Here is a 107,158-nt window from a genome sequence, read left to right as displayed (position 1 = left end):
ACAAGGGAAGACTTACTCGTGGCTGCAACCCTACTAGCTCAAAATTTATTCACACATGGTTACGCTTTGGGGAAATTATGAGGGGATCTCTCAGAACGAGGTCTTCAAATCGGCTGGGCTGCCATATTTTTACTGTATTTCTGTAAAGCGAAATCTGTGCCAACTTTTAAAACACCCCAAAAAGGCGTTATCATGCGCACCATAGTGCAGAAGGGCTGCACCACATTGGATTTGTTGCACCATTATAGTGCTTCTGTGTGAACATCGAGCACCATATTGGTGCAATTTACGTTAAAGTGCCCTTTTACCGCTCCGTGAAAGCGATCACAAAGCATCTCTGCAATACTTGTTTGCGGGGGATGTTTGTGATCCTGTTTTGTAGTGCGATTAATCCGTGTACAATAACGCGCTATTTCTAAATGCCTGAGGCAAAGTTGTGATCGAAAAATTGCGTAATATCGCCATCATCGCGCACGTCGACCATGGTAAAACTACCCTGGTTGATAAGCTGCTACAGCAGTCCGGTACGTTTGATGCTCGTGCCGAAACTCAAGAGCGTGTGATGGACTCCAACGATTTGGAGAAAGAGCGTGGGATTACCATCCTCGCCAAAAACACCGCTATCAAATGGAATGACTACCGTATCAACATCGTTGATACCCCAGGGCACGCCGACTTCGGTGGTGAAGTTGAGCGCGTGATGTCCATGGTGGATTCCGTGCTGCTGGTGGTTGACGCATTTGATGGCCCTATGCCGCAAACGCGCTTCGTGACCAAAAAAGCATTTGCCCACGGCCTGAAACCTATCGTTGTGATCAACAAGGTTGACCGTCCTGGCGCGCGTCCTGACTGGGTTGTTGACCAGGTCTTCGACCTGTTCGTTAACCTCGACGCGACCGACGAACAGCTGGACTTCCCTATCGTTTATGCGTCTGCGCTGAACGGTATCGCCGGTCTGGATCACGAAGACATGGCGGAAGACATGACTCCTCTGTACCAGACGATTGTTGACCGCGTTCCTGCGCCAAACGTTGACCTGGAAGGCACCCTGCAAATGCAGATCTCTCAGCTCGACTACAACAACTACGTTGGCGTAATCGGCATTGGTCGTATCAAGCGCGGTAAAGTGAAGCCTAACCAGCAGGTCACTATCATCGATAGCGAAGGCAAAACCCGTAACGGTAAAGTCGGTAAAGTTCTGACTCACCTGGGCCTTGAGCGTATCGAGAGCGACATCGCTGAGGCGGGCGACATCATCGCCATCACCGGTCTGGGTGAACTGAACATCTCCGACACCATCTGCGATCCGCAGAACGTCGAAGCGCTGCCAGCCCTGTCCGTTGATGAACCAACCGTATCCATGTTCTTCAACGTCAACACCTCTCCGTTCTGTGGTAAAGAGGGTAAGTTTGTTACCTCTCGTCAGATCCTTGACCGCCTGAACAAAGAGCTGGTGCACAACGTTGCGCTGCGCGTTGAAGAAACCGAAGACGCTGATGCATTCCGCGTTTCGGGTCGTGGTGAGCTGCACCTGTCTGTTCTGATCGAGAACATGCGTCGTGAAGGTTTCGAGATGGCGGTTTCCCGTCCGAAAGTTATCTTCCGCGAAATCGATGGCCGTAAACAAGAGCCATTCGAAAACGTAACGCTGGACGTTGAAGAGCAGCACCAGGGTTCTGTGATGCAGGCACTGGGTGAGCGTAAAGGCGACCTGAAAAACATGAATCCAGATGGCAAAGGCCGCGTACGTCTCGACTACGTGATCCCAAGCCGTGGCCTGATCGGCTTCCGTTCTGAGTTCATGACCATGACTTCCGGTACCGGTCTGCTGTACTCCACCTTCAGCCACTACGACGACGTTCGTCCGGGCGAAGTGGGCCAGCGTAACAACGGCGTGCTGATCTCCAACGGTCAGGGTAAAGCGGTTGCGTTTGCGCTGTTCGGTTTGCAGGATCGCGGTAAGCTGTTCCTGGGCCACGGTGCTGAAGTTTACGAAGGCCAGATCATCGGTATTCACAGCCGTTCTAACGACCTGACGGTAAACTGCCTGACCGGTAAGAAACTGACCAACATGCGTGCGTCCGGTACTGACGAAGCAACGGTTCTGGTTCCACCGATCAAGATGACCCTGGAGCAGGCTCTGGAATTCATCGATGATGACGAACTGGTCGAAGTGACGCCTCAGTCAATTCGTATCCGTAAACGTCACCTGACCGAGAACGATCGTAAACGTGCTATGCGCGGTGCGAAAGAAGACTAATTCGGTTATGCCGTAGTCCGGGTAAGCGCAAGCGCCACCCGGCAACGAAAAAGCCGCTGAGCGATCAGCGGCTTTTTTATTAGAACGAATACCGCAACCCTAACCGGATCCGGTACTGCTCGCGGTTGTAATCATTCCATCGGTCAAGCCACTGTAGCTCAAGATACGGCAGCCAGTTTCTGTCGATTTTATAGCTGAACTTGTTGGTAATTTCCCAGTGGTGATCTTTACCATTTTTGCTGTGGTAATCATTCACCCGCTGGAAAAAGTGCGGCTCAAAGGTGTAGAAAAACGCATCCGTCACTTTGAAATTCCAGTAGTTGGCGAATTCATGCGTGTCGTTCTTATCCATCTGCCCGTTATAGTCCGGCGTATCGTAATTGTTATGGTTATAGCGATAGCGGAACGTCAGATTAAACCAGTCCGTAAATTTGTAATTGGTATCTAAATAAACCGCGCCACCTGATCCTGCGCTGCTGTCATTAATTAAGCCGCCGGGCTGGAAGGTCAGTTTGTCGGTCGGTTTGAAGAGCGGATACCACCCCTCGATTTCGTTATAGCTGTGCTTCAGTTCGTCCCATTTCCCCACGTTATAAGCGTTGGTGAACATCAGTCCCGCGCCCATATCGAAGTTATAGCCCGCACGCAGGATCACTTCGTGCAGCTCAGAGGCGGTGTTGTAGGCTTCGCGCGTTTCGACATAGGCCCCGGCAAAAACCGGGCAGGACACAGACGACACGATCAGTACGGTGATGATTCTTTTCATAATTTGTCCATGTATCAGGTACAGAAAGGCCTCCCTCCTGATAAACAGGAAGGACATAGTGGCCGGATTTATTGTTATAAAGTGACTGCTGACGCTTTATTGTTGGTGGTTATCTCAGGGGTATTTGCTGTCTGTTTTTTCCGTTTTCCAATCTCCTCGATAATAAAGGCGAAGCGCGCTTCGTTGAGTTTATAAAACAGCCCCATGGTCACGGCGGCAACGATCGCCAGGCCGCACGGCCAGAGGAAAATAAGCTGACGCAACCCAAGCAGCGTGCCTGCGCTCTGTACGGCATGGGGAACATAGCCAATCTGGGTCAGCATGATACCGGGCAGAAAACCGGCCAGCGCCGCGGAGATTTTGCGCGAGAAGGTATAGCCGGTATACACCGACCCTTCGGCGCGGATCCCGGTTTTCCACTCGCCGTAATCAACCGTATCCGGCACCAGCGCCCAGTTCAGGCTGTTCACAAACGCGGTGCCGAAAAAGGCCATGCAGGAAAAGAGCACGAACAGTAGGGAACTGGTTCCCCAGACGAAGTTCAGCACGTCGCCCACCGCCCACAGCGTCAGCCCGCCCAGATAGACCGGCTTCTTGCCAAAGCGCTTCACCGCGCCAGGCACCAGAAACACGCCAATCAGAATGCAACCCATGCTGAAAAAGCCCATCCACGACAGGAGATGCAGATCGTTCAGCACGTACTGGGTGTAATAGACCTGAATCGCCAGCTTGATGTTAAACGCGGCGAGGGTACACAGGTTGGCGATGCACAGCACCAGCAGCGGCGGATTGCGGAAAATCGCGCAGAACGATTTCAGAATGCCGGGCTTATGGTGATCGGGCGTAAGCTCGACGTAGCGCTCTTTCACCCCGCTGTAGCACCACCACATGCAGAACAGTCCCCCGGTGACGAACACCAGCGCGGCCACCAGATAGCCGAGTGAGGGCTGGCTGACGAACAGCGCCTGAATCGGCATAAAGCCGACAGTACAGAGCAACAGTCCTACCGTTGCGCCGCCCTGACGCCACGCCGCAAGCTGCGCGCGCTCGTTCGGGTTTTTGGTGATGGCCGGAACCATTGCACCGTAGGCGCAGTTCATCAGGCTGTAGCAGAGGCCAAACATCATGAAGAGCACGGTGGCGAGGGCCGTTTTCACCGTCAGGCTAAAGTCGTTGGCCATAAACTGCGCCGTGGCCACCAGCGCCACCGGAACGGAGGCGTAGAGAATGAATGGCCGGAATTTGCCCCGCGCGCCGATATTACGCCGGGAGTCCAGCAGCACCCCGGTCAGCATGTCGGTAAACGCGGTAAAGAACTTGGCGACCAGAAAAATGATGCCGCCGTAGAACGCGGGCATGCCCAGCTCGTCCGTGTAAAACTTTAGCAGATACAGCGTGCCAATACACAGCATCAGGTTCGAGCCAAAATCACCCATCCCGTAGGCGCACTTCTCTCGCAGGCTCAATTTCAGGGTTAACGGATCAGTATTATGTGTCATGGTCGATCCTCAAAGCGCCCCGCAGGGCGCTCAATCACGTCATTTATGCCGTACGTTTGCGCAGCTCAATTTCTTCCACGATGCGCACATACATCTTCTCGTTAAGGTTGTAGAAGCAGCCCATCGCCACGATGGTGATGACTGCCAGCAGACTCGGATAGATAAATATCAGCTGCCGTAGCCCTTCAACCGTGCCGGCGGATTGCACCACGTTGGGCACATAGCCGATCTGCGTGAGCATGATCCCCGGGAAGAAGCCCGCCAGCGCCTGCGATACCTTACGGAAGAAGGTAAAGCCGGTGTAGACCGTCCCCTCGGAGCGTACGCCGGTGCGCCACTCGCCGTATTCCACGGTATCGGACACCAGCGCCCAGTTCAGGCTGTTCACGAACGCGGAGCCGAAGAACGCCAGGCAGGAGAACGCCACGAAGCTCACCGAGCCGCCGCCGAAGAAGTAGTTAAGCAGATCGCCCGCCACCCAAATCATCAGCCCGCTGATGTATACCTTTTTCTTACCGAAGCGCCGCACCGCGCCGGGCATCATAAAGACGCCGATAAAAATACAGCCCATGCTGAAGAAGCCCATGTACGACAGCAGGATCGGGTCGTTCAGTACGTACTGCGTGTAGTAGACCTGAATGGCGAGCTTAACGTTAAAGGCGCCCAGCGTGCACAGGTTAGCGATGCACAGGATAAACAGCGGACGGTTCCCGGCGATGGCGCGAAACGACTGCAACAGCCCCGGTTTCTGCGCCGGGTTAGCAGGCTGCGTCTCGACGTAACGCTCGGTTACGCCCTTATAGCACCACCACATAAAGAACAACCCGAACAGCGAGAAGAGGGTGGCGGCAAAGATGTAGCCAAGCTGGTCGTTGCCTTCAATCAGGTTCATCACCGGGACAAAGCCCACCGTACAGAGCAGCAGACCCAGCGTGGCGCCGCCCTGGCGCCAGGCGGCCAGCGAAGCACGCTCGTCCGGGTTTTTGGTAATGGCGGGCACCATCGCGCCGTAGGAGCAGTTCATCATGCTGAAGAACAGGCCGTACAGCATGAACAGCACCGTCGCCATCACCGTTTTACCGGTAATTTCAAACGGTGTGCCGACGAAGTTAGCTATGGCCAGCAACGTTACCGGGAAGGCTGCATACAGCACGAACGGGCGGAATTTCCCTTTCGGGCCGATCTTGCGCCGGGAATCGAGCATGATCCCGGTGCCCATGTCGGTGAAGGCGGTAAAAAACTTCGCAATCAGGAAGATAATCCCGCCGTAGGTGCCAGGCAGACCCAGCACGTCGGTGTAGAACTTCAGCAGATACAGCGTGCCGATATCAAGCAGGATGTTAGAGCCGAGATCGCCCATCCCGTAGGCGAGTTTTTCTTTAAACGGCAGGCGCAGGGTTGCCGGATCAGAAGTATGTTGACTCATTATTGTTCTCCGTCTGCCCGCAGGTTTCCCCGCGGGCGAGCCTTATCAGATATGACGTAAGGTGCTAAACAGATCTGCCCATTCGCTGTGCTGGCGATAGAAGACCGGCGGTTTGCCGAGCGGGGCATCAACGGTGATGTCACCGCCCTGGCAGATTTCCCCCGTCCACGCATTGACCCAGATGTCCTGCGGCAGATAGAGCGACCAGTCGCGGCGTCCCTCTTCATGAACCGGCGCCACCAGCAGATCGCGGCCAAACAGATACTGGTATTTCAGCGTGTAGGCGCACGCGTCGTCCTCGTAGTGCAGGAACAGCGGACGCATCACCGGCAGGCCGCTTGTCGCGTTCTGCGCGACGGCAGCTTTGATATACGGCTTCAGGGTGGTGAAGACGGTGGTCATGCGCGCGAAGTGGGCGATAGTTTCCGCGTCGCCGTCGAACTGCCAGTTGTCGCCAGGGCGGTTGCCCTCGTGGGTACGCATCATCGGCGTAAAGGCGCTGAAGTCGCACCAGCGCAGCAGCAGCTCTTTGCTGCGCTTCATCTCGAAGAGCGTTGTATAGCCGCCAATGTCGCTGTGGTGCAGCCCGTGCCCGGTCATCGCCAGCGACAGCGCCGCCGGTACGACGGACGCCAGACCATCGTCCAGGCTCCAGTCGACGTTCTGATCCCCCGCCCACATCATCACCGAGTGCTTCTGGCTGCCGGTGTAGCCCGCGCGCATGAAGAACAGGATCTCCCCGAGCTTGCCGGTCTCCTCCAGCGCTTCGTAGTTACATTTCGCCCACAGGGCAGGCCAGGCGTTATGCATGATCTCCGCGCTCACGCCGTTGTGCAGGAAGGTATCGGTCGGCAGATATTCCCCGAAATCGGCCATCCAGCCGCCGCAGCCCAGTTCGATCAGGTTCTTTTTGATCACCTCTTTGTACCAGCGGTAGGCTTCCGGGTTGGTCAGGTCGATAACGCCCGCGTAGAACTCGCCGAACTCAACGTGGTAATCCTTGCCGTCGGCATCTTTGGTCAGATAGCCGCGCTTCGACGCCTCTTCGCAGAGATCTTTATCGCTGGCGACGTACGGGTTGATATAGGAGAGGAACTGCACGCCTTCCTCTTTCCACTGCGCAATCCGCTCATCAAGCTGCGGATAGAGCGTGCTGTTCCACTTCCAGTTCCACATTACGCGTTTGCCGAAGGAGGTCATGCGGATGCCGGACCAGTCCTGCGCCCAGATGCCGTTCACCTTCACGCCGCCCTTGCGCATGGCGTCGAGCTTCTGCTGACACACCTCGGTGCCGCCCTGAATACCCAGCGTCACGCCATCGTAAACCCAGTCCGGCAGTTCAGGCTGACGCCCCAGCAGGCCGGTCAGTTTTTCCAGCAGATCGACGTAGGTTTCTGCGCATTCGAAGCGCAGCGTGGCGTTATCTTCCCAGAACGCCAGCTCGTGGAAGTCCGGCGCGCTGAAGTCAAAATTCATATAGCAGCTGTTATCCACGTGGCAGTAATACATCTGGGTGCTCACGAAGGTAGGCTGCGGGAAGAAGGTCCAGTAGTAATCGCCGCCCGCGTTCTCTTTGCAGTCGGCCTGCCAGGTGACGTAGGTCTGCTTATTGCGGCCCACGCCCTGCTCGCTGGTCCACAGCGGGAAAGGCTTACCGCGCAAATCGAAGTACGAGAACTGCTCGCCGCAGCCGTAGATATGATCGTCAGGCTGAGCTGCCAGCCGCAGCCAGATGCGGTTATGGCTGGCGGCGTCATTTTTCAGCTTCAGCTCCAGACGGCCCTCCGCATCCACGCCCACCAGCAGCGTCGCGCTCACCGCGTCGCCGCGGGTAAAGCGGATCGCCCAGCCCGCGCTTTGCTGCGTAACGGTCGCGTTCGTCAGGGCAATCTTTTCGTTGAGCTTGTCTTTGATGCTGAAATTGCCGCGAAACATCTCGATATCCGCCTCACCTGCGCCGATCCACAGGCAAGGGGCATCCGCGGTGTGGGATAAAATCAGACGGTCCTGCCAGCGCAGGGTGAAACCACTTTCATTATTTTTCAGGTCAATATTGTGTAGGGTACGCATAAAAACTCCGTCTTTATTATTTGGCCAGGCTATCCAGTAATCCGGCGGCGACGGCAGGGGCTAAGCCCGGCGCCAGCGGCAGGCGGGGGATCACCAGGCAGTGCAGCAGATGGTAAATATCCTGCTTGCCGTCCCAGACTTTGGTGGTCACTTCGTTATTGGTGTCCAGCTCCTGCCACCATGAACCATTTTCGTAATCCATCAGGTACTTGATGCAGTAATCCCACCATTTCTGATACCAGGCTTCGTATTGCGCCTCACCAGTGACGGTGTAGAGGGCATAGGCCGTGCCCATCGCCTCGACGATTGGCCAGCGCACGCGTTCGCGCACGATTGGCTTGCCGTCCCAGCCCACGGAATAGACAAAGCCGTCGGCCCCGTCGGGTGCCCAGGCGTCGCGGATGGTGGCGTGGAACAGGCCTTTCGCATCTTCCAGCAACCATTCCGGCGGGGTTTCAAAGCGGGCTTCCAGCGCGGCACGCAGGTGCAGCATCAGGCGGCCCCACTCGATCCAGTGCCCCGGCGTGCCGCCGTAGGCGCGGAAGCGGTGGGCAGGGTTATCGATGTTGTAATCGCGGATCGGGTTCCAGTTGGTGTCGAAATGCTCGTTAACGCGGTACTCCCCTTTGCGCGCCACGTCGTGAATAATCACCGAGGCGATGCGCAGGGCGCGGTCGAGCCATTTACGGTCGTGGGTCACGTCATAGACGATGAGGAAGGCTTCCACGGCGTGCATGTTGGCGTTACCGCCGCGGTAATCTTCCGTTTTGCTGAAGGCCTCATCCCAGGACTCCAGGCACATCTGCTCCTGTTCGCTCCAGAAGTAACGCTCTATCACCTCGATGGCGTCGTCCAGCAGCTTGCGCGCCTCGGGGTGGCCGGTGGTGACGGCGCTCGCCGCGCCCAGCAGGACGAAGAAATGCTGATAGCCCTGCTTGGACGCATCAATCACGCCTTCATCGTTTACGCAGGCGTACCAGCCGCCGTGCTGTTTGTCGCGCAGCGGACCGCTCAGGGCATTAATGCCGTGCTCAACCAGGGCGTACGCGCCGGGACGCCCCATGTTCGCCGCCACCGCGTAAACGTGCAGCATGCGGGCGGTGATCCACAGATGGGTGCCCATATCGCTGCGCACCTGCCCGTTATTGCCCAGCCAGCCAAAGCCGGTTGGTACGGCGGCGTTTTTACCGAAATCGAGAATGCGGTCGGTCTCTTGTTCGAGCCAGCGGTTATGGCTCAGGGTGTTAAACCATTTCATGTTCGGGTCCTTTCTTAACGGCGAGCCATCATTTCGTCGACGATCTCACCCAGACGCTGAAGTTTTGGTACTGAAATATCACGCAGCATCAGTTCGGTGTCCGGCAGGCCAATCACCGATGACCAGACGGCGCGCCCGGCTAAAAAGCCCGATGCCCCCGCCTGCATCGCCACGCTCACGGCGCGCGGGAATAACTTATCGTCCACGCCGGAGGAGAGGATCACCCACGGCATGGCGATGTTCTCGTTCAGCTTCTGCGAGGCCGTCAGTAGCTCGTGCTGCGTGCCCTTACCAAACAGCGGCATTTCCACTTTGTAGAGGTCGGCACCGCTGTCGCCCAGCTCTTTGGCCGCATCGATAATCGCCTGTTCGCGGTTAAATTCGGCTCCGCGACGCGGCGGACGCACCACTGGCTCGATAATGCTCAGCAGACCATTGTCGTGGCACAGCGTATTGAACGCCTTCACCATCTCCAGGCGCTGCTGTGGATCTTCATCGCTGCGCCACAGCACCAGCAGCTTCAGCGCCTTACCGCCATCGCGTTTGACCGCCTGCGCGTCGACGTTCTTGTCGATCACCACGCTGTCGACCGGAATGCCATTCCCGGGGATAAACTCGTCGGCGGCGACAATCATTGCGCAGCTTTTGGCCACGGCCTGCTGCTCGACAATCTGGCGGTAGCAGAACTGCTGGTCGACGAGGATCGCAGAGGCGTACGGCGACAGAATTTTTGCCGCATTGACCTTAAAATCCGTCAGGTGCTGGTCGGTTACCGGCACCGGCGCGCCTGCGGCAGCAAACATCAGGCGCATCGCTTCGCGCTGATCCACGGCCAGCATCGCAAAACCGCCGGAAGGTCGGGTGATATCTTTCAGGGTGTACATCGTCATTCCTCAGTCCTTTCGTATCAGTGTGTTTTTTTCAGCCCGGCAGATGCGCGAACCTGTTCAAGAATGGCTGTCCAGTCTTCGCGCCCGCGCCCGGCGGCGCGTGCCTGGTTGTAAACTTCGCGGGAAGCCGCGCCCAGCGGCATCGGAACGTGGAGCTGGTTGGCTACGTCGAGGGCGATCCCCAGATCCTTATGCGCAAGGTCGATCATGAAGGCGGGAGAAAGATCCCCTTTCAGCACCTTGTTCGGCCAGGATGTCGTGAAGTGGCCTTTACCCGCCGGTGTGCCGCTCATCACCTTGAGCGCCACGTCAAAGGAGAGGCCAAGCGCTTCGCACAGTACGGCGGCCTCGGCGGAAAGGGCGTTCAGGGCGATGCTCATGTAGTTATTGATGAGCTTCACGCGGATGCCCATTCCCGGCCCGCCAGCGTTAATCAGTTCATTGCCCATCGCCATTAAGACGGGGGTGGCGCGCTCAACCTGCTGCGCCGTACCGCCCGCCAGCAGGAGCAGCGTACCGGCGATGGCATGGTCAGAGGTGCGTCCGACGGGCACGTCCATCAGGCTGAAGCCTTGCTCAGCCATGTCACGGATCAGCGCGTCGGTTTGCAGCGGGTGAATGGTGGACATATCAATGACCAGCGCATCGCGAGATAACCCTTCGCACACGCCGTGCTCGCCGAACAGCACGCTGCGCACCAGGTCGCCATTTGGCAGCATAGTGATCACGAATTCGGCATCCGATGCTGCCTGTGCGGGCGTAGCCGCCGCCCGGGCACCGCTCTCTACCAGCGCCTGAACCGCCTGCGGGTTCACGTCAAAGACGTTAAGCTGATGACCTTGCTTCAACAGATTCTTCGCCATTGGCGCGCCCATCTGCCCTAAACCGATAAATGCGATTGCTGACATGCCTCTCTCCTGTCACATCGTGTCAATTTTTGCTCGTTTGTGGTGTCTGTTTTTGATCGTATTTGTAATTTATAGTCAAAAAATTGACATGGGTCACTTTTTAAACATTTGGTGAAATTAAAATGAAGGCACCAGAAATCGCAGAAGGAATCACCATGACTCGCATCGTTTGTGTCGGCATTACCGTGCTGGATCGCATCTGGTATCTCGATGATTTACCGAAAGAAGGTGGGAAATATGTCGCAAAAGACTATACGGAAGTGGGCGGCGGCCCGGCGGCAACGGCGGCAGTGGCAGCCGCGAAACTGGGGGCGGAAGTGGATTTTATTGGTCGGGTGGGAGACGACGATACCGGCAGACGGCTGCTCGCGGAGCTGGAATCCCTGGGGGTGAACACCCGCTATACGCGCATAGTTAAGGGAGCCCGATCGTCGCAATCGGCGGTGCTGGTGGACGCAAGCGGAGAGCGCGTTATTGCCAACTACCCCAGCCCCGATCTCCCTGCGGCGGCAGACTGGCTGCATGAAATCGACTTCTCTCAGTGGGACATTGTCTTAGCCGACGTGCGCTGGCATGACGGGGCAAAACAGGCATTTACCCTGGCCCGCCAGCAGGGCGTACCGACGTTGCTGGATGCGGATGTCACCCCGCAGGATATCGCGGAGCTGATCGCCTTAAGCGACCACGCGGCCTTCTCCGCGCCAGGACTGCGGCGGTTAACGCAGCTGGATGAAACCGAAAACGCGCTGAAGAAAGCACAAACGCTCACAAATGGACATGTGTATGTCACACAGGGGCGAGACGGCTGTTTCTGGCTGGAAAACGACACGCTATGTCATCAGCCTGGTTTTGAAGTGAACGTCATTGATACCACCGGGGCGGGCGACGTGTTCCACGGTGCGCTGGCGGTCAGCCTGGGGCAGAAATTACCCGCCGCAGACGCCGTGCGTTTTGCCAGCGCCGTCGCAGCACTGAAATGTACAAAGCCCGGCGGGCGCGCGGGTATACCCGACTGTGATCAAACCCGCTCTTTTTTGTCACTTTTTGTATAAAATGCGGGGCGTGATGGTTTTCAGAGGACAGCCCATGAGCCTTACCGAACTGACCGGCAACCCGCGTCACGATCAGCTGCTGACGCTGATTGCCGATCGCGGCTATATGAACATTGATGAACTGGCGCAGCTGCTGGATGTCTCCACGCAAACCGTGCGCCGGGATATCCGTAAGCTCAGCGAGCAGGGGCTGATCACCCGTCATCACGGCGGCGCGGGCAGGGCATCCAGCGTGGTCAACACGGCGTTCGAACAGCGTGAAGTCTCGCTTACCGAAGAGAAACGGGCGATTGCCGAAGCGATTGCGGACTATATTCCCGACGGTTCGACCATTTTTATCACCATCGGGACGACCGTGGAGCACGTTGCCCGGGCACTGCTTAACCATAATCATCTGCGCATCATCACTAACAGCCTGCGGGTGGCGCACATTCTTTATAAGAATCCGCGCTTTGAGGTGATGGTGCCCGGCGGTACGCTGCGCCCGCATAACGGCGGCATTATCGGTCCTGCGGCAACGGCGTTCGTGTCAGGATTTCGCGCAGATTACCTGGTCACCAGCGTCGGGGCGATAGAGCACGACGGCGCGATGATGGAATTTGACGTTAACGAAGCCAGCGTGGTGAAAACCATGATCGCTCACTCCCGTCACATTTTACTGGCGGCCGATCATACGAAATACCACGCCTCCGCGGCGGTTGAAATTGGCAACGTGGCGCAGGCGACGGCGCTGTTCACCGATGAGCTGCCCGGCCCGGCGCTGCAAAATCACCTCAAATCCAGCAAGGTTGAGGTTGTCGAAGTCAATTCCGGAGAAGAGCAGCAGGCTGGCTGAAAATCCTATGGCCCGATATTGCGATTCGGGTCTTTCCTTTCTCTAAGCTGAATCTGGCGCATAGCTAAAGTTTCTCTTTCCCGCTACAGTTACTTTTCCACGGCGAAAGGAGATAAACATGCTTTATATCTTTGACTTAGGAAATGTAATCGTCGATATCGATTTTAACCGGGTGCTGGGCGCATGGAGCGATTTTAGCCGTGTTCCGCTGGCGACGTTAAAGCAGAATTTCGCGATGGGTGAGACTTTCCATCTGCACGAGCGCGGTGAGATCAGCGATGAAGCGTTCGCAGAGCGTTTCTGTCAGGAAATGGGTCTCTCGTTAAGCTACGAGCAGTTTTCCCACGGCTGGCAGGCCATATTTGTCGCGATCCGCCCCGAAGTGATCGACATCATGCACAAGCTGCGCGAGCAGGGGCATCGTGTCGTCGTCCTGTCGAATACCAACCGCCTGCATACCACCTTCTGGCCGGATGAATACCCGGAAATCCACGCGGCGGCAGATAAGGTGTATCTCTCCCAGGAGATGGGGATGCGTAAACCTGAGGCGCGTATCTATCAGGCGGTATTGCAGGAAGAAGGATCCACGGCGGCGGATGCGGTCTTTTTTGACGACAACGCCGATAATATAGAAGGGGCTAATCAGTTAGGTATCACCTCCATTCTGGTAACCGGAAAAGAGACGATACCGAACTACTTTGCGAAGCAGTTATGCTAAAAACCGTTCATCAAAAAGCCAATCACCACACGCGCCCGCTGAGGGCGTGGCTGAAACTCCTCTGGCATCGCATTGACGAGGACAACATGACCACGCTGGCGGGCAATCTCGCTTACGTGTCCTTGCTCTCGCTGGTGCCGCTGGTGGCGGTGATTTTTGCGCTTTTTTCGGCGTTTCCGATGTTTGCCGATGTGAGCATGCAGCTTCGCCATTTTGTTTTCGCGAACTTTATTCCTGCCACCGGCGATGTGATCCAGAACTACATTGAACAGTTTGTCGCAAACTCCAGCAAGATGACGGCGGTGGGGGCATGTGGGCTTATTGTTACCGCGCTGCTGCTGATGTACTCCATCGACAGTGCGCTCAACACCATCTGGCGGAGCAAAAAAGTCCGCCCGAAGGTTTACTCCTTTGCCGTCTACTGGATGATTTTAACCCTTGGCCCATTGCTGGCGGGGGCAAGCCTGGCGATCAGTTCCTACCTTCTTTCGCTGCGCTGGGCGACCGACTTAAACAGCGTGATCGATAACGTGCTGCGTATATTCCCGCTGATTTTATCGTGGCTTTCGTTCTGGCTGCTCTACAGCGTGGTACCAACCACGCGCGTACCCAACCGGGATGCCGTGGTGGGTGCGCTGGTCGCGGCGTTGCTCTTTGAGCTGGGCAAGAAAGGATTCGCGCTTTATATCACCATGTTCCCCTCTTATCAGCTGATTTACGGCGTGCTGGCGGTGATCCCCATTTTGTTTGTCTGGGTCTACTGGACGTGGTGTATCGTCTTGCTTGGCGCCGAAATAACTGTCACTCTCGGGGTCTACCGCGAACTCAAAAAAGCAGCAGAAGCTGAAAAACAACAAGAAGCAGACCAACCATGATTGCATTGATTCAGCGCGTAACCCGTGCCAGCGTCACCGTGGCGGATGAGGTGACGGGTGAAATTGGCCCAGGACTTTTGGTGCTCCTGGGTGTCGAAAAGGATGACGACGAACAAAAAGCCAACCGCTTGTGTGAGCGCGTACTGGGCTACCGCATTTTCAGCGATGCGGAAGGCAAGATGAACCTGAACGTTCAGCAGGCGGGCGGCAGCGTGCTGGTGGTCTCCCAGTTTACGCTGGCCGCGGATACCGAACGCGGCATGCGCCCGAGTTTTTCGAAGGGCGCGGCACCGGATCGCGCAGAAGCCCTTTACGAGTACTTTGTTGAGCGCTGTCGCCAACAGGACATGAATACACAAACCGGACGATTCGCTGCGGATATGCAGGTTTCGCTGGTGAACGATGGCCCCGTCACATTCTGGCTCCAGGTATGAGCCAACTGGCGGCATGGCCGCGGGTAACAAGAGAGAGTACAGCTATGTATCACCTTCGAGTACCGCAAACGGAAGAAGAATTAGACGCTTATTACCATTTCCGCTGGGAAATGCTGCGCAAGCCACTGCATCAACCTAAAGGCTCTGAACGCGACGCCTGGGACGCGATGGCGCACCACCAGATGGTGGTTGATGAAGAGGGCAACCTCGTTGCCGTGGGACGTCTGTATATCAATGCCGACAACGAAGCTTCAATCCGCTTTATGGCCGTTCATCCCTCCGTGCAGGACAAAGGCCTTGGAACGCTGATGGCTATGACGCTGGAATCCGTTGCCCGTCAGGAAGGGGTCAAGCGTGTCACCTGTAGCGCCCGCGAAGATGCCGTTGAGTTCTTTGCCAAGCTTGGTTTCGTGAATCAGGGGGAAATCACCGCCCCGCAAACTACGCCGATTCGTCACTTTTTGATGATCAAACCCATCGCCACGCTGGACGATATTCTCCATCGCGCCGACTGGTGCGGGCAGCTCCAGCAGGCGTGGTATCAGCACATTCCGCTCAGTGAAAAAATGGGTGTGCGTATTCAGCAGTACACCGGGCAAAAATTTATTACCACCATGCCGGAAACCGGCAACCAGAACCCGCACCATACCCTGTTTGCCGGCAGCCTGTTTTCACTTGCCACGCTCACCGGCTGGGGACTGATCTGGCTGATGCTGCGCGAACGTCATCTCGGCGGCACCATTATTCTGGCCGATGCCCATATCCGCTACAGCGCCCCGATCAGCGGCAAGCCGAGCGCGGTTGCTGACCTGGGCGCACTGGGCGGCGATCTAGACCGTCTGGCGCGTGGACGTAAAGCACGCGTACAGATGCAGGTGGAGCTGTTCGGCGATGAAACGCCAGGCGCGGTGTTTGAAGGCACCTATATCGTTCTGCCTGCGAAGCCGTATGGCGCGTATGAAGAGGGCGGGAACGAGGAGGAGTAGTCTCCTTTTCACTCTCGCCCGGCATGGTTAATGCGCCAGGCAATATCTCGCATAACGTCTCGCGCTGACTGGCTAATTCCACCCAACTGGAAGAAGCCGTGTATTACACCCCGCCATCGTTGAGCGGTACACTTCACGCCTTGCTCCGTGAGGCGCTGATAAAGCGCCTCGCCTTCGTCGCGTAACGGATCATACTCCGCGGTAACAATATGGACCTTCGGCAGACCGCTAAAGTCGTTGCGCCACAGTGGGCTGACTTCAGGATGTTGACGGTCGGCTCCAGCCAGATACATTTCATAGCCGCTCAAAAGGGTATCGCGAGTAATCACGTAATCCATGCCATTGAGGGTATAGCTTTCAAAACTGGCCGTAGCGTCGAGCATGGGGTAGATAAGAATGAGCTGCGCGGGATCCCAGAGACCTTTGGCCTTAAGCCGCAATGACGTTACCAGCGCAAGATGACCTCCCGCACTGTCTCCACAAAGTGTAATCCGGTTTTTATCCACACCTAATTGTTCTGCATTTTGCCAGACAAGATCTGCCGCTCTCTCTGCATCGTCATGCGCAGCGGGGAAAGTATGCTCGGGTGCGAGTCTGTACTGAACCGCAATGACCCGGCAGTTACCGTAAAACGCCAGTTGGCGAAGCTGATTATCATGGGTTTCAAACCCACCGCTGACAAAACAACCGCCATGATAGTAGAGGGCACAAGATAACGTTTCAGGGGCATTGAAAGGCGAAAATACCCGAAAGGTCATATCCTCAAGAACAAGCGTTTCAACCTGGACACGCGTTTCTGTTTCCCCGGCTAGCGCTGTGCTGGCGACATATCCGCTTCTCCGGTCATCAATACTCTGCTTTCGCGAGGAAAGTCGTCCTGCGGCAATAAACTCCTGTACCAGCTTATCAATACCCTTTTCCAGTGCCATGATTACGTCCTTTTACTGTGTTTTTATACAGTTTATAGCCTGGTTTACAGCAGATGAAAACAGAGAAATGTTGAGAGGTGCATATTGTGGAAAGCGGCTCGCAAAATCGATCATTCCCTAAAAAACGTCCTTTCACCCTAAATTGATAAAGAGTATTTTGCCTGAAAATTAACCAAAGATGATATACTAAGGTGATATATGAGCGTTTTGGCGGAACTTGATATGGGCAGAATACTTATCGATTTGTCTGATGACGTGATTCAACGTTTGGATAATCTCAAGCAATTGCGAAATCAACCACGTGCTGAACTGCTTCGGGAAGCGATAGAACTGTATCTCGACCAGCAGAGTTCTTCTGTTATCCGAAATGCGCTTGGTCTGTGGGGAGACAGAAAAGAGGACGGGCTTGAGTATGAACGCAAGCTGCGTGAGGAGTGGTAATCATGGAGCACATGGCAGTGTTTGATACCAATATTCTCATTGATCTCTTCAACAACCGTGTTGAAGCTGCGGATGCGATTGAGCATACCGCGTCGCATCGTGCCATCAGCTTAATTACCTGGATGGAAGTAATGGTGGGCGCTCGCAGGCATGGTCATGAAGCGAAAACGGCAGCCGTTATGGGCGCTTTTGAAATTATTGATGTGTCTCGGGATATTGCGGAAAGAAGCGTTTTACTACGTGAGAAGCATGGAATGAAACTGCCTGATGCTATCATTCTGGCCACAGCGCAGAGCAGAAAATGTCCGTTGATTTCTCGCAACACGAAAGATTTTGCGGGTATTGACGAGGTCCTTACGCCTTACCAGGTGTAGGCCGGGCAAGCTCGCGCCGCCCGGCACTCTCACAGGAGATTACTCCCCTTCACCCGGGAACAGGAACGGGTTGATCGAGCTGCGGGCAAAGCCCTCCTGCTCCATCTTCGCGTCCAGAATCAGCGAGGCGAGATCGTCGGCCACGGCTTCGACTTTCGGGTCTTTTTCCTGATACAGAATCTTCAGGTAGGTCCCGCAGTCGCCGCAGCTCTCCGCTTTCACCGCCGCGTCTTCATTTTCCAGCGACCAGTAGTTCAGGTCGCGGGTCTGTTCGCAGTTGCTGCACTTGATGCGCACCACGTGCCACTCGGTTTCACACAGGTTGCAGTGCAGGTAGCGCAGCCCCTGAGTGGTGCCGATTTGCACCATGCTGGAGACCGGCATTGAACCACACACCGGGCAGAACTGGCGCGCTTCGCCGTATTCGGCGCGGGCTTTACCTGGAATCAGGCTCGCCATTTGCGCCCAGTAGAGCGACAGCGCAGCCCAGATGAACGGCGCTTTATCGCTGCTCACCAGTGAGAAGTCGGAAGCAAACAGCGCGCTCGCCATCTCTTCCAGCTCCTGATCGGAGGCTTTTTCCAGGTTCTCAATGACTGCCAGCGCCGTGCCGCTCATTTCGGGCTTCAGCTCGGCGATCAGAGAATGCAGCAGCTTATGCCAGTGCTTGTCGCGCGGCAGGACGTGAATATCCAGCGGCGGTTTGCCCTGCTCGTTGGCTTCTTTGATGCGTGCAGTCAGGTCCATTTGCAGCGGATGGTCGTACAGCACCACTTCCTGCGCATGGGCGACTAGCGCGGCAAAACGCAGAAAATCGCCCAGCGGGTTGTTCTCTGCCAGCTCGCGCAGACGCTCTGCGCGGCGGTTGTAGAGGTTCTTGAGTCTGGGGAATAACAACGGCGGAATATACTCCGCCGTACGTTTCTCGCTCGACCCCAGCTCATCTTGCGGGATTATGCGAATACTCATTCAGATGACTTTTCCTGTTTCTGGCGGACTTCTCGGTACCAGCGCGGGTGATGTTTCTTCGCCCACGTTTTGGTGACCCAGCCTTCCACCATCGCGGTAATGGTGCCTTTCACCCAGAGGGCGGAGTAAATATGCACCATGATAACCACAATTAACGCCACTGCGGCAAATGAATGCAGCATCAGCGCGAATCGGATCACCGGGATTGAGAAAGCAGGCGCAAAGTACGGACGCCAGATGATCACGCCGCTCACCAGCAACAGGAACAGGAAGATAATCGCCGCCCAGAATACGCATTTCTGGCCGAAGTTATAACGCCCGGTATCACCCACTTCCTCGTTGACGACGATCTTACGAATATTCTTCGCCCAAAAGATATCATCCCGATTGATTAGGTTATGGTGCCAGTAGCGGAAAAACATGATGATGAACGAGGCAAACATCACCACACCCACGAACGGGTGAAGGATGCGCGCCAGCTGCGGCGTGCCCAGTATCTGCATCAGCCAGTTGAAGGACGGGAAGAAGAACCCTAGCCCGCTTATCGCCGCCAGCATGAAGCAGAAGGCGGTGACCCAGTGGTTGATGCGTTCCGGCGCGGTGTAGCGCACGATGGTGTCACGTTTTCTCATTTGCGCACCTCGTCTTTCTCTTCATGCAGGTTGTCGTCTTCCTCTTCCGCACGGTTCGGACCAACGCCGACGTAGTGGAAGATGCTCGCTGCGAAGGTGGCCGCAAAACCGACCGCGGCCAGCGGTTTCCAGATGCCTTTCCAGAACTTCACGGTGGCGCTGATTTCCGGGTTCTCCGGCAGGCCGTGATACAGGTTCGGCTTGTCGGCGTGGTGCAGCACGTACATCACGTGCGTACCGCCAACCCCGGCCGGATCGTACAGGCCCGCGTTATCGTAACCACGAGTTTTCAGCTCGCCCACGCGCTCTGCCGCCAGCGTTTTCATATCCTCTTTGGAGCCAAAGTGGATAGCGCCAGTTGGACAGGTCTTCACGCACGCTGGCTCCTGGCCGACATTTACGCGGTCAACGCACAGCGTACATTTGTAGACGCGGTTGTCTTCCGGGTTCAGGCGCGGCACGTCAAACGGACAACCCGCGATGCAATAGCCGCAGCCAATACACTGCTCGGACTGGAAGTCGACGATGCCGTTGGCATACTGAATGATAGCCCCTTCTGACGGACACGCCTTCAGGCAGCCCGGATCCGCACAGTGCATACAGCCATCTTTGCGGATAAGCCATTCCAGTTTGTCGTTCTGCTCCACTTCCGAGAAACGCATTACCGTCCAGGACTTGGCGGTCAGGTCCGCCGGGTTGTCGTACACCCCGACGTTGTGACCCACTTCGTCACGGATGTCGTTCCACTCTGAACAGGCCACCTGACAGGCTTTACAGCCGATACAGGTGGTCACGTCGATAAGCTTCGCCACTTCCTGCTGGTGGTCCCGCGCCTGAGGCGCGGGCGTGAAACCGTTAGTCGCGGAACGACGGATAATGTCTTGAGATTGATAAGCCATAAGTCGTCTCCGTTACACCTTTTCCACGTTCACGAGGAAGGCCTTAAACTCCGGCGTCTGCGTGTTCGCATCACCGACGAACGGCGTCAGGGTGTTCGCAATGAACCCTTTCTTCGCCACGCCCTCATAACCCCAGTGAATTGGGATGCCGATGGTATCCACCTGCTGACCGTGAACGTTCAGCGTGCGAATACGCTTGGTCACCACCGCCTTGGCTTTGATGTAGCCGCGGTTAGAGGAGACCTTCACGGTATCGCCATGGGCAATGCCGAGTTTGTTCGCCAGCTTCTCGCCGATCTCCACAAACTGCTCCGGCTGCGCGATGGCATTCAGCAACGCGTGCTTGGTCCAGTAGTGGAAGTGCTCGGTCAGACGGTAAGTGGTGCCGACATACGGGAACTTGTCCTTTTTACCCAGCGCTTCAAAATCGCCCTTGAAGATGCGGGCTGCCGGGTTAGAGACCACGTTCGGGTGCAGCGGGTTAGTACCCAGCGGCGTCTCAAACGGCTCGTAGTGTTCCGGGAACGGACCTTCCGCCATCTTATCGATAGCAAACAGGCGCCCCATCCCTTCAGGCTGCATGATAAACGGCCCGACATCGCTGCCTGGTGCGGCAGTGCTGTAGTCCGGAATATCCACGCCGCCCCATTTCGCGCCGTCCCACTTCAGTAGCTGACGCTTCGGATCCCACGGGTTGCCCTGCGGGTCAGCAGAGGCGCGGTTATAGAGGATGCGGCGGTTAAGCGGCCACGCCCATGCCCAGCCCAGCGTATTGCCGAGGCCCGACGGGTCGGCGTTATCGCGGTTGGCCATCTGGTTGCCTTTCGGCGTCCAGCTACCGGCAAAGATCCAGCAGCCGCTGGAGGTCGTACCGTCATCGCGCAGGTGCGCAAAGGTGCTGAGCTGATCGCCTTTCTTCGCCAGCACCGCACCGGTCGCCGGGTCGATAACGTCCGCCAGCGCCTTACCGTTGCTCTCCATCGCCACTTCTTCCGGAGACGGATTCTCTGGCGTCGAGTAGTTCCAGGTCATGTTCAGCACCGGCTCAGGCGTTGCGCCGCCTTCAGCCGCGTACATTTTACGCAGACGTAAGAAGATACCGGCCAGGATCTCGCCGTCGTTCAAGGCGATGCCCGGGGCATCCGCGCCTTTCCAGTGCCACTGCAACCAGCGGCCGGAGTTGACGATAGACCCGTTCTCTTCCGCGAAGCAGGTAGACGGCAGACGGAACACTTCGGTCTGAATCTTCGACGGATCGACATCGTTCGACTCACCGTGGTTCTGCCAGAACGTCGACGTTTCGGTATTGAGCGGGTCAATCGTCACCAGGAACTTCAGCTTCGACAGAGACTCGACAACCTTGTTCTTGTTCGGGAACGACGCCACCGGGTTAAAGCCCTGGCAGATATAGCCGTTGACCTGGCCCTGGTGCATCATTTCGAAGTACTGAAGTACGTCGTAACCTTTGTCCCACTTCGGCAGCCAGTCAAAGCCCCAGCTGTTTTCCGCCGTCGCCTTGTCGCCGTAGAAGGCTTTCATCAGCGAGACGAAGAACTTCGGATAGTTGCCCCAGTAGTTCACCTGGCCTTCGAGCAGCGGTTTTGGCGTGCTGGCCGTCAGGTAGGTTTGCAGATCGGTCTGTTTCTCGCTCGGCAGGTTCATGTAACCCGTCAGGCTCTGAGACAGCAGGCCGAGGTCGGTCAGACCCTGAATGTTAGAGTGACCGCGCAGGGCGTTCACGCCGCCGCCTGCCATCCCCATGTTGCCGAGGAGCAGCTGAACCATCGCCATGGTGCGGATGTTCTGCGCGCCGATGGAGTGCTGCGTCCAGCCGAGCGCATACAGGAACGACGCGGTTTTATCTTTCGCGCTGGTTTCCGCTATCAGCTCGCACACCTTCAGGAAGTCCGCCTTCGGCGTCCCACAGATGTTTTCGACAACCTCCGGCGTATAGCGGGACACGTGCTCTTTCAGCAGGTTCCACACGCAGCGCGGGTGTTGCAGGGTGGTGTCGCGCTTCGCAAAGCCGTTTTCGTCCAGCTCGTAGTTCCAGCTGGTTTTGTCATATTTGCGTTTTTCGGCGTCATAACCGCTGAACAGGCCATCTTCGAAGTGGTAATCCTCACGCACGATCAGGCTGGCGTTGGTATAGGCTTCGGTGTACTCGCGGTTATATTTTTCGTTGGTCATCAGGTACAGCAATACGCCTGACAGGAAAGTGATGTCAGTACCTGAACGAATAGGGGTGTAGAAATCCGCCACTGACGCTGTACGCGTAAAGCGGGGATCGATCACAATCAGCTTCGCGCCGTTGTGGATTTTGGCTTCCATCGCCCAGCGGAACCCGACAGGGTGCGCTTCAGCGGCGTTACCGCCCATCACCACAATGAGGTTGGCGTTTTTGATGTCGACCCAGTGGTTGGTCATCGCACCGCGACCAAATGTTGGAGCAAGACTTGCTACCGTTGGTCCGTGTCAGACACGCGCCTGGTTGTCGACCGCGAGCATACCGAGTGCGCGCGTAAATTTCTGGGTTAAATAGCCGGTTTCGTTACTCGACGCTGAAGCACACAGCATGCCGGTGGAGAGCCAGCGGTTAACGGTGGTGCCTTCGGCATTCTTCGCGATAAAGTTGGCATCGCGGTCTTCTTTCATCAGCTTAGCGATGCGATCGAACGCTTCTTCCCAGCTGATTTGCTGCCATTTGTCAGAGCCGGGAGCGCGATACTCAGGAAACTTCAGGCGGCTTTCGGAGTGGATAAAATCTACCAGACCGGCCCCTTTCGGACACAGCGCACCACGGTTGACCGGGTGATCCGGATCGCCTTCGATGTGGAAAATGGATGCTTTGGCGTTTTTCGCACCGTCGCCGAGGCTATACATTAACAGCCCACAGCCGACGGAGCAGTACGTACAGGTGTTACGGGTTTCGCGGGTGCGCAGCAGTTTATACTGCCGTGTTTCCGCCAGCGCTACACCGGGCGCAAAGCCCAGTGCCGCCGCCGTGGTGCCTGCCATACCGCCAGCGCAGATCTTAAAGAACTGCCTTCTGCTGACCTGCATGGGTCACTCCTTGGTTCATTACGACATTGCTATGTAGTTTTACTTTGCGGTTGAGAATTAACCGCAAAGGAGAAAAATTTGCATTAATCCCTCATTTCTCCGAGGGATAAGCCCAGAATACCACAATGTCGGTACGCCTGTTCTAACGGGGTTAAAACAAAGTGAACGTATTATCACGGCATTGATTATAAAATGTGATATCAATCACATTTTATCCTGTACATGTTAAAGAGGTGTAGCAGCTGATCGGTTGCACCCCTCCGTATTGAGTAGGAGAATGGTTGCTGAAAAGTTGATCCATACTATGCGTAAGGCCTGCCGTTTGTGTTGCAATAGCAGGCTCACTTCCGTGGTTGTTCAGGAATACCGTTGTGTCTAAACAAAACCGTGCTGCCCACGTGTCGCCACTGCCTGCGGGCATTGTGGAACTGTCGGTACACAGACCGCCTCACATTTCACATGCCACGCCGGATTTTCTGGCGGAAGAGGTCCCCGTTGCCCTGGTTTACAACGGGATTTCGCATGTGGTGATGATGGCTTCGCCGAAAGATCTGGAACTGTTCGCCATAGGTTTTTCCCTCTCGGAAGGCATCATTGCGCATCCGCAGGAGATCTACGGTATGGATGTGGTTCAGGCCTGTAATGGCCTTGAAGTACAAATCGAACTCTCCAGTCGCCGCTTTATGGGGCTGAAAGAGCGCCGCCGGGCGCTGGCCGGACGCACCGGCTGTGGCGTGTGCGGTGTTGAACAGCTTAACGATATCGGTAAGCCCGTCGCGCCGCTGCCGTTTACCCAGACCTTCAACCTCGGTAACCTCGACAAAGCCCTGGAGCACCTCAATGATGTCCAGCCCATAGGTCAGCTGAGCGGCTGTACACATGCTGCGGCGTGGGTGCTCCCGTCGGGCGAGATCGTCGGAGGTCATGAAGATGTAGGCCGCCATGTGGCGCTGGATAAGCTGCTGGGCCGTCGCGCGCGTGAAGATGCCGTCTGGCAGCAAGGGGCCGCGCTCGTTTCCAGCCGCGCCAGCTATGAAATGGTGCAGAAAGCGGCCATGTGCGGCGTGGAGATCCTGTTTGCGGTGTCGGCTGCGACAACGCTGGCGGTCGAAGTGGCAGAGCGCTGCAACCTGACGCTGGTGGGGTTCTGCAAGCCGGGCAGGGCGACAATTTACACCCATCCGCAGCGAGTAATTGTTAATCAGTAATTTTGAATGAGTATAGCAAAACCTTCCGCTTTTAGTTGTTCATGATGAGGGCTAGTATTTATCTCATCAAGGCACGGTGCCTTATCTAAACAACTTAACGAAAAGGTTTATCTCATGAAAAGCATCAAAACTTTTGTCGCTGTAATCGCTCTGGCTGCTTCTTTCGGTTCTTTCGCTGCGCAGACTGTGACTGCATCCGCCTCTACGCTGGATGGTGCAGAAGCTAAAACCGCCGCACAGGCTCAGGAAGCGGGCGCGTCATCCTACAAAATTACCCAGGCATTCACCGGTAACCGCGTACACATGACCGCTGAACTGAACAAATAAGTCATATAGCCGCTGTCCCTTGCTTTTCGGAGCAGGGACAGGTTTCATTCTGCTCCCCTGTTTTATCCCGCCTTCCTGTACAAACCGCCTGTATTTTCAACCTGACAGAAAATAGCCATATCCTCCGGGATATTTCTTATTGGTTGAATAATAACTATAATGTTCCGTCCGGTTGAGTTACCCTTACTTAAAAATCAGCAATCTCATACATGATCTAAATATAAGGTCTGACCAGTTCTTTTAATTCATTTCAATAATGTATGATTTCATGTCTTTCAGACTGTATTTCGGGATTTATTATATAAATAATCAATAATTGATCCCAAATAATAAGGAAATCCTCAGGCTTTAATCCTAAAGAGATTCGGAGTCATTGACCCCGGTTATTCATGATGATAGTTTCAAAAACAATATTAAATCTTTACCCCTAAAACCAAATATTTCTCTTTTGGTTTATTTTGTATTTAACTCATATAAGGAAATTAAATGAACGCGATGTTTAAAAAAGGAGTGCTGGCATCTGTACTGGCAGTAGCGGCGTCTTCAGCAATGGCGGCTTCCAGTGTTGATATTCAGGTTACGGGGAAAATTGTTCCGTCTTCCTGTACACCGGCATTTATTAGCGGTGGCGGTATTGCTGATTTCGGTACCATGAAGGTGGCTAGTCTGAATTCCACCACCCCAACCCCTCTGGCGGATGTTAAAATTATCCCTATTTCTATTACCTGTGAAGAAGCGACCCGCGTTGGCGTGACCTTTAACGATTCGCATGTGGATTCTGCGCCTACGGAGACTATTCCGGTGAACTTTATTGATTCGGATTTCCCTACCAGCGTGGGTTTTACGGCTGGCCTGGGGATGTATGGCGATAAGAAAATTGGCGCTTATTCAATGGGTATCCAAAAGACCGACGGGGCGACGACCAACGGAGACGGTGTAAACCTTTATCCAATCTTCACCAGCGATAACGGTGCATCATGGGGAGTTAAAAGCGGGGTTCGCTATTTACAGGTGAAAGCAGATAAGAGTGAGATTTATTCCTTCACAGATCAAGCGACCGGTACAATTGCACCTGTTGCACAAACTAAAATTAACTTCAACGTGGGCATTGCCGCGATGATTAACCCAACCAACGATTTAAATATCACGGATGAAGCCACCCTGGACGGCTTAACCAACGTTGAGCTGGTTTATCTGTAATCACCCCCACGTATCATGAAATACCTGACACCTCACTTCGGTGGGGTGTCCTATACCAATATTAATGGACTAATATTATGCTGCTTTTAAAGAGAACGCTGATCTGTGCCTGCCTGCTGGCCTCATTCAACGGTATGGCTGCCGGGATGGTGCCGGATACCTCGCTGCTTATTGTCAATGAAGACAAGCAGGGGGCCAGCATGGATGTTAAAAACACCGATGCTGAAGCACAGCTGCTGTACACCAAAATTATTGATCTCCCGGACGACCCCAAACCGGGTCTGATTGCCACGCAGCCGGTTGTGCGCGTAGATGCGGGTAAAACCCAGCGCGTGCGTTTTGTGCTGAAAAACAGTAATGAGCCGCTGAAGGTGGAACATTTTAAGCGTGTCATTTTTACCGCTATCCCTCAGCGTGAAAAAAATAAAGTTAAAGTGGTGTTTAGCCAGAACCTTCCCGTCATTATTCACCCGGCTGGCCTGGCGGTAAATATTGAACCCTGGAAGGCACTCACCTGGCAGATAAAAAATGGCAATGTCACGGTTGAGAATAATACGCCTTATGTCGTCCGACTGGAGCAAAAGGTGAAATTAATGGCCTCGGGTACGATCGCGACATTAGCTAAGACTTACATTCTTCCTGGCGAAAAAATGACGGCCAGCGCCCCAGCCAAAATATCAGCATCCGAAAAACAAATCGAAATCTATCCGGCAACGCGTTATGGCTATAAGGCAGGGAATTATATCGCCGACCTTCAGCAATAAAATCACTTAACAAACATGGAGTAGTTATGTTAAACGGTTCCTGTAAAAAGGGAATGCTCGTGTTTTGCCTTAGCGTGCTGGCATTTAATATTCGGGCTGAGATTTCCTCTAATGCGAATGAATCTCTGGAACTGGCGCGAGCCATATTTGACAGCGATGCTTTAAAAAATAACGGGCTTGATCCGGCCATTGCGGATTACTATTCCCTCACTCCCCGTTTTACCCCTGGCTACCATAATGTGACGGTTAATATTAATGGTAAGCAGCGCAATATTATGCCCGTGAAATTTGATGAGGAAGGAACGCCCTGTATTGATAAAGCGTTTCTGGAAAACGCGGGCCTGATTAAACAGACGAAAAGAGGCACCTGCCCGAAGATTTATCACTACTGGTCCGGATCAACGATTCAGACTTCGCCGGATATTGATGAAATATCGGTTGTTGTACCGCCTGAAGCGATCGACCCTGATTATGGCCGACAGTTCGCCGAGGTGCGTGGCGGACGTGCAGCCATGCTGAATTACTCCATGTTTGGCACCCATAATCACTATGATGATGAGAACGCTGACCGTTTCCAGTCGACCTTTGAAATGGGCTTTAATGCCGGAGACTGGATTGTGCGCAGCACGCAGTTCATTAGCGACGGCAGCGATCAGGATTTTGAGGTTGACTCCCTCTACACCTATGCCCAGCGTACCTTTACCGATTATGGCGTGATGGTGCAGGGTGGCCAGATTAACATCGCCAACAGCCGCTTCAGTATTCCGGGAATTTACGGGGTCCAGATGATGCCGGATACCGCACTCACTCCTCAGGTGGGGACGGGCGTCGAAGTCAGCGGTATTGCCCGTAATCCGCAGGCGCGCGTCGATATCCGCCAGGGCGGACAGCTTATTTACTCAACGCTGGTTCCTGCCGGTCCGTTCAACCTGGAGGACGTGCCGCTGGCGAACCTCAACACCGACCTGAACGTAACGGTCACCGAGACTGACGGCAGCGAAAACCGATTCACTGTCTCGGCAAGTACGTTCCGCAGCAATCATATAGGCCGTGCCCCGGGCTTTACGCTGGCTATGGGCCGCGTTGAAGACATGGACTCACGCTTTGAAAATCCGTGGGTGGTGTCCGCCAACAACGGCTGGTCTGTCAATAAGCGTGTCAATTTCCTGGCCGGTATGGTGATGGCGGATAACCACTATTATGGCTTCTCCGGCAACCTCGATACCATACCGATGCAGAACCTGTATGCCTCGTTGGGTTTTCTGGCGTCAATAGACAACCAGACGCAAACTGACGGCAACAAAACGACGCTGGATCTGGGTTACTCCCTGCCGTGGGGCATTGGGCTTTCGCTGGGCGGTAGCTATGGCACACCGGACTATCGCGAGATGGCGGAACTTTACGGCGACGATGACGATATGTCGCAAACCAAATACGACACCAGCGTCGGTATCAACTGGTCGAGTACCACGCTGGGCCGCTTTTCCCTCAGCTATTATCGCAACGAGAGCTGGAACAGCGACTATGACAGTCGCCGGTTTATCTCGTCGTGGTCACAGACTTTTAAATACTTCAACGTGAGCGTGAACTGGGAGTCGGATGTCAGCCGGCACGACAGCAGCGACAACGATCAGTTTTACGTAAACGTGTCGATCCCGCTGGGACGCTCAGGCGTGACAACCAGCTCCTGGTATCGCGAGAGCGAAGGTAAGCGTTCTTACGGCACGCGGGCAATGGGCTCGCTCAACGCTGAGAACCAGTACACGGTGGGGGTCACTCAGGACCAGGAAGAGAACACCACCAGCTGGGACAGCTCGCTGAACAGTAATCTGCATTACACCAACCTGGCGCTGGCGGCAGGAGGAGATAACGACAGCAATACCAACTACTCAGCAGCATTAAGCGGCGGGATTGTCGCCCACAGCGACGGGGTGACCTTCTCGCCTTACCGCGTGACCGATACGTACGCCATTGCCAGACTGGATAAACCGGTGGCTGGTATCGAGATAGGTACCCCGCGCGGCGCGGTATGGACCGATAAATGGGGCCAGGCGATTATTCCTGCGCTGTCGCCGTTCCGTGAAAGCACGATTGAGATCAACACGGAAAGCCTGCCAGGCAATCTGGACGTAAGAAATGGCAGAACAGCGATCAAAGCGTCTCACGGCGCTGTGGCGAAGTGGGAGTTTGCGACGTTAAGCCAGCGCCGCGTGCTGCTCAGTATACGCCGTGCGGACGGTACGCCGCTGCCGGAAGGTGTCTCGATTGTGGACGCGGCAGGGGAGTATGTGACGAGTGCGCCAGAAGACGGCGTGATCTTCCTGAACGATATCTCTGCCAGCCAGCAGCTGTATGCGAAGCTGGATGAAGGGCGTTGCAGGCTGACGTACACCCTGCCGGAGGCAGAACCGAATAAATTCTATGAAGAGGTGACAGGGAAATGTCTCTGAATAACGTTCGTCAATACGCGCTGATGCTTATGCTGCTCTGCGGCGCAGCGGGACTTTCGGGAATGGCGCAGGCCGATGACGGCGCCTGTGAAATGATGTCGGCGGTGAAGAAAGTCGATTACGGGCGCTACCGTAAAGAGGATATGCGGCAAACGTCCGCTGAGCATATTGGCAAAGTGTATAACGGTTATGCTTCTGTGACGCGTGAAGTTCAGGTTTCGGTGCTGTGTCCGGATGCGCGCAAAATGCGCCTCTCCGTAGACGGGATTGCCCGACAGAACCTGGCGTATCGTTTTACGGATAACGGCGCGATGAAAATCGAATTTAAAGATGGGCGGGTAGACGGGAACCCCGTGCAGCTGGCCGCGGTCGATATTGGCGCGGTAGCCGTTCAGGGAGGCGCTTCTCAGGTGACGCTAAAGCCGGAAAAAGCGCTGGCTGCCGTAAACGGTACAGAAGTGGCGGGCGAGCAGTTTGTCGCCACCATGATGATCACGACCTATCTCTCTGACAAGGCGTTTAGCGTTACTAACACCACGGATTTTGAAGAAACGCTGACGCTTAACGTCGATACGCTTCCTGCGCATTAACCCCTCAGATGCCCGGCAGCGCTGTTCTGTCGGGCATTTTTCTTAGTGGATCCCCGCCAGACGCAGCAGCGCCGTCACCACCGCCGCCGCGACGATCACCACAATTAACGGCATTTTGCGCCAGGCCAGAAACACCGCGAACCCCACCCCCAGTACGCGCGCCATCCCGGCAAAATGGTCCCCTTCATAAAACGTTGTTGCCAGCGCGACGGAGAACAACAAAACGGTTGCCGCGTCTGAAAGCAGCGCCTGCGACCGTTCAGAAAGCGCCAGCCGGCTACCGAGTTTCGCCCCGCCGAGACGCATCAGATAGGTTCCGGCAGAAAGAATGGCGATGCCGAGAATAAAAACCGTCATGTTTTCCATTATTTTTTTCTCGCGGCAAGGCCGAGCAAAGAGAGCAGCACCGGCAGGCCAACCGGCGCAAACGGTACGGCGGCCAGCGACAACACTGCGCCGCTACAGGCGCGGATCAGCGTGGTACGGTTTTTAAATGCCGGCACCACTAACGCCAGCAGGATTGCCGGGAACACCGCGTCCAGCCCGATGGTTTCCGGGTCCGGCAGCAGCTTGCCGACTATCGCGCCCAGCACCGCCCCCAGCGGCCAGATGATTGCCACGCCCAGGCCGCACAGCCAGTAGGCCGCTTTACGCTGCTCGGCGGTTTTTTGCGACAGGCCGAACACCACACTTTCATCATTCATGATATGACAGCCCAGAAAGCTCAGGCCGCGCTTGCCCACCAGTTCACGCACCGTAACGCCGAACGGCACATGGCGCGCGTTAACCAGTAAACCGGCCGCTGCCGCTGCCAGCGGATTGCCGCCGCTCGCCACGATGCCGATAAACATAAACTCGGATGCGCCTGCCAGCACCGTGAGGGAGAGGACAAACGGCACCCACAGCGGGAAACCGTAGGCCATCGCCAGTGAGCCATAAGACATGCCGACCACGCCCACCGCGAGGCAGACCAGGACGATCGCTTTTATCGTGTCGCCTTTCAGGCAAGAGAGGTGATTCTTCATACCATTTTAGCCATATCGAACGTGTTTCCATTATAATGAACGCATCAGAAACGTTTTACAAGACGAACGATTCGTTCGTTATAGAGAGAAAGAGGCCGTTATTATGACGCAGCCAATCAGCGTGATCGCCAAAAGTCTGGTGCGAGAGCGCCTGCGAACCGGGCTCTCACTGGCAGAAATTGCCCGCCGTGCCGGGATCGCCAAATCCACGCTTTCTCAACTGGAGTCTGGCAACGGCAATCCTAGCCTGGAAACGCTGTGGTCGCTTTGCGTGGCGCTGGATATTCCGTTTGCTCGGTTACTGGAGCCGCAGCAACCCGTCACGCAGGTGATCCGCCGCGGCGAGGGCACAAAAGTCGTCGCCGGGCAGGCGAACTACGAGGCGATTTTGCTCGCGGCGTGTCCGCCTGGCGCGCGTCGTGATATCTATCTGCTGCTGACTCAGCCGGGGGCAGACCGTATTTCCCAGCCCCATCCGCCTGGTTCGGTTGAGCATATTATCGTGACCCAGGGGCGGGCGATGGTCGGTCTGATCGACGCGGCGGAAGAGCTCGGCCCGGGAGATTACATTTGCTACCCTGCTGACCAGCCGCATATCTTTAAGGCGCTGGAGCCAGATACGCACGCGCTGCTGGTGGCGGAACAAAACTAACAAAGATACGGAAAATCATGTCGCTTAAAGCCATTGCCAAAGAACTGGGGCTGTCTGTTACCACCGTCAGCCGCGCCCTCAACGGGTATGACGACGTTTCTGCTGAGACGCGCGCCCGCGTGGAAGCGGAGGCCCAGCGCCGTGGCTACCGACCAAATACCTTTGCCCGTCGCCTGAAGATGGGCAAAATCGACGCCGTCGGGCTGGTGTTTCCGGTGCATCCTGTTCCGCTCAATAACAGCGTTTTTATGGACATGGTCGGCGAAATTAGCCACGAACTGGCGCGACATGAGATTGACCTGCTGCTCATCGCTGACGACGATCTGGCGGACAAACACAGCTATATGCGCATGGTGCAGAGCCGACGCGTGGATGCGCTGATTGTGGCACATACGCTGGATCACGATCCGCGTCTTGAGCAGCTACAGGCCGCCGGGTTCCCGTTCCTGGCGCTCGGCCGCAGCCAGCTCCCGCAGCCGTACGCGTGGTTCGATTTCGACAACTATGCCGGCACATATCAGGCCACCCGCTGGCTGATCGAGAAAGGCCATCAGCGCATTGCGCTGCTGGGCGAAAGCAACAACCAGGCATTCATCACCCAGCGCCGCCAGGGCTACCTGGACGCGCTGCGGGAAGCCGGACTTTCCAGCGAATGGCTGCGCGCCATGCCCCCTTCGCGTCGCGTGGGGTATGCCACCACGCAAGAACTTCTCTCCCTGCCGCAGCCGCCCACGGCCATCATTACCGACTGCAACACCCACGGCGACGGCGCAGCGATGGCCCTGGCGCAGATGGGGCGCTTAACCGGTGAAAATGCCGTTTCGCTGGTGGTCTATGACGGCTTACCGCAGGACAGCATTGTCGATATCGACGTCGCTGCGGTGATCCAATCTACCCGTCAGGGTGTCGGGAAACAGATTGCCGATATGGTGCGCCAGCTGATTAATGGCGACGACATTGACACCCTTCAGGTGCTCTGGCAGCCAGAATTCTCCCCAGGCCAGACGGCCTGATTACACCAAAAATTCCAAACCCGATCACAGATCCGAAACGTTTTGGTTTGTATCCGAAACGTTTCGGATCAACACTCAGGACATCCCGATGACAGGAGATGTCTGATGCAAGATTCCATTTTTCGACTTGAAAGCAATACGGTTGACGTGGTGGTAAAAACCCACCCGTTCGCCGAAATTCTCTACTGGGGGGCACACCTTCAGCACTTTTCGCCGCAGGATGTGCTGAGTATTGCGCGCCCGGTTGCTAATGGCAGGCTGGACGTCGACTCCCCCGTCACGCTGATGGCAGAGCTGGGGCATGGGCTGTTTGGCTCGCCGGGCATCGAGGGGCACCGCCAGGGGCTGGACGGATCGCCGGTATTTAAAACCACGCAGGTGCAGCAGGCGTTAAACGCCCTGACAATCACTGCTGAAGACGAGCATGCAGGCCTGCGTCTGACCAGTGAAATAACGCTGGATGCCAGCGGCGTACTGGTGGTGCGTCATGGGTTAACCAACCTGAAAATGCAGGCGTGGCAGGTGGATCGATTTGCCGTGACGCTGCCGGTGGCCGAACACGCGCAGGAGGTGATGGCCTTCCACGGACGCTGGATCAGGGAGTTTCAGCCGCACCGCGTGATGCTTGAACATGACAGCTTTGTGATTGAAAACCGTCGGGGTAAAACCTCCCATGAACATTTCCCGGCGCTGATTTCAGGTACGCCGTCATTCAGTGAAATGCACGGCAACGTCTGGGGTATACATCTGGGCTGGAGTGGTAACCACCGCCTGCGCGCAGAGGCGAAAACCGATGGCCGCCGCTATATGCAGGCCGAAGCGCTCTACCTGCCGGGTGAAATGGCGATTGAAGAGGGGGAAACGCTCTGGACGCCGCGCCTGTATGCCAGTCACTCCCCGCACGGGCTGAACGGCATGAGCCAGCAGTTCCACCGCTACCTGCGCGACAATGTTATCCGCTTCCCGGAAGATAAACCGCGCCCGGTGCACCTCAACACCTGGGAGGGGATCTACTTCAACCACGACCCGGACTACATCATGCGCATGGCCGACGAGGCCGCAGCGCTGGGTGTGGAGCGCTTTATCATTGACGACGGCTGGTTCAAAGGCCGCAACGACGACCACGCCGCGCTGGGCGACTGGTATCTGGACGAGAAAAAATACCCGAACGGCCTAAAGCCGGTAATCGATCACGTTAAACAGCTCGGCATGGAGTTTGGTATCTGGGTTGAGCCGGAGATGATTAACCCCGATTCCGATCTGTATCGCGCGCACCCTGACTGGGTGCTGGCGCTGCCGGGCTACGCCCAGGCGACCGGGCGACACCAGCTGGTCCTCAATCTCAATATTCCGCAGGCCTTTGAATATCTGGTCGAACGCATGAGCTGGCTGCTGGGCGAACACGCGGTCGACTACGTGAAATGGGATATGAACCGCGAGCTGGTGCAGCCAGGGCACAAGGGCAAAGCCGCCGCCGACGCCCAGACGCGCCAGTTTTACCGCCTGCTGGACGTGCTGGGCGAGCGCTTCCCGCACATTGAGTTTGAATCCTGCTCCTCCGGCGGCGGGCGAATCGATTATGAAGTGCTGACCCGCTGCCACCGCTTCTGGGCGTCCGACAACAACGACGCGCTGGAGCGCAACACTATCCAGCGCGGCATGAGCTACTTCTTCCCGCCGGAGGTGATGGGGGCGCATATCGGTCATCATAAATGTCACGCCACCTTCCGCCAGCACAGCATTCAGTTCCGCGGGCTGACGGCGCTTTTTGGTCACATGGGGCTGGAGCTGGATCCGCTCACCGTCGATGCGCAGGAGCGTGAAGGCTATCGCCATTACGCCGCGCTGCACAAGCGGTGGCGAGAGGTCATTCATCACGGCACCCAGTGGCGCGTGGATATGCCGGACGCCACCACCCTGGCGCAGGGTATAGTGAGCGAAGATAAGACGCAGGGGCTGTTTTTGGTCAGCCAGCTCGCGATGCCGGATTACACCCTGATGATGCCGCTGCGCATGCCGGGGTTAGACGCCAGCGCGCTGTACCGCATCACGCTGCTCGATCACCCGAACATCCAGATTACGGGCGAGGGCGGGCACACCATGCGTAAGCTGCCGGCGTGGATGAACGCGCCGCAAACGGTAAGCGGTGAGTGGCTGATGCAGGCGGGTATTGCACTGCCGATTCTGGATCCGGAAACCGCCATTCTGATTGGTGTGGAACGCGTGTAAGGGTGACGGGCCGGGCAACCGGCCCTCCGTTGAGGATAAAAATAATGAACACAACAACCTGTACCCACAAAGACAACCCTAATTTCTGGATCTTCGGGCTGTTCTTCTTTCTCTACTTCTTCATCATGGCCACCTGCTTTCCGTTCCTGCCGATCTGGCTGTCGGACATCATCGGCCTGAACAAAACCCATACCGGGATTGTTTTCTCCTGCATCTCGCTGTCGGCCATTGCCTTCCAGCCGGTGCTGGGGGTCATTTCGGACAAGCTGGGGCTGAAAAAACACCTGCTTTGGATCATCTCGGTGCTGCTGTTCCTGTTCGCGCCGTTCTTCCTGTACGTCTTCGCCCCGCTGCTGAAAACCAATATCTGGCTGGGGGCGCTGAGCGGTGGGTTGTATATCGGCTTTGTCTTCTCAGCGGGGTCGGGGGCGATTGAGGCCTATATTGAGCGCGTAAGCCGCAACAGCTTTTTTGAGTACGGCAAGGCGCGTATGTTCGGCTGTCTCGGCTGGGGGCTGTGCGCCTCAACGGGCGGCATCCTGTTCGGCATCGATCCGTCGTACGTCTTCTGGATGGGGTCGGCCGCGGCGCTGTTGCTGATGCTGCTGCTGGTGGTCGCGAAACCGAAGCCTAACCAGACGGCGCAGGTGATGAACGCCCTGGGCGCGAATCAGCCGCAGATCACCGCTAAAACCGTCTTTACCCTGTTCCGCCAGCGCAGAATGTGGATGTTCATCCTGTACGTGATTGGCGTGGCCTGCGTGTATGACGTCTTCGACCAGCAGTTTGCCACCTTCTTCAAAACCTTCTTCGCCACGCCGCAGGAGGGGACCCGTGCCTTTGGTTTCGCCACCACGGCGGGGGAAATCTGTAACGCGATCATTATGTTCTGCTCGCCGTGGATCATTAACCGCATCGGCGCGAAAAACACGCTGCTGATTGCCGGGGTGATCATGGCGACGCGCATTATCGGCTCGTCGTTTGCCACCACTGCCGTGGAGGTGATTGCCCTGAAGATGCTGCACGCGCTGGAAGTCCCGTTCCTGCTGGTGGGGGCATTCAAGTACATCACCGGGGTGTTTGATACGCGCCTGTCGGCCACCATCTACCTGATTGGCTTCCAGTTTGCCAAACAGTCGGCGGCGATCTTCCTCTCCGCCTTTGCCGGAAATATGTATGACCGGGTCGGCTTCCAGGAGACGTATCTGATACTGGGCTGCTTCGTGCTGGCGATCACGGTGGTGTCGGCGTTTACGCTGAGTGGCAGGCGGGAGATTGCTGCCGCCTCGGGGGCAGCAGCGTTAACACATCAGTCCAGGTAAAACACCTCTTTCAGCGCCGAACTCACCGGGCTGTTATCCGAGTTCGACGGCATAACGTCACCCATATATTTCCACCAGCGCTGGCAGACATCGGTGTTTGCCACCGCGTTCCAGCGCTCTTCCGATTCAATCTCCACCGTCGCAAACAGTAGGTTGCGAGCTTTGTCGAGATAGATGGCGTAGTGGTGCGCGCCGTGGGCTTTCAGTACCGCCTCCAGCTCAGGCCAGATCGGGTTGTGGCGACGTGCGTACTCCTCGTGCGCGTCCGGGTTTACCTGCATCACAAACGCTTTGCGGATCATAAAGCCTCCAGGTACAGCTCGCGGACCTCATCGCGGCTGGCGGTGCGCGGGTTGCACGGCGCGCACGGGTCGGCGAGGGCTTTATCCAGCCAGCCTTCAATATCGGCTTTGGTGACGCCGAGCTGGCTAAATCCGGACGGAATGCCGACCCGGGCGCTCAGGTCACGAATCGCCTGAATGGCTGACATGCTGGCCGCTTCATCGCTCATGCCGCGCGTGTCAACGCCCATCGCCTGCGCCACGCGGGCGAAACGTGCGACCGCGTTCGGGCGGTTAAAGTTTTCGATGATCGGCAGCAGAATGGCGTTGCACACGCCGTGTGGCAGGTTGTGCGTCGCGCCCGGCTGGTGCGCCAGGGCGTGCACCAGCCCCAGACCGGCGCTGTTAAACGCCATGCCCGCCAGATACTGACCAAAGGCCATCTGCTCGCGCGCTTCCAGGTTGTGACCATCGTCAACCGCTTTCGGCAGCCAGAGGTTGATCAGGCGAATCGCCTCCAGCGCGTTAGCATCGGTCAGCGGGTGCGCGCCGACGGACACGTAGGCTTCAATCGCATGGGTCAAGGCATCCATGCCGGTTGCGGCGGTCACGGAGGCCGGAATATCAAGCATCACGCTGGCATCGTCCACGGCGATATCCGGGATGATGTTCGGGTCGATAATCACCTCTTTCACCTGTCGCGCGGCGTCAATGATCACCGCGTTGCTGGTCATCTCCGCCGCCGTGCCTGCGGTGGTGTTGATCGCCACCAGCGGCACGCCCGCGTTTTTCACCTTGCCGACGCCGGAGTAATCGGTTGACGGACCTGGGTTGGCGGTGAGGATTTTGATCGCCTTGGCAGTATCAATCGGGCTGCCGCCGCCAAAGGCAATCAGGTAATCACACTCCGCATCCTGATATGCCGCATAGCCTTTTTGCACCAGCGCTTCCGTCGGATTCGGGAATACCTCATCGAACAGGTGATACGACATCTGATGGGCGTCGAGCGCGGAAAACAAACTGTCGAGCAGGCCAAGTTTCACCAGCTGGCCGTCGGTGACAATCAGCGCTTTTCCCCACTGTTTGTTTGCCACCAGATTGACCATATCGCCGATCGCGCCCGCGCCGTGCAGGCTGATTTTGGGGAGTGCCAACATAAAGCTCATGATAATTCTCCTTAATTACTGTGATTTTTATGCCCGGCGGCGCTGCGCTTGCGCGGGCCTACTGTTAAGTAGGCCGGGTAAACGCAGTGCCACCCGGCTATGAGATCCGTCTTCGCTGCATCACCCGGCGGGTAATAATCGGCAGCGAAATCACCACGATCAGCATCGCGCCGATAATCACCGACATCACAATGCCGGGCACGTTGAGCAGGCTCAGGCCGAAGGTCACCAGCCCCATCAGGAAGGCGGCGATAATCACGCCCACCATGCTGCCGGACCCACCGAGAATATTGACGCCGCCGAGCACCGCCATCGTCACCACCGCCAGCTCCCAGCCCATCGCGATGGTCGGGCGGGTACTGCCCAGACGCGAGGTGAGCAGCACCGACGCCAGGCCGGACATCAGTCCTACCAGCGCAAACAGGATCAGGTTGTGGCGCTTCACGTTGATGCCGGAGTACCACGCGCCGGTCGGGTTGTTGCCGATGGCGTAGGTGCGGCGGCCAAAATTGGTGCGGTGCAGCACAAAGGCAAACAGAGCGGCCAGCACGATAAACAGCGCGAACTCAAACGACAGCGCACCCCAGACGTAGCCCTGGCCGAACCAGGCGAAGCTCTCCGGGTAGCTGTTCAGCGCCTGGTCCCCGAGCAGGATGTAGGTGATCCCGCGGTACAGGCTCATGGTGCCGATGGTGATGACGATGGACGACAGGTTAAAGCGCGTCACCAGAATACCGTTGAACAGCCCGCACAGTAGCCCGACGCCTAATCCCACGCACACCAGCAGTGGCGTATCGACGCCCGCTGCCGCGCAAAAGCCCATCACCGTGGAGCTGAGCGCGATGGTGGAGGCCACAGACAGGTCAATTTCCCGGGCGATAATCAGCATCGCCATCGGCAACACAATGATCGCTTTTTCCGTGAAGTTGAACGTCGCGTCGGAGAGGTTCCAGATATTGAGGAAGTAGGGCGAGGCGAGCGCGTTCACCACAAACACCGCCAGCGTCACCGCCAGCAGGAAGCCCTCCCAGCACAGCAGGCGCTGGAAGATGCCCGGCGCAGAAGTGGGTTTGAACTCTTCAGATGTCATCATTTTGCTCATGGTTTCACCGCCAGTTTCTGACGTGCCAGCGCCGCGTCGCGCAGGATCAGCCTGCCTTTGCGCTTGTTGCCGCGCTCGTTCAGCAGCACAGCGATGACAATGACCGAGCCGGAAATCGCCATCTGCCAGAACGGGGAGACGCCGATCACCGGCAGGGCGTTGTTGATGACGCCAAGGAACAGCGCCCCGAACAGACAGCCGAGCACGCGGCCGGTGCCGCCCATGGTGCTGATCCCGCCAATCACACAGGCTGCCACCACCTGCAATTCAAAACCGTTAGCGACGTCAACATACGCAACGGCAAAGCGTGATATCCACAGGTAGCCGCAGAACCCGGCCAGCAGACCGGAAAGGCAGAAGCTGATGAACTGCATTTTCCCGGCGTTGATCCCGGTGTAGTACGCTGCCGTGGCGTTCCCGCCGGCGGTGTAGAGCGCCCGTCCGGTGCGACTGTAGCGCAGGAAGTAGCCCACCAGCAGCAGTACGGCGATGGCGCACCAGCTCAGCACCGGCAGGCCCAGCACTGACGCACGCGGCAGGCCGAGGAAGTTTGCACCCATCTGGTTGGAGTTCACCCAGCCGCCGCCGGAGAGCAAAAAGATCATTCCGCGGTAGATGCTCATGGTGCCGAGCGTGACCACAATCGCCGGAATGCCCAGTTTCCACACCAGCAGGCCGTTTATTGCGCCCATCAGCAGCCCAAGCGCGCTGGCAAGGATCAGCAGCGCCCAGACGGGCACGTCCGGGTAATGGAAATTAATCAGGGCGACAATCATCCCGGTCAGGGCCAGATTAGCCGCCATCGACAGGTCGATGCCTTTAGTGAGCAGCACCATCATCTGCCCGAGCGCGAGGACGATCAGAATGGCGGTGTCGTTAAACATCTCCACCAGGTTGCCCGGTGCGATAAACGATGGCACGCGGCTGCCAATGGCGACAACCATCAGGACAATCACCGCGCCAAGCAGCGCCTCGCGGTGTTTTAAGAGTGAGCTAAGCATTTATGCCGCCTCCTGTTTTGCACCGCTGGCGGCGCTGACGATGGTTTCCGCCGTCGCGTCTCCCGCCTGGTATTCGGCCACCATCAGCCCCTCGTGCATGACGATAATGCGATCCGCCATGCCCATCACTTCCGGCAGTTCGGACGAGACCATAATCACCGCCAGCCCCTGACTGACCAGCTCGGACATAAACTGATGCACGGCTGCCTTTGAGCCGATATCGATGCCTTTTGTTGGCTCATCGAGGATGATCACGTCAGGGTGCGTCGCCAGCCATTTGCCGATCACCACCTTTTGCTGGTTGCCGCCAGAGAGGGTCTCCACCGCCTGCTTCCAGCTGAAGGCTTTCACTTGCAGGCGCCTGGCGTATTCGTCTGCCAGCTTCCATTCGCGGTCGTCGTGCAGTACGCCGTTCGGATTGAGCCTGCTGAGCTGAGGCAGGCTGATGTTCTGGGCAATCGGCAGGGCGATAATCGCCCCCTGTTTCTGCCTTTCTTCCGGCACACAGACGATACCGGCCTTGATCGCATCCGCAGGCTGGCGGAAGCGCCGGGGCTGTCCGTTGAGGATAATTTCCCCGGACGATGGCCGCGTGACGCCGGAAAGCGCCTGCATCAGCTCGGTACGCCCGGCACCCACCAGCCCGTAAAAGCCGAGGATCTCCCCTTTACGCAGGGAGAACGAGATATGCGCAAACTCGGTCGGATGGCAGAGGTTTTTCACCTCCAGCACCGTCTCGCCTTTTTCGCAGTCGATTTTCGGGAAGGTTTGGGTAATGGCGCGCCCGACCATCATCGACACCATCCGCTCTTCGGTGATCTCATTTATTGCCCCTGCACCGACGAACACGCCGTCGCGCAAAATGGTGTAGTGATCGGCCAGCTCAAAAATCTCGTCGAACTTGTGGGAGATAAACAGGATGGCTTTTCCCTCCTGCTTTAAGCGCTCCACAATCTGGTAAAACTCGAGGATTTCATGCTGTGACAGCGCCGCCGTGGGTTCATCGAGGATCACCACCTGCGCCTCAAACGACAGCGCGCGGGCAATCGCCACCATGTGACGCTGGGCGATGCTCAGGGTTTTCAGCGTTGCGCGCGGGTCGATTTGCACCTCAAGGCGGGCGAGAATAGCCTGCGCCCGGCGGTGCATTTCCGGCCAGTCGAGCTTTTTCAGGAAGCCTTTGTGAAGGTACTGACCGACAAAGATATTTTCGGTGACCGAGAGTTCATCGAACAGGACGGTTTCCTGGTGAATGGCGGTGATGCCCATTTTATGCGCCGACTCCGGCGTCGGAAGGTGAACGGGGATCGCCTTGTAGAGAATTTCGCCCTCGTCGGGCTGGTATATGCCGGTCATCACTTTGACCAGCGTCGACTTGCCCGCGCCGTTTTCGCCGATAAGCGCCGTCACTTTGCCGGGCCACAGCGCAAGCTGCACGTTCTCAAGAGCACGCACGCCGGGGAACACCTTGGTGATGCCAGAAAGCTGTAGCAATGGGGTCATGATAGTTCTCCTGGACAGGGGAATTTGTAGGGCAGGTAAGCGGCAGCGCCACCCGCCTTTTGCCGGATGGCGCTACGCTTATCCGGCCTACAAATCGCATCAAAAGATTTTTGAGAACTTATCAATATTGCTGGCATCGTAAACGAACGGCTCGGCCATCGCGCCGTTGCCGTCGGCATCCAGCTTCACTTTGCCCAGCTTGCCCATGCTGGCCTCACCTTTCGTGGCGGTGCCTTTCACCAGGTCATCCGCCAGGTAGGTTGCGGCATAGCCCAGGTCAATCGGGTTCCAGATGGCAAAGCTCTTGCTTGCGCCGGACTTCACCGCGCCCGCCATCTCAGACGGCAGGCCTAAACCGGTGACGTACACTTTGCCAATCTTGCCCTGGTCCTTCACCGCCTGCGCGGCAGCCACAATGCCCACGGAAGAAGGCGAAACAATCACTTTCAGCTCCGGGTAGGTTTTCAGCAGGCCGACAGCTTCGCGGTAGCTCTTGTCAGAGAGATCGTCCCCGTAGGCCACGGTCACCAGATTGACGGACGGGTACTTCGGCAGCACCTTTTTCATCTCCGCAATCTAGGTGTTCTGGTTGGTGGAGGTTGGCGTGGCGCTCAGCACCGCCACATCGCCTTTCTCCACGTTCAGCGCTTTCAGGGCATCGGCGGCGAGCTTGACGTTAGTTTCGCCAATCAGGGCGTTATTGGACGGGTTGAGGTGGATCTGACGCCCGGCTTTCGCCACGCCGGAATCCCACGACACAACCTTGATGCCGCGCTGCATCGCTTTTTTCAGCACCGGCACGACGGCGTCCGGATCGTTCGCGGAAATCGCGATCGCATCCACGCCCTGGGCGATCAGCCCGTTCAGCACCTCGATCTGCGCTTCCGCCGTGGTGGTGGTCGGGCCGGTATAAATCACTTTTACATCGCCTAACTCTTTGGCCGCCTCCTGCGCGCCGACGTTCGCTGCCTCGAAGAATCCATTCCCTAAGGACTTCGCCACCAGGGCGATTTTCACTTCTGCTAAAGCGGAACCGGACAACGCCAGAGCGGCAACGGTGAGGATCAAGCTTGCTTTTATTTTCATTGCTTTTACTCCACTGACTTGAGTTAGTTGTAGGGATTGCAGGTGGTTTTCGCCCCGTCTCGGTGAGCGGGGCGCGATGTTGTTATTGGTACAAATCTAACGCCGACTGCATGGGGGTGACGCCAAAGCGTTTACCCAGGGCGATCAGTTCTTCCCGGGTGATGGTCTGCTTCATGCCGCCCATGGAATAGACCTTCACCAGCACTTCCGCGGATTTCTCGGCGGTGTCGATCAGGCCGAAGGTTTCATCCAGCGTCGGGCCGCTGCCGAAGACGCCGTGGAACGGCCACAGCACCAGTGAATGTTTCTGCATGTCCGTCGCGGTTGCCTGGCCGATTTCGTCGGTGCCCGGCACCATCCACGGCAGAATGCCGACGCCGTCCGGGAACACCACCAGACACTCGGTGCTGCCTTCCCACAATTTGCGGGTGAAGAAATCAGAATTGTTTTCCAGCACGTAGGTCAGGGCGATCAGGTTGGTGGCGTGGCAGTGCATGATCACGCGGTCCTTGCCATTGGTCGCCTTGATGCGCTCGCAGTGGGAGAGGAAGTGCGCCGGCAGCTCAGAGGTTGGCACCGCCTCATCCGTCAGCCCCCACAGAATGTGGTAGCCCGCGCCGTCGCTATCCACTTTCACTACGCCGAGGTTGGCCTGCGGGTCGAGCTGAACGTTGCGGAAGAACTTCCCGGAACCGGTGACGATAAACGGCGTGTTGGCGAGCAGCGGCATCGGCTGGCTCAGGGCGATATAGCGCGGCTTCTGGTGGAAATCGGCCGCGAAGGGTTCGATATCCGCATCGTCCAGGCGCAGCGTCAGGTTGCCGCCGTTGCGCTCGTCCCAGCCCTTCAGCCAGGCGTCGGAGGTGGCTTTGATCATGCCCTGGACGAACCAGGAGGTGGTGATGGTCTGCATACTGTGTTTCCTTTGAAAATGCCGGGTGGCGCTACGCTTACCCGGCCTACTTTTACCTGTAGGCCCGGCAAGCAACGCGCCGCCGGGCAATGTTTTTTACTGACGAGCGGCAAGAACGTCTTTCTCATATGCCCGCACGTTGTCCAGCCACTGGCTGCCCGCAGGCGCATCGTGACGCTGGCAGTACATCTCCCACACCGCCTGCCACGGCAGGGATTTCTGCTCTTCCAGCAGCGCCAGGCGCGCGGTGTAGTCGCCGTTTTCTTCCAGCTGTTTCAGGGCGGCGACAGGCTCCAGCAGCGCGCGCAGCAGGGCTTTCTTCATGTTGCGGGTGCCGATAACCCACGCCGCGATGCGGTTGATGGAGGCGTCGAAAAAGTCGAGGCCAATGTGTACGCGGTCAAAGAGGTTGTGGCGGATGATTTCGCTGGCAATGGCCTGGGTTTCGTCATCCAGCAGCACCACGTGGTCGCTGTCCCAGCGCACCGGACGGCTGACGTGCAGCAGCAGGCGTGGCACGTAGAGCATGGCGGCGGAGATCTTGTCGGAGATCACCTCGGTTGGGTGGAAGTGGCCGGCATCCAGGCACAGCGCGGTCTGGCGGCTGGTGGCGTACCCCATGTAGAACTCGTTTGAGCCCACGGTGTAGCTCTCTGCGCCAATGCCGAACAGCTTGCTCTCGACGGCATCGATGTGGTGCGCCGGGTCCAGCTTCTCGCTGATGGCTTCATCCAGCGCGGCCAGCAGGCGCTGGCGCGGGGCCAGTCGGTCTACGGTGATATCCTTCATGCCGTCCGGGATCCAGATGTTCATCACCGACGGCGTGCCAAGCTGCTCGCCGAAATACGCAGAAACGCGGCGGCTGGCTTTGACATGGTCGATCCAGAACTGGCGGATTTCGTCGTTGGCGTGCGCAAGGGTAAAGCCGTCCGCGCTCAGCGGGTGCGAGAAGCAGGAGGGGTTAAAGTCCAGGCCCAGCTTGTTGGCTTTCGCCCACGTCACCCAGTTCGTAAAGTGCTCCGGTTTGATTTCATTACGCGCCACCGGCTCGTCGGATTCGAGATAAATGGCGTGCAGATTCAGGCGCTTTGGCCCGGGGATCAGGCTCAGCGCCAGCTCCAGATCCGCACGCAGTTCGGTGGCGTTGCGCGCTTTGCCCGGATAGTTACCCGTGGCCTGAATCCCCCCCGTCAGGGAACCGCCCGGGTTCTCGAAGCCAGCAACGTCATCACCCTGCCAGCAGTGCATGGAGACGGGCAGACGGTCGAGCTGGCGCAGCGCCTCTTCGACATCCACGCCGACGGCGGCGAAACGCTGTTTAGCCAGGTCCCAGGCTTGTTCAAGTTGAGTGGTCATGCGCAAAGCTCCTTAGTCAGTCGTTTTTGCTGAAACTGCGCCCGGTAGCGGGCAATTTCATGGCAGGGATGGGGGGTGAAGGTGGTCAGGCTGTTATTCGCCGTCACCACCGAACGGAAATCGTCGACGTTTGAAAGTTCGTCCAGGGTCATCAGCTGAATGCCGATATTGCCGAGCGTGGAGGCTTCAATCGGACCTGCCACCACGGTAATGCCGCAGGCATCCGCGCAGAGCTGGTTCAGCAGCTGGTTCTGGCAGCCGCCGCCCACGATATGCAGCTGCGTGAACGGTTTGCCGCGAAGGTCAGCCAGCTCGCTCAGGATGTCGGCATAGAGCAGGGCGAGACTGTCAAAAATGCAGCGCGCCAGCTCGGCGGGGCGGGAAGGTACCGGCTGCCCCGCTTCAAAACAGGCGGCCTGGATTTCAGCGCTCATGTGCGCCGGGTTGATAAAGCGGTCGTCGTTCGGGTTAATCAGGAAGGTGCAGGCCTTCAGCGTTTCGGTTTCCGCGATAAGCGCGGGCAGGTCGGTGATGTTCTGCTCTTTCAGCACCCGCTGGAGCAGCCACAGGCCCATGATGTTCTTTAGCACCCGGTAGCGCCCTTCGGCGCCACCTTCGTTAGTGATGTTCGCCGCCAGTGCGGCATCGCTGGTGTAGGGTGTTTTGCTCTCGAAGCCCATCAACGACCAGGTGCCGGAAGAGAGGTACGCCGCATCTTTGCCGGCGAGCGGCGAGGCAATGACCGCGCTCGCGGTGTCGTGACTGGCGACGGCGACAACGGGGATCTCATTCCCCTGCGGGCAAAGCCAGTGGCCGATCACATTGCCCGGATGGGTTGGCGCGCCGAACCAGGACGGCGAGGCGCCCGTCCAGGCCAGCAGATGTTCATCCCAGTTATCGGTGTTGATGTTAACCAGCTGCGTGGTGGTGGCGTTGGTGTATTCCCAGTTCATGTTGCCGGTCAGACGGTAGCTTAAGTAGTCCGGGATCAGCAGCGCATGCGCCACCTTTTCGACCAGCTTTGGCTGTTGCTCCACCAGCGCGCGCAGCTGATACAGCGTGTTAAACGGCAGAAACTGAATGCCGCTGCGACCATAGATGTTCTCCTTGCCAAGCTGGGCGATGGCGTGCGCCATTAGCCCATCGGTGCGGCTGTCGCGGTAGGAGACGGGCAGGCCGACGCGTTCGCCGTGACTGTCCAGCAGTACGTAATCCACACCCCAGGTATCAATGCCGATACTGTCGATGCGAATACCGTCTTCGCAGACGTTGTGAAGTCCGGTGCGGATCTCTGCTTCCAGGGCGTCGATATCCCAGGTAACAAAACCGTCCTGTTTTTGCAGACAATTGGCGAAACGGTGCATTTCGCGAAGCGTAAGGGTGTGCAGGTCGCAGTCCCAGGTGGCGAGCATTACACGGCCGCTGGATGCGCCTAAATCGACAGCCACACAATGGCGAAAAGTCATGGTCGGGTCCTTTCTTAAGTCATTAGCGAGGAGTGTAAGAAAGGGAAGAAATAGCCACCTTCTCGCCACTGACAGCCCAAATCTCACGCTGGCAAGAAAGCAAAGATGAACGTGAGGGAGTTCACAGTTTCCAGTAATGGCGGGGTTTGCAGGCAGTGTGACGCTGACCGCATTTCCTGATCTTTCCGCCTGTTTCTTGAAAAACCGACAGCTTTTGCGCGGTTTGCTGTCAAAAATTTAAGGTGAGCGTGGAAGGCCTTAATTACTATTTTGAGAACTTTTCTCATTGGTGGGGGCCGTTATGACCGTACTGCACAGCGTCGATTTTTTTCCTTCGGGGGCTTCGCCGGTCGCGATTGAGCCACGGCTGCCTCAGGCTGCGTTCCCGGAGCATCATCATGATTTTCATGAAATTGTGATTGTTGAGCACGGAACGGGCATCCACGTGTTTAACGGTCAGCCGTATACCATCAGCGGCGGTACGGTGTGCTTCGTGCGCGATCACGACAGGCACCTGTATGAACATACCGACAACCTTTGCCTGACCAATGTGCTCTATCGTTCTCCGGATGCGTTCCAGTTTCTCTCCGGGCTGAATCAGCTGTTGCCGCAGGAGAAGGACGGTCACTACCCCTCGCACTGGCGGGTGAATCAGTCCACGTTGCAGCAGGTGCGTCAGCTGGTGAGCCAGATGGAGCAGAGCGAGGATGGACAGGAGACGCACGCCATTGCTACCCGCGAGCTGCTGTTTATGCAGCTGCTGGTGCTGCTGCGGCGCAGCAGCCTGGTGGAAGGGCTGGAAAATAACGACGCGCGCCTGAATCAGCTGATGGCCTGGCTGGAAGATCATTTTGCCGAAGATGTCTGCTGGGAAACGCTGGCGGATGACTTTTCGCTCTCGCTGCGCACGCTGCATCGTCAGCTCAAGCAGCATACCGGGCTGACGCCGCAGCGCTACCTCAACCGTCTGCGCCTGATCAAAGCGCGGCACCTTTTACGTCATACCGACGAAAGCGTCACCGATATCGCCTATCGCTGCGGATTCGGCGACAGTAACCACTTTTCGACGCTTTTTCGCCGGGAGTTTAACTGGTCGCCGCGCGATATTCGTCAGGGGAAAGACGCGTTGCTTCAGTAACGCGAGGGCAGTCACCGTTTTTTTGCTGCAAAAAGGCTAATAATGTCCGGTTATTCGCCGTAGAGGTTGTGGTGTGGCTGCTCAGCTCATTCTTCGCAAAGATGATTTTTTTGCCTCCGCGAGTCAGGCCGTCGCGGTGGCCGACCGCTACCCGCAAAACGTCTTTGCCGAGCACACCCACGAGTTTTGCGAGCTGGTGCTGGTATGGCGGGGCAACGGCCTGCACGTCCTCAACGACCGCCCCTACCGCATCACGCGCGGAGACCTGTTCTACATCCGCGCTGAAGACAAACACTCCTACGCCTCGGTTAACGATCTGGTGTTGCAGAACGTCATCTACTGCCCCGACAGACTTAAACTGAATGTCGACTGGGCGGGCAATATCCCCGGTTTTCATGATGCCAGAGGCGAACCGCACTGGCGCTTAAGCAGCAACGGCATGGCTCAGGTGCGCCAGACGATTTCCCAGCTGGAGCAGGAGAGCCAGAAGAGCGATCCGGTGGCAAACCAGATGTCGGAGCTGCTTTTTGCCCAGCTGGTGATGACCCTGAAGCGGCATCGTTACGCTACGGATAATCCCTCTGCTACCACGCAGGAAGCGCTGCTGGATAAGCTCATCACCCGGCTTGCGGGCAGTCTGAACAAGAGTTTCGTGCTGGAAAAATTCTGCGAGCAGGAGCAGTGCAGCGAGCGCGCGCTGCGCCAGCAGTTCCGCACCCAGACGGGGATGACGGTCAACCACTATCTGCGCCAGCTGCGCATCTGCCACGCCCAGTACCTGTTACAGCATACGGAGCTGATGGTGAGTGAAGTGGCGATGCGCTGCGGCTTTGAGGACAGTAACTACTTTTCGGTGGTGTTTAACCGTGAGGTGGGGATGACGCCGGTTCAGTGGCGTCATCGCAGTCGAAAGGCAGCGTAATCAGTTCGCCATGCCGAGGCCGACGATATTGGCCGCAATGATAATCACCACGCAGCCCAGGCTCAGCACGCCAACCGGACGACGCCCGGCGTTGTTCCACTCCTTCAGTACCAGCCCAACCAGCCCGCCGCACAGCACGTAGAAGCTCATGTGCAGCATCCAGCTCATGTAGTCATACTGCGCCGGAATACTGGCGTGACCCCAGGCGTAAAAGAAGAATTGCAGATACCACATCAGGCCGCCGAGGGCGGAGAGCAGGACGTTGGTGACGATCAGCGGTTTTGCCAGCGAGAAGTCGGCTTTTACCGACAGATTCTTCACTTTTGCCAAACGAATGAAGCAGAAACCGAGGTTTACCAGCGCGCCGCCGCCCATGATCACCACGTAGCTTGGCAGGGCAACGTACAGCGGATCGACGCCCAGCGCCGCAGCGGCGTCGTGCATCGGTTTGGCGGCGTTCATGGCGAACGACATGCCCGCCGAGAAGACGCCGCACATCACCGCCAGCAGCAGCCCTTTCTTCAGGTTGAACTCTTCGGCTTTGATGCCCATCTTGCGTTCTTTCAGCTGGCCTGCGCGGGTGACGATGCCCACGCCGATCACCGCCACCAGCACGCCCAGCAGCGTCATTCGCCCGCCCTGAGTGTTGATCAGCACGTCGAAGTGGCCGTTGAGGATTGGTGTCATCAGGGTGCCAACAATCAGCGTAATGCCAATCGCGATGCCAATCCCCATCGACATGCCTAGGTAGCGCATGGTGAGGCCGTAGTTGATATTACCGATGCCCCACATCGCGCCGAACAGGAATACCGGCAGCAGGGTGGAGGCGCTGAAGGAGGAGAAGTAGCCCCAGAAATCGGGCAGCAGCATGGCGCTGATTGTCCATGGCAAAATCAGCCAGGACACGGTGCCGCCAACGGACCACATGGTTTCCCATGACCAGCCTTTCACCTTTTTAAACGGGGCATAGAAACAGGCTGCACTGGCCGCGCCTATCAAATGCCAGAAAATACCCATCGTAATCGCATGATTCATTTTTACATCCTCATCGTTTTTATAGCCGGAGGCTTCCCGCCGACTTGATGAGTGTAAAAATGAGGCGGTTTGGGAACCTTCAGAAGGTTGCCGCACTTTTGTTCAGGATGGCAATCACCACGTTAAGCACGTGAGCAGACTCACAATTTTGTCATTTATCAAAAATCTAATAACCTTATAAAAACTACGGCATTGATAATCATTTTCAATATCATTTAATTAACTATAATGAACCAACTGCTTACGCGGCATTAACAGCTGTGCCGCCCGACAATAATGGAGAGGATTATGAGTTATACACTGCCATCCCTGCCGTATGCCTACGACGCACTGGAACCGCATTTCGACAAGCAGACGATGGAAATCCATCACACTAAACACCACCAGACCTATGTGAACAACGCGAATGCTGCGCTGGAAAGCCTGCCAGAGTTCGCTAATCTGCCTGTTGAAGAGCTGATCACCAAACTGGACCAGCTGCCGGCAGACAAGAAAACCGTGCTGCGCAACAACGCGGGCGGTCACGCTAACCACAGCCTGTTCTGGAAAGGCCTGAAAACCGGCACCACCCTTCAGGGCGACCTGAAAGCGGCTATCGAGCGTGACTTCGGTTCCGTTGACAACTTCAAAGCGGAATTCGAAAAAGCCGCTGCAACCCGTTTCGGCTCTGGCTGGGCGTGGCTGGTCCTGAAAGGTGACAAACTGGCGGTCGTTTCTACCGCTAACCAGGACTCCCCGCTGATGGGTGAAGCTATCTCTGGCGCATCCGGCTTCCCAATTCTGGGTCTGGACGTGTGGGAACACGCTTACTACCTGAAGTTCCAGAACCGTCGCCCTGACTACATCAAAGCCTTCTGGGATGTAGTGAACTGGGACGAAGCAGCAGCGCGTTTCGCCGCTAAAAAATAAGGTTGCATTGACGCCTGTGAGAAGCGAGTCTGATGACTCGCTTTTTTTGTATCTGAAGGAGTGGAGATGCATTACCCGGTGAATGTGTTTACAGGCAAGGTAAGGGAGTACGAAGGCAGCCGCCCGAGCGCCATCGCCAAAGTGCAGGTCGACGGTGAGCTGACGTTGACCGATCTCGGGCTTGCGGGTGACCAGCAGGCTGAAAAGAAAATCCACGGCGGGCCCGATCGCGCGCTGTGCCACTATCCGCGCGAGCACTATCAGCACTGGAAAGCCGAATTTCCTGAACAGGCGGACCTCTTCGTCGCCCCCGCGTTTGGCGAAAATCTCTCAACGGAGGGGCTGACGGAGAAGAACGTCTTTATCGGCGATATTTACCGCTGGGGCGATGCTTTGATTCAGGTCACCCAGCCGCGCTCACCGTGCTTTAAGCTTAATTACCATTTCGGCATTCAGGATATGTCGGCCCAGCTGCAAAACGCGGGTAAAACCGGCTGGCTGTATCGCGTTGTGCAGGCGGGACAGGTTTCGGCGGATGCGCCGCTTGAGCTGGCTTCGCGCTTGAGTGAGGTGTCGGTATACGAGGCCTGCGCAATTGCCTGGCATATGCCGTTTGATGACGAGCAGTATCACCGCCTGCTGTCAGCGGCGGGATTATCCACCAGCTGGACCAGAACGATGCAGAAGCGGCGGTTAAGCGGCAAGATCGAGAGCAGTTCGCGGAGATTGTGGGGGAAAGAGGTTCCGTAGAAAGTAGCCGGGTAAGGCGAAGCCGCCACCCGGCACATACGGTTACGAACGCTTATACAGCGGCAGCCACAGCGTTAACCTCAGCCCGCCCAGCGGGCTGTCATCGGCTTTCACCCAGCCACGGTGCTGTTGCATGGCGGTTTCAACAATCGCCAGACCTAGCCCCGTACCACCAGATTCACGGTCGCGCGCCTCGTCGGTGCGGTAGAACGGACGGAAAATCTGCTCGCGATCTTCCGGGCTGACGCCAGGACCATCGTCATCGACAATGACGGTAATCCCGTCTTTATCCACCGAAAACGCCACTTCAATCTTCGTGTGCGAATAGCGCAGGGCGTTACGCACGATATTCTCCAGCGCGCTTTCCAGCGTGTTGGGGTTACCGTAGAGCGGCCACGGGCCCGGCGGGAAGTTGACGGTGAACGATTTGCCCATCTGCTCCGCTTCGAACGCCGCGTTGTCCAGCACCTCATGCCAGAGGTGATTGGCTTTCACCGTTTCGCTCACCAGCGCGTTTTTCTGCTGATTGCGCGACATCACCAGCAGATCGTTGATCATGCTGTCCAGGCGATGCGCTTCCGTCTCAATACGCTCCAGCTCTTTGCTCTCACCGCTGCGGCGGCGCAGCAGGGCGGTACCCAGCTGTAAGCGCGTGAGCGGCGTCCGCAGCTCGTGGGAGATATCCGACAGCAGGCGTTGCTGCGCGGTCATCATGCGGTCAAGAGCAGAGACCATCTGGTTAAAACTGGTTCCGGCGGCCAGGAACTCCTGCGGCCCGGATTCCAGCTCCGGATGCTGCCTCAGGTTGCCCTGCGCCACTTCGTCCGCCGCATTTTTCAGCTTACGCGCCGGTTTCGCCAGGCTCCACGCCAGCCATAACAGCAGCGGGGAACTGACCAGCATCGTGACAATCAACAGCAAAAGCGGACGGTCAAACAGCAGGTTGATAAAGTCGGACTGGGAACTGCTCGCAGGGCGAATCAGATAGAGCTGGTAATTGTCTTCCCCATCCCGCACCGAGAAAGGACCGACCATCTCTACCCGACCATATTTCTTTTTCTGTGGGTGATCGGCATTATCCGCCTGGCCAATAAAGTTGCGGATAATCTGCATTTCATTGCGATCGGCCCCAATCACGCGGCCTTCACTGGTGACCAGTAAAAGACGTTGTCCGGGGGGCGCCCACTTGTCGATAGCGCGAAACAACCTGCGCCACCACATTAAATCGTTCGGCGGATCGTTTGCCAGCTCCGCTTCCACGTGCTGCTCGATCATCACGCCCTGACGTTGCTCGCTGTCGAGTAGCTCCGTCATCTGGCGTGAGTCGAGTTTTGGCAACATCAAAACGAGCATTAAAACCAGTGCCAGCGTCAGCCAGAAGATGGCGAAGATGCGGGCGGTTAAGCTGCCTATCATGAAGCGGAAACCATCAGATAACCGCGACCACGCAGGGTTTTAAACCAGGGGTGACCGTCTTTACGCTCCGGCAGCTTACGGCGCAGGTTCGAGATGTGCATGTCGATGGCGCGGTCAAACGGGGTGAGGCGTTTGCCGAGCACTTCCTGGCTTAAGTGTTCACGCGACACCACCTGGCCGAGATGCTGCGCCAGCAGATACAGCAGGGTGAACTCGGTGCCGGTTAGCTCCAGCGTTTCACCGTCGAAGCTCGCTTCCTGGCGGCCCGGGTTCAGGCTCAGGGAGTCCACTTCCAGCGTAGGTGAGCTGTTGTCGGTATTCTGCTGCTGCTCGCTCCAGTGAGAGCGGCGCAGGATCGCGCGAATACGGGCCACCAGTTCACGGTCGTTGAACGGCTTAGGTAAATAGTCATCCGCACCCAGCTCAAGGCCGAGTACGCGGTCAAGCTCGCTGCCGCGTGCAGTCAGCATAATGACGGGGGTCTGGTGTGTCTGGCGAAGCTCTTTCAACGTATCAATACCGTTTTTCTTCGGCATCATGACGTCGAGCAAAAGTAAATCGATGCTGTCGTCAAGGAGACTCAGCGCCTGCTCGCCATCATGGGCAACCAGGACGTTGAAACCTTCCATGTCGAGCAACTCCTTTAAAAGAGATGTGAGCTCTCGGTCATCATCAACTAACAGGATTTTATTCATTGTTTAAATACCTCCGAGGCAGAAATTACGACATCAAGGCTATCTAATCCATGACTTTACGTTGTTTTACACCCCCTGACGCATGTTTGCAGCCTGAATCGTAGACTGTCTCTCGTTGAATCGCGACACGAAAGATTTTGGGAGCAAGTGATGCGCAAAGTTACCGCTGCCGTCATGGCCTCAACGCTGGCCTTCAGTGCGTTTAGCCAGGCTGCTGTAGCTATCATCAGCGATAACGGTACCTCAGCAGAGGGCGCAACGCAGCACAGCAGCCAAAGCCATATGTTTGACGGCATAAGTTTAACCGAACATCAGCGTCAACAGATGCGAGATCTGATGCAGAGGGCAAGACACGACCAGCCCCCTGTTAATGTTAGCGAAATGGAGACAATGCATCGCCTTGTCACCGCAGAAAATTTTGACGAAAGCGCTGTACGCGCTCAGGCCGAAAAAATGGCGCAGGAACAGGTTGCCCGCCAGGTAGAGATGGCGAAGGTTCGCAACCAGATGTTCCACCTGCTAACGCCCGAGCAGCAAGCGGTTTTGAATACCAAACATCAGCAACGTATGAATCAGTTGCGTGAGGTTGCACGGATGCAGCGAAGCTCAGATATGACGCTTTTCAGTAGCAATAGCAGTACCCGTAGTAACCAGTAAACCCTGTTTTCCTTGCCATAGACACCATCCCTGTCTTCCCCCACATGATGTGGGGGTTTTTTTTATCAATCACTTACAACCAACCTCTATTTAAAACAGCCACTTACAAAAAGCTGGGGCCAGCCTGAGCTATTTCAAATATCCCAGAGTGTGGACGCAATGTGGACACTCCGGGACATTATCAACTACACAGACACGCTAACGAGGTTGTTTCTTTTGGCCCAGAGTGTGCGACGACCGGACTAACTTGCCCGGCTAGGTGGCTTTGAGAAGGTGGCAACGGAAAGCGGATATGCCGGGAGTTTCTTCACGCTTACTGCGCCGTCTAAATACCATGCTTACACAGCATTCGGACATCGCAATCACAAATGGAACGGGGCAAGCCCGCGCCGGACACAGCGTTATTTAAATCAAATATGGCAACAGATTCGCGCTGAACTCGCACGCCGTGAAATTCCTGTCTTTGGTCTTCGCGTTGCTGAATCCCATCATGACGGCACTCCGCACTGGCACGGCCTGCTGTTTACGGCCCCAGAGCATACAGCAGAGTTGCAAGAGGTGATGGAAGACTACGCAACGCGTGAAGACGAGGATGAGTTGAAAGGTAAGGCTGGTAAGCAGCCTCGCTTTGAATTGAAGCCGATAGATCCGGCCCTGGGTAGCGCTACTGGTTATGTCGTCAAATACATCTCAAAAAATATTGATGGTTACGCCCTGGACGGCGAGAGCGATCACGAAAGTGGACGCCCGCTGAAGGAAACCGCGAAGCACGCAACGGCCTGGGCGTCATGCTGGGGTATACGTCAATTCCAGTTTTTAGGGGGCGCGCCGGTGTCAGTCTGGCGTGAACTTCGCCGCCTGAAAAATCAGGATTTAGCCGACAGGGTTAGTCCTGTTTTTGGTGAGTTGCACCGCGCGGCTCACGCAGGAGATTGGCAGAGTTACATCACCTTACAGGGTGGCCCTTTTGTTTCCCGTTCCAAGTTGGTGCTGCGCGCCTGGTATCAATACAAAAACGAGCCAAGCAGTTACGGCGAGTATCAGAAAGCTATCAAGGGTCTGGTTATGCCAGCATCCAGCATTCCGCCAGTAGAAACGCGCCTCCATTCTTATCGCATTGTGAAGATGAAGCCTAAATCTTCAGACCGCGCCGATCCGGGTTTTGACCTTAAGGACGCGTCTGCGCCCTCTTGGACTCGTGTCAATAACTGTACCGAGTATAAAAAACATACAGATTCACCCCCTTTAAGTCCGCCAGATCTGACGGTGTCAGCTGACGAAGTGCAGCCAGAACAATTTGAAATCGGTCAGTTAAGCCGAGATCAGAGAAAACAGATTGCGGAAGACATCAGAAACCACAAATCGAATCAGCGTGTTTCACCTGCTGATCAGTTTGAGGCACTCGCTTTAAGCATTACTGCCGGTGATTGCACCGACTATGACCGGGCCAGGGCCGAAAGCTATATGAAGGCCGCACATACTATTCGCCAGGAAGAAAGCGCGGTGAGCGAGGAAGTTGAATCCCTGGCCCAGGAAATTATGGGGTGGGCGAAGCTAAGAAAAATTTCAATCAACCCGGTTCAGGCCCTGAAGCTGGCTCAAGGGGGAGAGGTGACGGCACTCGATACTAAATATCGCGCCAACCCATTAACGGGTGAATTGATTGTGACCGGTACAGATATGCACTGGCGCAAGACGCTGGCACGGCACAAGGCAGAGGCATTGATTAGCCGCTGGTGCCAGGCTGCGAGGGAAGTGTGATTCATAGGGCATACTGTAATTTCATATAGTATTCCGCTTTCCTGTTCGGTGAAAAAGTGCAATACTATAAGTAGTCCAATTGTTTGTTTTTATAATTTGTTTAAAATTAAGGGGTTAAGATTAAGATGGGCGACTTAAGTGGTATTCAGTCAGATTTAGCCCAGCTAGTTAGACTGGTAATAGCTGAACAGTATGATGATGTTCGGTTGTATGTCGCTCGCTTGGTGCGCAAATATCGGGAAACTATGCCTGCTCTATCTGAGCAGCTTGATCTTTATTTACGGAACAAACCGCAGAAGCCTGCCCAAGGTCTGCGAAAGGCTACGATGCCAAAACCGACTCAGTCTCAGGTTATGCCTGTGGACGAGGATTCAAGGTTAACTTTACTGAAAGCACCAAATGAAAAGATTACCAGTAAGCCATTGCTTTCTAGTCAGATAGAAGACTCACTGGATCAGATTATTCTTGAACGTAAGCACATAGACCGTCTTAAGACCCTTGGCTTACAACCAACACGTTCCGCAATTTTTGTTGGCCCACCAGGTGTGGGTAAAACGCTTACGGCAAGTTGGTTAGCACAGAAATTAGGTGTTCCTTTCTATGTTCTGGATTTAACTGCTGTAATGAGTAGTTATCTTGGGAAAAGCGGAAATAACCTTCGTGCGGCTCTTGATTTCGCAAAGAGAGGGCCGTGTGTTCTTCTGTTAGATGAAATTGACTCAATAGCCAAAAAAAGAAGCGATGATTCTGATGTAGGAGAATTAAAGAGGCTTGTTACTGTGATACTTCAAGAGGTTGATGAATGGCCTTCTTCAAGTCTGTTGCTTGCTGCAACTAACTTTGCTGAGTTGATTGATCCGGCATTATGGAGACGTTTTGATTTGGTTCTAAATTTTGAGAAACCAAATAGTGAAAGCATTAAAGAGGCTATTAAGCGTTTTTTAGGCCCCGACTATGCCATTTTTGCTCGTTGGATAGATTTGCTTGTCATCATGTTCAAAGATGAATCATTCAGTAATATTGAGCGTTCTATTAATAAATTCCGCCGCTCAGTTGCTTTAGGCATATCTTCAGATGAGGAGTTGATTGAATCTTTCATTAAAGATGGTCTATCAGATTTAGAAAGGAATGAACGTATTGAAATAGCTGTTAACCTTAACAGACATTCTAAACTATCCCAACATGCCATATCAGACTTAACTGGGGTCAGCAGGGATACAATTAGAAAATATAGTTCTAAAAAGACTAACGCAGCATAGATAAGGAGTATGTATGGCGAAAACTAATTTTCTGATTGGACGCGGCGAGTTATTAACCAATGATATTCCCGGTCCAAAAAGAGCCCCAGGAAAAGCTGAGGTGTACTCTCTTTATGAATCGAAACAGCGCCTGTTACCGCAAATTGCATCTACGATAGAAAGTTTTGCTAAGTTACCTGGTCGGGCATGTCCTGACGATTATGCAGTAGCAAAGGTAACTATCAATCCAAGCTATATTGCGCGATCCTTTTTCCCTGCGAAGATGTTGAAATCGACCGGATTAACGTCAATTGGGAGCAGGACGGTTAGAGTTACGCCGCAAAGCTGGAAACGCAAAGTTGCTGTTTCTGAGGTTACAACAACACAGATGTTTATTGCGGGTAAAAGAGAATCATTCGAAGAGTTACCTCATTGGGTGTCTGGGCTTAAAGAGTTAACTGATGAAGCGATTGATTTTGCGCGTATAGAAAAGTTTGAAGCTTATTTGCCTGAAGAGCGTATTGTTACCGCAGGTGATATGGATACGTCGTATTTTGAGGTTGGCGTACATCTGTTGGCTGAGGATGGACAAGATTTGATCCAGCAACAATTTGTTCGATTCGCGTCAACTCTGAACATCAAAGTACATACCTCTTTAGCTTTTACCGCAGGTACGTTGTGGTTCGTGCCAATTCAGGCAGATCGAATTGCTATTGATAAGCTCGCGAAATTTACATTTGTACGCGTAATTAGACCTGTACCAAAGTTACGTGGTATTAGGCCTATACAAAGGGCTTCTGGGCCATTGGCCCAGTGTAAATTGCCTACTGAAGGGCCAGTATCTTCAGAAATAAAAGTCGCTATTCTTGATGGTGGTTTACCATCAGAGCATGCTATATCTCCGTGGTTAAAATCCTACAGGGTTTTGGACGATCATGCAGAAGATGATCCTGATGGTTTAGAGCATGGTTTAGCCGTATCTTCGGCTTTTTTATTCGGGCCAATTAGTAACAAGTCAGAGGTGCAAAGGCCATACTCTTATATTGATAACTTAAGGGTACTGGATAATAAGACCTGCCAAGAAGATCCTCTGGAGTTATATCGAACGTTGGGCTTCATTGAAGAAGTATTGTTGTCTCGTCAGTATCAATTTATCAACTTAAGTTTAGGGCCGGATCTACCAATTGAAGATACGGAAGTTCACGCTTGGACCTCTGTAATAGATGATTTATTAAGTGATGGCGAAACACTAATGACTGTTGCTGTTGGGAACAATGGCGAAATGGATCGTGAGTCAGGTAATGCAAGGATTCAAGTACCATCTGATTGCGTGAATGCCTTGGCTGTTGGGGCTTGCGATAGTGTTAATGAAACTGAATGGAAACGAGCACCATATAGTGCTATTGGGCCGGGTAGAAGTCCTGGCGTGATGAAGCCTGATTTAGTTGCGTTTGGTGGCGATATCGACGAGTACTTTCATGTATTGGGAAAAGGTAAAAAACCTGTCATCACACCGCAACGGGGAACAAGTTTTGCTTCTCCTTACGCTTTGCGTGCGGCCGTTGGTGTTAGGGCGATTTTAGGAAGTGATTTGAGTCAACTGGCGATAAAAGCTTTATTGATTCATGCTTCAAAACCGCTTGATCACGCTTGCGCTGAAGTGGGTTGGGGGAAACTACCTGAGGACTTAAACGACATCATTGTCAGCCCTGATGGTGTTGCTCGTATTGTCTATCAAGGTGAATTGAAGCCAGGAAAATACTTACGCGCTTCTCTTCCCATTCCTGAAGGTGGCTTGAAAGGTAAAATAAACTTAACGGCAACTTTCTGTTATGCCACAACAACAGATCCGCAAGATTCGTCTTCCTACACAAAGGCTGGTCTTGAGGTTACATTCCGCCCAAATGATTCAAGAGTTAAAGATGGTAAACAGAATGCTGAAACTAAAGGATTTTTTGAGCTAGCCAAATACTCAACTGAAAGTGAGCGGCGCTCTGATATGGGCAAATGGGAAACTGTGCTGCACAGTTCAAAGAACATGCTGGGATCAACTTTAAAAAATCCTGTGTTTGATATTCACTATAACGCTCGTGAAGCAGGGGCTAGCATAGCGAGTCACAAGGCGGAAAAGATAAAGTACGCTCTTATCATCACCGTGAAGGCAGCGAAGCACCAAGACCTGTATAACGAAATTTTACGTGCTTACAATCAGGTACTGGTTCCAATTCAACCTCAAACCTCCATTCCAATTCGTTCATAAATATTCATTACAACGAACCCCTCATGCGAGGGGTTTTTTATATGCACAATAGTGCGCAAAATTGCACAAAAAAATCAGCCCTTTTATTTGTGGATCTCCCAAGGATCTATGCTGGCTGACGGTGGATCTGCAAGTGCACAAAAAGACGCGTGTTTGTCGCGCGCAGGTGACGGGGGAAAGCCCACGCGACGGGGTAGGTAGGGGGTAGCCTCAAATAACGCGAAATCAGCGGCATTTTGGCCCGCTGACGCGTTTTGATTGCGGTGTACTGGTTCAGGTATTAATACAGGGTGAGGCGCTTAGAATGGCGCTGGTGCGCTTTGTGATTATATTGAGCATGGACGCCGCCGGGTGGCGGCTTCCGGGTTACTTACTGGTTTCAAGCAGGGCATAAGGTTTAAAGCGGATCACCTCCTCACCTAGCCAGTCGTTTACATGCTTCAGCGCTTCCATTGCGGGCATCAGTTCATTGATGGCAAACACGCGCGCGGCCTTCTCTACGTCACCAAATGAACCATTTCCATCAGGCATGGCTCCCATCAGTTGAGGTGGTACGCGGTGCGCTGCCAGAATGTCATCGCGGGTTACTGATTTGATATTCAGAAACTCATCTTTTGCCGATATCTGGCTGAAGGGCATAAGCTGCACACCATCTTTGCCTCCCCCTGGCGCGTGCAGGAGTAAGTTTTTAAAGGCCCCTTTTCCACGTGCGTCAGTAAGCGTCTTTTTAATACTTTTCATGCTTTCATCATCCACGGTTGGGGGAGGCGCTGATATATAAAGGGGTTTACACCGTTGATGAAGTGGCGCACGACGGCCCGCCAGACCGTATAACGGTTACGGCCCGTAGCGCTGATTTTCTTGAAGAATTCAACGTTAAACGCGAAGTGTCCTGGCACGATGTAACCGTGGAGCGTGTAGTTTCGGCAATTGCCAAACGCTATGGCCTGAAAGCGCAGATCAGCGATATGTTGATAAATATTGAGATTGACCACGCCGATCAGACTCAAGAAAGCGATATGTCATTTTTGACAAGGATGGCGGAAATGCTGGGTGCAATCGCCACGGTAAAAAATGGTTATCTGTTATTTATCATACCCGGCGGCGGCTTCACCGCGTCAGGCAAGCCAATCCCTTCCATAGCGATCACACGTAGCAGCGGTGACAGGCACAGATTCAGAATTGCAGATCGTGATGCTTATACCGGTGTCAGGGCGTACTGGCTGGATTTAAATTTTGGCAAAAAGAAAAAGGTCAGCGTAAAGCGCAGGGCATCGACGAAAAAGGCCGACAAGAGCAGCAGCCGTGAAGGGGATTATATTGAAGGCGCTGATGGTAATGTATTTATCATGCGTAAGACGTTCCAGAATGAGGATGCGGCCCGGCGTGCAGCGGCTGCGAAGTGGCAACAATTGCAACGTGGCGCGGCTGAGTTCTCTATCACCCTGGCGCGGGGGCGCGCAGATTTGTACCCAGAAATGCACGCAACAGTGACCGGCTTCAAAGCTGATATTGACGCCCAGGACTGGATAATCAGCAAGGTACAGCATGATGTAGACAGCAACGGGTTTACTACACAGCTTAACTTTGAAGCAAAAATGTCTGACTGGATTGCTGAAACTGAATAGAATGAATGTGAGTTCAACTCCCGTGGGGAGTCATCATTATGTTCAAATGTCCACATTGCGGCGCTACGGCCCGCACTCGTACCAGTAAGCCACTCAGTGAAGTTACGATCAGGCAGTATCACCAGTGCCAGAACATGGAATGCGGCCTGTCATTCACCACGCTCAACAGCGTTGAAAAGATTGTCACCCGGCGAGAAAGAAGGGATCAGTTAGAACCCGGATTCATACCGACGGGGGCATTCCCTGTTTCCCATTATGGACGCGATCAGCTTAGTCTGACCCTGTGAAGAAGGCCCCGCTTAAGCGGGGCTTTTTTTCGATGTGTGGACGATGTGTGGACATCGGTAGAAACAAATCTTTATGTTTCTGTGGGTTACAGGGATAAATTAATCACCATCCCTGTCTTCCCACACATGATGTGGGGGTTTTTTTTGCCCATTGTTCAGGTTTGTTAACGCTTTATTCATCCTTTCACTCCACCACCATCCGTTATACTAGCGCCATGGCATGACAGGAGTGTTTATGAATCAATCCTATGGACGGCTGGTAAGCCGGGCCGCAATAGCCGCGACGGTGATGGCGTCGTGTTTGCTGATCATTAAAATTTTCGCGTGGTGGTACACCGGGTCGGTCAGTATTCTGGCGGCACTGGTGGATTCACTGGTGGATATTGCCGCCTCGCTGACCAACCTGCTGGTGGTGCGCTACTCGCTGCAACCGGCGGATGAAGAGCATACGTTTGGCCACGGCAAAGCGGAATCGCTGGCCGCGCTGGCACAAAGCATGTTTATTTCGGGCTCTGCGCTTTTCCTGTTTTTGACCGGTATTCAGCATCTTATTTCGCCTTCTCCGATGAACGATCCGGGCGTTGGCGTGGTCGTAACGGTAGTTGCACTTATAAGCACACTTGTTCTTGTAACGTTCCAGCGCTGGGTTGTACGCAAAACACAAAGCCAGGCTGTACGGGCCGATATGCTTCATTATCAGTCTGATGTTATGATGAATGGGGCTATTCTTATTGCGCTTGGTCTGGCCTGGTATGGCTGGCATCGGGCCGATGCTTTGTTTGCGTTAGGGATAGGGATCTATATTTTATACAGCGCCTTGCGGATGGGGTATGAAGCGGTACAGTCGCTTCTTGACCGTGCGCTTCCGGATGCAGAACGTGATGAAATTTATGCCATCGTGACCAACTGGCCTGGCGTCAGTGGTGCTCACGATCTTCGTACGCGGCAGTCAGGGCCGACCCGCTTTATTCAGATTCATTTGGAAATGGAAGACAACCTGCCACTGGTTCAGGCGCATATGGTCGCTGAACAGGTGGAGCAGGCGATTTTGCAGCGTTTCCCTGGGTCAGACGTCATTATTCATCAGGATCCGTGCTCTGTCGTACCCAGGGCGTTTTGAGCTTTCGTAATTCGTTGTAAAAAAGTGAGCCAGAGCAGCATTTTGTGGATAAATTACCACCATATGGCCTGACCTGAATCAATTCAGCTGGAAGGGATTGATATACTATTTGCAGTATTCGACGGTTGAACAGTTTCTTCCGGCAGCAGATTTCAATTTTGCATTCCTAAGTTCAGAGGTAGTCATGATTAAGAAAATCGGTGTGTTGACAAGCGGCGGTGATGCGCCGGGCATGAACGCGGCAATCCGTGGGGTTGTCCGTGCAGCGCTGACGGAAGGTCTGGAAGTTTTTGGTATCTATGACGGTTACCTGGGTCTGTATGAAGACCGCATGGTTCAGCTCGACCGCTACAGCGTGTCTGACATGATCAACCGTGGCGGTACTTTCCTCGGTTCTGCACGCTTCCCGGAATTCCGTGACGAACACATCCGTGAAGTGGCTATCGAAAACATGAAAAAACGGGGTCTGGATGCGCTGGTGGTTATCGGCGGCGACGGCTCCTACATGGGTGCAAAACGTCTGACTGAAATGGGCTTCCCGTGCATCGGCCTGCCTGGCACCATCGACAATGACATCAAAGGCACCGACTACACCATCGGTTACTTCACCGCGCTGGGTACCGTTGTGGAAGCGATTGACCGCCTGCGTGACACCTCTTCCTCTCACCAGCGTATTTCTATTGTTGAAGTGATGGGCCGTTACTGCGGTGACCTGACTCTGGCGGCGGCAATTGCCGGTGGCTGTGAGTTCGTGGTGGTGCCGGAAGTGGAATTTAGCCGTGAAGATCTGGTCGCTGAAATCAAAGCCGGTATCGCGAAAGGTAAGAAACACGCCATCGTTGCTATCACCGAGCACATCTGTGACGTTGACGAGCTGGCGAAGTACATCGAAACCGAAACCAAACGCGAAACCCGCGCGACCGTTCTGGGTCACATTCAGCGTGGTGGTTCCCCAGGCCCGTACGACCGTATCCTGGCGTCCCGCATGGGCGCGTACGCGATCGAGCTACTGCTTCAGGGTCACGGCGGCCGCTGCGTCGGTATCCAGAACGAGAAACTGGTTCACCATGACATCATCGATGCCATTGAAAACATGAAGCGTCCGTTCAAAGGTGACTGGCTGGACTGCGCGAAAAAACTGTACTGATTGGCTCTGTTGCCCGGTGGCGGCAAGGTAAATGCAAAACGGTAACCCTTGGGTTACCGTTTTTTATGGTTGCTCCCTCTCCCGTGGGAGAGGGTTGGGGTGAGGGCATCAGGCCGCTCATTCGCTTTTTTTATTCCTCCACGTTATAGCCAATCTTTTTTTATTCTTTAATCATCGGTTAGCTTTCTGGCACGCTGCATTCATCAAAACACTACACAAGAGAGCTGGGCGATGAATAAATGGGGCGTGGGGTTAACATTATTGCTGGCATCGACCAGCGTTCTGGCAAAGGACATTCAGTTACTGAACGTGTCGTACGATCCGACGCGTGAACTATACGACCAGTACAACAAAGCTTTCGCGGCGCACTGGAAACAGGAAACCGGCGATAACGTGGTGGTTCGCCAGTCTCACGGCGGTTCCGGTAAGCAGGCGACATCGGTGATCAACGGTATTGAAGCCGATGTGGTTACCCTGGCGCTGGCTTATGACGTGGACGCGATCGCGGAGCGTGGCCGTATCGACAAAAACTGGATCAAGCGTCTGCCGGACAACTCTGCGCCATACACCTCGACCATTGTCTTCCTGGTGCGTAAAGGCAACCCGAAACAGATTAAGGACTGGAACGACCTGATTAAGCCAGGCGTGTCTGTCATTACCCCGAACCCAAAAAGCTCCGGCGGCGCACGCTGGAACTATCTGGCAGCCTGGGGCTACGCGCTGCACCACAACAACGGCGATCAGGCCAAAGCACAGGACTTCGTCAAAGCACTGTTTAAAAACGTCGAAGTGCTGGACTCCGGCGCGCGCGGTGCAACCAACACCTTCGTCGAACGCGGCATTGGCGACGTACTGATCGCCTGGGAAAACGAAGCCCTGCTGGCGACCAACGAGCTGGGTAAAGACAAGTTCGAGATCGTCACCCCGAGCGAATCCATCCTCGCTGAGCCGACCGTCTCCGTCGTCGATAAGGTTGTTGATAAGAAGGGCACCAAAGCGGTGGCGGAAGCCTACCTGAAGTACCTCTACTCACCGGAAGGGCAGGAAATTGCGGCGAAAAACTTCTACCGCCCACGCGATGAGGCCGTCGCGAAGAAATACGAAAACGCCTTCCCGAAACTGAAGCTGTTCACTATTGATGATGTGTTTGGCGGCTGGACCAAAGCGCAGAAAGAGCACTTCTCTAACGGCGGCACCTTCGACCAGATCAGCAAGCGCTAAGCGTTTTACAAAGAACGACACGGTAACCCGGTGTGAGAAATCCGCCGGGTTTTTTATTTGGTCATCATTTTGCGTTACTCTTTTGCCTCTATTGAAAACAGGGAACGCGTTGTGAAAAAAATTATCTTACTGATTCTGATCGTTATCGCCCTTGCCGCAGGCGGCGTGTACTGGATGAAAGCGGGTAATCCGAATGCGTTGCGTCATATCGTTCTCGACCAGTGTGTGCCCAACCAGCTGCATAACCGTAACCCGGCACCGTGTGCGCAGGTGAAGCCAGATGCGGGCTACGTGGTGTTCAAGGACCGCAACGGGCCGCTGCAATACCTGCTGATGCCCACGTACCGTATCAACGGCACCGAAAGCCCGCTGCTGACTGAGCCGCAGACACCGAATTTCTTCTGGCTGGCATGGCAGTCTCGCCATTTTATGAGTATGAAACGGGGGGCCGACGTGCCTGACAGCGCCGTTTCGCTGACCATCAACTCCCCGACCGGGCGCACGCAAAACCATTTTCATATCCACATCTCCTGTCTGCGCCCAGACGTGCGCGAGAAGCTGAACGCGTCGCAGGGGCAAATCAGCACCCAGTGGTTACCGCTTCCGGGCGGGCTGGAAGGGCATGAATACCTTGCCCGTCGGGTGACGGAGAACGAACTGGTGCAGCGCAGCCCGTTTATGATGCTGGCGGAAGAGCTGCCGGAAGCCCGCGATCATATGGGACGCTTCGCGCTGGCGATGGCGCAGCAGTCGGACGGCTCGTTTGTATTGCTGGCGACAGAGCGTAACCTGCTTACCTTTAACCGCGCGTCGGCTGAGGAATTGCAGGATCATCAATGCGATATCCTGAAGTGACCCCACCATAAATAGCGTTTACTCGCCCTGCCTGTCGCCGTAGACTTGCTGAAAAATTCTACAGGAGACAGGTATGTCGCTCTGGTTAACGCATCCTCTGCTGCTTCCCTCGCTGATCGTCGGCGTCACCATCGTGCTGTGGGCGACGTCGCTGTTGCCGGAATTTATCACCGCGTTGTTGTTTTTCACGGCGGCGATGACCGCCAGAATCGCCCCGCCGGAAGCGATCTTCGGCGGCTTCGCCTCGTCTGCCTTCTGGCTGGTGTTCAGCGGCTTTGTGCTGGGCGTGGCGATTCGGAAAACCGGCCTGGCGGACAGGGCCGCCCGGGCGCTGTCGGCAAAGCTTACCGACTCCTGGGTGCTGATGGTGGCGAGCGTTGTGCTGCTGAGCTATGCCCTGGCATTCGTGATGCCGTCGAACATGGGACGTATTGCGCTGCTGATGCCGATTGTCGCCGCGATGGCGAAGCGGGCCGGCATTCCTGATGGCTCGCGGGCCTGGTTTGGCCTGGCGCTGGCGGTCGGGTTTGGCACCTTCCAGCTCTCGGCCACTATTTTGCCCGCCAACGTGCCCAACCTGGTGATGAGCGGCGCGGCGGAAGGCTCATACGGTATCCACCTCAACTATGTCCCGTATCTGCTGCTGCACACCCCGGTGCTGGGTATTCTCAAAGGCCTGATTCTGATTGGCCTGATCTGCTGGCTGTTCCCCGGCAACCCGAAACCTGCGAAGGATCTCACGCCATCGGAACCGATGGGGCGTGACGAAAAACGACTCGCCTGGCTGCTGGCGGTGGTGTTGACGATGTGGGTGACGGAGAGCTGGCACGGCGTTGGGCCAGCGTGGACGGGGCTGGCGGCCTCGGTCATCGTTATGCTGCCGCGCATCGGTTTTATCACCGGGGAGGAGTTCTCGGCGGGGGTGAATATGCGCACCTGTATTTACGTCGCGGGTATACTCGGGCTGGCCATTACGGTGACGCAGACCGGCATCGGTGCGGCCGTAGGTGAGGCGTTGCTCCATATCATGCCGCTGGATGTAGACCGCCCGTTTACCAGCTTCCTGGCGCTGACGGGGATCACCACGGCGCTCAACTTCATTATGACCGCCAACGGCGTTCCTGCGCTGTACACCACGCTGGCGCAGAGCTTCTCCGACGCGACCGGCTTCCCGCTGCTGTCGGTGATCATGATTCAGGTGCTGGGGTATTCCACGCCGCTGCTGCCGTATCAGGCGTCGCCGATTGTGGTGGCGATGGGCTTAGGGAAAGTGCCTGCGAAGGCGGGGATGCTGCTCTGTCTGGCGCTGGCGATTGCGACGTATCTGGTGCTGCTGCCGCTGGATTATCTGTGGTTTAGCGTGTTAGGTCGTTTGTAGGGCGGGTAAGCGCAAGCGCCACCCGCCACAAAGGCAATTACGCCTGCTTAGCCGCTTCTGCCGCTTTAACGATCACCGCGAAAGCGTCTGCTTTCAGGGATGCGCCACCAACCAGTGCGCCATCGATGTCTGGCTGGGTGAACAGCTCAGCTGCGTTTGATGCGTTAACGGAACCGCCGTACTGGATGATGACCTGCTCAGCCACTTTCGCGTCTGCTTTTGCAATGTGGTCACGGATGAACTTGTGCACCGCCTGAGCCTGCGCAGGAGTTGCAGATTTGCCGGTACCGATCGCCCAGACTGGCTCGTAAGCGATAACCGCGCCTTCGAACGCTGCCGCGCCCTGGGTTTTCAGCACAGCGTCGATCTGACGTGCGCACACTTCTTCGGTTTTGCCCGCTTCGTTTTCTGCTTCGGTTTCACCGATGCACAGAACCGGGATCAGACCCTGCTCTTTCAGCACAGCGAATTTCTTCGCGATGAACTCATCGGATTCTTTGTGATAGGTGCGACGCTCGGAGTGGCCGATGATGATGTATTTCGCGCCGATATCTTTCAGCATTTCAGCGGAAGTTTCACCGGTGAACGCGCCAGACAGGTTAACGTCAACGTTCTGCGCGCCCAGAATGATGTGGCTGCCGTCAGCGGCACGTTTAGCCAGATCCAGGTACATATCCGGCGGAGCGATAGCAACCGCGCAGCCGGTCACGCCAGCCAGCTCTTTACGCAGGTTAGCAACCAGTTCGTTTACCATGTGGCGGCTGCCGTTCAGTTTCCAGTTACCCATCACTAAAGGATGTCGCATTTCAATTCTCCACGCTCAATAAGCGAATTAAGGAATATGGCCACCCTTAAGGGCGGCATGGTCTGTGAATCAGTATAGAGATTTTCCCTCGAAAGGCTTTGCTTTTTGTCATTAATTCGCCCCCTCGAGTGTGTCTGATAGGGCCAGCTTAATCGGTTCAACCGCGAAGGTCAGCCCCTTTTCGCCGTTATCTGCGACGACATAGCGAACAGCACCTTCGGTATCGGCGTAATAGCGTTTGTTTTTCCCGGCGGTAAGCAGTTTTTGCAGCTTTTGCTGACTTTGCGCTTTCGTGAAGGTGGGGGTAAAGGCGCGCAGAATAGCGCTCATGTACTCCAGCGCTTTCGCTTTCGCCGCTTTCTGCTCTGGCCCCTGAATCGGCAGCCAGGTGATCTGCATACTTTTGATTTTTAACGTTCCGCGCTCAAGGGCGGTAGAGGCATACAGATTCTCGTTAATTTTGCTGGCCGCGCGGGTCAGGGTCGGCGTATCGCGGGCGCTGTCAATCGCACGGAACTCTCCCAGCGGAAGTGAGGGGTTTTCTTTGTTGAAGGCTTCGCGGAACTGGCTGATAGATTGATCGAAAGAGGGAGCGCCCGCCAGAAGATAGGGGGCGGTGACCGGGGAAGCCGTTTCCGCGGCGTACAGGGAAAAACTGGCGCTCAGCATCGCTAAACACAAATAAAGAGAGTGTGCCGAACTTTTCATCAACATTGCCCCTGGCCGTCATTGCCCATGATTAAAACGATATCTGGTCGGCTTGTCAAAAGGTCACAACTCCAGGGTAAAATGCGGGCTAAACAATAATAAGGAACCTTACATGACCATACAGCAGTGGCTGTTTTCATTCAAAGGGCGTATTGGACGCCGTGACTTCTGGATCTGGATTGCAACGTGGGTTGTCGCCATGCTGCTTCTGTTTTTTGTTGCCTACAACGCATGGCTGAGCACGCAAACGGCGGCATTTGCGCTGGTCTGTTTACTGTGGCCAACCGCCGCCGTAGTGGTGAAACGTCTGCACGATCGTGGCCGCTCCGGCGCATGGGCTTTCCTGATTATTCTGGCGTGGATGCTGGTGGCGGGGAACTGGTCAATGCTGCCCTCAATCCTCCCATGGGTGGTGGGCAGACTGCTGCCGACGGTTATCTTTGTAATGATGGTTGTCGAACTGGGCGCGTTTATCGGCACCCAGAGCGAGAACAAATATGGAAAAGATACCCTTGAGGTGAAGTACCGCTGATCACCAGTAGTGTTCGGCGGTCATGTGGCCCGGCCGGCGGCGAAGGTGCTTCGTCATCTGCCGGGTATCCTTCAGCAACTGCTGCGTATCGCGTACCATCTGCGGGTTACCGCACAGCATCACATGGCTGGTTTCGGTATTCATCGGTAAACCCACCGCTTCTTCCAGCGCGCCGCTTTCAATCAACGCCGGAACGCGACCGGTTAACGAGCCGGCTGCGGTTTCGCGGCTGACCACCGTCTGAATTTTTAACTTCCCGCCATATCGCTGTTCCAGCGCCTGCATCTGCGGCAAATAGCTCAGGTCTGCGGCGTAGCGCGCGGCGTGAACCAGCACGATATTTTTAAAGCGCTCCAGATCTTTGCCGTATTGCAGAATGGAAAGATACGGGCCAATGGCCGTGCCGGTCGCCAGCATCCAGAGCGTGTCACAGTCGGGGATTTCATCCAGCACGAAGAACCCCGCCGCGTCGGAGACAATCTGCACTTCATCGCCCGGCTTCAGCGCGGCGAGGCGTGGGCTGAGCTTACCGTCCGGGACGGTGACCAGATAGAACTCAAGGTCCGGGTTATCAGGCGCATTAACGTAAGAGTAGGCGCGCTGTACGCGTTCACCGTCGATATCCAACCCGAGCTTGGCAAACTGCCCAGCAGTAAACGGATGAACGGGAGCGTGCAGCGTGAGGCTAAATAGCGCATCGGTCCAGAACTGTACCTTTGTGACTTTACCTGTTACCCAGTCCGCCATGATCTTCTCCTGTGCTGTTTCTCTCTTCTATCTTCCGTACTTGCGGAAAACATTTCCAGCCCATTCGGGCCGGAAAGCTCTATCGATCAAACGGTTTTACAGAATGTGCGTCTGTACGTCCGGATCTTTACGATCGAGATAATGAATGGACTTAATGCGGCGAATAGTGCGGGATTTACCGCGGATCAGCAGGGTTTCAGTGGTGGCCATGTTGCCCTTGCGGGTGATGCCGTCCAGCAGATCGCCTTTGGTGATGCCGGTTGCAGAGAAGACGACGTTATCGCTGCGCGCCATGTCGTTCAGCGCCAGTACTTTATTGGCTTCGATGCCCATCGCTGCGCAGCGCGCCAGTTCGTCTGCACCAATGCGAAGGTTCTCGTCGCTGTCGCCTTTGACCTCATGGCGTGGCAGCAGACGCGCCTGCATATCGCCGTCCAGCGCGCGGATCACTGCCGCAGAGACCACACCCTCCGGCGCGCCGCCGATGCCGTAAAGCACGTCGACTTCGCTGTCCGGCATGCAGGTCAGAATAGAGGCGGCAACGTCGCCATCCGGAATAGCAAACACGCGTACGCCGAGCGCTTGCAGGTACGCGATGGTGGCGTCGTGGCGCGGTTTCGCCAGAATGGTCACGGTGAGTTCGCTGAGCGCTTTACCCAGCGCCGCGGCGATATTGCGCAGGTTGGCGTCCAGCGGCAGGCTAAGGTCGATAGCGCCTTTAGCGCCAGGACCGACGATCAGTTTTTCCATGTACATATCGGGCGCGTTGAGGAAGCAGCCCTTATCGCCCACCGCCAGTACCGCCAGCGCGTTGGCCTGGCCCATCGCCGTCATGCGCGTGCCTTCAATCGGGTCGACCGCGATATCCACCGCATCGCCTTTGCCCGTCCCGACTTTTTCACCTATATAGAGCATCGGCGCTTCGTCGATTTCGCCTTCGCCAATGACGATAGTGCCATCGATATTGACCTGATTAAGCACAATGCGCATGGCGTGGACGGCAGCGCCGTCTGCGGTATTTTTGTCGCCACGGCCCAGCCACTTGTAGCCTGCGAGGGCGGCAGCTTCGGTGACGCGGGAAAACTCGATAGCAAGTTCACGTTTCATGAGGTACTCGTACAATCAAAAGGAATTGCACGAAGTTTATCACAGAGTGGGGAGGGGCGAGGGGACCGGTGCGGTCGGAGCCCCTCACCCTAACCCTCTCCCAGGGGAGAGGGAATATAGGTTTACTCGTCGTGCTCTTCCCACGCCAGGGCACGTTTCACCGCTTTCTTCCAGCCGCTGTAGCGGTAGTTGCGCTCGGTGGTTTCGATGCCAGGACGGAATTCGCGTTCGATAACCGCTTTTTCCTGAAGCTCGTCGAGGTTTTGCCAGAAGCCAACCGCCAGACCTGCCAGATACGCCGCGCCCAGCGCCGTCACTTCTCGCACCTCAGGACGTTCAACGCGGGTGCCCAGAATGTCGGACTGGAACTGCATCAGGAAGTTGTTCGCGACCGCACCGCCGTCCACGCGCAGGGCGTGCAGACGAATGCCGGAGTCAGCCTGCATCGCTTCCAGCACGTCGCGCGTCTGGTAGGCGATGGATTCCAGCGTCGCGCGAATGATGTGGTTTGAGTTCACGCCGCGCGTCAGGCCGAAAATCGCGCCGCGGGCATACGGGTCCCAGTACGGTGCGCCCAGACCGGTGAACGCTGGCACCACGTACACGCCGTTGGTGTCTTTCACTTTGGTCGCGAAGTATTCGGAGTCAAACGCATCGCTGATCAGCTTCATCTCGTCGCGCAGCCACTGAATGGAGGCACCCGCCATGAATACCGCGCCTTCCAGGGCATAGTTCACTTCGCCGCGCGGGCCGCAGGCGATGGTGGTCAGCAGACCGTTTTCTGATTTCACCGCTTTCTCGCCGGTGTTCATCAGCATAAAACAACCGGTGCCGTAGGTGTTCTTCGCCATCCCTTCCTTGACGCACAGCTGGCCGAACAGGGCCGCCTGCTGGTCACCGGCGATACCGGCGATAGGAATACGGGTGCCACCTTTACCGCCAATGTTGGTCTGGCCGTATACTTCAGAAGACTTACGGACTTCAGGCAGCATCGCGCGCGGAATGTCCAGCGCGTCCAGCATCTTGTCATCCCACTCAAGGGTGTTGATGTTGAACAGCATGGTGCGCGAGGCGTTGGTGTAGTCGGTAACGTGAACGCGTCCCTGAGTCATCTTCCAGATAAGCCAGGTATCGACGGTGCCGAACAGTAGCTCGCCACGTCGTGCGCGCTCGCGTGAACCTTCCACGTGGTCGAGGATCCACTTCACTTTGGTGCCGGAGAAATAGGGGTCAACCACCAGGCCGGTGGCGCTGCGCACGTACTCTTCCATTCCTTCGCGCTTCAACTGTTCGCAGATCTCTGACGTACGACGGCACTGCCAGACAATGGCGTTGTAGATGGGCTTACCGGTTTCGCGCTCCCAGACCACAGTCGTTTCACGCTGGTTGGTGATACCGATAGCGGCAATCTGGTCAGAACTGATGTCGGCTTTCGCCAGCACTTCCACCAGCGTGGAGCTTTGCGACGCCCAGATCTCCATCGGGTCGTGTTCTACCCAGCCTGGACGCGGGTAAATTTGCTCAAATTCGCGTTGAGACACGCTGACAATGTTCGCGTCATGATCCATTACGACAGCGCGGGAGCTGGTGGTGCCCTGGTCGAGCGCAACGATATATTTTTTTTCGGTCATGGTATGTGTCCCGTAGTCAGATTACAGCGAAGCTTTTTGTTGTGTGGTGGAAGCCGTCTCTTTCTCCTCTTCCACACAAGTGTCGCACGGTAAGTGGCGACCAATTAATTTGCGATAGCCGAATGCGCCCAGCGCCGCCCCTACGATTGGCCCGAACAGCGGAACCAGGAAGTAAGGAATGTCTTTGCCGCCCGTGAAGGCGACATCGCCCCATCCCGCAAAGAAGGCGAAGGTTTTTGGACCCAGGTCACGCGCCGGATTCATCGCAAAGCCGGTCAGCGGACCCATGGATGCGCCAATTACCGCAATCAGAAGGCCAATCAAAAGTGGCGCCAGCGGGCCGCGCGGAATGCCGTTTCCATCGTCGCCCAGCGCCATGATGACGCCCATCAGAATAGCGGTAATCACCATCTCAACCGCGAACGCCTGCACAAAATTGATATGCGGATTCGGATACGTTGAGAAAATGCCTGCCAGATCCAGACTTTCGACACTGCCACGCACCATATGATGCGTCTGTTCGAAGTCGATGAAAAGATTGTAATAAAGCCCGTAAACTAACGCCGCTGCGCAAAAGGCGCCGGCAAATTGCGAAATGATGAAAGGAACAACTTTGCGTCCGTCAAAACACGCGAATAGCCACAACGCGATGGTCACCGCCGGGTTAAGATGTGCACCGGAAACCCCTGCGGTCAGGTAGATGGCCATCGCCACGCCCAGACCCCAGATAATACTGATTTCCCACTGACCAAAACTGGCACCCGCCACTTTCAGTGCTGCGACACAGCCTACTCCGAAGAATATCAACAACCCGGTACCCAGGAACTCGGCAATACACTGGCCTTTTAAGGTTGATGTCTGACTCATAATCGGAATCCTGCAAAAGAGTAATGTTTATTGTTTGCGTGACCGCCCGTGACAGTCACGATGCCCTGTAGACATAGTGTTAATTTATCGTTAACGAGCACAAACGAGAAATATCGAAATCTAAATGTGTGGTCTGCGTCAATAAAATGAGCGTTTTCGCGCCATAAAGCGCGTTTTTGCATCAGATAATGATTATGGGCTGAATCATTTCTTTAACTTATGGGTTAACAACTTAGGGGTATATGCGGCGAACGCACCAGGACGAGGCCGAAAAGTGTTGCAAACCGCGATCTGCGTGGCATGCCGCTGGACAGGGGCGACGGCGCTCCATACAATCGGAACATATGTTGTGCGCGTTTACGTTAAAGCGTCGCCTTGCAATTCAGGAGAGGTAGGATCATGTCTTTAGAAGTGTTTGAGAAACTGGAATCGAAAGTACAGCAGGCGATTGACACCATCACGCTGCTGCAAATGGAAATTGAAGAGCTGAAAGAGAAGAACAACTCCCTGTCACAGGAAGTTCAGAATGCTCAACACAGCCGTGAAGAACTGGAGCGCGAAAACAACCAGCTGCGCGAACAGCAGAACGGCTGGCAGGAACGCTTGCAGGCGCTGCTGGGACGTATGGAAGAAGTTTGATTTCCTTAGGGAATGCATTGAACAGGCCGGGTAAGGCGAAGCCGCCACCCGGCTTTTTTATGGTTTCCGCTAACCGATATCAAACCATAAAAAAGGCCGCCCTGGGCGGCCTTAACGCTACTTGTCCTGCGCTGTCGTAGCAAAAGCAACAAACCCAACAGGTTCATCGCTCTTTACAACGAGTACGCTGGCGACAATGAACGCGATACATAAATAGCGTTTCATTATGCGGTCCCTGCTGCTTACCGCTCCACCGTTCACCATCGGTGATAAGTCGGTGGACACAAGCCCGGTTAAAGGTTGCTTTACGGTTGTGAATACACCTTTCCCTGGACCGATGCCCATTTGCGAGATGGCGGAAAGGGACACAGCATCATAATGAGCAACAGCTGCGGAGTTAAGGTTTCCACACATAATTAGGAATTTATAAAGGGTCGACAGGGGTTACCTGAGGAATGAACCAGGGTAAGATAAAAATCCTGGTTAAAGGTTGCAATATCACCCAACGGACCGCGAATCCCGAGGGACAAAAAAACCGCCACATTGCTGTTGGCGGTTTTTTTATGCATCTCGCTTACCGATTAACTACTCAATATCCAGCGCATCCTCAGAAAGGATAATGCCGGTATTGTCAGCATAAAGGTGGTCACCCGAGAAGAAGGTCACGCCGCCGAAATTGACGCGCACGTCGCTTTCGCCGATGCCGTCGCCCGCTGCGCCTACCGGTATGGCCGCGATGGCCTGAATCCCGATATCCAGGTCTTCGAGATCGTCCACCTGACGCACGGAACCGTACACCACAATGCCTTCCCACTCGTTCTGGACGGCAATTCCCGCCAGTTCAGCATCAATCAATGCACGGCGCACGGAACCGCCGCCGTCGACCACCAGAACGCGGCCACGGCCGTTCTCTTCGAGCAGATCGTACAGCAACCCGTTGTCCTCGAAACATTTCACCGTGATGATTTGTCCGCCAAACGACGACCGTCCACCAAAGTTGGAGAACAGGGGTTCAACGACGTTGACATCTTCCTGGTAGATGTCACAAAGCTCGGAGGTATCGTATTTCATAGGTTTAACGCTCTGTTGCTGCGAATGTGTTCAGTATATCGTGCGAAATGCGTTGTTGGCAAAATCATCAATTGTTAATTGATATTTGTCAGCTAACTCAGCGTCTGGCTTAAGACAATCCCGATGACGAACAGCAGGTTAGTCAACAGCGCGCCTTTTACCGTACGTTCCAGCATCGGTGGCATGGCGGCCGGGCTGAGTTCACGCATAACGTAGCGGGCCTGCTTAATCAGCAGCGGTGCGGCGAGCACAAACAGCCAGCCCCAGAGGCTGTGCAGCGAAATCAGATTGAACAGCGCCAGGCAGACCAGCGCGCCGATGAGCAGGCAGGCGTGATAGCGGCGTGCATTCACCGGACCCAGACGCACGGCCAGCGTGTTTTTACCGTTCTCGCGGTCGCTATCGATGTCGCGCAGATTATTGATATTCAGCACCGCCGTCGCCAGCAGACCACAGGCGGTCGCCGGCAGGAACAGGGCAGGGATCACCGTGTGCGCCTGTAAGTACCAGCTTCCCATCACGCTCAGCCAGCCGAAGAACACCAGCACGGAGATGTCGCCCAGACCAATATACCCGTAAGGACGCGTCCCGACGGTATAGGTAATGGCTGCAATAATGGCGAGCAAGCCCAGCACCAGGAAGCCAATGAAATCACTGGTGGTTTTCGAGGCGACCGTCACCAGCGCCAGCCCGGACAGGCAAATCAACACCACGGTGATAATCAGCGCCCGCTTCATCTGTGCCTGGGTAATCACCCCTTTTTGCATGCCGCGCAGCGGCCCGATGCGGTCAGGCTTGTCGCTGCCTTTTACCGCATCGCCGTAATCATTGGCGAGATTAGAGAGGATTTGCAGCAGCCCGGCGGTGACAAGCGCCAGACCTGCTACCAGCGGATCGAAATGACCCTGCCACCAGGCAAGCGTGGTACCGACGATAATGGCGGCAAAAGCCAGAGGAAGCGTTTTAGGACGCAGACTTTCGAGCCACGCCTGTGTACGGCTGATATCAGTCATAGTTATTTAGCCAATAAAAATGGGGGCCATAGCCCCCATCAACAGTGATGAAAATGCATTGAACGCGATTATAGAATAAAACGGCTCAGATCTTCATCTGCCACTAACGCATCCAGGTGTTTGCCCACATAGTCTGCGTCAATGGTAATGCTTTGACCGTTAAGGTCGCTCGCATCATAAGAGATGTCTTCCATCAGGCGTTCCAGCACGGTGTGCAGACGACGCGCACCGATGTTTTCGGTGGTTTCGTTGACCTGCCACGCGGCCTGGGCGATGCGCTTGATACCGTCATCGGTAAATTCAATGTTCACGCCTTCGGTCGCCATCAGCGCTTTGTACTGTACGGTCACAGAAGCGTTTGGCTCAGTCAGGATACGTTCGAAATCTTCGGTGGTCAGCGCCTGTAACTCGACGCGGATTGGCAGACGTCCCTGAAGTTCCGGGATCAGGTCAGACGGGCTGGCAATCTGGAACGCACCGGAGGCGATAAACAGAATGTGGTCAGTTTTAACCATGCCGTGCTTGGTGGAGACGGTGCAACCTTCCACCAGCGGCAGCAGGTCGCGCTGAACGCCTTCGCGTGAGACATCCGGGCCGGACGCGTTACCGCGCTTACAGATCTTGTCGATTTCGTCGATAAACACGATACCGTGCTGCTCAACCGCGTCGATAGCATCCTGTTTCAGCTCTTCCGGGTTAACCAGCTTCGCGGCTTCTTCTTCAATCAGCAGCTTCATCGCGTCTTTGATTTTCAGCTTACGCGCTTTCTGCTTCTGTCCGCCCAGGTTCTGGAACATGGACTGCAACTGGCTGGTCATCTCTTCCATGCCCGGAGGCGCCATAATTTCCACGCCCATTGGCGCGGCAGCGAGATCGATCTCAATCTCTTTGTCGTCCAGCTCGCCTTCGCGCAGTTTTTTGCGGAATGCCTGACGCGCAGCAGAAGGTTCAGGCTGCTGTTCAGCCTGTCCCCAGTTGTTTTTTGCCGGTGGGATCAGCACGTCGAGAATACGCTCTTCGGCCATCTCTTCGGCGCGATAGCGGTTTTTCTCAATTGCCTGGACACGCACCATCTTAATCGCCGAGTCGGTCAGGTCGCGGATGATGGAGTCCACTTCTTTACCCACATAGCCCACTTCGGTGAACTTGGTGGCTTCAACTTTGATGAACGGCGCGTTAGCCAGTTTGGCCAGACGACGGGCGATTTCGGTTTTACCCACACCGGTCGGGCCGATCATCAGAATATTTTTTGGCGTCACTTCGTGGCGAAGCTCTTCGTCGAGCTGCATGCGACGCCAGCGGTTACGCAGTGCGATAGCCACGGAGCGCTTGGCGTCGTCCTGGCCGATAATGTGTTTGTTCAGTTCGCTGACAATTTCGCGTGGGGTCATTTCAGACATGGGCGATCCTTACGCTTTAGACGGTAATTCTTCGATGGTGTGATTGTGGTTGGTATAGATGCAGATATCACCTGCAATATCCAACGCTTTCACCGCGATATCGCGCGCGTTCATGTCGGTATTTTCCAACAGCGCACGGGCTGCGGCCTGGGCGTACGGGCCGCCAGAGCCGATGGCAATCAGGTCGTTTTCAGGCTGAACCACGTCGCCGTTACCGGTGATGATCAGCGAGGCGTTTTCGTCAGCCACGGCCAGCAGCGCTTCGAGCTTGCGCAGCATGCGGTCGGTACGCCAGTCTTTTGCCAGCTCAACGGCGGCTTTCACCAGATGACCCTGATGCATTTCCAGTTTGCGTTCAAACAGTTCAAACAGCGTGAAGGCATCAGCCGTGCCGCCTGCGAAACCGGCGATCACTTTGTCGTTATAAAGACGACGTACTTTCTTCACGTTGCCTTTCATGACGGTATTACCCAGCGTGGCCTGGCCATCACCGGCAATTACCACCTGGCCGTTACGGCGTACACTTACTATTGTTGTCACGAGCAGACCCCCTGGTTACAGATTCGGGAAACAGAAGCCCTGAGCCTGTGCTCAGGGCTGAATTAAATGATAGATGGGGGGGATTTTGGGGGTTTCAACCCCCGGAGGCGAGTCGAATGCAGTTTGTGTGGCCAGCCACTTTCAAACGGGAAATGGTGCCGTCTGCGTTTTCTTTGCCTTTGACCGGTCCAATCACTACGCGATTCCAGCCGTTATTGGTGGTAATGCGTGAGTCAAATCCTTCAAATGCCAGCTGAGCACGCACCGTTTCTGCCTGTTCGGCGCCTTTAAACGAACCGCACTGAACCATCCAGCGGCGTTCATCTTTTTTCTCAGCCGTCTGCTTCGGTGCCTCGGTCTCTTTGGTGACCGGCGCAGCCTGCTGCGTTTTTGGCTGTTGCGCAGTGGTATGCGCAGGCGTCTGCAACAGATCCTGATACGGCTGTGCCGTTTGCTTCTGCGGCTGCGCCTTCGGTTGCTGCTGGACAGGCTGAGTTTGTACGGTACGCGTCTGCTGCTGCGGTTGTGTACGCGGCTGCTGTACCGGCTGCGTCTGCGTCCACTGCTGCTGTTGCGTTTGCTGCTGAGCCTGACGCTGGCGCTGCAACGTTTGCTGACGCTGCGCCGGGGTTTGTTCGTTCCACGGTACTTCGTTCAGCTGCGTAGGCTGCTGGCGCATGTCCGCCTGCATCTGAGCGAGCAATTGACGCTGTTCGTCCGTCAGCTGATCGGCATTCTTTACTTCACCCCCGGCAGAAGGCTCGGTAGGCGCACGTACGCCAGGCTGGCGGCTTTCCAGCTCTTTAATGTAGCGCCAGCGCTCTTCAGGCTTCGGCGGCAGGCCGTTGCCGACGACCTTATTACCCTGAAGGGCTTCAGACTCTTCTTTTTTATGATGCGTAATGAAGTAGAGGCCGCCAATAAAGGCCACCAGCACAGCCGCAGCAATGGCGACCATAGCTGGGGAGACAGCAGACAGGCTGCGTTGCTTGCTTTTTGAACTACTCTTTTTGCGTCGCGAAGGTGCCGGCTGGCCGCGACGTACATAATCTCGTTGTGCCACTATCGTTTCGCTGTATTTATTCGTTCGTCAGCCCGCCATGTTACTTAAGCGACGGGGCTTTGACCAGATAAGGGTGTCGAAAGGTATTTACTTTAAGTTAATGCCTGGGTAGAGCCGCGCACAATCAGCTCACAATCCAGTAGCCGTGACCCACTGCTAACTGATTGACCGTGCAGCTGATCCAGCAAAAGCAGCATCGCTTCCCGGCCGATGTCATACCGCGGCTGTGCAACGGTCGAAAGCGGCGGATCGCAAAACTCCGAAAGTGAAATATTATCAAAACCGATTATCGACAGGTCCTGCGGCACGCGCAGGCCGTGACGTTTGGCGTAGGATAACGCCCCCAGCGCCATCACGTCGCTGTGGCAGAAGACCGCGGTGGGCGGTTCTGGCAAGGCCAGCAATTTTTCCAGCGCCTGCCCGCCCGCTTCAAAGGTGAAATCACCGCGCGCAATGTAGTGCGGATCGACGATAGCCCCGGTACGGCGCAGCGCCTGAACGTAGCCCTGCAAGCGGTAATGACACAGCGGCATCTCTTCTGGTCCGGCGATACAGCCGATACGCTTATGCCCCAGTTCCTGAAGATAGTTCACGGCGTTGAATGCGGCGGTGAGGTTATCGATATGAACGGTTGGCAGCTCCAGCTCCGGCGCGAATTCGTTCGCCATGACCATCGGCGGTAAATTGCGCTGTTCTTCAATGCTGGCATCAAACGGCAGGCGTGAGCCAAGCAGCAGCATGCCATCAATCTGCTTGGTGATGATCAGGTCGATGAACGTTTTTTCCTGCTGGTTCTGGTGAGCACAATCGCCAATCAGCACCAGATAGCCCTGGGCGGCGGCCGTGACCTCAATGCCGCGGATGATTTCGCTGAAGAAGGGATCGCAGATGTCCGGCACGATCACCAGGATGGTGCGGGATTCGTTGCGTTTAACGTTGCGCCCCATGGCTTGCGGGAAATAACCGACCTCAAGCGCCGCCTTTTCAACCCGGTTTCGGGTCGCCTGGGAGACTTTGTCAGGGTTCATCAATGCGCGGGACACGGTTGCTGTTGAGACTTGTGCTTTCTCGGCAACGTCTTTCATGGTCGCCGAGGCAACCTCTTTCCTGGACTTCAACGTCTTCTCCTCGCCTGAACACCGAACTGCGGACAGCACCATTTTTACAGATAGTTAATGGAATCGGTTACAGAATTTTCATAAAAAGTGTGAGGCGCATTAAATTTTTCGATCCGTCTTCAGCCTTCAATCGGATCGACGTCAAGAACCCACTTCACTTTTCGCGCTTCCGGCAGGGTATTGATCAGCGCCAGCGTGCCGCTGACGATCTGCTGTAAACGGATACGCGAGGGGTGCTGAAGTAAGAGTTGCCAGCGGAAACGGCCCCCGCGTTTCGGGGCGAGCGCGGGTACCGGGCCTAAAATCCACAGCTGATTATCCACCAGCGGGCTGGCTTGCAGGAGGTTTCTCAGCTGTTGCAGGAACAGCGGCGCCTGCTGGTTATTATGATCTTCCGCACGGATGATAACGTGGCTGGTCCACGGGGGAAGCTGCATCGTCTGACGTTCGGCCAGCGCCTGGTCCGCGAAGGCGTCATAGCCTTTGTGCAGCAGAGTTTGCAGCAGCGGATGTTCAGGGTGGTGCGTTTGCAGCACCACCTCGCCCTGCTTACCCGCTCGACCAGCGCGACCGGCAACCTGGGTATAAAGCTGGGCGAAACGCTCGGCGGAGCGAAAATCCGCGGAGAACAGCGCGCCGTCGACGTCCAGCAGGGCGACCAGCGTCACGTCCGGGAAGTGGTGCCCTTTCGCCAGCATCTGAGTACCAATCAGGATGCGCGCGCCGCCGCGATGCACTTCCGCCAGCTGCTGCTCCAGCGCCCCTTTACGGCTGGTGGTATCCCTGTCGATACGGGAGATGGGTACGTCCGGGAAGAAGGGCGCGAGCGCCTGTTCAAGCTGTTCCGTTCCCAGACCGACCGGCACGATGTGCGTTGAGCCGCAGGACGGGCATTGACGGGGGACCGGACGCTGGCTGTCGCAGTGGTGGCAGCGTAAATGGCGCTGAGCCTGGTGGAAGGTGTAGTAGTGATCGCAGCGCGGGCACTCCGCGATCCAGCCGCAGTCGTGGCACAGCAGCGCAGGCGCGAAGCCGCGGCGGTTCAGGAACAGGATCACCTGGTTGCCCGCCTGCAAATGCTGGCGCATGCGGCTAATCAGCGCAGGCGCTAACCCGGCCTGCACCTGCTGGCCTTTCAAATCCAGCACATGCTGAATGGCCGGGCGAGCATTCCCCGCACGGCGCGTCAGGCGCAGCATGTGGTATTTACGCTGGCGAACGTTGTGCAGCGTTTCAAGCGCGGGGGTGGCGGACCCGAGAATAATGGGAATTTGTTCGCTGTGGGCGCGGTACACGGCTAAGTCGCGGGCGTGATAGCGCCAGCCTTCCTGCTGTTTATAGGAGCTGTCATGCTCTTCATCGATCACGATAACGCCGAGATTTTTAAACGGCGTAAACAGCGATGAACGGGTGCCGATCACAATCGCCGCTTCGCCGTTTTTCGCTTTCAGCCAGGCGCTGAGGCGCTCGCTGTCGTTCAGGCCGGAGTGCAGAACCTCAACTGGCGCATTAAAGCGTTCACGAAAACGCGCGATGGTTTGCGGCGTCAGGCCGATTTCCGGCACCATCACCAGCGCCTGTTTGCCCTGCGCGAGCACGTTTTCCAGCACGCTCAGATACACTTCGGTTTTACCGGAGCCGGTGACGCCCGCCAGCAGCCAGGCGGAAAAATGGTCGGCGGCGCTGTGAATCGCGCCTACGGCGGTGGCCTGCTCGGTATTCAGACGCAGGCGATCGCCCGAGACGGAAAAGCCGTCGCGCCAGTCGTGAAGGGCAGGGGCTTCACTGGCCAGCTCGCTCAACCCTTTCTTCCTTAATGCCTGCAACGCGGTTTCGCTTACCTCAAGCTCGTCGACCTGATGGCGCCAGATTTTTCCCTGGCGCAGCGCGGCCAGCGCCTGCTGCTGTTTCTGCGAGCGCTTCAGGCTGTTAATGTCCATAGCCTGGCCCTGCTCGGTGGCAAACCAGTACCACATTGGCGCGTGGCTGGCGCTCTTGCCCTGGCGCAGCATAATGGGCAGGGCATGGAACAGCACGTCGCCAATCGGATGATGATAATAATCTGCCGCCCACAGCAGCAGTCGCCAGGTGCTGGTGGAGTAAACCGGCTCGCTGTCCAGCACCTCAACAACCGATTTCAGCTCGTTAAGCGGCAGTTCGCTGTGTTCGCTGACGGACACCACGATCCCCACACGCTGCTGTTTGCCAAACGGCACGGTCACGCGACAGCCCGCTTTGGCGCTCATGCTGTCGGGCAGCAGGTAGTCAAAGGTGCGGGGAAGCGGAACGGGCAGGGCAACGTGAGCGACGGGCATCGAATCTTCCTGACTTGAAAAGTGGCGCGTTAGTATACACATTAGTGAAAGCGGCGTGCGGATCAGTTTGCATACGTTGGTCAAATTCTGTATGATTCGCCGCCTTTGGTGTATTTTACGCCAAAGAACTTACATTCAACATCGCGTGGTGTCTGGCGTTAGGGCTGGAAGAGCGACGCGGCCTTAACTGAGGTTCTCCCATGAAAAAAGATATTCACCCGAAATACGAAATGATTACTGCAAACTGCTCTTGCGGTAACTCTATCCAGATCCGCTCTACCGTGGGTCACGATCTGAACCTGGACGTGTGCGGCAAATGCCACCCGTTCTACACTGGTAAGCAGCGTGATGTTGCAACCGGTGGCCGTGTTGACCGCTTCAACAAGCGTTTCAGCATCCCGGGCGCTAAATAAGTTTCCCGAAAAAAAGGCACCGCAAGGTGCCTTTTTTGTATCCGCTTATCAGTATTCCCACGTATCCGGGTCGATACCCAGTTCACGCATGATCACCTTCGCCTCTTCTGGAATTTCGTCACTGCGCTCTTTGCGCAGATCGTCATCGTTCGGCAACGGTTGGCCGGTAAACGCATGCAGGAACGCTTCGCACAGCAGTTCGCTGTTGGTGGCGTGACGCAGGTTGTTCACCTGACGACGCGTACGTTCATCGGTGAGGATCTTCAACACCTTCAGAGGAATGGACACCGTGATTTTCTTGACTTGCTCACTCTTCTTACCGTGCTCAGCGTATGGGCTGATATATTCGCCGCTCCATTCAGCCATGAGATACCTTTAATCCTCTCAGTCATTAATCTAAAGGTGCAAAACCGGTAACCATCAGTTTTGAACCGTAATCTTGCGTAGTTTACCGTAGAGACGATACCGAGGCACGGATATTGCCGCTGTAGCGTGTCCTAAAGCATATAATTTTAACGGCTATTTGCACATTGCTCAATCTATACGCAAAGAAGTTTAGATGTCCAGATGTATTGACGTCCATACTTTCAATGTTTACTCTGGTGCCTGACTTTTCACCTCATTCGCCAGGAAGCCTCACCATGACGCGTAAACAGGCCACCATCGCAGTGCGTAGCGGATTGAATGATGACGAGCAGTACGGCTGCGTTGTCCCGCCAATTCATCTCTCCAGCACCTATAATTTCACCGGATTTAATGAACCCCGCGCGCATGACTACTCGCGTCGCGGCAATCCTACGCGTGACGTCACCCAGCGCGCGCTGGCGGAACTGGAAGGCGGCGCGGGTGCGGTATTAACCAATACCGGCATGTCTGCCATTCACCTGGTGACTACGGTGTTCCTGAAACCTGGCGATCTGCTGGTGGCGCCGCACGACTGTTATGGCGGCAGCTATCGTCTGTTTGATAGCCTGGCGAAACGTGGCTGCTACCGTGTGCTGTTTGTCGATCAAAACGACGAACAGGCGCTGAAACAGGCGCTTGCCGAGCAGCCGAAGCTGGTGCTGGTGGAAAGTCCAAGCAATCCATTGTTGCGCGTAGTCGATATTGCGAAAATTTGTCAGCTCGCAAGGGATGCGGGAGCGATAAGTGTAGTGGATAATACGTTCCTCAGTCCGGCCCTTCAGAACCCACTGGCACTGGGCGCCGATCTGGTGTTGCATTCATGCACTAAATATCTGAACGGCCATTCTGACGTAGTAGCAGGTGTGGTGATTGCCAAAGATCCTGATGTAGTCACCGAACTGGCATGGTGGGCCAATAACATTGGCGTCACCGCGGGCGCGTTCGACAGCTATTTGCTGTTGCGCGGCATCCGTACGCTGTCGCCGCGTATGGACGTGGCGCAGCGTAATGCCCAGGCGATCGTGGATTTCCTGAAAACCCAGCCGCTGGTGAAGAAGCTTTATCACCCGTCGCTGCCGGAAAATCAGGGGCACGAGATTGCCGCGCGCCAACAGAAAGGATTTGGCGCGATGTTAAGTTTTGAACTGGACGGTGACGAGCAAACGCTGCGTCGCTTCCTGAGCGGGTTGTCATTGTTTACGCTGGCGGAATCCTTAGGGGGAGTAGAAAGCTTGATCTCCCACGCCGCAACCATGACGCACGCAGGTATGGCACCCGAAGCACGTGCCGCCGCCGGGATTTCCGAGACGCTGCTGCGTATCTCGACCGGTATTGAAGATTCTGAAGATTTAATTGCCGATCTGGAAAATGGCTTCCGGGTCGCAGCCAAGGGGTAATCATGAGTGTGATAGCGCAGGCAGGGACGAAGGGTCGTCAGCTGCACAAGTTTGGTGGTAGTAGTCTTGCTGATGTGAAATGTTACCTGCGTGTCGCAGGGATCATGACCGAGTATTCACAGCCGGGGGACATGATGGTTGTCTCTGCGGCGGGCAGCACCACCAATCAGTTGATTAGCTGGCTGAAACTGAGCCAGACCGATCGCCTCTCTGCGCATCAGGTGCAACAGTCCTTACGTCGTTACCAGAGTGAACTGATTGCCGGTTTGCTGCCTGCGGACGTGGCGGACGGGCTGATTAGCGCTTTTACGCACGACCTTGAGCGTCTGGCCGCTCTGCTGGACAGCGGCATTACCGATGCAGTGTATGCGGAAGTGGTTGGCCACGGTGAAGTGTGGTCTGCGCGCCTGATGGCCGCCGTGCTGCAACATCTTGGTGTGGAAGCCGCCTGGCTCGACGCGCGTGATTTCCTGCGTGCCGAACGTGCCGCACAGCCGCAGGTGGACGAAGGGTTGTCTTACCCGCTGCTGCAACAGCTGCTGGTGCAACATCCTGGTAAACGTATTGTCGTCACCGGTTTTATCAGCCGCAGCAATGCTGGCGAAACCGTTCTGCTGGGCCGTAACGGCTCTGACTACTCGGCAACGCAGATTGGCGCCCTGGCGGGCGTGTCCCGCGTCACCATCTGGAGCGACGTGGCCGGTGTCTACAGCGCGGACCCGCGCAAAGTAAAAGATGCCTGCCTGCTGCCGCTGCTGCGTCTCGACGAAGCGAGCGAACTGGCGCGTCTGGCGGCCCCGGTGCTGCACGCGCGCACGCTACAGCCGGTTTCCGGCAGCGACATCGACCTGCAACTACGCTGTAGCTACACGCCGGATCAGGGTTCCACCCGCATTGAACGCGTGCTGGCATCCGGCACGGGCGCGCGCATTGTCACCAGCCATGATGACATCTGCCTGATTGAGTTCCAGGTGCCTGCGGGCCAGGATTTCAAACTGGCACACAAAGATATCGACACCATCCTGAAACGTGCCCAGGTGCGTCCGCTGGCCGTTGGCGTACATAACGATCGTCAGCTGTTGCAGTTCTGCTATACCGCTGAAGTGGTGGACAGCGCCCTGAAAATTCTGGATGAAGCGGGCCTGCCGGGCGAGCTTCGCCTGCGTCAGGGGCTGGCGCTGGTGGCGATGGTGGGCGCGGGCGTCACCCGTAACCCGCTCCACTGCCACCGCTTCTGGCAGCAACTGAAAGGTCAGCCGGTGGAGTTCACCTGGCAGTCGGAAGAGGGCATCAGTCTGGTTGCCGTGCTGCGTAAAGGGCCAACCGAAAGCCTGATTCAGGGTCTGCACACCTCCCTGTTCCGCGCGGAAAAACGCATCGGCCTGGTACTGTTCGGGAAAGGGAACATCGGTTCCCGCTGGCTGGAGCTGTTCGCCCGCGAGCAGGTGACGCTTTCGGCGCGTACCGGGTTTGAATTTATTCTGGCAGGGGTGGTGGACAGCCGCCGCAGCCTGCTGAACTACGAAGGGCTGGACGCCAGCCGGGCGCTGGCCTTCTTTAACGATGAAGCGGTTGAGCAGGATGAAGAGTCGCTGTTCCTGTGGATGCGCGCGCACCCGTACGACGATCTGGTGGTGCTGGACGTGACTGCCAGCGAACAGCTGGCCGATCAGTATCTGGATTTCGCCAGCCACGGTTTCCACGTCATCAGCGCCAACAAACTGGCGGGCGCGAGCAGTACTGATAAATACCGTCAGATCCATGACGCATTCGAAAAAACGGGCCGTCACTGGCTGTATAACGCCACCGTTGGCGCGGGCCTGCCAGTGAACCATACCGTGCGCGACCTGATTGAAAGCGGCGACAGCATTCTGGCGCTGAGCGGGATCTTCTCCGGCACGCTCTCCTGGCTGTTTTTGCAGTTTGATGGCACCGTTCCGTTCACCGACCTGGTGGATCAGGCGTGGCAGCAGGGCTTAACCGAGCCGGATCCCCGCGTTGACCTTGCCGGTAAAGATGTGATGCGTAAGCTGGTGATCCTGGCGCGTGAAGCCGGCTACGACATTGAGCCGGGTCAGGTACGCGTTGAGTCTCTGGTGCCTGCGGGCTGCGAGGAGGGGTCCGTCGATCACTTCTTCGAGAACGGTGACGAGCTGAACGAGCAGATGGTGCAACGTCTGGAAGCGGCTAACGAGATGGGCCTGGTGCTGCGTTACGTGGCGCGTTTCGAGGCGAACGGTAAAGCGCGCGTGGGCGTGGAGGCGGTGCGTCCTGAACATCCGCTGGCGGCGCTCCTGCCGTGCGATAACGTCTTCGCCATCGAAAGCCGCTGGTATCGCGATAACCCGCTGGTGATCCGTGGCCCGGGCGCGGGACGCGATGTCACCGCCGGAGCCATTCAGTCTGATATTAATCGTCTGGCTAAGCTGCTGTAATTTCGCTTGTTCCCTCTCCCCGTGGGAGAGGGTTAGGGTGAGGGCAGCAGACCGCACTCACCCCCATCATGAACGCCCTTCATCTTCCCTGAACAAACCTCACCGTTAATGTTGATTATTTCTGTTGACGTCATCTCGCTTTTCCGTCATTTTTACATCTGGACGTCTAAACGTATAGAAGTTCACAACACAACAAACAACGACACGCGAAAGATAGAGGTAAGGTATGAGCTTTTTTCACGCCAACCAGCGGGAAGCCCTGAATCAGAGCCTGGCCGAAGTAAACGGCCAGATTAACGTCTCTTTTGAATTTTTTCCGCCGCGCACCAGTGAAATGGAGCAAACCCTGTGGAGTTCTATCGATCGCCTGAGCAGCCTGAAGCCGAAGTTCGTCTCCGTAACCTACGGCGCCAACTCCGGTGAGCGTGACCGCACGCACAGCATCATTAAGGGCATTAAAGATCGAACCGGTCTGGAAGCGGCACCGCACCTGACCTGTATCGACGCCACCCGTGATGAACTACGCGCCATTGCCCAGGACTACTGGAATAACGGCATTCGCCACATTGTGGCCCTGCGCGGCGACCTCCCGCCAGGCAGCGGCAAGCCGGAGATGTATGCCACCGATCTGGTCGGGCTGCTGAAAGACGTTGCCGACTTTGATATCTCCGTGGCCGCCTACCCTGAAGTTCACCCGGAAGCCAAAAGCGCCCAGGCGGATCTGCTCAACCTGAAGCGTAAAGTGGAGGCCGGTGCTAGCCGCGCGATTACTCAGTTCTTCTTTGACGTGGAAAGCTACCTGCGCTTTCGCGACCGCTGCGTCTCGGCGGGTATTGATGTCGAAATCATTCCTGGCATTCTGCCGGTCTCGAACTTCAAACAGGCGAAGAAATTCGCAGATATGACCAACGTGCGCATTCCGCTGTGGATGTCCAAAATGTACGAAGGGCTGGACGACGATCCGGAAACCCGTAAGCTGGTGGGGGCCAATATCGCGATGGACATGGTGAAGATTTTAAGTCGCGAAGGGGTGAAAGATTTCCATTTCTATACCCTGAACCGCGCGGAAATGAGCTACGCCATTTGCCATACGCTCGGTGTTCGCCCGGCGCTGTAAAGTAAAAAACCCTCATAAAATGAGGGTTTTTTAATCGAGCAGAGAGTTAAAAGGTATTAGCTATCGAATCTGTGGATTAATTCAACTATCTCTTATCGCTAGTGGTGTATATCGTAACGGTAACACTGTAAAGGGAGCATAGCGATGAGCATGTCAGACGAGACCAATAACGCGGCATCCGCCGGCAAATGTCCGTTCCACCAGGGCGGCGTCGATCATAGCGCGGGTGCAGGTACCGGCAGCAAAGAATGGTGGCCTAAACAACTTCGCATCGATCTACTTAATCAACACTCCAGCCGTTCTAACCCTCTGGGTGAAGACTTCGACTACCGCAAAGAATTCAGCAAGCTCGACTATTCCGCCCTTAAGGGCGATCTCAAAGCACTGTTAACCGACTCACAACCGTGGTGGCCTGCCGACTGGGGCAGCTATGCGGGCCTGTTTATCCGTATGGCCTGGCACGGTGCGGGTACCTATCGCTCCGTTGACGGTCGCGGCGGCGCCGGACGCGGTCAGCAACGCTTTGCACCGCTGAACTCCTGGCCGGATAACGTCAGCCTGGATAAGGCTCGCCGCCTGCTGTGGCCAATTAAGCAAAAATACGGACAAAAAATCTCCTGGGCTGACCTCTTTATCCTCGCGGGTAACGTGGCGCTGGAGAACTCCGGCTTCCGCACCTTTGGTTTCGGTGCCGGGCGTGAAGACGTCTGGGAACCGGATCTGGACGTGAACTGGGGCGATGAAAAAGCCTGGCTGACCCACCGTGACCCGGAAGCGCTGGCGAAGCGCCCGCTTGCGGCCACCGAAATGGGCCTGATTTACGTTAACCCGGAAGGGCCGAACGCCAGCGGTGAACCGCTGTCTGCGGCGGCGGCGATCCGCGCTACCTTTGGCAACATGGGCATGAATGACGAAGAGACCGTCGCGCTGATTGCGGGCGGCCATACGCTCGGTAAAACGCACGGCGCAGGTGAAGCCACGCACGTGGGCACTGACCCGGAAGCGTCGCCGATTGAAGCGCAGGGCCTGGGCTGGGCCAGCACGCACGGCACCGGTATTGGCGCTGACGCCATCACCTCCGGGCTGGAAGTTATCTGGTCTCAAACCCCGACCCAGTGGAGCAATTACTTCTTCGAGAACCTGTTCAAATACGAATGGGTGCAGACGCGTAGCCCGGCGGGCGCCATTCAGTTCGAAGCCGTGGATGCGCCGGAAATTATGCCTGACCCGTTCGACCCGTCGAAAAAACGCAAGCCAACCATGCTGGTCACCGATCTGACGCTGCGTTTTGATCCGGAATTCGAGAAAATTTCCCGTCGCTTCCTGAACGATCCGCAGGCCTTCAACGAAGCCTTTGCGCGCGCGTGGTTCAAGCTGACCCACCGCGATATGGGGCCAAAAGCGCGGTACATCGGCCCGGAAGTACCGAAAGAAGATCTGATTTGGCAGGATCCGCTGCCTCAGCCGGTGTTCCATCCGACGCAGGAAGATATTGAAAGCCTGAAAGCGGAAATCGCGGCCTCTGGTCTCTCCGTGAGCGAGCTTGTTTCCGTGGCCTGGGCGTCGGCATCGACCTTCCGCGGCGGCGACAAGCGTGGCGGCGCTAACGGCGCGCGTCTGGCGCTGGCGCCTCAGCGCGACTGGGATGTGAACGCCGCGGCGGTGCGGGCGTTACCGGCTCTGGAAGCAATCCAGCGCACCACTAATAAAGCCTCACTGGCCGATATCATCGTGCTGGCGGGTGTTGTGGGCGTTGAGCAGGCGGCGAAAGCCGCGGGCGTTTACGTCAACGTACCGTTCACCCCGGGCCGCGTGGATGCGCGTCAGGACCAGACGGACATCGAGATGTTTAACCTGCTCGAACCGGTTGCTGACGGTTTCCGCAACTACCGTGCGCAGGTGGATGTGTCCACTACGGAGTCGCTGCTGATCGACAAAGCCCAGCAGCTGACCCTGACTGCGCCGGAACTGACGGTGCTGATCGGCGGTCTGCGCGTACTGGGTGCAAACTTCGATGGCAGCAAGAATGGCGTGTTTACCAACCGCGAGGGCGTGCTGAGCAACGACTTCTTCGTTAATCTGCTGGATATGAACACCCAGTGGAAAGCGACCGACGACTCAAACGAGCTGTTTGCCGGTAGCGATCGCGCCAGCGGGGAAGTGAAATACACCGCGACCCGCGCCGATCTGGTCTTCGGTTCAAACGCCGTCCTGCGTGCGCTGGCCGAAGTTTACGCCAGCAGTGATGCACACGAGAAGTTCGTTCTTGATTTTGTTGCCGCATGGGCGCGAGTGATGGATTTGGACCGGTTTGATGTGAAGTAACCATTGTGCCGGGTGGCGGCTACGTCTTACCCGGCCTACAAATTAAAGTGCCATGTAGGCCGGGTAAGCGCAGCGCCACCCGGCTTTTTTCGTTACTCCCACTCCTGCAAGAATCGCTGTCCGTACTGGTCCGCCACCAGCAGTGCCGCATAGACCTGATCCGGCGTTACGCCGCCAGGCATGTTGTGAATGGTTTCCCCTTCGGCACAGGACGCCTCCGCGATCAGCCGCATTTTGGCCGGAATATCCTCTTTGATATTCAGCTGCGCCAGCGTGATCGGCAGTCCAACACTGTGGCAAAGCGCGGCGACGGTCTCAATTTCTTCAACCGGCGCGTTCTCCAGTACCAGTTGCGTCAGCGTGCCGAACGCGACCTTTTCACCATGGTAGAAATGATGCGCATCCGGCACCGCCGTCATGCCGTTGTGAATGGCATGCGCCGCCGCCAGCCCGCCGCTTTCAAAGCCCACGCCGCTGAGATAGGTGTTGGCTTCGATAATGCGTTCCAGCGCCGGTGTGACCACGTGCTGTTCCGCCGCCAGCATCGCTTTCTCGCCCTCTTCAACCAGCGTGTTGTAGCACAGCTCTGCCAGCGCTAACGCTGCCTGCGTGCACTTGCCGCCCGCCATGGTCGTCGCGCCGCTACGTGAGCAGGCACGCGCTTCAAACCAGGTTGCCAGGGCATCGCCAATCCCGGCGGCCAGCAGGCGTGCAGGTGCGCCCGCCACCACTTTGGTATCGACAATCACCATGTTCGGGTTGTGCGGCAGCATCAGGTAGCGATCGAACTCGCCGCTGTCGGTATAAATCACGGAAAGGGCGCTGCACGGCGCATCGGTGGAGGCAATGGTCGGGGCAATGGCCACCGGCACGTCCATAAAGTGGGCCAGCGCTTTGGCAGTATCCAGCGTTTTTCCGCCGCCGATACCCAGCACCGCCAGACAGTCAGTGCTGTCGGCCAGCTTTTTCAGGCGATCGATTTCATTTTGCGAACATTCGCCACCAAATGGTGCAATTTCGGCATGGAGTCCGGCTTTTTTAAAACTCTGGCGCAGGGTTTCTTCAGCAAAACCCAGCACAAATTTATCGCCCACCACCAGCCAGCGATTTGCCAGCGGCTTCAGGTAGTCGCCGAGGCGAGTGAGAACATCTGCGCCCTGGATGTATTTTCCCGGGGATTGAATGACACGGTCCATAACATTACTCCCTTAGTGTTTGAGGTAAATTCTGTCCTGTTCGAACTGCACTAAGAGTGACTCTACTCCCGGCGTGCCGGTCATTTGTTGCGCTACGTCTAAGTGAAACGTGATTGCCTTACCGGTGGCAAAGATTGAGGGGGAGATCAGGGAAGGGGGAAGATCGAGAAGTGCCCGGCAAGCGTAGCGCTGCCGGGCACTGAGCATTAACCGGTGTTGCGCATACCTGCCGCAACGCCTGCTATCGTTACCATCAGCGCCTGTTCAACGCGCGGATCCGGCTCTTTACCTTCCTCCTCCGCCAGACGCGAACGGTGTAGCAGTTCAGCCTGTAAAACGTTCAGCGGGTCGGTGTAGATGTTACGCAGCTGGATAGACTCGGCGATCCACGGCAGGTCTTCCATCAGGTGGGAGTCATTAGCGATATCCAGCACCACTTTAATATCGCCTTCAAGCAGCTCGCGCAGCTCTTTACCCAGCGCCCACAGCTCTGGTTTCACCAGACGCTGATCGTAGTATTCCGCCAGCCACAGGTCGGCTTTCGAGAAGACCATCTCCAGCATGCCCAGACGGGTAGAGAAGAATGGCCAGTCGCGGCACATGGTTTCCAGTTCGCTCTGCTTTCCGTCTTCCACCACTTTTTGCAGCGCCGCACCGGCACCCAGCCAGGCCGGCAGCATCAGACGGTTTTGCGTCCAGGCGAAGATCCACGGAATGGCGCGCAGGGATTCAACGCCGCCGGTCGGGCGACGCTTGGCCGGGCGCGAACCCAGAGGCAGTTTACCCAGCTCCTGCTCAGGCGTTGCTGAGCGGAAGTAAGGCACAAAGTCTTTGTTTTCACGCACGTAGCCGCGATAGAGGTCGCAGGAGATGTCAGACAGCTCGTCCATGATCCGGCACCAGGACTCTTTTGGCTCCGGCGGCGGCAGCAGGTTGGCTTCCAGGATCGCACTGGTATAGAGCGACAGGCTGCTGATGGTCACTTCCGGCAGGCCGTACTTGAAGCGGATCATCTCACCCTGCTCGGTCACGCGCAGGCCGCCTTTCAGGCTTCCTGGTGGTTGAGAGAGCAGCGCTGCGTGTGCAGGCGCACCGCCACGACCAATGGAGCCGCCGCGTCCGTGGAACAGGGTCAGTTCAATACCGGCTTTTTCGCAGGTTTTGATTAGCGCATCCTGCGCCTGATACTGCGCCCAGGAGGCTGCCATCACGCCCGCATCTTTCGCGGAGTCGGAATAGCCAATCATCACCATCTGTTTGCCCTGAATAAAGCCGCGATACCAGTCGATGTTCAGCAACTGGGTCATCACGTCGTTAGCGTTGTTCAGGTCGTCGAGGGTCTCAAACAGCGGGGCCACTGGCAGAGCATAGTCAATGCCCGCTTCTTTCAGCAGAAGGTGAACGCCCAGCACGTCGGACGGGGTCTTCGCCATGGAGATCACATAGGCGGCCACCGATCCTTTCGGCGCATCCACGATCGCTTTACAGGTGTTGAGTACTTCGCGGGTGTCGTTGCTTGGCTCCCAGTTGCGCGGCAGCAGCGGGCGCTTGGAGTTCAGCTCGCGGATCAGGAACGCCTGTTTGTCGGCTTCTGACCAGCTTTCATAGTCGCCGATGCCGAGGTAGCGGGTCAGCTCGCCCAGTGCTTCGGTATGACGGGTACTTTCCTGACGAACGTCGATACGCACCAGCGGCACGCCGAAACACTTCACGCGGCGCAGGGTGTCGAGCAGTTCGCCGTTGGCAATGATGCCCATCCCACAGGCCTGGAGCGATTTATAGCAGGCGTACAGCGGCTCCCAAAGCTGTTCGTTCTGGCTCAGCAGACCTTCCGGCTTCGGCAGGCGCTGGCCTTTAAGGCGCGCTTCCAGCCAGGCCTGAGTGGCCATCAGCTGACCGCGCAGTTTTTTCATCAGGAAACGGTACGGTTCGCTGGCGCCTTCTTCACCGGCCAGCGCGCGCAGTTCCGGCGTGGCTTCCACCATCGACAGCTCGGAGATCAGCACCTGAATATCTTTCAGGAACAGGTCGGTCGCTTTCCAGCGGCTCAGCAGCAGGACGTGGCGGGTGATTTCCGCCGTTACGTTCGGGTTGCCGTCGCGGTCGCCGCCCATCCAGGAGGTGAAGCGCACCGGAACAAAATCAACCGGCAGGCGGTAGCCCAGGTTCTCTTCCAGCTGTTCGTTCAGCTCGCGCAGGTAGTTGGGGACCCCTTCCCACAGGCTGTTTTCCACCACCGCAAAGCCCCATTTGGCTTCGTCGACCGGGCTTGGGCGATGCTTACGAATTTCATCCGTGTGCCAGGACTGGGCAATTAGCTGGCGCAGACGGCGCATAAGCTGGTTACGTTCGTAGTCGGCAATGTCTTTGTTATCCAGTTGCTTCAGACAGTTGTTCACTTCCACCATTTTGTGGATCAGCGTACGACGGGTGATTTCGGTTGGGTGTGCGGTCAGCACCAGCTCCAGCGAAAGGGATTCTACCGCTTTTTTGATGGTCGCTTCGTTGAGGTCGGGCTGGTCTTTGAGTTTACGAAGGGTGCGGGCAATGACTTCCGGGTTGCTGGCCGCTTCGCCTTTTGGCGAAATGCTGTGGTATTGCTCAGCGGTGTTTGCCAGGTTCAGGAACTGGCTGAAGGCGCGGGCAACGGGCAGCAGCTCATCGTTGGAGAGGTTCTGCAAGGTGGTGAGCAGCTCCTGACGATTGGCCTCGTTACCGGCGCGGGAAGATTTGGACAGCTTGCGGATGGTTTCAACGCGGTCGAGGATGTTCTCCCCCAGTGCGTCTTTGATGGTATCTCCAAGCACTTTGCCGAGCATACTGACATTACTACGCAACGCGGAATATTGTTCGTTCATAAAAACCCAGTCACCCCATCATTTTTGTTTATGCCCATGCGAAAATCTTCTGGACATTATTTTGTCATCTCCCTTTATAAAGCCACGTAAAACCCCCGTCGTCAATTGCTGCGAAAACGGTTCAGCAAACGAATAAATGTGGGCAATTTACGAAATTTAATTCGTATTGCGTCAGATAAGAGATGCTTATGGGAATGTGACGAAGATCATGCGATTTGTTGCCCTCACCCTAACCCTCTCCCACAGGGAGAGGGGACTGTTCGGTGCGTTTTTAATGCCAGCAGAAGTGATGCACAACCTGGGTAATGAGTTCGCGAGTGGGCTTGATGAAGCGGGTTTCGAGATATTCGTCCGGCTGGTGGGCCTGGTTGATGGAGCCAGGGCCCAGAACCAGCGTCGGGCACAGCGTCTGAATAAACGGCGCTTCGGTGCAGTAGTTCACCACGTCGGTTTTCTCGCCGAGCAGTTTTTCCACCACCTGAACCAGCTGATGGTCAGGCGGACATTCGTAGCCTGGAATCGGCGGATGCAGTTCGGAGACCGTCAGACGGCCCGGCCAGCGCTCGCTGACCGGTGCCAGCGCTTCGTTCAGTAAGCCATCCAGATCGCTTAGCGTCATGCCCGGCAGAGGACGGATATCCATATGCAGTTCGCAGCAGGCGCAGATACGGTTGGACGCATCACCGCCGTGCAGGCTGCCGAGGTTTAGCGTCGGATACGGCACGGTGAACGCCTCGTAGTGATAGCGCTCTTTCAGATCGTCGCGCAGGGTCATGATGCGGCCAATCGCGTCATGCATCAGCTCGATGGCGTTCACGCCGCGCGCCGGATCGCTGGAGTGGCCGGACTGTCCGAGCACGCGCACCGCGGTAGAAATATGGCCTTTGTGCGCCCGAATCGGTTGCAGAGAGGTCGGTTCGCCGATGATCGCGCAGTCAGGACGAATCGATGTATTTTCAGAGAAATAACGTGCGCCCGCCATGCTGGTCTCTTCATCGGCGGTCGCCAGAATGTAGAGCGGCTTTTTCAGGGTTGTCACGTCCACGTCACGCAGCGCGTCGAGGATAAAGGCGAAAAAGCCTTTCATGTCGGCGGTGCCCAAACCGTAGAGTTTGTTGTCATGTTCGGTCAGCGTGAACGGATCGCGTGTCCAGCGGCCATCATCAAACGGCACGGTGTCAGTGTGGCCAGCCAGCAGCAGGCCGCCCGCGCCATGTCCGGTACTGGCGAGCAGGTTAAATTTGTGGCGTGTTCCGGGGACGGGCTGAACCTCAACGTTAAACCCAAGATCGCTAAACCAACCCGCCAGCAGATTGATTAAAGACTCATTGCTCTGATCCAGGGCTTCTTCCGTCGCGCTGATGGAGGGTGTGGCAATCAGGGCGCGGTAAATCTCGATAAATGGCGGTAAGTTCATTTTCATTGTTGACACACCTTAGGTCGTGATAGTATCAATATTCATGCAATAAATGTGAATAAAAATACATTATCGTTGAGCATAAAGGAACCCGATGTTGAATACGCTGATTGTAGGCGCTAGCGGTTATGCGGGCGCAGAGCTTGTAAGCTACGTAAATCGCCACCCTCATATGACCATAACCGCTTTGACCGTGTCAGCGCAAAGCAATGATGCCGGAAAGTTAATTTCCGATTTGCATCCACAGCTTAAAGGCGTGGTTGATTTGCCTTTGCAGCCCATGTCTGACATCAGCGAGTTCACCGACGGCGTTGACGTTGTGTTTTTAGCCACGGCGCATGAAGTTAGCCACGACCTGGCACCGCAATTTTTAGCGGCCGGCTGCGTGGTCTTTGATCTCTCCGGCGCGTTTCGCGTTAACGACAGCGCGTTCTACGAAAAATATTATGGTTTCACCCATCAGCACCCGGATCTGCTCGAAAAAGCGGTGTACGGCCTGGCGGAGTGGAGCGCTGACAAACTGAAAGAAGCGGATCTGATCGCCGTGCCGGGCTGCTACCCGACGGCGGCGCAGCTTTCCCTGAAGCCGCTGATCGACGCGGGTCTGCTGGATCTGCATCAGTGGCCAGTCATCAACGCCACCAGTGGCGTGAGCGGCGCCGGGCGCAAAGCGGCGATCTCCAACAGCTTCTGCGAAGTGAGCTTTCAGCCGTATGGCGTGTTTAATCACCGTCATCACCCTGAAATCACCACCCATCTGGGCGCGGACGTGATTTTCACCCCGCACCTCGGCAGCTTCCCGCGTGGGATCCTCGAAACCATTACCTGCCGCCTGAAGCCGGGTGTGGCCAAAGAACAGGTGAGCGAGGTCTTCACGCAGGCGTATGCGGATAAACCGCTGGTGCGCCTGTATGACAAAGGCGTGCCGGCGTTGAAAAACGTGGTTGGCCTGCCGTTCTGCGACATCGGCTTTGCCGTGCAGGGCGAGCATCTGATTGTGGTCGCCGCAGAAGATAACTTACTCAAAGGCGCTGCCGCACAGGCAATGCAGTGTGCAAATATTCGTTTCGGCTTCCCTGAAACGCAGGCTCTTATTTAAGGTGTGATGATGAATCCATTAATTATCAAACTCGGTGGTGTACTGCTGGACAGCGAAGAAGCGCTGGAGCGCCTGTTTACCGCACTGGTGAACTATCGCGAATCACACCAACGTCCGCTGGTGATTGTGCACGGCGGCGGCTGCGTGGTGGATGAGCTGATGAAAGGGCTCAACCTGCCGGTGAAAAAGAAAAATGGCCTGCGCGTGACGCCTGCGGACCAGATTGACATCATTACCGGCGCGCTGGCGGGAACGGCGAACAAAACGCTGCTGGCGTGGGCGAAGAAACACCATATCGCCTCCGTTGGCCTCTGTCTGGGCGATGGAGATAGCGTAAAAGTGACCCAGCTCGACGAAGAGCTTGGCCATGTTGGACTGGCGCAGCCTGGTTCGCCTAAGCTGATTAACACTCTGCTGGAAGGCGGTTTCCTGCCGGTGGTGAGCTCAATCGGCGTGACCGAAGAGGGCGAGCTGATGAACGTCAATGCGGACCAGGCGGCAACCGCGCTGGCGGCCACGCTGGGCGCAGATCTGATCCTGCTCTCCGACGTGAGCGGCATACTGGACGGCAAAGGCCAGCGCATTGCGGAAATGACCGCCGCAAAAGCCGAGCAGCTGATCGATCAGGGCATTATCACCGACGGCATGATCGTTAAAGTGAACGCCGCGCTGGATGCGGCACGCACGCTGGGTCGCCCGGTGGATATCGCCTCCTGGCGTCACGCGGAGCAACTCCCGGCGCTGTTTAACGGTACGCCGATTGGTACGCGTATTCTGGCTTAAGTTTCTGTGCCGGATGGCGCTTCGCTTATCCGGCCTACGTGAATTTTGTTGGCCCGGTAAGCGCAGCGCCACCGGGCAAAAATATCATCATTAAGGAAATTCGTTATGGCACTTTGGGGTGGGCGTTTTACACAGGCAGCGGATCAGCGGTTCAAACAGTTCAACGACTCTTTGCGCTTCGACTACCGCCTGGCCGAACAGGATATTGTCGGCTCTGTGGCCTGGTCCAAAGCGCTGGTAACCGTTGGCGTGCTGACCGCAGACGAACAGCAGCAGCTGGAAGAGGCGCTGAACAACCTGCTGGAAGAGGTGCGTCTGGATCCGGAGCAAATCCTCCAGAGCGATGCCGAAGATATTCACAGCTGGGTGGAAGGCAAACTGATCGACAAAGTCGGCCAGTTGGGTAAAAAGCTCCATACCGGGCGTAGCCGTAATGACCAGGTGGCGACCGACCTGAAGCTGTGGTGTAAACAGACCGTCGGCGAACTGCTGGCGGCGAATCGTCAGTTGCAGAGCGCGCTGGTGGACACCGCGCAGAACAATCAGGATGCGGTGATGCCGGGTTATACCCACCTGCAACGCGCGCAGCCGGTGACGTTCGCGCACTGGTGTCTGGCCTACGTTGAGATGCTGGCGCGTGATGAGAGCCGTTTACAGGATACCTTAAAGCGTCTGGACGTCAGCCCGCTGGGCAGCGGCGCGCTGGCCGGTACGGCGTATGAAATCGACCGTGAGCAGCTGGCAGGCTGGCTGGGCTTTGCCTCCGCCACCCGCAACAGCCTGGACAGCGTCTCTGACCGTGACCACGTGCTGGAGCTGCTCTCGAATGCCTCTATCGGCATGGTGCACCTGTCGCGCTTTGCCGAAGACCTGATCTTCTTTAACTCTGGCGAAGCGGGCTTCGTCGAGCTGTCCGACCGCGTGACGTCCGGCTCCTCCCTGATGCCGCAGAAGAAAAACCCGGATGCGCTGGAGCTGATCCGCGGTAAGTGTGGCCGTGTGCAGGGCGCGCTGACCGGTATGATGATGACCCTGAAAGGGCTGCCGCTGGCATACAACAAAGACATGCAGGAAGACAAAGAGGGGCTGTTCGACGCGCTCGACACCTGGCTGGACTGTCTGCATATGGGCGCGCTGGTGCTGGACGGCATTCAGGTGAAACGTCCGCGCTGCCAGGAAGCGGCGCAGCAGGGGTATGCTAACTCTACCGAGCTGGCGGACTACCTGGTGGCGAAAGGCGTACCGTTCCGCGAGGCGCACCATATTGTGGGTGAAGCGGTGGTGGAAGCGATTCGTCAGGGTAAAGCCCTTGAAGAGCTGGCGCTTACCGACCTGCAAAAATTCAGCGCGGTTATCGGGGATGATGTCTACCCGATTCTGGTCCTGCAATCCTGCCTGGATAAGCGTGCAGCGAAAGGTGGCGTGTCGCCGAAGCAGGTAGCGCAGGCGATTGCGGATGCGAAAAACCGGTTGGTTTGAATTGGTTTGAATAGTGCGGGCTGGTGCCCTCACCTCGGCCCTCTCCCACAGGGAGAGGGAGAAAAACGGAGCCTGGCTTAGTGCTGGGCTTTTTTTTACGCAAAAAAAAGCGGACCACGGGGTCCGCAAAAGTTCACGTTGGCTTTAGTTTTTCGAGTTTTGAGAGAAACTCGCTGACGGTGCGGGGACGTCAAGGGTCAAACACGTGCCGCCTCGTCTATGTGATGTATTATTCAACAGAATGCTTGATAGGGATAATCGTTCGTTGCTATGCTATCTATCGCCATGAACTATCGTGGCGACGGAGGATGAATAATGAATATTCGTGATCTTGAATACCTGGTAGCGTTAGCTGAGCATCGCCATTTTCGCCGCGCGGCAGACTCCTGCCACGTCAGCCAGCCAACGTTGAGCGGTCAGATCCGCAAGCTGGAAGATGAGCTGGGCGTGATGCTGCTGGAGCGCACCAGTCGTAAGGTACTGTTCACGCAGGCAGGTCTGCTGCTGGTGGATCAGGCGCGCACCGTACTGCGCGAGGTCAAAGTGCTCAAGGAAATGGCAAGCCAGCAGGGGGAAGCGATGTCCGGCCCGCTGCATATTGGCCTGATCCCAACCGTTGGCCCGTACCTGTTGCCGCAAATCATTCCGATGCTGCACCAGACGTTCCCGAAACTCGAAATGTACCTGCATGAAGCGCAAACCCATCAGCTGCTGGCGCAGTTAGACAGCGGCAAGCTCGACTGCGCGATCCTGGCGCTGGTTAAAGAGAGTGAAGCGTTTATTGAAGTACCGCTGTTCGATGAGCCAATGATGCTGGCGATCTATGAAGATCACCCGTGGGCGAACCGCGATCGCGTGCCGATGGCCGATCTGGCCGGTGAAAAACTGCTGATGCTGGAGGATGGCCACTGTCTGCGCGATCAGGCGATGGGCTTCTGCTTCGAAGCGGGTGCCGATGAAGATACCCATTTCCGCGCAACCAGCCTGGAAACGCTGCGTAATATGGTGGCGGCGGGAAGCGGTATTACGCTGCTGCCGGCGCTGGCGGTGCCGCACGAGCGTAAACGTGATGGCGTGGTCTATCTGCCGTGTATTAAGCCGGAGCCGCGTCGCACCATTGGTCTGGTTTATCGTCCGGGGTCACCGCTGCGCAGCCGCTATGAGCAGCTGGCAGAGGCCATCCGGGGTGCGATGGATGGCCATTTCGACAGCGCGTTAAAACAGGCGGTTTAAGCCGTTCAGCGCAGCTACCCGATAGGCTTCCGCCATGGTCGGGTAGTTAAAGGTGGTGTTAACGAAGTACTCAATGGTGTTGCCACCACCTTTTTGCTCCATGATCGCCTGGCCGATATGAATGATTTCCGCCGCGCGTTCACCGAAGCAGTGAATACCGAGGATCTCTTTCGTCTCGCGATGGAACAGGATCTTAAGCGTACCTACGCTCATTCCCACGATTTGCGCCCGCGCCAGATGTTTAAACTGGGCACGACCCACCTCGTAAGGCACCTTCATGGCCGTCAGCTGCTGCTCGGTTTTGCCGACAGAACTGATTTCCGGAATGGTGTAGATGCCCGTCGGGATATCTTCAATCAGATGCGCCGTCGCTTCACCTTTCACCAGCGCCTGTGCGGCGATGCGGCCCTGATCGTAAGCGGCGGAGGCCAGGCTTGGGTAACCAATCACGTCGCCCACCGCGTAAACGTGCGGCAGCGCAGTCTGGTACATGCTGTTGACCTTGAGCTGACCGCGGCTGTCGGTTTCAAGCCCGATATTCTCCAGCTGCAATGAATCCGTGTTGCCGGTACGGCCGTTGGCGTACAGCAGGCAGTCCGCCTTCAGCTTCTTACCGGATTTCAGGTGCATGATCACACCGTCGTCGCAGCCTTCGATTTTCTCGTACTCTTCGTTGTGGCGAATCACCACGCCGCTGTTCCAGAAGTGGTAGGAGAGGGAATCTGACATCTCCTGATCGAGGAACGCCAGCAGCCGGTCGCGGGTGTTGATCAGATCAACTTTGACCTCCATTCCCCGGAAAATCGACGCATATTCGCAGCCAATCACGCCCGCGCCGTAGATGATCACATGGCGTGGCTCGTGGTGCAGGCTGAGGATGGAGTCGCTGTCGTAAATGCGCGGGTGCGAGAAATCCACGTCTGCCGGATGGTAAGGACGGGAGCCGCAGGCGATCACAAATTTTTCAGCGGTGAGCGTCTCAACCGAACCGTCGTGGCACTCCAGCGCCAGGGTGTGTTCATCCACAAAATGCGCGTTCCCTTGCAGAATTTCACAGTGGTTGCGCTCATAGAAACCCTGACGCATGCGCGTCTGCTGGTTAATGACCGTGTCTGCGTGATTCAGGATATCGGCAAAGGAGGAGCGAAGAAGTCGGGAGTGGTCGCTGTAAAGAGGGTTCTGGTTAAATTCGATAATGCGGCTAACGGCGTGGCGGAGGGCTTTCGAAGGGATGGTGCCCCAGTGGGTGCAACCGCCGCCGACGTTATGGTAGCGCTCAATAACCGCTACTCTGGCTCCCTGTTTTACCAGACCCATAGCAGCACCTTCGCCGCCGGGGCCGGAACCAATAACTATTGCGTCGTAATCGTAGGAATGTGGCATGGCAAGGCTTACCTGTTCTTATACATAAAAGCAACAGAATCATAACATCATTGCCAGGGTAACCCAATTATCGTTGTGCTTTTTTCGGGCAGTGGAGCACAAACCGCCCGTAAACAATCATTCACAAAGCCAGGTAAACAGATTAATTTTATTCTCTGGTATAGTGCCAACGGGCCTTTGGAAGGATTCAACTATCGTGATGGGCGTAAGAGCACAACAAAAAGAGAAAACCCGGCGTTCGCTGGTGGAAGCCGCATTCAGTCAACTGAGTGCTGAGCGGAGTTTTGCCAGTTTGAGCCTGCGTGAAGTGGCGCGCGAGGCCGGGATTGCGCCAACGTCCTTCTATCGTCATTTCCGTGATGTGGATGAACTGGGCCTGACCATGGTCGACGAGAGCGGCCTGATGCTGCGCCAGCTGATGCGCCAGGCGCGTCAGCGTATCGCCAAGGGCGGCAGCGTGATCCGCACCTCCGTGTCGACATTTATGGAATTTATCGGCAATAACCCTAACGCGTTTCGCCTGCTGTTGCGTGAGCGTTCCGGAACGTCAGCCGCGTTTCGTGCCGCCGTCGCGCGTGAAATTCAGCATTTCATCGCGGAACTTGCCGACTATCTTGAACTCGAAAACCATATGCCGCGTGCGTTTACTGAAGCACAGGCCGAGGCGATGGTGACGATTGTTTTCAGCGCGGGTGCCGAAGCGCTGGATGTCAGCATTGAACAACGTAAGCAACTCGAAGAGCGACTGGTATTGCAGCTGCGGATGATTTCTAAAGGTGCGTACTACTGGTATCGCCGTGAACAAGAGAAGTTGGCACATCAAAACGATGAGTGAAGGTGAGTAATGAAACAGTCAGGTCAGGATAAAGGAACGCTGTTGCTGGCATTGATCGCTGGCTTATCCATTAATGGTACGTTTGCGGCGGTTTTTAGCTCAATTGTACCGTTCTCGATTTTCCCGATTATCGCGCTGGTGCTGACGGTGTACTGCCTGCATCAACGTTATCTGAACCGCACCATGCCGGTTGGGTTACCGGGACTGGCCGCAGCCTGTTTTATTCTGGGTGTACTGTTGTACAGCACCGTGGTGCGCGCAGAGTATCCGGATATTGGCTCTAACTTCCTGCCTGCGGTACTGTCTGTGGCGCTGGTGTTCTGGATTGGCTCGCGCATGCGTAGCCGCAAGAGCCAGTTACCGGAGTAATGAATTATTTGTAGGGCAGGTAAGCGAAGCGCCATCTGCCAAAAAATGCCGGATGGCGCTACGCTTATCCGGCCTACAGATCACCGTGCGGTAAGTAAAACGCCGCACTCCATATGGTGCGTATACGGGAACTGATCGAACAGCGCCAGACGTTCAACCTTGTGCGTCTGGCTTAATGTTTCCAGATTCTTGCACAGCGTCTCTGGGTTACAGGAGATGTACAAAATACGCGGGTACGCCTGCACCATCTTCTCGGTTTCGCTGTCCAGGCCACTGCGCGGCGGATCGACAAAAATTGTCTCACACTGGTAGCTCTTCAAATCAATCCCTTGCAGGCGGTTAAACTCGCGTACGCCGTTCATCGCCTGGGTAAATTCTTCTGCCGCCATACGAATAATTTGTACGTTATCAATATGGTTAGCGGCGATGTTGTACTGCGCGGCGGCCACCGACGGTTTGGCGATTTCCGTCGCCAGCACGCGCTCGAAATTACGCGCCAGCGCCAGCGAGAAGTTGCCGTTACCGCAGTAGAGCTCCAGCAGATCGCCCTTAGACCCTTCTGTCGCCTTCAGCGCCCACTCAAGCATCTGCACGTTCATGGCGGCGTTCGGCTGGGTGAAGCTGTTCTCTACCTGACGGTAAACCATCTCTTTACCTGCTACCGGCAGACGCTCGTCGATGTAATCCTGGTCCAGCATGATTTTGGTTTTGGTCGCGCGGCCAATCAGGTGCACGTTGATGTTCTGCGCGCGCAGCGCATCGCGCAGAGCTTCTGCCTGCTCGCGCCACTCGTCGGTCAGCGCTTTGTGATAGAGCAGAGAAACAATGGCCTGATTGCTTTGGGTGGTCAGGTAGTCAATCTGGAACAGCTTGTTGCGCAGCACCGGATTATTGCGTACACCGTCGATCATTAGCGTCATCAGCTGGTTGATGAGCTCACTCGCCGCCGGAAAACTGTCTACGCGAATGCGGGATTTCGTCTGCTGATCGAAAATGATGTGGTACAGGTCATCGCCATCGTGCCAGATGCGGAACTCAGCGCGCATACGGTAGTGGCTGACCGGAGAACGAAACACCTCGGGAACCGGCGCGTTGAAAGGCGTCATCATACTTTGCAGGCGGACAACTTTTTCTGCCAGCTGTGCGTCGTACTGTTCTGTCGGGAGGTGTTCGGGGGTCATGATGCGTCCTGAGTGATAAAGAATTACGCGGGGATTGTAGGGATTGTGCAGTGGATGTCCAGATTTAATGGCTAATAGCTATCTGGACATCTATACGTGTCTAATTGTAGCATTCTGTTTCCGGTCTCCTGAGAGTGAAAAGGGAATCCAGTGCAAATCTGGAGCTGACGCGCAGCGGTAAAGACTGGCGGGATGAGAGTTGTAGACACTGTGAAAATGGGAAGTCTTCATCCGTATAACGCCACCCAGCCCGAAGACCTGCCGGGATCACGTCGCATTTGGTTTCATCATCGCGTGCTATCGATGAGGCCTGCGGCATCCTTCTTATATTGTGGATGCTTTAACAATGATTAAAAAAGTATCGCTGTTGACGGCGTTTTCCGTCACGGCATTTTCGGGCTGGGCGCAGGAAAGCGCCGACTCGTTGGTGGTGACAGCAAACCGTTTCGAACAACCAGCAAAAACCGTTCTGGCTCCGACCTCCGTCGTGACCCGTGAGGATATTGAACGCTGGCAGGCAACGAGTGTTGTGGAAATCATGTCACGCCTGCCGGGTGTGGACATCGCACAAAGCGGCGGGATGGGGTCAACCTCTTCAACGTTTATTCGCGGTACGGAATCCCGCCATGTTCTGGTACTGATTGATGGTATCCCCCTGAATAATGCCGGGATCAGCAATGTTCCCGATTTAAGCCAAATTCCGACGTCGCTGATTCAGCGTATTGAGTACATTCGCGGCCCACGTTCGGCGCTGTATGGCTCCGACGCGATTGGCGGTGTGATTAACATCATTACCGGGCGCGACAAGCCGGGTGCGGAAATTTCTGCGGGTGTCGGTTCAAAGGGGTATCAAAACTATAACGGTGCCTTCCAGCAGGTGTTCGATAAAACCAAAATCACCATGGCCGGTGATTATACCTATACCCGTGGTTTTGATATTGCCGCAAAAGATGCCCCGCGCCAGCCAGACCGCGATGGTTTTATGAGTAAATCGCTATTTGGCTCGGTGGAGCAGCAGTTTACCGACAGCGTCAGTGGGTTCTTCCGTGGCTTTGGCTACGATAACCGCTCCGCGTATGACGGTTACGATCACTATGGTGCGACCGGCATTGATGGGCGGCCGGACACGCGTCAGGTTTACAGCCAGAACTGGGACACCGGGTTGCGCTATAACCAGGGTATTTTCCAGTCACAGCTGGTGGCAGGGTATGGCCGTAGCAAAGATCAGAACTATGATCCGAAAAAAGGCCGCTACGCTGACTCCGCAACCATGGATGACGTGAAGCAGTACACCACCCAGTGGCTGAATACGGTTGAAGTGGGTCACGGCAATATCGGCGCGGGTCTGGACTGGCAGAAGCAGAAAACCCAGGCGGGTACGGGCTATCTGGAAAAAGGTTACGAACAACGTAATACCGGCGTGTTCCTTTCGGCGATGCAGCAGTTCAACAGCGTGACGCTGGAAGCGGCGGCGCGTAATGACGATAACTCTAATTTTGGCAATCACGCCACCTGGCAGACCAGCGCCGCATGGGAGTTCATCGAGGGGTATCGCATCATCGGTTCTTACGGTACAGCGTATAAAGCACCGACCATGAGCCAGATCCACAGTAAAGATTACGGTAATCCGGATCTGAAGCCAGAAGAGAGTAAGCAGTGGGAAGGTGGCTTTGAAGGTCTGACGGGGCCGGTAAACTGGCGTGTGACGGGCTATCGTAATGATATCGATAACCTCATTAATAGCGACCCGCGGACTTACCGTTATTACAACGTCGATGAAGCCCGTATTAAAGGAATCGAGGCGACGGCCCAGTTCGACACTGGCCCGGTAGGGCATCAGATTTCTTACGACTACGTCGACCCGCGTAATGCGAAAACTAACGAAGTCCTGGCTCGTCGCTCAAAGCAACAGGTTAAGTATCAGCTTGACTGGCAGGTGTGGGATCTCGACTGGAATCTGGCGTACCGTTATCTGGGCACTCGCTATGACGTTGCCGTTGATCCGAATACCTACGCCACAGAACGCGTGAAAATGGGCGGCGTCAGCCTGTGGGACGTCGCGGTTTCATATCCTGTCACCTCTCATCTCACAGTTCGTGGTAAAATAGCCAACCTGTTCGATAAAGATTACGAGACAGTTTATGGCTACCAAACTGCAGGACGGGAATACACCTTGTCTGGCAGCTACACCTTCTGATCCGCGTCCCACCGTGCTGGTGTTTGATTCCGGCGTCGGTGGGCTGTCGGTCTATGATGAGATTCGGCAGCTCCTGCCGGATCTCCATTACATCTACGCCTTCGATAACGTCGCGTTCCCGTATGGGGAAAAGAGTGAAGACTTTATTGTTGAACGTGTGGTTGAAATCGTCACCGCGGTACAAAAGCGTTATCCCCTGGCGCTGGCGGTCATTGCCTGTAATACGGCAAGCACGGTCTCTCTTCCTGCCCTGCGCGAAAAATTCCCGTTCCCGGTTGTGGGCGTTGTTCCGGCAATCAAACCTGCGGCGCGTCTGACGGCGAACGGCATTGTGGGGTTGCTGGCTACGCGCGGTACGGTAAAACGTCCTTATACGCGTGAGCTTATAGAGCGCTTTGCCAATGAATGCCAGATCGCCATGCTCGGCTCCGCGGAGCTGGTGGAAATGGCGGAAGCGAAACTGCACGGCGAGACGGTATCGCTTGAAGAGCTGCGTCGTATTTTGCGTCCATGGCTGCGGATGCAGGAACCACCGGATACGGTTGTTCTTGGCTGCACCCATTTCCCGCTATTACAGGAAGAGCTGTTAAAGGTTCTGCCTGAAGGGACCCGGCTGGTGGATTCCGGTGCTGCAATTGCGCGTCGGACGGCCTGGCTGCTGGAACACGAGGCGCCGGATGCGAAATCAGCGGATGCGAACATCGCTTTCTGTATGGCGATAACAAAAGAAACCGAACAACTTTTGCCCGTTTTACGTCGTTATGGCTTCGAAACGCTCGAAAAACTGGCGCTGTAGCACGGTTTTGAGCAAAAAAGAGACGGTTGAACGTTTTTTTTCAAAGAGGGGTTGTCAACGTCGGAGAACTCCCTATAATGCGCCTCCACTGACACGGAACAACGGCTTACAAGCCGCCGGGACAGCGGGGTTCAGAGATGAACGCCAACAGAGAAAAGTGAAAATAATTGCTTGACTCTGAATGAGGAAAACGTAATATACGGGACCTCGCAACGATGAGCTGAAAGCCGCGTTGCAACTGCTCTTTAACAATTTATCAGACAATCTGTGTGGGCACTCAAAGTGACATGGATTCTTAATGTCCTCGGACACTAAATGAATACCAAGTC

92 protein-coding genes, 4 pseudogenes and 1 riboswitch are annotated in these 107,158 nt (G+C 55.9%); of the genes and pseudogenes, 50 read left to right on the top strand and 46 right to left on the bottom strand.

From position 1 onward, the window contains the following. Together ACOTWU_RS20290 and typA are read left to right on the top strand one after the other, a co-directional pair. On the top strand, positions 1–81 hold an 81-nt coding region (locus ACOTWU_RS20290), incomplete at its 5' end, for a hypothetical protein (protein ID WP_048266543.1). Positions 82–436: 355 nt separating this feature from the next. Further along, a complete protein-coding gene (gene typA, locus ACOTWU_RS20285) occupies positions 437–2,260 on the top strand; it encodes a ribosome-dependent GTPase TypA (RefSeq protein ID WP_003861927.1) in 1,824 nt (607 codons plus the stop codon). Positions 2,261–2,339: 79 nt separating this feature from the next. Here typA and ompL read toward each other — a convergent pair whose 3' ends face one another. From ompL to yihU, 7 genes are all read right to left on the bottom strand, one after another. After that, positions 2,340–3,026 carry a porin OmpL gene (gene ompL, locus ACOTWU_RS20280; RefSeq protein WP_003861929.1) on the bottom strand — a complete coding sequence of 229 codons (687 nt, stop codon included), beginning with the start codon at positions 3,024–3,026 and terminating at the stop codon, positions 2,340–2,342. A gap of 74 nt (positions 3,027–3,100) precedes the next feature. Further along, a complete protein-coding gene (locus ACOTWU_RS20275; RefSeq protein WP_017382668.1) occupies positions 3,101–4,525 on the bottom strand; it encodes an MFS transporter in 1,425 nt (474 codons plus the stop codon). Between the two features lie 43 nt (positions 4,526–4,568). Beyond that, positions 4,569–5,951 (bottom strand): MFS transporter, encoded by a 1,383-nt coding sequence (locus ACOTWU_RS20270; protein WP_003861932.1) that lies wholly within the window; start codon positions 5,949–5,951, stop codon positions 4,569–4,571. Positions 5,952–5,996: 45 nt separating this feature from the next. Beyond that, positions 5,997–8,021, bottom strand: a complete 2,025-nt coding sequence (locus ACOTWU_RS20265; protein ID WP_220719723.1) for an alpha-glucosidase — start codon at positions 8,019–8,021, stop codon at positions 5,997–5,999. A 16-nt stretch (positions 8,022–8,037) separates the two neighbouring features. Next, positions 8,038–9,279 (bottom strand): sulfoquinovose isomerase, encoded by a 1,242-nt coding sequence (gene yihS / locus ACOTWU_RS20260; RefSeq protein ID WP_126499204.1) that lies wholly within the window; start codon positions 9,277–9,279, stop codon positions 8,038–8,040. Positions 9,280–9,293: 14 nt separating this feature from the next. Next, on the bottom strand, positions 9,294–10,169 hold the full coding sequence (gene yihT, locus ACOTWU_RS20255; RefSeq protein ID WP_126499205.1) for a sulfofructosephosphate aldolase: 876 nt from the start codon (positions 10,167–10,169) through the stop codon (positions 9,294–9,296). A 17-nt stretch (positions 10,170–10,186) separates the two neighbouring features. Beyond that, positions 10,187–11,077, bottom strand: coding sequence for a sulfolactaldehyde 3-reductase (gene yihU / locus ACOTWU_RS20250; RefSeq protein WP_047734716.1), 891 nt, complete (start codon positions 11,075–11,077; stop codon positions 10,187–10,189). 155 nt (positions 11,078–11,232) lie between these two features. On the opposite strand from yihU, the gene ACOTWU_RS20245 reads away from it, so the two are divergent. The 6 genes from ACOTWU_RS20245 to fabY all read left to right on the top strand — a co-directional run bounded on the left by ACOTWU_RS20245 (position 11,233) and on the right by fabY (position 15,977). Beyond that, positions 11,233–12,129, top strand: coding sequence for a sugar kinase (locus tag ACOTWU_RS20245; RefSeq protein ID WP_045615332.1), 897 nt, complete (start codon positions 11,233–11,235; stop codon positions 12,127–12,129). Between the two features lie 34 nt (positions 12,130–12,163). After that, positions 12,164–12,964: a DeoR/GlpR family DNA-binding transcription regulator gene (locus ACOTWU_RS20240; protein ID WP_003861944.1), complete on the top strand. Its 801-nt coding sequence runs from the start codon at positions 12,164–12,166 to the stop codon at positions 12,962–12,964. Positions 12,965–13,082: 118 nt separating this feature from the next. Next, positions 13,083–13,682 carry a glucose-1-phosphatase gene (yihX, locus tag ACOTWU_RS20235; RefSeq protein ID WP_017694048.1) on the top strand — a complete coding sequence of 200 codons (600 nt, stop codon included), beginning with the start codon at positions 13,083–13,085 and terminating at the stop codon, positions 13,680–13,682. Then, positions 13,676–14,557 carry a virulence factor BrkB family protein gene (locus tag ACOTWU_RS20230; protein ID WP_003861949.1) on the top strand — a complete coding sequence of 294 codons (882 nt, stop codon included), beginning with the start codon at positions 13,676–13,678 and terminating at the stop codon, positions 14,555–14,557. The genes yihX and ACOTWU_RS20230 overlap by 7 nt, the downstream gene beginning before the upstream one ends. Continuing rightward, positions 14,554–14,991, top strand: a complete 438-nt coding sequence (gene dtd / locus ACOTWU_RS20225; RefSeq protein ID WP_015569909.1) for a D-aminoacyl-tRNA deacylase — start codon at positions 14,554–14,556, stop codon at positions 14,989–14,991. The genes ACOTWU_RS20230 and dtd overlap by 4 nt, the downstream gene beginning before the upstream one ends. Before the next feature lie 44 nt (positions 14,992–15,035). Continuing rightward, complete coding sequence (gene fabY, locus ACOTWU_RS20220) at positions 15,036–15,977, top strand: fatty acid biosynthesis protein FabY (protein WP_015569910.1); 942 nt, start codon at positions 15,036–15,038, stop codon at positions 15,975–15,977. Between the two features lie 8 nt (positions 15,978–15,985). Here the strand turns inward: fabY and ACOTWU_RS20215 are convergent, their stop codons facing one another. Next, on the bottom strand, positions 15,986–16,906 hold the full coding sequence (locus tag ACOTWU_RS20215; RefSeq protein ID WP_126499206.1) for an alpha/beta hydrolase: 921 nt from the start codon (positions 16,904–16,906) through the stop codon (positions 15,986–15,988). Between the two features lie 198 nt (positions 16,907–17,104). Between ACOTWU_RS20215 and ACOTWU_RS20210 the strand changes: the two genes are divergently transcribed. Then, positions 17,105–17,347: a ribbon-helix-helix domain-containing protein gene (locus ACOTWU_RS20210; RefSeq protein WP_015569912.1), complete on the top strand. Its 243-nt coding sequence runs from the start codon at positions 17,105–17,107 to the stop codon at positions 17,345–17,347. Between the two features lie 2 nt (positions 17,348–17,349). Next, positions 17,350–17,721, top strand: coding sequence for a type II toxin-antitoxin system VapC family toxin (locus tag ACOTWU_RS20205; protein ID WP_077266491.1), 372 nt, complete (start codon positions 17,350–17,352; stop codon positions 17,719–17,721). A 39-nt stretch (positions 17,722–17,760) separates the two neighbouring features. On the opposite strand, the gene fdhE is transcribed toward ACOTWU_RS20205, so the two are convergent. Genes fdhE through fdnG form a run of 4 tightly spaced genes read right to left on the bottom strand, consistent with a single transcriptional unit; the run spans position 17,761 to position 23,284 of the window. Then, complete coding sequence (fdhE, locus tag ACOTWU_RS20200) at positions 17,761–18,690, bottom strand: formate dehydrogenase accessory protein FdhE (RefSeq protein ID WP_003861956.1); 930 nt, start codon at positions 18,688–18,690, stop codon at positions 17,761–17,763. Further along, on the bottom strand, positions 18,687–19,322 hold the full coding sequence (gene fdoI / locus ACOTWU_RS20195) for a formate dehydrogenase cytochrome b556 subunit (RefSeq protein ID WP_421625792.1): 636 nt from the start codon (positions 19,320–19,322) through the stop codon (positions 18,687–18,689). The genes fdhE and fdoI overlap by 4 nt, the downstream gene beginning before the upstream one ends. After that, a complete protein-coding gene (gene fdxH, locus ACOTWU_RS20190) occupies positions 19,319–20,221 on the bottom strand; it encodes a formate dehydrogenase subunit beta (RefSeq protein ID WP_014072386.1) in 903 nt (300 codons plus the stop codon). The genes fdoI and fdxH overlap by 4 nt, the downstream gene beginning before the upstream one ends. A gap of 12 nt (positions 20,222–20,233) precedes the next feature. Next, the gene (gene fdnG / locus ACOTWU_RS20185) at positions 20,234–23,284 is read right to left on the bottom strand and encodes a formate dehydrogenase-N subunit alpha (protein WP_085929672.1); all 3,051 of its coding nucleotides are present in this window, start codon (positions 23,282–23,284) and stop codon (positions 20,234–20,236) included. Between the two features lie 371 nt (positions 23,285–23,655). On the opposite strand from fdnG, the gene fdhD reads away from it, so the two are divergent. The 6 genes from fdhD (at position 23,656) to ACOTWU_RS20155 (ending at position 29,823) form a co-directional block, all read left to right on the top strand. After that, positions 23,656–24,492 carry a formate dehydrogenase accessory sulfurtransferase FdhD gene (fdhD, locus tag ACOTWU_RS20180; protein ID WP_032103437.1) on the top strand — a complete coding sequence of 279 codons (837 nt, stop codon included), beginning with the start codon at positions 23,656–23,658 and terminating at the stop codon, positions 24,490–24,492. A 114-nt stretch (positions 24,493–24,606) separates the two neighbouring features. After that, positions 24,607–24,819 (top strand): YdgH/BhsA/McbA-like domain containing protein, encoded by a 213-nt coding sequence (locus ACOTWU_RS20175; RefSeq protein WP_252049383.1) that lies wholly within the window; start codon positions 24,607–24,609, stop codon positions 24,817–24,819. Between the two features lie 486 nt (positions 24,820–25,305). Continuing rightward, the gene (locus tag ACOTWU_RS20170; protein WP_032103438.1) at positions 25,306–26,019 is read left to right on the top strand and encodes a DUF1120 domain-containing protein; all 714 of its coding nucleotides are present in this window, start codon (positions 25,306–25,308) and stop codon (positions 26,017–26,019) included. A gap of 77 nt (positions 26,020–26,096) precedes the next feature. Then, entirely contained in the window at positions 26,097–26,783 is a 687-nt protein-coding gene (locus tag ACOTWU_RS20165) for a fimbria/pilus chaperone family protein (protein WP_015569918.1), read from the top strand. Between the two features lie 26 nt (positions 26,784–26,809). Then, positions 26,810–29,233, top strand: coding sequence for a fimbrial biogenesis usher protein (locus ACOTWU_RS20160; protein ID WP_032103439.1), 2,424 nt, complete (start codon positions 26,810–26,812; stop codon positions 29,231–29,233). After that, the gene (locus ACOTWU_RS20155) at positions 29,224–29,823 is read left to right on the top strand and encodes a hypothetical protein (RefSeq protein ID WP_032103440.1); all 600 of its coding nucleotides are present in this window, start codon (positions 29,224–29,226) and stop codon (positions 29,821–29,823) included. Before ACOTWU_RS20160 ends, ACOTWU_RS20155 begins: the two co-directional genes overlap by 10 nt. 42 nt (positions 29,824–29,865) lie before the next feature. Here ACOTWU_RS20155 and ACOTWU_RS20150 read toward each other — a convergent pair whose 3' ends face one another. Next, positions 29,866–30,189, bottom strand: coding sequence for an AzlD domain-containing protein (locus ACOTWU_RS20150; RefSeq protein ID WP_015569921.1), 324 nt, complete (start codon positions 30,187–30,189; stop codon positions 29,866–29,868). After that, positions 30,189–30,848: an AzlC family ABC transporter permease gene (locus ACOTWU_RS20145; RefSeq protein ID WP_032103441.1), complete on the bottom strand. Its 660-nt coding sequence runs from the start codon at positions 30,846–30,848 to the stop codon at positions 30,189–30,191. Before ACOTWU_RS20145 ends, ACOTWU_RS20150 begins: the two co-directional genes overlap by 1 nt. Positions 30,849–30,951: 103 nt before the next feature. On the opposite strand from ACOTWU_RS20145, the gene ACOTWU_RS20140 reads away from it, so the two are divergent. The 4 genes from ACOTWU_RS20140 to ACOTWU_RS20125 all read left to right on the top strand — a co-directional run bounded on the left by ACOTWU_RS20140 (position 30,952) and on the right by ACOTWU_RS20125 (position 36,064). After that, positions 30,952–31,500: a helix-turn-helix domain-containing protein gene (locus tag ACOTWU_RS20140; RefSeq protein ID WP_003861973.1), complete on the top strand. Its 549-nt coding sequence runs from the start codon at positions 30,952–30,954 to the stop codon at positions 31,498–31,500. Positions 31,501–31,517: 17 nt separating this feature from the next. Beyond that, positions 31,518–32,513, top strand: a complete 996-nt coding sequence (locus ACOTWU_RS20135) for a LacI family DNA-binding transcriptional regulator (RefSeq protein WP_003861974.1) — start codon at positions 31,518–31,520, stop codon at positions 32,511–32,513. Positions 32,514–32,618: 105 nt separating this feature from the next. Then, a complete protein-coding gene (locus ACOTWU_RS20130) occupies positions 32,619–34,742 on the top strand; it encodes an alpha-galactosidase (protein ID WP_126499208.1) in 2,124 nt (707 codons plus the stop codon). 44 nt (positions 34,743–34,786) lie between these two features. Further along, positions 34,787–36,064, top strand: a complete 1,278-nt coding sequence (locus ACOTWU_RS20125; RefSeq protein ID WP_015569924.1) for an MFS transporter — start codon at positions 34,787–34,789, stop codon at positions 36,062–36,064. Here the strand turns inward: ACOTWU_RS20125 and rhaM are convergent. From rhaM to rhaB, 9 genes and pseudogenes are all read right to left on the bottom strand, one after another. Beyond that, positions 36,052–36,366 (bottom strand): L-rhamnose mutarotase, encoded by a 315-nt coding sequence (rhaM, locus tag ACOTWU_RS20120; protein ID WP_040118244.1) that lies wholly within the window; start codon positions 36,364–36,366, stop codon positions 36,052–36,054. The genes ACOTWU_RS20125 and rhaM overlap by 13 nt on opposite strands. After that, positions 36,363–37,511 carry a lactaldehyde reductase gene (gene fucO / locus ACOTWU_RS20115; RefSeq protein WP_003861980.1) on the bottom strand — a complete coding sequence of 383 codons (1,149 nt, stop codon included), beginning with the start codon at positions 37,509–37,511 and terminating at the stop codon, positions 36,363–36,365. The genes rhaM and fucO overlap by 4 nt, the downstream gene beginning before the upstream one ends. Positions 37,512–37,608: 97 nt before the next feature. Then, positions 37,609–38,613, bottom strand: coding sequence for an ABC transporter permease (locus ACOTWU_RS20110; protein WP_015569926.1), 1,005 nt, complete (start codon positions 38,611–38,613; stop codon positions 37,609–37,611). Further along, positions 38,610–39,614, bottom strand: a complete 1,005-nt coding sequence (locus tag ACOTWU_RS20105; RefSeq protein WP_032651980.1) for an ABC transporter permease — start codon at positions 39,612–39,614, stop codon at positions 38,610–38,612. The genes ACOTWU_RS20110 and ACOTWU_RS20105 overlap by 4 nt, the downstream gene beginning before the upstream one ends. Beyond that, positions 39,615–41,117 (bottom strand): sugar ABC transporter ATP-binding protein, encoded by a 1,503-nt coding sequence (locus ACOTWU_RS20100; protein WP_015569928.1) that lies wholly within the window; start codon positions 41,115–41,117, stop codon positions 39,615–39,617. A 99-nt stretch (positions 41,118–41,216) separates the two neighbouring features. Further along, positions 41,217–42,203, bottom strand: a pseudogene (rhaS, locus tag ACOTWU_RS20095) (rhamnose ABC transporter substrate-binding protein). An 82-nt stretch (positions 42,204–42,285) separates the two neighbouring features. After that, complete coding sequence (gene rhaD / locus ACOTWU_RS20090; RefSeq protein WP_015569930.1) at positions 42,286–43,116, bottom strand: rhamnulose-1-phosphate aldolase; 831 nt, start codon at positions 43,114–43,116, stop codon at positions 42,286–42,288. 96 nt (positions 43,117–43,212) lie between these two features. Then, positions 43,213–44,472, bottom strand: coding sequence for an L-rhamnose isomerase (rhaA, locus tag ACOTWU_RS20085; protein WP_032660790.1), 1,260 nt, complete (start codon positions 44,470–44,472; stop codon positions 43,213–43,215). Next, positions 44,469–45,938 carry a rhamnulokinase gene (gene rhaB / locus ACOTWU_RS20080; protein ID WP_126499209.1) on the bottom strand — a complete coding sequence of 490 codons (1,470 nt, stop codon included), beginning with the start codon at positions 45,936–45,938 and terminating at the stop codon, positions 44,469–44,471. The genes rhaA and rhaB overlap by 4 nt, the downstream gene beginning before the upstream one ends. A 301-nt stretch (positions 45,939–46,239) precedes the next feature. Between rhaB and rhaS (ACOTWU_RS20075) the strand changes: the two genes are divergently transcribed. Then, positions 46,240–47,076, top strand: coding sequence for an HTH-type transcriptional activator RhaS (gene rhaS, locus ACOTWU_RS20075; RefSeq protein ID WP_015569934.1), 837 nt, complete (start codon positions 46,240–46,242; stop codon positions 47,074–47,076). A gap of 73 nt (positions 47,077–47,149) precedes the next feature. Continuing rightward, positions 47,150–47,998 (top strand): HTH-type transcriptional activator RhaR, encoded by an 849-nt coding sequence (gene rhaR, locus ACOTWU_RS20070; RefSeq protein WP_017382695.1) that lies wholly within the window; start codon positions 47,150–47,152, stop codon positions 47,996–47,998. On the opposite strand, the gene rhaT is transcribed toward rhaR, so the two are convergent. Beyond that, entirely contained in the window at positions 47,999–49,033 is a 1,035-nt protein-coding gene (rhaT, locus tag ACOTWU_RS20065; protein ID WP_063859758.1) for an L-rhamnose/proton symporter RhaT, read from the bottom strand. A 288-nt stretch (positions 49,034–49,321) separates the two neighbouring features. On the opposite strand from rhaT, the gene sodA reads away from it, so the two are divergent. Next, the gene (gene sodA / locus ACOTWU_RS20060; protein WP_003861999.1) at positions 49,322–49,942 is read left to right on the top strand and encodes a superoxide dismutase [Mn]; all 621 of its coding nucleotides are present in this window, start codon (positions 49,322–49,324) and stop codon (positions 49,940–49,942) included. A gap of 66 nt (positions 49,943–50,008) precedes the next feature. After that, positions 50,009–50,692 (top strand): 6-hydroxyaminopurine reductase, encoded by a 684-nt coding sequence (gene yiiM / locus ACOTWU_RS20055; protein WP_017382697.1) that lies wholly within the window; start codon positions 50,009–50,011, stop codon positions 50,690–50,692. Positions 50,693–50,734: 42 nt separating this feature from the next. On the opposite strand, the gene cpxA is transcribed toward yiiM, so the two are convergent. Further along, a complete protein-coding gene (cpxA, locus tag ACOTWU_RS20050; protein ID WP_015569937.1) occupies positions 50,735–52,108 on the bottom strand; it encodes an envelope stress sensor histidine kinase CpxA in 1,374 nt (457 codons plus the stop codon). Next, positions 52,105–52,803, bottom strand: coding sequence for an envelope stress response regulator transcription factor CpxR (gene cpxR / locus ACOTWU_RS20045; RefSeq protein WP_003862004.1), 699 nt, complete (start codon positions 52,801–52,803; stop codon positions 52,105–52,107). The genes cpxA and cpxR overlap by 4 nt, the downstream gene beginning before the upstream one ends. A 150-nt stretch (positions 52,804–52,953) precedes the next feature. Here cpxR and cpxP point away from each other — a divergent pair, with 150 nt between their 5' ends. The 4 genes and pseudogenes from cpxP to ACOTWU_RS20025 all read left to right on the top strand — a co-directional run bounded on the left by cpxP (position 52,954) and on the right by ACOTWU_RS20025 (position 58,719). After that, positions 52,954–53,460 carry a cell-envelope stress modulator CpxP gene (gene cpxP / locus ACOTWU_RS20040; protein ID WP_040118243.1) on the top strand — a complete coding sequence of 169 codons (507 nt, stop codon included), beginning with the start codon at positions 52,954–52,956 and terminating at the stop codon, positions 53,458–53,460. Positions 53,461–53,721: 261 nt separating this feature from the next. After that, a pseudogene (locus ACOTWU_RS20035) lies at positions 53,722–55,221 on the top strand (replication endonuclease); the annotation flags it as partial. A 125-nt stretch (positions 55,222–55,346) separates the two neighbouring features. After that, positions 55,347–56,480, top strand: a complete 1,134-nt coding sequence (locus ACOTWU_RS20030) for an AAA family ATPase (protein ID WP_040118242.1) — start codon at positions 55,347–55,349, stop codon at positions 56,478–56,480. 13 nt (positions 56,481–56,493) lie between these two features. After that, positions 56,494–58,719, top strand: coding sequence for a S8 family peptidase (locus tag ACOTWU_RS20025; protein ID WP_126499210.1), 2,226 nt, complete (start codon positions 56,494–56,496; stop codon positions 58,717–58,719). 366 nt (positions 58,720–59,085) lie between these two features. On the opposite strand, the pseudogene ACOTWU_RS20020 reads toward ACOTWU_RS20025, so the two are convergent. Further along, positions 59,086–59,475, bottom strand: a pseudogene (locus ACOTWU_RS20020) (phage portal protein); the annotation flags it as partial. Between the two features lie 5 nt (positions 59,476–59,480). Here ACOTWU_RS20020 and ACOTWU_RS20015 point away from each other — a divergent pair. The 7 genes and pseudogenes from ACOTWU_RS20015 to ACOTWU_RS19985 all read left to right on the top strand — a co-directional run. Continuing rightward, positions 59,481–60,347: pseudogene (locus ACOTWU_RS20015) on the top strand (contractile injection system protein, VgrG/Pvc8 family); the annotation flags it as partial. 38 nt (positions 60,348–60,385) lie between these two features. Then, a complete protein-coding gene (locus tag ACOTWU_RS20010) occupies positions 60,386–60,634 on the top strand; it encodes an ogr/Delta-like zinc finger family protein (protein WP_040118240.1) in 249 nt (82 codons plus the stop codon). 235 nt (positions 60,635–60,869) lie between these two features. After that, complete coding sequence (gene fieF, locus ACOTWU_RS20005) at positions 60,870–61,754, top strand: CDF family cation-efflux transporter FieF (protein WP_017382698.1); 885 nt, start codon at positions 60,870–60,872, stop codon at positions 61,752–61,754. Between the two features lie 184 nt (positions 61,755–61,938). Beyond that, positions 61,939–62,901: a 6-phosphofructokinase gene (pfkA, locus tag ACOTWU_RS20000; protein WP_003862009.1), complete on the top strand. Its 963-nt coding sequence runs from the start codon at positions 61,939–61,941 to the stop codon at positions 62,899–62,901. A 231-nt stretch (positions 62,902–63,132) separates the two neighbouring features. Beyond that, a complete protein-coding gene (locus ACOTWU_RS19995; protein ID WP_003862012.1) occupies positions 63,133–64,122 on the top strand; it encodes a sulfate ABC transporter substrate-binding protein in 990 nt (329 codons plus the stop codon). A gap of 111 nt (positions 64,123–64,233) precedes the next feature. Further along, positions 64,234–64,977 (top strand): CDP-diacylglycerol diphosphatase, encoded by a 744-nt coding sequence (locus tag ACOTWU_RS19990; RefSeq protein WP_003862014.1) that lies wholly within the window; start codon positions 64,234–64,236, stop codon positions 64,975–64,977. Between the two features lie 73 nt (positions 64,978–65,050). After that, complete coding sequence (locus tag ACOTWU_RS19985; protein WP_040118239.1) at positions 65,051–66,355, top strand: SLC13 family permease; 1,305 nt, start codon at positions 65,051–65,053, stop codon at positions 66,353–66,355. Positions 66,356–66,392: 37 nt separating this feature from the next. Here the strand turns inward: ACOTWU_RS19985 and tpiA are convergent, their stop codons facing one another. Both tpiA and ACOTWU_RS19975 read right to left on the bottom strand, forming a co-directional pair. Continuing rightward, positions 66,393–67,160 (bottom strand): triose-phosphate isomerase, encoded by a 768-nt coding sequence (tpiA, locus tag ACOTWU_RS19980; RefSeq protein ID WP_003862019.1) that lies wholly within the window; start codon positions 67,158–67,160, stop codon positions 66,393–66,395. Between the two features lie 111 nt (positions 67,161–67,271). Further along, on the bottom strand, positions 67,272–67,868 hold the full coding sequence (locus tag ACOTWU_RS19975; protein ID WP_040118238.1) for a DUF1454 family protein: 597 nt from the start codon (positions 67,866–67,868) through the stop codon (positions 67,272–67,274). 112 nt (positions 67,869–67,980) lie between these two features. Between ACOTWU_RS19975 and ACOTWU_RS19970 the strand changes: the two genes are divergently transcribed. After that, complete coding sequence (locus ACOTWU_RS19970; protein WP_006808672.1) at positions 67,981–68,400, top strand: DUF805 domain-containing protein; 420 nt, start codon at positions 67,981–67,983, stop codon at positions 68,398–68,400. Here ACOTWU_RS19970 and fpr read toward each other — a convergent pair whose 3' ends face one another. The 4 genes from fpr to ACOTWU_RS19950 form a co-directional block, all read right to left on the bottom strand. Continuing rightward, positions 68,401–69,147: a ferredoxin--NADP(+) reductase gene (fpr, locus tag ACOTWU_RS19965; protein WP_003862024.1), complete on the bottom strand. Its 747-nt coding sequence runs from the start codon at positions 69,145–69,147 to the stop codon at positions 68,401–68,403. 96 nt (positions 69,148–69,243) lie between these two features. Continuing rightward, the gene (gene glpX / locus ACOTWU_RS19960; protein WP_017383096.1) at positions 69,244–70,254 is read right to left on the bottom strand and encodes a class II fructose-bisphosphatase; all 1,011 of its coding nucleotides are present in this window, start codon (positions 70,252–70,254) and stop codon (positions 69,244–69,246) included. Between the two features lie 122 nt (positions 70,255–70,376). Beyond that, complete coding sequence (gene glpK / locus ACOTWU_RS19955; RefSeq protein ID WP_006808669.1) at positions 70,377–71,885, bottom strand: glycerol kinase GlpK; 1,509 nt, start codon at positions 71,883–71,885, stop codon at positions 70,377–70,379. 21 nt (positions 71,886–71,906) lie between these two features. Continuing rightward, positions 71,907–72,752, bottom strand: coding sequence for an MIP/aquaporin family protein (locus tag ACOTWU_RS19950; protein WP_015569943.1), 846 nt, complete (start codon positions 72,750–72,752; stop codon positions 71,907–71,909). Between the two features lie 399 nt (positions 72,753–73,151). Between ACOTWU_RS19950 and zapB the strand changes: the two genes are divergently transcribed. Further along, positions 73,152–73,391: a septal ring assembly protein ZapB gene (gene zapB, locus ACOTWU_RS19945; protein WP_003862031.1), complete on the top strand. Its 240-nt coding sequence runs from the start codon at positions 73,152–73,154 to the stop codon at positions 73,389–73,391. 585 nt (positions 73,392–73,976) lie between these two features. Here zapB and rraA read toward each other — a convergent pair. From rraA to priA, 7 genes are all read right to left on the bottom strand, one after another. Further along, entirely contained in the window at positions 73,977–74,462 is a 486-nt protein-coding gene (rraA, locus tag ACOTWU_RS19940; protein ID WP_015569946.1) for a ribonuclease E activity regulator RraA, read from the bottom strand. 92 nt (positions 74,463–74,554) lie between these two features. Further along, positions 74,555–75,481, bottom strand: a complete 927-nt coding sequence (gene menA / locus ACOTWU_RS19935) for a 1,4-dihydroxy-2-naphthoate polyprenyltransferase (RefSeq protein WP_087924327.1) — start codon at positions 75,479–75,481, stop codon at positions 74,555–74,557. A gap of 62 nt (positions 75,482–75,543) precedes the next feature. Next, complete coding sequence (hslU, locus tag ACOTWU_RS19930; protein ID WP_015569947.1) at positions 75,544–76,875, bottom strand: HslU--HslV peptidase ATPase subunit; 1,332 nt, start codon at positions 76,873–76,875, stop codon at positions 75,544–75,546. Positions 76,876–76,884: 9 nt separating this feature from the next. After that, a complete protein-coding gene (hslV, locus tag ACOTWU_RS19925) occupies positions 76,885–77,415 on the bottom strand; it encodes an ATP-dependent protease subunit HslV (RefSeq protein WP_003862036.1) in 531 nt (176 codons plus the stop codon). Positions 77,416–77,509: 94 nt separating this feature from the next. Further along, on the bottom strand, positions 77,510–78,478 hold the full coding sequence (gene ftsN / locus ACOTWU_RS19920) for a cell division protein FtsN (RefSeq protein ID WP_017383099.1): 969 nt from the start codon (positions 78,476–78,478) through the stop codon (positions 77,510–77,512). 92 nt (positions 78,479–78,570) lie between these two features. Then, a complete protein-coding gene (gene cytR / locus ACOTWU_RS19915; protein ID WP_017383100.1) occupies positions 78,571–79,596 on the bottom strand; it encodes a DNA-binding transcriptional regulator CytR in 1,026 nt (341 codons plus the stop codon). A 119-nt stretch (positions 79,597–79,715) separates the two neighbouring features. Further along, positions 79,716–81,911, bottom strand: a complete 2,196-nt coding sequence (priA, locus tag ACOTWU_RS19910) for a primosomal protein N' (RefSeq protein WP_017383101.1) — start codon at positions 81,909–81,911, stop codon at positions 79,716–79,718. 200 nt (positions 81,912–82,111) lie between these two features. On the opposite strand from priA, the gene rpmE reads away from it, so the two are divergent. Continuing rightward, positions 82,112–82,324 carry a 50S ribosomal protein L31 gene (gene rpmE, locus ACOTWU_RS19905; protein ID WP_003862040.1) on the top strand — a complete coding sequence of 71 codons (213 nt, stop codon included), beginning with the start codon at positions 82,112–82,114 and terminating at the stop codon, positions 82,322–82,324. A 48-nt stretch (positions 82,325–82,372) separates the two neighbouring features. Here the strand turns inward: rpmE and metJ are convergent, their stop codons facing one another. After that, positions 82,373–82,690 carry a met regulon transcriptional regulator MetJ gene (gene metJ, locus ACOTWU_RS19900; protein ID WP_006179183.1) on the bottom strand — a complete coding sequence of 106 codons (318 nt, stop codon included), beginning with the start codon at positions 82,688–82,690 and terminating at the stop codon, positions 82,373–82,375. A 275-nt stretch (positions 82,691–82,965) separates the two neighbouring features. Between metJ and metB the strand changes: the two genes are divergently transcribed. The 4 genes from metB (at position 82,966) to katG (ending at position 90,003) form a co-directional block, all read left to right on the top strand. Then, entirely contained in the window at positions 82,966–84,126 is a 1,161-nt protein-coding gene (gene metB, locus ACOTWU_RS19895; protein WP_017383102.1) for a cystathionine gamma-synthase, read from the top strand. A gap of 2 nt (positions 84,127–84,128) precedes the next feature. Beyond that, positions 84,129–86,561 (top strand): bifunctional aspartate kinase/homoserine dehydrogenase II, encoded by a 2,433-nt coding sequence (locus ACOTWU_RS19890; RefSeq protein WP_017383103.1) that lies wholly within the window; start codon positions 84,129–84,131, stop codon positions 86,559–86,561. Positions 86,562–86,787: 226 nt separating this feature from the next. Beyond that, positions 86,788–87,678 (top strand): methylenetetrahydrofolate reductase, encoded by an 891-nt coding sequence (metF, locus tag ACOTWU_RS19885; protein WP_040118237.1) that lies wholly within the window; start codon positions 86,788–86,790, stop codon positions 87,676–87,678. A 144-nt stretch (positions 87,679–87,822) separates the two neighbouring features. Beyond that, the gene (katG, locus tag ACOTWU_RS19880) at positions 87,823–90,003 is read left to right on the top strand and encodes a catalase/peroxidase HPI (RefSeq protein WP_126499211.1); all 2,181 of its coding nucleotides are present in this window, start codon (positions 87,823–87,825) and stop codon (positions 90,001–90,003) included. A 92-nt stretch (positions 90,004–90,095) separates the two neighbouring features. On the opposite strand, the gene gldA is transcribed toward katG, so the two are convergent. The 3 genes from gldA to argE all read right to left on the bottom strand — a co-directional run bounded on the left by gldA (position 90,096) and on the right by argE (position 95,480). After that, positions 90,096–91,199, bottom strand: a complete 1,104-nt coding sequence (gldA, locus tag ACOTWU_RS19875) for a bifunctional L-1,2-propanediol dehydrogenase/glycerol dehydrogenase (protein WP_015569954.1) — start codon at positions 91,197–91,199, stop codon at positions 90,096–90,098. 206 nt (positions 91,200–91,405) lie between these two features. After that, the gene (ppc, locus tag ACOTWU_RS19870; RefSeq protein WP_017383108.1) at positions 91,406–94,057 is read right to left on the bottom strand and encodes a phosphoenolpyruvate carboxylase; all 2,652 of its coding nucleotides are present in this window, start codon (positions 94,055–94,057) and stop codon (positions 91,406–91,408) included. A 271-nt stretch (positions 94,058–94,328) separates the two neighbouring features. Then, positions 94,329–95,480: an acetylornithine deacetylase gene (gene argE, locus ACOTWU_RS19865; RefSeq protein ID WP_015569956.1), complete on the bottom strand. Its 1,152-nt coding sequence runs from the start codon at positions 95,478–95,480 to the stop codon at positions 94,329–94,331. Between the two features lie 88 nt (positions 95,481–95,568). Here argE and argC point away from each other — a divergent pair, with 88 nt between their 5' ends. The 4 genes from argC (at position 95,569) to oxyR (ending at position 100,068) form a co-directional block, all read left to right on the top strand. Further along, the gene (gene argC / locus ACOTWU_RS19860) at positions 95,569–96,573 is read left to right on the top strand and encodes an N-acetyl-gamma-glutamyl-phosphate reductase (RefSeq protein ID WP_040118235.1); all 1,005 of its coding nucleotides are present in this window, start codon (positions 95,569–95,571) and stop codon (positions 96,571–96,573) included. Positions 96,574–96,579: 6 nt separating this feature from the next. Beyond that, on the top strand, positions 96,580–97,356 hold the full coding sequence (argB, locus tag ACOTWU_RS19855; RefSeq protein ID WP_088567109.1) for an acetylglutamate kinase: 777 nt from the start codon (positions 96,580–96,582) through the stop codon (positions 97,354–97,356). Positions 97,357–97,461: 105 nt separating this feature from the next. Next, positions 97,462–98,835: an argininosuccinate lyase gene (argH, locus tag ACOTWU_RS19850; protein WP_040118234.1), complete on the top strand. Its 1,374-nt coding sequence runs from the start codon at positions 97,462–97,464 to the stop codon at positions 98,833–98,835. Positions 98,836–99,150: 315 nt separating this feature from the next. Beyond that, positions 99,151–100,068, top strand: a complete 918-nt coding sequence (oxyR, locus tag ACOTWU_RS19845; RefSeq protein ID WP_003862055.1) for a DNA-binding transcriptional regulator OxyR — start codon at positions 99,151–99,153, stop codon at positions 100,066–100,068. On the opposite strand, the gene sthA is transcribed toward oxyR, so the two are convergent. Beyond that, positions 100,051–101,451, bottom strand: coding sequence for a Si-specific NAD(P)(+) transhydrogenase (gene sthA / locus ACOTWU_RS19840; protein WP_003862057.1), 1,401 nt, complete (start codon positions 101,449–101,451; stop codon positions 100,051–100,053). The two genes, oxyR and sthA, sit on opposite strands and share 18 nt — an antisense overlap. A 196-nt stretch (positions 101,452–101,647) precedes the next feature. On the opposite strand from sthA, the gene fabR reads away from it, so the two are divergent. Both fabR and ACOTWU_RS19830 read left to right on the top strand, forming a co-directional pair. Beyond that, positions 101,648–102,286 (top strand): HTH-type transcriptional repressor FabR, encoded by a 639-nt coding sequence (gene fabR / locus ACOTWU_RS19835; RefSeq protein WP_003862059.1) that lies wholly within the window; start codon positions 101,648–101,650, stop codon positions 102,284–102,286. Positions 102,287–102,295: 9 nt separating this feature from the next. Beyond that, a complete protein-coding gene (locus ACOTWU_RS19830) occupies positions 102,296–102,655 on the top strand; it encodes a YijD family membrane protein (RefSeq protein ID WP_017383113.1) in 360 nt (119 codons plus the stop codon). Between the two features lie 80 nt (positions 102,656–102,735). On the opposite strand, the gene trmA is transcribed toward ACOTWU_RS19830, so the two are convergent. Then, positions 102,736–103,836 (bottom strand): tRNA (uridine(54)-C5)-methyltransferase TrmA, encoded by a 1,101-nt coding sequence (gene trmA / locus ACOTWU_RS19825; protein WP_003862063.1) that lies wholly within the window; start codon positions 103,834–103,836, stop codon positions 102,736–102,738. Between the two features lie 104 nt (positions 103,837–103,940). Next, a riboswitch (cobalamin riboswitch) is annotated at positions 103,941–104,116 on the top strand. Between the two features lie 66 nt (positions 104,117–104,182). On the opposite strand from trmA, the gene btuB reads away from it, so the two are divergent. Next, the gene (gene btuB, locus ACOTWU_RS19820; protein ID WP_023304629.1) at positions 104,183–106,033 is read left to right on the top strand and encodes a TonB-dependent vitamin B12 receptor BtuB; all 1,851 of its coding nucleotides are present in this window, start codon (positions 104,183–104,185) and stop codon (positions 106,031–106,033) included. Further along, positions 105,978–106,829: a glutamate racemase gene (gene murI / locus ACOTWU_RS19815; RefSeq protein ID WP_003862067.1), complete on the top strand. Its 852-nt coding sequence runs from the start codon at positions 105,978–105,980 to the stop codon at positions 106,827–106,829. Before btuB ends, murI begins: the two co-directional genes overlap by 56 nt. Positions 106,830–107,158 lie beyond the last annotated feature (329 nt).

The organism is Enterobacter cloacae complex sp. GYL001 (assembly GCF_049237125.1).
GTDB classification, from domain to species: Bacteria; Pseudomonadota; Gammaproteobacteria; order Enterobacterales; family Enterobacteriaceae; genus Enterobacter; species Enterobacter hormaechei_C.
The sequence above is the reverse complement of the archived record's forward strand: the minus strand, read 5'-3'. Positions and strand labels throughout refer to the sequence as shown.

Bases quoted from the DNA above. Each gene is read 5' to 3' on its own strand.
- ompL (WP_003861929.1), bottom strand. From the start codon at position 3,026: ATGAAAAGAATCATCACCGTACTGATCGTGTCGTCTGTGTCCTGCCCG.
- ACOTWU_RS20275 (WP_017382668.1), bottom strand. From the start codon at position 4,525: ATGACACATAATACTGATCCGTTAACCCTGAAATTGAGCCTGCGAGAG.
- ACOTWU_RS20270 (WP_003861932.1), bottom strand. From the start codon at position 5,951: ATGAGTCAACATACTTCTGATCCGGCAACCCTGCGCCTGCCGTTTAAA.
- ACOTWU_RS20265 (WP_220719723.1), bottom strand. From the start codon at position 8,021: ATGCGTACCCTACACAATATTGACCTGAAAAATAATGAAAGTGGTTTC.
- yihS (WP_126499204.1), bottom strand. From the start codon at position 9,279: ATGAAATGGTTTAACACCCTGAGCCATAACCGCTGGCTCGAACAAGAG.
- yihT (WP_126499205.1), bottom strand. From the start codon at position 10,169: ATGACGATGTACACCCTGAAAGATATCACCCGACCTTCCGGCGGTTTT.
- yihU (WP_047734716.1), bottom strand. From the start codon at position 11,077: ATGTCAGCAATCGCATTTATCGGTTTAGGGCAGATGGGCGCGCCAATG.
- ACOTWU_RS20245 (WP_045615332.1), top strand. From the start codon at position 11,233: ATGACTCGCATCGTTTGTGTCGGCATTACCGTGCTGGATCGCATCTGG.
- ACOTWU_RS20240 (WP_003861944.1), top strand. From the start codon at position 12,164: ATGAGCCTTACCGAACTGACCGGCAACCCGCGTCACGATCAGCTGCTG.
- yihX (WP_017694048.1), top strand. From the start codon at position 13,083: ATGCTTTATATCTTTGACTTAGGAAATGTAATCGTCGATATCGATTTT.
- ACOTWU_RS20230 (WP_003861949.1), top strand. From the start codon at position 13,676: ATGCTAAAAACCGTTCATCAAAAAGCCAATCACCACACGCGCCCGCTG.
- dtd (WP_015569909.1), top strand. From the start codon at position 14,554: ATGATTGCATTGATTCAGCGCGTAACCCGTGCCAGCGTCACCGTGGCG.
- fabY (WP_015569910.1), top strand. From the start codon at position 15,036: ATGTATCACCTTCGAGTACCGCAAACGGAAGAAGAATTAGACGCTTAT.
- ACOTWU_RS20215 (WP_126499206.1), bottom strand. From the start codon at position 16,906: ATGGCACTGGAAAAGGGTATTGATAAGCTGGTACAGGAGTTTATTGCC.
- ACOTWU_RS20210 (WP_015569912.1), top strand. From the start codon at position 17,105: ATGAGCGTTTTGGCGGAACTTGATATGGGCAGAATACTTATCGATTTG.
- ACOTWU_RS20205 (WP_077266491.1), top strand. From the start codon at position 17,350: ATGGAGCACATGGCAGTGTTTGATACCAATATTCTCATTGATCTCTTC.
- fdhE (WP_003861956.1), bottom strand. From the start codon at position 18,690: ATGAGTATTCGCATAATCCCGCAAGATGAGCTGGGGTCGAGCGAGAAA.
- fdoI (WP_421625792.1), bottom strand. From the start codon at position 19,322: ATGAGAAAACGTGACACCATCGTGCGCTACACCGCGCCGGAACGCATC.
- fdxH (WP_014072386.1), bottom strand. From the start codon at position 20,221: ATGGCTTATCAATCTCAAGACATTATCCGTCGTTCCGCGACTAACGGT.
- ACOTWU_RS20175 (WP_252049383.1), top strand. From the start codon at position 24,607: ATGAAAAGCATCAAAACTTTTGTCGCTGTAATCGCTCTGGCTGCTTCT.
- ACOTWU_RS20170 (WP_032103438.1), top strand. From the start codon at position 25,306: ATGAACGCGATGTTTAAAAAAGGAGTGCTGGCATCTGTACTGGCAGTA.
- ACOTWU_RS20165 (WP_015569918.1), top strand. From the start codon at position 26,097: ATGCTGCTTTTAAAGAGAACGCTGATCTGTGCCTGCCTGCTGGCCTCA.
- ACOTWU_RS20160 (WP_032103439.1), top strand. From the start codon at position 26,810: ATGTTAAACGGTTCCTGTAAAAAGGGAATGCTCGTGTTTTGCCTTAGC.
- ACOTWU_RS20155 (WP_032103440.1), top strand. From the start codon at position 29,224: ATGTCTCTGAATAACGTTCGTCAATACGCGCTGATGCTTATGCTGCTC.
- ACOTWU_RS20150 (WP_015569921.1), bottom strand. From the start codon at position 30,189: ATGGAAAACATGACGGTTTTTATTCTCGGCATCGCCATTCTTTCTGCC.
- ACOTWU_RS20145 (WP_032103441.1), bottom strand. From the start codon at position 30,848: ATGAAGAATCACCTCTCTTGCCTGAAAGGCGACACGATAAAAGCGATC.
- ACOTWU_RS20140 (WP_003861973.1), top strand. From the start codon at position 30,952: ATGACGCAGCCAATCAGCGTGATCGCCAAAAGTCTGGTGCGAGAGCGC.
- ACOTWU_RS20135 (WP_003861974.1), top strand. From the start codon at position 31,518: ATGTCGCTTAAAGCCATTGCCAAAGAACTGGGGCTGTCTGTTACCACC.
- ACOTWU_RS20130 (WP_126499208.1), top strand. From the start codon at position 32,619: ATGCAAGATTCCATTTTTCGACTTGAAAGCAATACGGTTGACGTGGTG.
- ACOTWU_RS20125 (WP_015569924.1), top strand. From the start codon at position 34,787: ATGAACACAACAACCTGTACCCACAAAGACAACCCTAATTTCTGGATC.
- rhaM (WP_040118244.1), bottom strand. From the start codon at position 36,366: ATGATCCGCAAAGCGTTTGTGATGCAGGTAAACCCGGACGCGCACGAG.
- fucO (WP_003861980.1), bottom strand. From the start codon at position 37,511: ATGAGCTTTATGTTGGCACTCCCCAAAATCAGCCTGCACGGCGCGGGC.
- ACOTWU_RS20110 (WP_015569926.1), bottom strand. From the start codon at position 38,613: ATGAGCAAAATGATGACATCTGAAGAGTTCAAACCCACTTCTGCGCCG.
- ACOTWU_RS20105 (WP_032651980.1), bottom strand. From the start codon at position 39,614: ATGCTTAGCTCACTCTTAAAACACCGCGAGGCGCTGCTTGGCGCGGTG.
- ACOTWU_RS20100 (WP_015569928.1), bottom strand. From the start codon at position 41,117: ATGACCCCATTGCTACAGCTTTCTGGCATCACCAAGGTGTTCCCCGGC.
- rhaD (WP_015569930.1), bottom strand. From the start codon at position 43,116: ATGCAGACCATCACCACCTCCTGGTTCGTCCAGGGCATGATCAAAGCC.
- rhaA (WP_032660790.1), bottom strand. From the start codon at position 44,472: ATGACCACTCAACTTGAACAAGCCTGGGACCTGGCTAAACAGCGTTTC.
- rhaB (WP_126499209.1), bottom strand. From the start codon at position 45,938: ATGACTTTTCGCCATTGTGTGGCTGTCGATTTAGGCGCATCCAGCGGC.
- rhaS (WP_015569934.1), top strand. From the start codon at position 46,240: ATGACCGTACTGCACAGCGTCGATTTTTTTCCTTCGGGGGCTTCGCCG.
- rhaT (WP_063859758.1), bottom strand. From the start codon at position 49,033: ATGAATCATGCGATTACGATGGGTATTTTCTGGCATTTGATAGGCGCG.
- sodA (WP_003861999.1), top strand. From the start codon at position 49,322: ATGAGTTATACACTGCCATCCCTGCCGTATGCCTACGACGCACTGGAA.
- yiiM (WP_017382697.1), top strand. From the start codon at position 50,009: ATGCATTACCCGGTGAATGTGTTTACAGGCAAGGTAAGGGAGTACGAA.
- cpxA (WP_015569937.1), bottom strand. From the start codon at position 52,108: ATGATAGGCAGCTTAACCGCCCGCATCTTCGCCATCTTCTGGCTGACG.
- cpxR (WP_003862004.1), bottom strand. From the start codon at position 52,803: ATGAATAAAATCCTGTTAGTTGATGATGACCGAGAGCTCACATCTCTT.
- cpxP (WP_040118243.1), top strand. From the start codon at position 52,954: ATGCGCAAAGTTACCGCTGCCGTCATGGCCTCAACGCTGGCCTTCAGT.
- ACOTWU_RS20030 (WP_040118242.1), top strand. From the start codon at position 55,347: ATGGGCGACTTAAGTGGTATTCAGTCAGATTTAGCCCAGCTAGTTAGA.
- ACOTWU_RS20025 (WP_126499210.1), top strand. From the start codon at position 56,494: ATGGCGAAAACTAATTTTCTGATTGGACGCGGCGAGTTATTAACCAAT.
- ACOTWU_RS20010 (WP_040118240.1), top strand. From the start codon at position 60,386: ATGTTCAAATGTCCACATTGCGGCGCTACGGCCCGCACTCGTACCAGT.
- fieF (WP_017382698.1), top strand. From the start codon at position 60,870: ATGAATCAATCCTATGGACGGCTGGTAAGCCGGGCCGCAATAGCCGCG.
- pfkA (WP_003862009.1), top strand. From the start codon at position 61,939: ATGATTAAGAAAATCGGTGTGTTGACAAGCGGCGGTGATGCGCCGGGC.
- ACOTWU_RS19995 (WP_003862012.1), top strand. From the start codon at position 63,133: ATGAATAAATGGGGCGTGGGGTTAACATTATTGCTGGCATCGACCAGC.
- ACOTWU_RS19985 (WP_040118239.1), top strand. From the start codon at position 65,051: ATGTCGCTCTGGTTAACGCATCCTCTGCTGCTTCCCTCGCTGATCGTC.
- tpiA (WP_003862019.1), bottom strand. From the start codon at position 67,160: ATGCGACATCCTTTAGTGATGGGTAACTGGAAACTGAACGGCAGCCGC.
- ACOTWU_RS19975 (WP_040118238.1), bottom strand. From the start codon at position 67,868: ATGAAAAGTTCGGCACACTCTCTTTATTTGTGTTTAGCGATGCTGAGC.
- ACOTWU_RS19970 (WP_006808672.1), top strand. From the start codon at position 67,981: ATGACCATACAGCAGTGGCTGTTTTCATTCAAAGGGCGTATTGGACGC.
- fpr (WP_003862024.1), bottom strand. From the start codon at position 69,147: ATGGCGGACTGGGTAACAGGTAAAGTCACAAAGGTACAGTTCTGGACC.
- glpX (WP_017383096.1), bottom strand. From the start codon at position 70,254: ATGAAACGTGAACTTGCTATCGAGTTTTCCCGCGTCACCGAAGCTGCC.
- glpK (WP_006808669.1), bottom strand. From the start codon at position 71,885: ATGACCGAAAAAAAATATATCGTTGCGCTCGACCAGGGCACCACCAGC.
- ACOTWU_RS19950 (WP_015569943.1), bottom strand. From the start codon at position 72,752: ATGAGTCAGACATCAACCTTAAAAGGCCAGTGTATTGCCGAGTTCCTG.
- zapB (WP_003862031.1), top strand. From the start codon at position 73,152: ATGTCTTTAGAAGTGTTTGAGAAACTGGAATCGAAAGTACAGCAGGCG.
- rraA (WP_015569946.1), bottom strand. From the start codon at position 74,462: ATGAAATACGATACCTCCGAGCTTTGTGACATCTACCAGGAAGATGTC.
- hslU (WP_015569947.1), bottom strand. From the start codon at position 76,875: ATGTCTGAAATGACCCCACGCGAAATTGTCAGCGAACTGAACAAACAC.
- priA (WP_017383101.1), bottom strand. From the start codon at position 81,911: ATGCCCGTCGCTCACGTTGCCCTGCCCGTTCCGCTTCCCCGCACCTTT.
- rpmE (WP_003862040.1), top strand. From the start codon at position 82,112: ATGAAAAAAGATATTCACCCGAAATACGAAATGATTACTGCAAACTGC.
- metJ (WP_006179183.1), bottom strand. From the start codon at position 82,690: ATGGCTGAATGGAGCGGCGAATATATCAGCCCATACGCTGAGCACGGT.
- metB (WP_017383102.1), top strand. From the start codon at position 82,966: ATGACGCGTAAACAGGCCACCATCGCAGTGCGTAGCGGATTGAATGAT.
- ACOTWU_RS19890 (WP_017383103.1), top strand. From the start codon at position 84,129: ATGAGTGTGATAGCGCAGGCAGGGACGAAGGGTCGTCAGCTGCACAAG.
- metF (WP_040118237.1), top strand. From the start codon at position 86,788: ATGAGCTTTTTTCACGCCAACCAGCGGGAAGCCCTGAATCAGAGCCTG.
- katG (WP_126499211.1), top strand. From the start codon at position 87,823: ATGAGCATGTCAGACGAGACCAATAACGCGGCATCCGCCGGCAAATGT.
- gldA (WP_015569954.1), bottom strand. From the start codon at position 91,199: ATGGACCGTGTCATTCAATCCCCGGGAAAATACATCCAGGGCGCAGAT.
- ppc (WP_017383108.1), bottom strand. From the start codon at position 94,057: ATGAACGAACAATATTCCGCGTTGCGTAGTAATGTCAGTATGCTCGGC.
- argE (WP_015569956.1), bottom strand. From the start codon at position 95,480: ATGAAAATGAACTTACCGCCATTTATCGAGATTTACCGCGCCCTGATT.
- argC (WP_040118235.1), top strand. From the start codon at position 95,569: ATGTTGAATACGCTGATTGTAGGCGCTAGCGGTTATGCGGGCGCAGAG.
- argB (WP_088567109.1), top strand. From the start codon at position 96,580: ATGATGAATCCATTAATTATCAAACTCGGTGGTGTACTGCTGGACAGC.
- argH (WP_040118234.1), top strand. From the start codon at position 97,462: ATGGCACTTTGGGGTGGGCGTTTTACACAGGCAGCGGATCAGCGGTTC.
- oxyR (WP_003862055.1), top strand. From the start codon at position 99,151: ATGAATATTCGTGATCTTGAATACCTGGTAGCGTTAGCTGAGCATCGC.
- sthA (WP_003862057.1), bottom strand. From the start codon at position 101,451: ATGCCACATTCCTACGATTACGACGCAATAGTTATTGGTTCCGGCCCC.
- ACOTWU_RS19830 (WP_017383113.1), top strand. From the start codon at position 102,296: ATGAAACAGTCAGGTCAGGATAAAGGAACGCTGTTGCTGGCATTGATC.
- trmA (WP_003862063.1), bottom strand. From the start codon at position 103,836: ATGACCCCCGAACACCTCCCGACAGAACAGTACGACGCACAGCTGGCA.
- btuB (WP_023304629.1), top strand. From the start codon at position 104,183: ATGATTAAAAAAGTATCGCTGTTGACGGCGTTTTCCGTCACGGCATTT.
- murI (WP_003862067.1), top strand. From the start codon at position 105,978: ATGGCTACCAAACTGCAGGACGGGAATACACCTTGTCTGGCAGCTACA.